The organism is Bacillus sp. ILBB4 (genome assembly GCF_035064545.1).
Classification (GTDB): domain Bacteria; phylum Bacillota; class Bacilli; order Bacillales; family Bacillaceae_H; genus Priestia.
Genome location: NZ_JAIQVD010000002.1, coordinates 1 through 115343, shown reverse-complemented (window position 1 = coordinate 115343; position 115343 = coordinate 1). Strand labels below are relative to the sequence as shown.

At 35.0% G+C, this 115343-nt stretch carries 118 protein-coding genes and 7 pseudogenes (1 of these 125 running past the window's edge); 80 read left to right on the top strand and 45 right to left on the bottom strand.

Going from position 1 to position 115343, the window contains the following annotated elements; genetic code table 11:
- The 6 genes from hutH to LAV82_RS06845 all read left to right on the top strand — a co-directional run.
- Positions 1–176: the 3' end of a histidine ammonia-lyase gene (gene hutH / locus LAV82_RS06870; RefSeq protein ID WP_013056321.1), read on the top strand. The gene continues 1336 nt to the left of window position 1, outside the view; only the last 176 of its 1512 coding nucleotides appear in the window; its start codon lies off the left edge, out of view; the stop codon is at positions 174–176.
- A 50-nt stretch (positions 177–226) separates the two neighbouring features.
- The gene (gene hutU, locus LAV82_RS06865; protein ID WP_499715780.1) at positions 227–1888 is read left to right on the top strand and encodes a urocanate hydratase; all 1662 of its coding nucleotides are present in this window, start codon (positions 227–229) and stop codon (positions 1886–1888) included.
- Positions 1889–1904: 16 nt separating this feature from the next.
- Entirely contained in the window at positions 1905–3194 is a 1290-nt protein-coding gene (gene hutI / locus LAV82_RS06860; protein WP_499715779.1) for an imidazolonepropionase, read from the top strand.
- Complete coding sequence (locus LAV82_RS06855; protein ID WP_499715778.1) at positions 3169–4152, top strand: agmatinase family protein; 984 nt, start codon at positions 3169–3171, stop codon at positions 4150–4152. Before hutI ends, LAV82_RS06855 begins: the two co-directional genes overlap by 26 nt.
- Positions 4153–4342: 190 nt before the next feature.
- Positions 4343–4774, top strand: coding sequence for a MarR family winged helix-turn-helix transcriptional regulator (locus LAV82_RS06850; protein WP_057274667.1), 432 nt, complete (start codon positions 4343–4345; stop codon positions 4772–4774).
- A 3-nt stretch (positions 4775–4777) separates the two neighbouring features.
- A complete protein-coding gene (locus LAV82_RS06845; RefSeq protein ID WP_211078040.1) occupies positions 4778–4942 on the top strand; it encodes a hypothetical protein in 165 nt (54 codons plus the stop codon).
- Between the two features lie 88 nt (positions 4943–5030).
- Here LAV82_RS06845 and LAV82_RS06840 read toward each other — a convergent pair whose 3' ends face one another.
- Together LAV82_RS06840 and LAV82_RS06835 are read right to left on the bottom strand one after the other, a co-directional pair.
- Positions 5031–5969, bottom strand: a complete 939-nt coding sequence (locus LAV82_RS06840) for a nucleoside hydrolase (protein WP_499715777.1) — start codon at positions 5967–5969, stop codon at positions 5031–5033.
- A gap of 33 nt (positions 5970–6002) precedes the next feature.
- Positions 6003–6711: pseudogene (locus LAV82_RS06835) on the bottom strand (isocitrate/isopropylmalate family dehydrogenase); the annotation flags it as partial.
- Between the two features lie 457 nt (positions 6712–7168).
- On the opposite strand from LAV82_RS06835, the gene LAV82_RS06830 reads away from it, so the two are divergent.
- The 4 genes from LAV82_RS06830 to LAV82_RS06815 all read left to right on the top strand — a co-directional run bounded on the left by LAV82_RS06830 (position 7169) and on the right by LAV82_RS06815 (position 14777).
- The gene (locus tag LAV82_RS06830; RefSeq protein WP_016763618.1) at positions 7169–8590 is read left to right on the top strand and encodes a YfcC family protein; all 1422 of its coding nucleotides are present in this window, start codon (positions 7169–7171) and stop codon (positions 8588–8590) included.
- Between the two features lie 63 nt (positions 8591–8653).
- Complete coding sequence (iadA, locus tag LAV82_RS06825; protein ID WP_211078038.1) at positions 8654–9826, top strand: beta-aspartyl-peptidase; 1173 nt, start codon at positions 8654–8656, stop codon at positions 9824–9826.
- Positions 9827–9937: 111 nt separating this feature from the next.
- Positions 9938–12508, top strand: a complete 2571-nt coding sequence (locus LAV82_RS06820; RefSeq protein WP_499715776.1) for a cyanophycinase — start codon at positions 9938–9940, stop codon at positions 12506–12508.
- Positions 12509–12731: 223 nt separating this feature from the next.
- Complete coding sequence (locus LAV82_RS06815; protein ID WP_335566768.1) at positions 12732–14777, top strand: sigma 54-interacting transcriptional regulator; 2046 nt, start codon at positions 12732–12734, stop codon at positions 14775–14777.
- Positions 14778–14852: 75 nt separating this feature from the next.
- Here the strand turns inward: LAV82_RS06815 and LAV82_RS06810 are convergent, their stop codons facing one another.
- The 3 genes from LAV82_RS06810 to LAV82_RS06800 all read right to left on the bottom strand — a co-directional run bounded on the left by LAV82_RS06810 (position 14853) and on the right by LAV82_RS06800 (position 15927).
- Entirely contained in the window at positions 14853–15287 is a 435-nt protein-coding gene (locus LAV82_RS06810; RefSeq protein ID WP_244856585.1) for a type 1 glutamine amidotransferase family protein, read from the bottom strand.
- An 86-nt stretch (positions 15288–15373) separates the two neighbouring features.
- On the bottom strand, positions 15374–15754 hold the full coding sequence (locus LAV82_RS06805; protein WP_499715775.1) for a Type 1 glutamine amidotransferase-like domain-containing protein: 381 nt from the start codon (positions 15752–15754) through the stop codon (positions 15374–15376).
- Positions 15755–15789: 35 nt separating this feature from the next.
- Entirely contained in the window at positions 15790–15927 is a 138-nt protein-coding gene (locus tag LAV82_RS06800) for a hypothetical protein (RefSeq protein ID WP_244856583.1), read from the bottom strand.
- A 421-nt stretch (positions 15928–16348) separates the two neighbouring features.
- Here LAV82_RS06800 and LAV82_RS06795 point away from each other — a divergent pair, with 421 nt between their 5' ends.
- Positions 16349–17617 carry an MFS transporter gene (locus tag LAV82_RS06795; RefSeq protein WP_499715774.1) on the top strand — a complete coding sequence of 423 codons (1269 nt, stop codon included), beginning with the start codon at positions 16349–16351 and terminating at the stop codon, positions 17615–17617.
- A gap of 224 nt (positions 17618–17841) precedes the next feature.
- Here the strand turns inward: LAV82_RS06795 and LAV82_RS06790 are convergent, their stop codons facing one another.
- On the bottom strand, positions 17842–18588 hold the full coding sequence (locus tag LAV82_RS06790) for a phosphorylase family protein (RefSeq protein WP_499715773.1): 747 nt from the start codon (positions 18586–18588) through the stop codon (positions 17842–17844).
- A 285-nt stretch (positions 18589–18873) separates the two neighbouring features.
- On the opposite strand from LAV82_RS06790, the gene LAV82_RS06785 reads away from it, so the two are divergent.
- The 3 genes from LAV82_RS06785 (at position 18874) to LAV82_RS06775 (ending at position 20774) form a co-directional block, all read left to right on the top strand.
- A complete protein-coding gene (locus LAV82_RS06785) occupies positions 18874–19365 on the top strand; it encodes a GNAT family N-acetyltransferase (RefSeq protein WP_098278456.1) in 492 nt (163 codons plus the stop codon).
- Between the two features lie 51 nt (positions 19366–19416).
- Positions 19417–19866 (top strand): GNAT family N-acetyltransferase, encoded by a 450-nt coding sequence (locus LAV82_RS06780; protein ID WP_499715772.1) that lies wholly within the window; start codon positions 19417–19419, stop codon positions 19864–19866.
- A 143-nt stretch (positions 19867–20009) separates the two neighbouring features.
- Complete coding sequence (locus LAV82_RS06775) at positions 20010–20774, top strand: methyltransferase domain-containing protein (protein WP_499715771.1); 765 nt, start codon at positions 20010–20012, stop codon at positions 20772–20774.
- Between the two features lie 51 nt (positions 20775–20825).
- On the opposite strand, the gene LAV82_RS06770 is transcribed toward LAV82_RS06775, so the two are convergent.
- Together LAV82_RS06770 and LAV82_RS06765 are read right to left on the bottom strand one after the other, a co-directional pair.
- Positions 20826–21326 (bottom strand): GNAT family N-acetyltransferase, encoded by a 501-nt coding sequence (locus tag LAV82_RS06770; RefSeq protein ID WP_013056337.1) that lies wholly within the window; start codon positions 21324–21326, stop codon positions 20826–20828.
- Between the two features lie 109 nt (positions 21327–21435).
- Positions 21436–22080 carry a YczE/YyaS/YitT family protein gene (locus LAV82_RS06765; RefSeq protein WP_211078030.1) on the bottom strand — a complete coding sequence of 215 codons (645 nt, stop codon included), beginning with the start codon at positions 22078–22080 and terminating at the stop codon, positions 21436–21438.
- A 114-nt stretch (positions 22081–22194) separates the two neighbouring features.
- Between LAV82_RS06765 and LAV82_RS06760 the strand changes: the two genes are divergently transcribed.
- The 3 genes and pseudogenes from LAV82_RS06760 to LAV82_RS06750 form a co-directional block, all read left to right on the top strand.
- Positions 22195–22647, top strand: coding sequence for a MarR family winged helix-turn-helix transcriptional regulator (locus tag LAV82_RS06760; protein WP_013056339.1), 453 nt, complete (start codon positions 22195–22197; stop codon positions 22645–22647).
- Between the two features lie 19 nt (positions 22648–22666).
- Complete coding sequence (paiA, locus tag LAV82_RS06755) at positions 22667–23191, top strand: spermidine/spermine N(1)-acetyltransferase (RefSeq protein WP_035439286.1); 525 nt, start codon at positions 22667–22669, stop codon at positions 23189–23191.
- A gap of 26 nt (positions 23192–23217) precedes the next feature.
- Positions 23218–23358 (top strand): annotated as a pseudogene (locus LAV82_RS06750) (type 1 glutamine amidotransferase domain-containing protein); the annotation flags it as partial.
- Between the two features lie 121 nt (positions 23359–23479).
- On the opposite strand, the gene LAV82_RS06745 reads toward LAV82_RS06750, so the two are convergent.
- Entirely contained in the window at positions 23480–23674 is a 195-nt protein-coding gene (locus LAV82_RS06745) for a hypothetical protein (RefSeq protein ID WP_013056341.1), read from the bottom strand.
- A gap of 236 nt (positions 23675–23910) precedes the next feature.
- On the opposite strand from LAV82_RS06745, the gene LAV82_RS06740 reads away from it, so the two are divergent.
- The 13 genes and pseudogenes from LAV82_RS06740 to LAV82_RS06680 all read left to right on the top strand — a co-directional run bounded on the left by LAV82_RS06740 (position 23911) and on the right by LAV82_RS06680 (position 36218).
- A complete protein-coding gene (locus tag LAV82_RS06740) occupies positions 23911–24375 on the top strand; it encodes a hypothetical protein (RefSeq protein WP_211078028.1) in 465 nt (154 codons plus the stop codon).
- 49 nt (positions 24376–24424) lie between these two features.
- Positions 24425–24782, top strand: a pseudogene (locus LAV82_RS06735) (hypothetical protein).
- A gap of 29 nt (positions 24783–24811) precedes the next feature.
- Positions 24812–25006 (top strand): DUF6980 family protein, encoded by a 195-nt coding sequence (locus LAV82_RS06730; RefSeq protein ID WP_211078027.1) that lies wholly within the window; start codon positions 24812–24814, stop codon positions 25004–25006.
- A 624-nt stretch (positions 25007–25630) separates the two neighbouring features.
- Positions 25631–26155, top strand: a complete 525-nt coding sequence (locus tag LAV82_RS06725; RefSeq protein ID WP_211078026.1) for a hypothetical protein — start codon at positions 25631–25633, stop codon at positions 26153–26155.
- A 708-nt stretch (positions 26156–26863) separates the two neighbouring features.
- The gene (locus LAV82_RS06720) at positions 26864–27079 is read left to right on the top strand and encodes a DUF6366 family protein (RefSeq protein WP_097823823.1); all 216 of its coding nucleotides are present in this window, start codon (positions 26864–26866) and stop codon (positions 27077–27079) included.
- Positions 27080–27117: 38 nt separating this feature from the next.
- A complete protein-coding gene (locus LAV82_RS06715; RefSeq protein ID WP_195694848.1) occupies positions 27118–27354 on the top strand; it encodes a hypothetical protein in 237 nt (78 codons plus the stop codon).
- A gap of 116 nt (positions 27355–27470) precedes the next feature.
- Complete coding sequence (locus LAV82_RS06710) at positions 27471–28142, top strand: NIF family HAD-type phosphatase (RefSeq protein ID WP_499715770.1); 672 nt, start codon at positions 27471–27473, stop codon at positions 28140–28142.
- Between the two features lie 649 nt (positions 28143–28791).
- A complete protein-coding gene (locus tag LAV82_RS06705; RefSeq protein ID WP_499715769.1) occupies positions 28792–31305 on the top strand; it encodes a PEP/pyruvate-binding domain-containing protein in 2514 nt (837 codons plus the stop codon).
- A gap of 92 nt (positions 31306–31397) precedes the next feature.
- Positions 31398–31982 carry a TetR/AcrR family transcriptional regulator gene (locus LAV82_RS06700; RefSeq protein WP_013056347.1) on the top strand — a complete coding sequence of 195 codons (585 nt, stop codon included), beginning with the start codon at positions 31398–31400 and terminating at the stop codon, positions 31980–31982.
- 16 nt (positions 31983–31998) lie between these two features.
- Positions 31999–33345 carry an MFS transporter gene (locus LAV82_RS06695; RefSeq protein WP_211078023.1) on the top strand — a complete coding sequence of 449 codons (1347 nt, stop codon included), beginning with the start codon at positions 31999–32001 and terminating at the stop codon, positions 33343–33345.
- 377 nt (positions 33346–33722) lie between these two features.
- Positions 33723–34160, top strand: coding sequence for an NUDIX hydrolase (locus LAV82_RS06690; protein WP_078081669.1), 438 nt, complete (start codon positions 33723–33725; stop codon positions 34158–34160).
- Between the two features lie 104 nt (positions 34161–34264).
- Complete coding sequence (locus tag LAV82_RS06685) at positions 34265–34648, top strand: YkvA family protein (protein WP_013056357.1); 384 nt, start codon at positions 34265–34267, stop codon at positions 34646–34648.
- Between the two features lie 100 nt (positions 34649–34748).
- Positions 34749–36218, top strand: a pseudogene (locus LAV82_RS06680) (hypothetical protein).
- A 166-nt stretch (positions 36219–36384) separates the two neighbouring features.
- Here the strand turns inward: LAV82_RS06680 and LAV82_RS06675 are convergent.
- Positions 36385–36897, bottom strand: coding sequence for a DUF2062 domain-containing protein (locus LAV82_RS06675; protein WP_499715768.1), 513 nt, complete (start codon positions 36895–36897; stop codon positions 36385–36387).
- A gap of 315 nt (positions 36898–37212) precedes the next feature.
- Between LAV82_RS06675 and LAV82_RS06670 the strand changes: the two genes are divergently transcribed.
- Positions 37213–38124, top strand: a complete 912-nt coding sequence (locus LAV82_RS06670) for a C40 family peptidase (RefSeq protein ID WP_013056360.1) — start codon at positions 37213–37215, stop codon at positions 38122–38124.
- A 145-nt stretch (positions 38125–38269) separates the two neighbouring features.
- Complete coding sequence (locus LAV82_RS06665; RefSeq protein ID WP_013056361.1) at positions 38270–38866, top strand: YdcF family protein; 597 nt, start codon at positions 38270–38272, stop codon at positions 38864–38866.
- Between the two features lie 112 nt (positions 38867–38978).
- Here LAV82_RS06665 and LAV82_RS06660 read toward each other — a convergent pair whose 3' ends face one another.
- Complete coding sequence (locus LAV82_RS06660; RefSeq protein ID WP_499715767.1) at positions 38979–39593, bottom strand: DUF998 domain-containing protein; 615 nt, start codon at positions 39591–39593, stop codon at positions 38979–38981.
- Positions 39594–39866: 273 nt separating this feature from the next.
- On the bottom strand, positions 39867–40301 hold the full coding sequence (locus LAV82_RS06655; RefSeq protein WP_499715766.1) for a diguanylate cyclase: 435 nt from the start codon (positions 40299–40301) through the stop codon (positions 39867–39869).
- A gap of 96 nt (positions 40302–40397) precedes the next feature.
- On the opposite strand from LAV82_RS06655, the gene LAV82_RS06650 reads away from it, so the two are divergent.
- Positions 40398–40901, top strand: a complete 504-nt coding sequence (locus LAV82_RS06650) for a DinB family protein (RefSeq protein WP_053487079.1) — start codon at positions 40398–40400, stop codon at positions 40899–40901.
- Between the two features lie 204 nt (positions 40902–41105).
- Here the strand turns inward: LAV82_RS06650 and LAV82_RS06645 are convergent.
- Positions 41106–41210: pseudogene (locus LAV82_RS06645) on the bottom strand (GNAT family acetyltransferase); the annotation flags it as partial.
- Positions 41211–41403: 193 nt separating this feature from the next.
- Between LAV82_RS06645 and LAV82_RS06640 the strand changes: the two are divergent.
- From LAV82_RS06640 to LAV82_RS06610, 7 genes are all read left to right on the top strand, one after another.
- The gene (locus LAV82_RS06640; RefSeq protein ID WP_244856581.1) at positions 41404–41646 is read left to right on the top strand and encodes a hypothetical protein; all 243 of its coding nucleotides are present in this window, start codon (positions 41404–41406) and stop codon (positions 41644–41646) included.
- A 227-nt stretch (positions 41647–41873) separates the two neighbouring features.
- Positions 41874–42092, top strand: a complete 219-nt coding sequence (locus LAV82_RS06635) for a hypothetical protein (protein ID WP_025601742.1) — start codon at positions 41874–41876, stop codon at positions 42090–42092.
- A 95-nt stretch (positions 42093–42187) separates the two neighbouring features.
- Positions 42188–42763, top strand: a complete 576-nt coding sequence (locus LAV82_RS06630; protein WP_499715765.1) for a hypothetical protein — start codon at positions 42188–42190, stop codon at positions 42761–42763.
- 404 nt (positions 42764–43167) lie between these two features.
- The gene (locus LAV82_RS06625; protein ID WP_025601740.1) at positions 43168–44091 is read left to right on the top strand and encodes a LysR family transcriptional regulator; all 924 of its coding nucleotides are present in this window, start codon (positions 43168–43170) and stop codon (positions 44089–44091) included.
- Between the two features lie 165 nt (positions 44092–44256).
- Entirely contained in the window at positions 44257–44946 is a 690-nt protein-coding gene (locus LAV82_RS06620) for an alpha/beta fold hydrolase (RefSeq protein WP_499715764.1), read from the top strand.
- Positions 44947–45196: 250 nt separating this feature from the next.
- Positions 45197–45427 (top strand): hypothetical protein, encoded by a 231-nt coding sequence (locus LAV82_RS06615; protein WP_211079833.1) that lies wholly within the window; start codon positions 45197–45199, stop codon positions 45425–45427.
- A 526-nt stretch (positions 45428–45953) separates the two neighbouring features.
- Complete coding sequence (locus tag LAV82_RS06610; RefSeq protein ID WP_013056372.1) at positions 45954–46367, top strand: YjdF family protein; 414 nt, start codon at positions 45954–45956, stop codon at positions 46365–46367.
- A 42-nt stretch (positions 46368–46409) separates the two neighbouring features.
- Here LAV82_RS06610 and LAV82_RS06605 read toward each other — a convergent pair whose 3' ends face one another.
- On the bottom strand, positions 46410–46583 hold the full coding sequence (locus tag LAV82_RS06605; protein WP_244856805.1) for a hypothetical protein: 174 nt from the start codon (positions 46581–46583) through the stop codon (positions 46410–46412).
- Between the two features lie 113 nt (positions 46584–46696).
- A complete protein-coding gene (mle, locus tag LAV82_RS06600) occupies positions 46697–47536 on the bottom strand; it encodes an alpha/beta fold macrolide esterase (RefSeq protein WP_098287207.1) in 840 nt (279 codons plus the stop codon).
- 442 nt (positions 47537–47978) lie between these two features.
- Between mle and LAV82_RS06595 the strand changes: the two genes are divergently transcribed.
- From LAV82_RS06595 to LAV82_RS06585, 3 genes are all read left to right on the top strand, one after another.
- Entirely contained in the window at positions 47979–48755 is a 777-nt protein-coding gene (locus LAV82_RS06595) for an SDR family oxidoreductase (protein WP_098399797.1), read from the top strand.
- 290 nt (positions 48756–49045) lie between these two features.
- A complete protein-coding gene (locus LAV82_RS06590; RefSeq protein ID WP_499715763.1) occupies positions 49046–49837 on the top strand; it encodes a phosphotransferase enzyme family protein in 792 nt (263 codons plus the stop codon).
- Positions 49838–50509: 672 nt separating this feature from the next.
- Positions 50510–50743 (top strand): hypothetical protein, encoded by a 234-nt coding sequence (locus LAV82_RS06585; RefSeq protein WP_211079834.1) that lies wholly within the window; start codon positions 50510–50512, stop codon positions 50741–50743.
- Positions 50744–50891: 148 nt separating this feature from the next.
- On the opposite strand, the gene LAV82_RS06580 is transcribed toward LAV82_RS06585, so the two are convergent.
- From LAV82_RS06580 to LAV82_RS06570, 3 genes are all read right to left on the bottom strand, one after another.
- The gene (locus LAV82_RS06580) at positions 50892–51779 is read right to left on the bottom strand and encodes a sensor histidine kinase (RefSeq protein WP_244856806.1); all 888 of its coding nucleotides are present in this window, start codon (positions 51777–51779) and stop codon (positions 50892–50894) included.
- Between the two features lie 104 nt (positions 51780–51883).
- Positions 51884–52171: a response regulator gene (locus LAV82_RS06575; protein WP_499715762.1), complete on the bottom strand. Its 288-nt coding sequence runs from the start codon at positions 52169–52171 to the stop codon at positions 51884–51886.
- A gap of 93 nt (positions 52172–52264) precedes the next feature.
- Entirely contained in the window at positions 52265–53557 is a 1293-nt protein-coding gene (locus tag LAV82_RS06570) for a VTT domain-containing protein (RefSeq protein WP_499715761.1), read from the bottom strand.
- Positions 53558–54041: 484 nt separating this feature from the next.
- Here LAV82_RS06570 and LAV82_RS06565 point away from each other — a divergent pair, with 484 nt between their 5' ends.
- The 3 genes from LAV82_RS06565 to LAV82_RS06555 all read left to right on the top strand — a co-directional run bounded on the left by LAV82_RS06565 (position 54042) and on the right by LAV82_RS06555 (position 56370).
- Positions 54042–55244, top strand: a complete 1203-nt coding sequence (locus LAV82_RS06565; RefSeq protein ID WP_499715760.1) for an MGDG synthase family glycosyltransferase — start codon at positions 54042–54044, stop codon at positions 55242–55244.
- A 1-nt stretch (position 55245) separates the two neighbouring features.
- Positions 55246–55944: a polysaccharide deacetylase family protein gene (locus LAV82_RS06560; protein WP_053487085.1), complete on the top strand. Its 699-nt coding sequence runs from the start codon at positions 55246–55248 to the stop codon at positions 55942–55944.
- Between the two features lie 303 nt (positions 55945–56247).
- Positions 56248–56370, top strand: coding sequence for a hypothetical protein (locus LAV82_RS06555; protein WP_499715759.1), 123 nt, complete (start codon positions 56248–56250; stop codon positions 56368–56370).
- A gap of 112 nt (positions 56371–56482) precedes the next feature.
- Here the strand turns inward: LAV82_RS06555 and LAV82_RS06550 are convergent.
- The 3 genes and pseudogenes from LAV82_RS06550 to cax all read right to left on the bottom strand — a co-directional run bounded on the left by LAV82_RS06550 (position 56483) and on the right by cax (position 60466).
- A pseudogene (locus tag LAV82_RS06550) lies at positions 56483–57369 on the bottom strand (AraC family transcriptional regulator).
- A gap of 182 nt (positions 57370–57551) precedes the next feature.
- Positions 57552–58967, bottom strand: coding sequence for an arylsulfotransferase family protein (locus LAV82_RS06545; protein ID WP_499715758.1), 1416 nt, complete (start codon positions 58965–58967; stop codon positions 57552–57554).
- A 456-nt stretch (positions 58968–59423) separates the two neighbouring features.
- Positions 59424–60466: pseudogene (cax, locus tag LAV82_RS06540) on the bottom strand (calcium/proton exchanger).
- Positions 60467–60906: 440 nt separating this feature from the next.
- Here cax and LAV82_RS06535 point away from each other — a divergent pair.
- Positions 60907–62403 carry a class I adenylate-forming enzyme family protein gene (locus tag LAV82_RS06535; protein ID WP_057274712.1) on the top strand — a complete coding sequence of 499 codons (1497 nt, stop codon included), beginning with the start codon at positions 60907–60909 and terminating at the stop codon, positions 62401–62403.
- Positions 62404–62476: 73 nt separating this feature from the next.
- Here the strand turns inward: LAV82_RS06535 and LAV82_RS06530 are convergent, their stop codons facing one another.
- Entirely contained in the window at positions 62477–62698 is a 222-nt protein-coding gene (locus tag LAV82_RS06530; protein WP_013056389.1) for a hypothetical protein, read from the bottom strand.
- Positions 62699–62929: 231 nt separating this feature from the next.
- Positions 62930–65152: an MMPL family transporter gene (locus tag LAV82_RS06525; protein ID WP_499715757.1), complete on the bottom strand. Its 2223-nt coding sequence runs from the start codon at positions 65150–65152 to the stop codon at positions 62930–62932.
- 135 nt (positions 65153–65287) lie between these two features.
- Between LAV82_RS06525 and LAV82_RS06520 the strand changes: the two genes are divergently transcribed.
- From LAV82_RS06520 to LAV82_RS06495, 6 genes are all read left to right on the top strand, one after another.
- Positions 65288–65908 (top strand): TetR/AcrR family transcriptional regulator, encoded by a 621-nt coding sequence (locus LAV82_RS06520; protein WP_211079841.1) that lies wholly within the window; start codon positions 65288–65290, stop codon positions 65906–65908.
- Positions 65909–66238: 330 nt separating this feature from the next.
- On the top strand, positions 66239–67012 hold the full coding sequence (locus LAV82_RS06515; protein ID WP_063671183.1) for a TerC family protein: 774 nt from the start codon (positions 66239–66241) through the stop codon (positions 67010–67012).
- A 347-nt stretch (positions 67013–67359) separates the two neighbouring features.
- Positions 67360–67557 (top strand): spore coat protein, encoded by a 198-nt coding sequence (locus LAV82_RS06510; protein WP_499715756.1) that lies wholly within the window; start codon positions 67360–67362, stop codon positions 67555–67557.
- A 17-nt stretch (positions 67558–67574) separates the two neighbouring features.
- Entirely contained in the window at positions 67575–67865 is a 291-nt protein-coding gene (locus LAV82_RS06505) for a spore coat protein (protein ID WP_013056394.1), read from the top strand.
- A gap of 259 nt (positions 67866–68124) precedes the next feature.
- On the top strand, positions 68125–68601 hold the full coding sequence (locus LAV82_RS06500; protein WP_499715755.1) for a YflT domain-containing protein: 477 nt from the start codon (positions 68125–68127) through the stop codon (positions 68599–68601).
- 352 nt (positions 68602–68953) lie between these two features.
- Entirely contained in the window at positions 68954–69715 is a 762-nt protein-coding gene (locus LAV82_RS06495) for a PAS domain S-box protein (protein ID WP_013056396.1), read from the top strand.
- Positions 69716–70022: 307 nt separating this feature from the next.
- Here the strand turns inward: LAV82_RS06495 and LAV82_RS06490 are convergent, their stop codons facing one another.
- Together LAV82_RS06490 and LAV82_RS06485 are read right to left on the bottom strand one after the other, a co-directional pair.
- Positions 70023–70235: a hypothetical protein gene (locus tag LAV82_RS06490; protein WP_029324376.1), complete on the bottom strand. Its 213-nt coding sequence runs from the start codon at positions 70233–70235 to the stop codon at positions 70023–70025.
- A gap of 266 nt (positions 70236–70501) precedes the next feature.
- The gene (locus LAV82_RS06485) at positions 70502–70924 is read right to left on the bottom strand and encodes an Lrp/AsnC family transcriptional regulator (RefSeq protein WP_499715754.1); all 423 of its coding nucleotides are present in this window, start codon (positions 70922–70924) and stop codon (positions 70502–70504) included.
- Between the two features lie 144 nt (positions 70925–71068).
- Between LAV82_RS06485 and LAV82_RS06480 the strand changes: the two genes are divergently transcribed.
- On the top strand, positions 71069–71275 hold the full coding sequence (locus tag LAV82_RS06480; protein ID WP_080781682.1) for a DUF1272 domain-containing protein: 207 nt from the start codon (positions 71069–71071) through the stop codon (positions 71273–71275).
- A gap of 391 nt (positions 71276–71666) precedes the next feature.
- On the opposite strand, the gene LAV82_RS06475 is transcribed toward LAV82_RS06480, so the two are convergent.
- On the bottom strand, positions 71667–72164 hold the full coding sequence (locus tag LAV82_RS06475) for a DinB family protein (protein WP_499715753.1): 498 nt from the start codon (positions 72162–72164) through the stop codon (positions 71667–71669).
- A 214-nt stretch (positions 72165–72378) separates the two neighbouring features.
- Between LAV82_RS06475 and LAV82_RS06470 the strand changes: the two genes are divergently transcribed.
- The gene (locus tag LAV82_RS06470; RefSeq protein ID WP_499715752.1) at positions 72379–73173 is read left to right on the top strand and encodes a hypothetical protein; all 795 of its coding nucleotides are present in this window, start codon (positions 72379–72381) and stop codon (positions 73171–73173) included.
- A gap of 186 nt (positions 73174–73359) precedes the next feature.
- Here the strand turns inward: LAV82_RS06470 and LAV82_RS06465 are convergent, their stop codons facing one another.
- Together LAV82_RS06465 and LAV82_RS06460 are read right to left on the bottom strand one after the other, a co-directional pair.
- Positions 73360–73671: a DMT family transporter gene (locus tag LAV82_RS06465; protein WP_013056401.1), complete on the bottom strand. Its 312-nt coding sequence runs from the start codon at positions 73669–73671 to the stop codon at positions 73360–73362.
- Positions 73671–74009, bottom strand: coding sequence for a DMT family transporter (locus LAV82_RS06460; RefSeq protein WP_013056402.1), 339 nt, complete (start codon positions 74007–74009; stop codon positions 73671–73673). Before LAV82_RS06460 ends, LAV82_RS06465 begins: the two co-directional genes overlap by 1 nt.
- Before the next feature lie 184 nt (positions 74010–74193).
- Here LAV82_RS06460 and LAV82_RS06455 point away from each other — a divergent pair, with 184 nt between their 5' ends.
- Entirely contained in the window at positions 74194–75087 is an 894-nt protein-coding gene (locus tag LAV82_RS06455; RefSeq protein ID WP_499715751.1) for a LysR family transcriptional regulator, read from the top strand.
- Between the two features lie 298 nt (positions 75088–75385).
- Here LAV82_RS06455 and LAV82_RS06450 read toward each other — a convergent pair whose 3' ends face one another.
- Entirely contained in the window at positions 75386–75532 is a 147-nt protein-coding gene (locus tag LAV82_RS06450; protein WP_013056404.1) for a BH0509 family protein, read from the bottom strand.
- Between the two features lie 948 nt (positions 75533–76480).
- Here LAV82_RS06450 and LAV82_RS06445 point away from each other — a divergent pair.
- Entirely contained in the window at positions 76481–76684 is a 204-nt protein-coding gene (locus tag LAV82_RS06445; RefSeq protein WP_013056405.1) for a cold-shock protein, read from the top strand.
- Positions 76685–76966: 282 nt separating this feature from the next.
- Here the strand turns inward: LAV82_RS06445 and LAV82_RS06440 are convergent, their stop codons facing one another.
- Complete coding sequence (locus tag LAV82_RS06440) at positions 76967–77170, bottom strand: cold-shock protein (protein WP_013056406.1); 204 nt, start codon at positions 77168–77170, stop codon at positions 76967–76969.
- A 284-nt stretch (positions 77171–77454) separates the two neighbouring features.
- On the opposite strand from LAV82_RS06440, the gene cshA reads away from it, so the two are divergent.
- Positions 77455–78855: a degradosome RNA helicase CshA gene (gene cshA / locus LAV82_RS06435; RefSeq protein WP_211079850.1), complete on the top strand. Its 1401-nt coding sequence runs from the start codon at positions 77455–77457 to the stop codon at positions 78853–78855.
- A 295-nt stretch (positions 78856–79150) separates the two neighbouring features.
- On the opposite strand, the gene LAV82_RS06430 is transcribed toward cshA, so the two are convergent.
- Together LAV82_RS06430 and LAV82_RS06425 are read right to left on the bottom strand one after the other, a co-directional pair.
- A complete protein-coding gene (locus LAV82_RS06430) occupies positions 79151–79351 on the bottom strand; it encodes a cold-shock protein (protein WP_013056409.1) in 201 nt (66 codons plus the stop codon).
- Between the two features lie 748 nt (positions 79352–80099).
- Positions 80100–80744, bottom strand: coding sequence for a glycosyl transferase (locus LAV82_RS06425; RefSeq protein ID WP_029324389.1), 645 nt, complete (start codon positions 80742–80744; stop codon positions 80100–80102).
- A 531-nt stretch (positions 80745–81275) separates the two neighbouring features.
- Between LAV82_RS06425 and LAV82_RS06420 the strand changes: the two genes are divergently transcribed.
- A complete protein-coding gene (locus LAV82_RS06420) occupies positions 81276–82070 on the top strand; it encodes a DUF2935 domain-containing protein (RefSeq protein ID WP_013056411.1) in 795 nt (264 codons plus the stop codon).
- A 336-nt stretch (positions 82071–82406) separates the two neighbouring features.
- A complete protein-coding gene (locus tag LAV82_RS06415; RefSeq protein ID WP_211079852.1) occupies positions 82407–84002 on the top strand; it encodes an acetolactate synthase large subunit in 1596 nt (531 codons plus the stop codon).
- Positions 84003–84061: 59 nt separating this feature from the next.
- On the opposite strand, the gene LAV82_RS06410 is transcribed toward LAV82_RS06415, so the two are convergent.
- Both LAV82_RS06410 and LAV82_RS06405 read right to left on the bottom strand, forming a co-directional pair.
- Positions 84062–84622 (bottom strand): hypothetical protein, encoded by a 561-nt coding sequence (locus LAV82_RS06410; protein WP_499715750.1) that lies wholly within the window; start codon positions 84620–84622, stop codon positions 84062–84064.
- Positions 84623–84973: 351 nt separating this feature from the next.
- Complete coding sequence (locus LAV82_RS06405; RefSeq protein WP_499715749.1) at positions 84974–86404, bottom strand: PQQ-dependent sugar dehydrogenase; 1431 nt, start codon at positions 86402–86404, stop codon at positions 84974–84976.
- Positions 86405–86721: 317 nt separating this feature from the next.
- On the opposite strand from LAV82_RS06405, the gene LAV82_RS06400 reads away from it, so the two are divergent.
- From LAV82_RS06400 to LAV82_RS06370, 7 genes are all read left to right on the top strand, one after another.
- Positions 86722–87096 carry a cupredoxin domain-containing protein gene (locus LAV82_RS06400; RefSeq protein WP_499715748.1) on the top strand — a complete coding sequence of 125 codons (375 nt, stop codon included), beginning with the start codon at positions 86722–86724 and terminating at the stop codon, positions 87094–87096.
- 434 nt (positions 87097–87530) lie between these two features.
- Positions 87531–88226: a Na-translocating system protein MpsC family protein gene (locus LAV82_RS06395; protein ID WP_499715747.1), complete on the top strand. Its 696-nt coding sequence runs from the start codon at positions 87531–87533 to the stop codon at positions 88224–88226.
- A 177-nt stretch (positions 88227–88403) separates the two neighbouring features.
- Positions 88404–88619, top strand: a complete 216-nt coding sequence (locus LAV82_RS06390; protein ID WP_029324402.1) for a hypothetical protein — start codon at positions 88404–88406, stop codon at positions 88617–88619.
- 139 nt (positions 88620–88758) lie between these two features.
- Entirely contained in the window at positions 88759–89448 is a 690-nt protein-coding gene (locus LAV82_RS06385; RefSeq protein WP_211079857.1) for a Na-translocating system protein MpsC family protein, read from the top strand.
- A gap of 117 nt (positions 89449–89565) precedes the next feature.
- Positions 89566–89997, top strand: coding sequence for an ATP-binding protein (locus tag LAV82_RS06380; protein ID WP_499715746.1), 432 nt, complete (start codon positions 89566–89568; stop codon positions 89995–89997).
- Positions 89998–90541: 544 nt separating this feature from the next.
- Positions 90542–91804, top strand: a complete 1263-nt coding sequence (locus tag LAV82_RS06375; protein ID WP_013056431.1) for a glycoside hydrolase family 18 protein — start codon at positions 90542–90544, stop codon at positions 91802–91804.
- 119 nt (positions 91805–91923) lie between these two features.
- The gene (locus LAV82_RS06370) at positions 91924–92259 is read left to right on the top strand and encodes a L,D-transpeptidase (RefSeq protein WP_013056432.1); all 336 of its coding nucleotides are present in this window, start codon (positions 91924–91926) and stop codon (positions 92257–92259) included.
- Between the two features lie 147 nt (positions 92260–92406).
- Here LAV82_RS06370 and LAV82_RS06365 read toward each other — a convergent pair whose 3' ends face one another.
- Together LAV82_RS06365 and LAV82_RS06360 are read right to left on the bottom strand one after the other, a co-directional pair.
- Positions 92407–93366: an aldolase catalytic domain-containing protein gene (locus tag LAV82_RS06365; RefSeq protein ID WP_034264917.1), complete on the bottom strand. Its 960-nt coding sequence runs from the start codon at positions 93364–93366 to the stop codon at positions 92407–92409.
- Between the two features lie 476 nt (positions 93367–93842).
- Positions 93843–94889 carry a YeiH family protein gene (locus LAV82_RS06360; protein ID WP_013056434.1) on the bottom strand — a complete coding sequence of 349 codons (1047 nt, stop codon included), beginning with the start codon at positions 94887–94889 and terminating at the stop codon, positions 93843–93845.
- A gap of 592 nt (positions 94890–95481) precedes the next feature.
- Between LAV82_RS06360 and LAV82_RS06355 the strand changes: the two genes are divergently transcribed.
- The 5 genes from LAV82_RS06355 (at position 95482) to LAV82_RS06335 (ending at position 99956) form a co-directional block, all read left to right on the top strand.
- Complete coding sequence (locus LAV82_RS06355) at positions 95482–96051, top strand: MarR family winged helix-turn-helix transcriptional regulator (protein ID WP_013056435.1); 570 nt, start codon at positions 95482–95484, stop codon at positions 96049–96051.
- Between the two features lie 87 nt (positions 96052–96138).
- Complete coding sequence (locus tag LAV82_RS06350; protein ID WP_499715745.1) at positions 96139–97167, top strand: serine hydrolase domain-containing protein; 1029 nt, start codon at positions 96139–96141, stop codon at positions 97165–97167.
- Positions 97168–97396: 229 nt separating this feature from the next.
- Complete coding sequence (locus tag LAV82_RS06345; protein ID WP_013056437.1) at positions 97397–98215, top strand: mechanosensitive ion channel family protein; 819 nt, start codon at positions 97397–97399, stop codon at positions 98213–98215.
- Positions 98216–98441: 226 nt separating this feature from the next.
- Complete coding sequence (locus LAV82_RS06340) at positions 98442–99203, top strand: class I SAM-dependent methyltransferase (RefSeq protein ID WP_211079862.1); 762 nt, start codon at positions 98442–98444, stop codon at positions 99201–99203.
- Positions 99204–99482: 279 nt separating this feature from the next.
- On the top strand, positions 99483–99956 hold the full coding sequence (locus LAV82_RS06335; RefSeq protein WP_013056439.1) for a hypothetical protein: 474 nt from the start codon (positions 99483–99485) through the stop codon (positions 99954–99956).
- Between the two features lie 236 nt (positions 99957–100192).
- On the opposite strand, the gene LAV82_RS06330 is transcribed toward LAV82_RS06335, so the two are convergent.
- Entirely contained in the window at positions 100193–100567 is a 375-nt protein-coding gene (locus LAV82_RS06330; RefSeq protein WP_013056440.1) for a winged helix-turn-helix transcriptional regulator, read from the bottom strand.
- 102 nt (positions 100568–100669) lie between these two features.
- On the opposite strand from LAV82_RS06330, the gene LAV82_RS06325 reads away from it, so the two are divergent.
- The 3 genes from LAV82_RS06325 (at position 100670) to LAV82_RS06315 (ending at position 103312) form a co-directional block, all read left to right on the top strand.
- Positions 100670–101329, top strand: coding sequence for an MBL fold metallo-hydrolase (locus LAV82_RS06325; RefSeq protein WP_499715744.1), 660 nt, complete (start codon positions 100670–100672; stop codon positions 101327–101329).
- A gap of 11 nt (positions 101330–101340) precedes the next feature.
- Positions 101341–102147, top strand: coding sequence for a carbon-nitrogen family hydrolase (locus tag LAV82_RS06320; protein ID WP_098278192.1), 807 nt, complete (start codon positions 101341–101343; stop codon positions 102145–102147).
- A 571-nt stretch (positions 102148–102718) separates the two neighbouring features.
- Positions 102719–103312, top strand: coding sequence for a hypothetical protein (locus tag LAV82_RS06315; protein WP_211079864.1), 594 nt, complete (start codon positions 102719–102721; stop codon positions 103310–103312).
- A gap of 292 nt (positions 103313–103604) precedes the next feature.
- Here the strand turns inward: LAV82_RS06315 and speG are convergent, their stop codons facing one another.
- Positions 103605–104129 carry a spermidine N1-acetyltransferase gene (speG, locus tag LAV82_RS06310; protein WP_098278190.1) on the bottom strand — a complete coding sequence of 175 codons (525 nt, stop codon included), beginning with the start codon at positions 104127–104129 and terminating at the stop codon, positions 103605–103607.
- A 175-nt stretch (positions 104130–104304) separates the two neighbouring features.
- Between speG and LAV82_RS06305 the strand changes: the two genes are divergently transcribed.
- Positions 104305–105627, top strand: a complete 1323-nt coding sequence (locus tag LAV82_RS06305) for a right-handed parallel beta-helix repeat-containing protein (protein ID WP_499715743.1) — start codon at positions 104305–104307, stop codon at positions 105625–105627.
- Positions 105628–105930: 303 nt separating this feature from the next.
- Here the strand turns inward: LAV82_RS06305 and recA are convergent, their stop codons facing one another.
- The 5 genes from recA to LAV82_RS06280 form a co-directional block, all read right to left on the bottom strand.
- Positions 105931–106956: a recombinase RecA gene (gene recA / locus LAV82_RS06300; protein ID WP_013056446.1), complete on the bottom strand. Its 1026-nt coding sequence runs from the start codon at positions 106954–106956 to the stop codon at positions 105931–105933.
- On the bottom strand, positions 106953–107147 hold the full coding sequence (locus tag LAV82_RS06295; protein WP_211079867.1) for a hypothetical protein: 195 nt from the start codon (positions 107145–107147) through the stop codon (positions 106953–106955). Before LAV82_RS06295 ends, recA begins: the two co-directional genes overlap by 4 nt.
- Before the next feature lie 303 nt (positions 107148–107450).
- Positions 107451–107873, bottom strand: a complete 423-nt coding sequence (arsC, locus tag LAV82_RS06290; protein ID WP_499715742.1) for an arsenate reductase (thioredoxin) — start codon at positions 107871–107873, stop codon at positions 107451–107453.
- Positions 107874–107897: 24 nt separating this feature from the next.
- A complete protein-coding gene (locus LAV82_RS06285; protein WP_499715741.1) occupies positions 107898–109196 on the bottom strand; it encodes an arsenic transporter in 1299 nt (432 codons plus the stop codon).
- An 18-nt stretch (positions 109197–109214) separates the two neighbouring features.
- A complete protein-coding gene (locus tag LAV82_RS06280) occupies positions 109215–109562 on the bottom strand; it encodes an ArsR/SmtB family transcription factor (RefSeq protein ID WP_057274736.1) in 348 nt (115 codons plus the stop codon).
- A 407-nt stretch (positions 109563–109969) separates the two neighbouring features.
- Here LAV82_RS06280 and LAV82_RS06275 point away from each other — a divergent pair, with 407 nt between their 5' ends.
- Together LAV82_RS06275 and LAV82_RS06270 are read left to right on the top strand one after the other, a co-directional pair.
- Positions 109970–110299, top strand: a complete 330-nt coding sequence (locus tag LAV82_RS06275) for an ArsR/SmtB family transcription factor (RefSeq protein WP_078081692.1) — start codon at positions 109970–109972, stop codon at positions 110297–110299.
- Positions 110300–110349: 50 nt separating this feature from the next.
- On the top strand, positions 110350–110784 hold the full coding sequence (locus tag LAV82_RS06270) for an ArsI/CadI family heavy metal resistance metalloenzyme (protein WP_211080223.1): 435 nt from the start codon (positions 110350–110352) through the stop codon (positions 110782–110784).
- A 435-nt stretch (positions 110785–111219) separates the two neighbouring features.
- Here the strand turns inward: LAV82_RS06270 and LAV82_RS06265 are convergent, their stop codons facing one another.
- Both LAV82_RS06265 and LAV82_RS06260 read right to left on the bottom strand, forming a co-directional pair.
- Complete coding sequence (locus LAV82_RS06265) at positions 111220–113283, bottom strand: cation:proton antiporter domain-containing protein (protein ID WP_499715740.1); 2064 nt, start codon at positions 113281–113283, stop codon at positions 111220–111222.
- Positions 113284–113663: 380 nt separating this feature from the next.
- Positions 113664–114137, bottom strand: coding sequence for a hypothetical protein (locus tag LAV82_RS06260; protein ID WP_211080224.1), 474 nt, complete (start codon positions 114135–114137; stop codon positions 113664–113666).
- A 280-nt stretch (positions 114138–114417) separates the two neighbouring features.
- Between LAV82_RS06260 and LAV82_RS06255 the strand changes: the two genes are divergently transcribed.
- Together LAV82_RS06255 and LAV82_RS06250 are read left to right on the top strand one after the other, a co-directional pair.
- A complete protein-coding gene (locus LAV82_RS06255; RefSeq protein WP_029324439.1) occupies positions 114418–114747 on the top strand; it encodes a DMT family transporter in 330 nt (109 codons plus the stop codon).
- On the top strand, positions 114747–115061 hold the full coding sequence (locus tag LAV82_RS06250; protein WP_211080221.1) for a DMT family transporter: 315 nt from the start codon (positions 114747–114749) through the stop codon (positions 115059–115061). Before LAV82_RS06255 ends, LAV82_RS06250 begins: the two co-directional genes overlap by 1 nt.
- Positions 115062–115343 lie beyond the last annotated feature (282 nt).

Sequence of the window (115343 nt, the reverse complement as noted above, 5' to 3'; positions counted from 1 at the left end):
CGGCCGATATTCAAGGAGTGGATAAACTTGCTTCAGAAACAAGAAAAATTTACTCAAGAATTAGAAAAACCGTACCAACCATTATTAAAGACCGAATTTTCTCACGCGATATTGAGGCGTTAGCAGCTGATTTCAAAACCTTTGTGCAAGATACTAATTATGAACTAGCGCTGTAATAAAAATGTTAGTTTAACAGTTTTTCATTTTTATAGAGGAGGAAAACAAAATGGAGACAAAACAAAGTGGAATGAAAGCACCCCGTGGAACAGAACTAACGACAAAAGGCTGGGTGCAAGAAGCTGCTCTTCGCATGCTTCTAAACAATTTAGATTCCGAAGTAGCGGAGCATCCGGAAAAGTTAGTCGTATACGGAGGAATCGGAAAAGCAGCCCGTAACTGGGAGGCGTTCGATCGTATTGTCGCAGCGTTAAAAGAGTTAGAAGAAGATGAAACGCTTCTTATACAGTCCGGCAAGCCAGTTGCGGTTTTTAAAACCCACAGTGATGCACCGCGTGTTTTATTAGCGAATTCAAATCTTGTTCCTGCTTTTGCAAATTGGGAGACGTTCCATGAGCTTGATAAAAAAGGGTTAATGATGTACGGACAGATGACTGCAGGAAGCTGGATTTATATTGGAAGCCAAGGCATTGTTCAAGGAACGTATGAAACATTTGCTGAGTGTGCCAGCCAGCATTTTAACGGAACTTTGAAAGGAACGATTACGCTAACAGCTGGATTAGGAGGAATGGGAGGCGCACAGCCACTAGCTGTTACGATGGCAGGCGGGGTTGTAATTGGAATTGATGTTGATCGCACGCGTATTGAAAAACGTATCGAAACAAAATATTGCGATACGGTAGTCGAAAGCGTAGCTGATGCGATCACGTTAGCTGAAGATGCAAAAAGATTGGGCAAAGCGCTTTCCATTGGATTAGTTGGAAATGCAGCCGAGATTCTTCCTGAAATGATAGAGCGAGGATTCATCCCAGATATTGTGACGGATCAAACATCGGCACATGATCCGCTTAACGGATATTTGCCAATTGGAGTCAGCTTAGCAGAAGGAGAAAGATTGCGGAATACAAATCCAAATGAATATATAAAACAATCAAAAGCAAGTATGGCTATTCACGTTCAAGCCATGTTAGAGATGCAAAGAAAAGGCGCGGTTGCTTTTGACTATGGCAATAATATTCGCCAAGTGGCGTTGGATGAAGGTGTCACGAATGCATTTGATTTCCCGGGATTTGTCCCAGCGTACATCCGTCCGCAGTTCTGTGAAGGAAAAGGACCGTTTCGATGGGTCGCTTTGTCAGGAAACCCAGAGGATATTTATAAAACAGATGAAGTCATTTTACGTGAGTTTTCGGATAATACGCATCTTTGCAACTGGATTAAAATGGCGAGAGAAAAAATTGAGTTTCAAGGATTGCCGGCTCGTATTTGCTGGCTAGGCTACGGAGAAAGAGCGCGCTTTGGAAAAATTATTAATGATATGGTGGCGTCCGGAGAGCTGTCAGCGCCTATCGTTATTGGCAGAGACCATCTAGATGCCGGTTCTGTGGCTTCGCCAAATCGGGAAACTGAAGCGATGAAAGACGGCAGTGATGCAGTAGCAGACTGGCCGATTTTGAATGCATTAGTAAATACGGCAGCAGGCGCAAGCTGGGTATCTGTTCACCACGGAGGAGGAGTAGGTATGGGGTATTCTCTTCACGCTGGAATGGTTGTAGTAGCAGACGGGACGGAAGAAGCCGCCAAACGTCTAGAACGTGTTTTAACAACAGACCCAGGCATGGGTGTTGTTCGTCATGTAGACGCCGGCTATGATAAGGCGATTCAAACTGCAAAAGAAAAAGGAATACAAATTCCGGCGTTAAATGAATAAAAAAGGAGGGATACGTATGACTATTACGTATATCAAATGCGCTGCACAAGTCATTACGGTTAAAGGAGGAAGTCAGCCTAGACGAGCGGAGGAAATGTCAGATCTAGGAATCATTGAAAATGGCAGCGTACTCGTGAAAAATGGAAGAATTGTATTTGTTGGGCCTGACGTCAAAGCGCAGGAATACCTTGAGCATATCCATGAACCTATTAATATAATTGATGCCGAAGGAAAAATCGTAACGCCTGGGTTGATTGATCCCCACACTCACCTTGTGTTTGGCGGCAGTCGTGAAAAAGAATTAGAAATGCGCTTAAACGGGGCAAAGTATATTGATATTTTAAAAGCGGGAGGAGGAATTTTACAAACAACCGTTAGTACACGACAAGCAACAGAAGAGGAGCTAATCAAGCAATCTACAAAACGTTTAAATAAATTTCTGCAGTACGGAGTTACAACTGTTGAAGCCAAAAGCGGGTACGGTTTAAATCTTAAAGATGAAATCAAACAATTAAAAGTAGCGAAGAAACTGAATGAACAGCATCCAGTAGATGTTGTTTCAACCTTTATGGGAGCTCATGCGGTGCCAGTCGAGTACAAAGGAAATGAAGATGAGTTTGTTCGTTTCGTTATCGAAGAAATGATACCAATCGTTGCAAAACAAGAGCTAGCGGAGTTTTGTGATGTATTTTGTGAAGAAGGCGTGTTTACAGTTGAACAGTCAGATCGTATTTTACAAGCTGGAAAAGCATACGGACTAAAACCTAAAATCCACGCCGATGAAATTGTGTCTTTTGGCGGGGCAGAATTAGCGGCTAAAGTGGGAGCTGTGTCTGCGGATCATTTGTTAAAAGCATCGGATCAAGGGATTAAGCAAATGGCTGAAAGCGCAGTTATAGCCGTTCTATTGCCGGGTACTGCATTCTTTTTAATGGAAGAGCCGGCGCGTGCTAGAAAAATGATCGAAGCAGGAGTGCCGGTTGCTTTGTCTACAGATCGAAACCCAGGATCTTCTCCTACGGAATCGCTGCCGTTTATTATGAATTTAGCTTGTTTAACGATGAAGATGACGCCAGCAGAAGTTTTAACGGCCTGTACGATCAACGCGGCTCATGCCATTTGCAAAGGGAATCAAATCGGAAGTATTGAAGTAGGTAAAAAAGCCGATTTAGTGATATTTGACGCTCCCAATTACCAAACGCTGCAGTATAACTATGCCGTAAACCTTGTAGACACGGTATTAAAAGATGGAAAAGTTGTGGTTGAAGGCGGTGTTTTGCATGAACTATCCGTACCCACAGCTTGATCGACCGCCTTTTTGCTGGCAGCGTCAAAGTACTCCTGACCCAAAAGTAAGTGATTGGATTCAGACAGTTGAAGATGGAAGCAGCGTCGACTTTACATCGATAGATATTACGGTCTTGGGCGTGCCTCTTTCAAGATCTTCCATTAGCGCTTCTGGAGCCAGTGAGACGCCAATGGCCATGAGGAAGCTCTGGAAATCCTTTAACCCGTATCATATTGAGTATGATACGTATTTGACTTCCTTGTCAGTGTTGGATTTAGGAGACGTCAAACAGCACGTAACGGATATAGGGAAGTCTCATCAGTATATAAAAGAAGCGATGATGTCTATGCGGAAATGTCATCCGCATGCGCTACCTATTATGCTTGGAGGCGATCATTCTATTACAGCTATGTTAGTAAAAGGGTGGAAAGAGTCACATCCCGAACAGAAAATAGGGATTTTACAGTTTGATACGCACTTTGACTTACGCAGCTTAGAAGATAACGGTCCTTCTAACGGAACCCCTATACGAAATTTAATCGAAAGCAATACTATTGATGCAGCTCATGTATGGAATATCGGACTTCACGGGTTTTATAATTCAAAATCGTTAAAGGAATATGCAGATAGCAAAGGCGTTCATTATGTAACGTTACTGCAAGCAAGAAAAGCAGGAATAAATCATACCGTGAAAGAAGCATTAAAACAGCTGAGCAAAGAGGTAGATATGATCTATTTAACAGTTGATATGGACGTGTTAGATATCGCTTACGCACCGGGAGTTCCAGCAGGAACGACAGGCGGAATGAGGACAGATGAGTTGTTTGAAGCAGTATACACCGCCGGGAGTCATCCACTTGTTCAAGCAATGGATATTGTATGTCTAGATCCGCTGCGTGATGTAGGAGAAATTACCGTGAAAGCAGGCGTACACGTGTTTTTGAATTTTTTAACGGGCGTTGCAAACAGAAAGTAAGGAAGTGTGCTTCCTTACTTTTTTATATGGCTATTTTTATAAGATTAATAAACGATTGTTGAGAGTGGGATAAAATAACTTTAGAAGTGTGTATGGATTTTAGTAAATATATTTTTACTAAAATAAACAATTTTTATTGTTTTTATTCGAATTTAGTAATAATATATTTACTAAAAAAGGTGAACATCTTATGAAGGAAAATCTGGCTAAGGAATATATCGCTTTAATACCGGTTTTATTTGAAAACTTCAAGAACTTAAACAAGAATGAAGTGAAATTAACACATTTACAAAATCACGTAGTTGAATTTATGTATATGAAAAAAAGAGATTTGAATATTAAGGAAATTAGTAATGGATTAAATATTGCCAAACAACAGTTAACGAATGTTATCAGTGAATTAGAAAATGAAGGATATTTAATCAAAATGCCTGATCCGCGAGATAAGCGTGCAGTTTTAGTCTCATTAACGTCTAAAGGAAAAAGTATTCAAGAAGAAAAATGGAGAGGGATTTATAGTAACTTTCATACAAATCTTGCGAAGTTAAATGAAGAAGAGCAATTAGACCTGCACTTCGCTCTTCATAAGTTAAATGTTTTATTAAAAAAGATGGAGGGATAAATCATGAATCAAAGAGAGCGAATTTCACTTATTAGTGTAGGCGTTATAGGCGGGACAGTAATGGGAGTAATTTATAAAGATCTATCCAACTGTTTAATTACAGGTGTTATTGTCGCTTCAATCATTACGGTAATGCTCAATCAACAAGCGAAAAGAACAGCTAGATAGTATGAATAAACGTAAGACAGCACCAGCAAGTCACCAACTCAGCTATGGTGCTGCCTCTTGTTTATAAAGTTTATTTTCTAAATGAACATTACGAAGCTGAATATGATTTAAGAGCTTCAAGCATCAGATCCCAAAATCCATCCACATCAAGGGTTAAACCAAACTTCGCATTTGCTTTCCTTCCTGTAACTCCAAGCAAATCAACTGAAGTCGTTCCAGCCGTGTATTCTCCGCGTGTTTCTACCACAATATTAACTTCCTTTAGCGTAAATAGTTCTGGAGCTATGCAATAAGCAACGGTTAATACATCGTGAACAGGAGGACCATCAAAGCCAAACGTTTCTTTATAGGTAGATTTAAAAAATGCTAATAATTCACCCACCTTTTTTGCTACGTTATTATCAATGTTCATCACTTGGTTAATAACATTATCTGTTGCAACGGCTTGATGCGTAATATCTAACCCCATTACTATCAGTGGAATGCCGCTATCAAACACTTTTTTAGCCGCTTCTGGATCTGCCCAAATATTAAACTCAGCTGTTGGCGTCCAGTTCCCGAAGGTTCCGCCGCCCATAAGGATAATCTCTTCAATATTTTCTTTAATTTCTGGAGCTTTTATTAAAGCTAAAGCAATGTTCGTTAATGGACCGGTAGGCAAAAGCGTAACGGGATCTTCTGACTCTTTGACCATTCGTATAATAGTATCTACTCCGTGTTCTTCGCTCCCGCTGCGAGAGAGAGCCGGGAACTCAGGGCCGTCTAATCCTGAATCACCGTGTATACTAGGCGCGTTTTCACGTCTGCGCATCATTGGTTCGCTTGCTCCTTTTGAAACAATCACGTTATGTAACGATACTAAATCACACACCTTCAAAGCATTCAGCGTCGTTTTTTCTATTTCTGCGTTTCCTGAAACAGTTGTAATCCCTAAAATATCTAATCCTGGTTGTGCAGCAGCTAAAATAATTGCAATGGCATCATCATGACCTGGGTCACAGTCCATAATAATCTTTCTTTTTTTCATTATTGTCACCTCTATAGAATGGATAAATTAATGTTATTTTTGCAGGGAATTTACTCTATCTAAAATAGCTTCTGTAAAATCCGACGTAGAGGCATGTCCGCCTAAATCTTTTGTTTTCACTTCATCTTGGAGCGTTTGATAAAGAGCGCAGTCTACTGTAGCAGCCACTTCTGGAAGTTTGTGATCCGTATGTTTTTCAGCCAGTCATCTCAGTAGCATAATCCCCGAAGAAATAATACCGGTTGGGTTTGCTATGTTCAAACCTTCGATATCTGGCGCAGAACCATGAGCTGCTTGTGCCATAGCCATATGTTCATTTACATTAAGAGAAGGGGCTAATCCTAAGCTCCCTACAAGCTCGCCGGCTAAATCTGAAAGAATATCACCGTACATGTTTTCGGTTACAATGACATCAAAATCGGCTGCACGGCGTACTAGATGAGCAGCCATAGCATCAATATGATAGTCGTCCACTTTCACTTCAGGATATTGCTCAGCTACTTCTCGACAAACGTTTAGAAATAGTCCGGTACTTAATCTTAAAACATTTGCTTTATTGTACGATTGTTACTTTTTTACGACGCTGCATAGCCAATGCAAAAGCTTCATGCGCAATTCTTTCTACGGCTTTTCGCGTAAATACGCCCGATGTCACCACAACGTCTTTTGTAATTTGCCATTCCCCGTGTCCAGAAAACATATTACGATCGGCACAAAATCCTTCTGTATTTTGCCGGCCAATACCCCTATACGATAAACAGTCATTGATTTGAACACCCTTTCATTATGCGCAATGCTTTTATAAATAGATTGAAGTTTTATAGTATTAATCTACTTAAAGGAAAGACAATAATAAAATAGTATTTTTTTATGTTTATAGATTAAATTCTTTTATCTTTCTTTTTGCTGCTTTTTTTAAAAAGAACTAGCTAATGCTTCGTGCTCCAGATTTTCTATTAAACAGCTTCTTAATTGGTGATATTAAATTTAAAAAAACACCCAATTACCACCTAAAACATGATTTAATTATATCATAATTCAGAAAATTAAACGGTTATCCGTTGGCACGAAAATTGCTTGTACTGTATATGAGGAATACAAAAGAAAGGAGCAATATGTAGTTGCAGATAAGGAAGCTGCTTTTAAAGAACGAGAAGTCTGTTTAAAGTTATTATTTCACAATGAAGGGGAGAAGCAGAATGAGTGAACCGCAAAAAGAAATGAGTTCATTAAATCAGGTAAGGAAAAAAGAGAGGAAAATAAACGTTTTTGCTTTATTGTTAGGCTTTCTTGTGATTGCTACTATTTTAACGTATATCTTGCCAGCCGGAGAATACGCACGTGTAGAAGTAGACGGACGAACAACGGTAGATCCTCAGTCGTTTAAATGGATTGATTCTACGCCAGTTGGATTCTTTGATATGGTCAAAGCGATACATACAGGAATGGTAGAAGGAGCCGACATTATCTTTTTTGTATTAATTATTGGCGGTTTCTTTGGTGTACTAAGTGCTACGGGTACAGTAGATGTATTAATTACAACGATGGCTAAAAAGCTTGCTACCCGAGAAAAGTTATTAATTCCTGTTATGATGCTATTTTTTGCGGTAGGAGGATCTTTAATGGGAATGGCGGAAGAAACACTAGCCTATATTCCTCTTTTAATTCCGCTGGCACTTGCTCTTGGGTTCGACGCATTAACGGGAACTGCCATTGTTTTAATTGGAGCATCAGCTGGTTTTACTACGGCCGTTATGAATCCGTTTACAGTGGGTGTTGCACAAGGAGTAGCAGAGCTTCCTATGTTTTCTGGGATGGGCTTTCGCCTTATCTTATTCGTAGTTGTTTACGCTGTTTCAGTATGGTTTGTCTACCGATATGCAATGAAAGTTAAAAAAAGTCCTTCGATTGGAACATACGGAAAATACAGCATAACTAATGCAAATAAACTCTTAAACTCAGATGCAAAGTTAACTAGAAAGCATAAATGGATTATGGCAGCATTTCTTGTTAACTATGTAATTCTTGCTTTTGGGGTTATTAAGTATAAGTGGTACATTACCGAAATTGCCTCTCTGTTTGTCATTTTGACTATTGTGATTGGGGTTATTGGGAGACTGTCTGTTGAAAATACAGTTAAGTCGTTTACAAACGGGGCAGCAGCATTAGTTGGAGGAGCGCTAGTTATCGGAGTTTCTCGTGCTGTTCTTGTTGTTTTGAATGAAGGTCATATTGTAGATCCTATGCTTCATCAAGTATCTGGAGCCATTCAACATATTCCGGGATATTTAAGCGTCATTGGAATCTACAACTTCCAAGCGCTGATTCACCTTATTTTAGCATCTGGAACAGGTCATGCGATGCTGACAATGCCAATCATGACACCGCTTGCAGATTTGCTTGATATTACAAGACAAACAGCAGTATTATCTTTTTCTTTTGCAGACGGCATCGGAAACATTATTTTCCCGACGGCTGGAACATTAATGGCTGGCTTAGCGATTGCGGGAATTTCATGGACAAAGTGGGCAAAATGGGTGCTGCCGTTAGTCCTTATTCAATATGTGATTGGTCTAATAGCCGTTGTGATTGCTTATTTTATCAATTACGGACCATTTTAAGCATTAAAATTATATAGAAAAATATTATTCGCAAGTCGAGCTTACTAGTAGGAGGAATAGAAGTTGTTAACCTTAATCAAAAACGCAGAAGTATATGCACCACAGCCTTTAGGAAAAAAAGACGTATTACTTGCAGACAGCAAAATCATCCTTATAAAAGATTATATTGAGCATTTAAATACGTCCATTCCTATTGATGTTGTAGACGCCGCTAATCACATTATAGCTCCAGGCTTCATTGACTCACATGTTCATATTATTGGTGGAGGAGGAGAAGGTGGATATAAAACACGCACTCCTGAACTAATGTTAACCGATGCAACGACTGCCGGTGTTACAACTATTGTAGGTGTACTTGGAACAGACGGTACAACAAGAAGAATGGAAAATCTTCTGGCCAAAGCAAGAGGATTAGAAGAAGAAGGGATTAGCTGTTTCATTCACACAGGTTCCTATCAAATACCGGTAAAAACGTTAACCAGCAGCATCGAGGAAGATCTTATTTTAATTGATAAAATTATTGGAGTAGGTGAAATTGCGATCTCTGACCACCGTTCCTCTGAACCGACATTTGAAGAACTGGTAAAGGTGGCTTCCGCTGCCCGCAATGGAGGGATTTTATCAGGAAAAGCTGGAATATTAGAAGTTCACGTAGGAGATGGAGAACGAAAATTATCTTTATTAAATCAAATTTCAGATAAAACAGACCTGCCAATTCGTCAATTTCATCCTACACACATTAATCGAAATGAAGAGCTGTTTAAAGAAGGAATTCAATTTGCAAAACGAGGCGGATATGTAGATTTGACGACTAGCACCATTCCCCATTTTTTAGAAGAAGGGGAAGTGAAGTGCAGCAAAGGGTTACGTATCATGCTTGAAGAAGAAGTTCCGATCTCAAGTATTACGTTTTCATCCGATGGAAACGCGAGCCTGCCGTTTTTTGATGATAACGGAGATTATAAAGGTCTTCAAGTTGGAAAAGTGTCTTCTTTATTTCAAGAAGTACGAGATGCAGTATTAGAGGAATCAGTACCTTTAGAAACAGCTCTTCAAGTTATTACCTCTAACCCTGCTAAAGTATTAAAATTGTACAATAAAGGGCATATTCAACCTGGAAAAGATGCAGATTTAGTCCTTTTAGATAAAGAGACGCTAACGATTAAAACAGTTTTTGCTCAAGGTAAGATGATGCTAAAAGATGGTGTTCCTCTTGTGAAAGGAACGTTTGAATAACAGATTTTAGGCTCTAAGCAGCGAAGCATCATCATTTAACGAACGTATTGTGGAAAGGATATGAGCTAATTAGAAAGAGCTATTGAAATTTGCGTGAAAAGGGGCATTCCAATGAAAAAGAAACTTGTTTCATGTCTGATCAGCTTTACATTATTTTCTTCTTTGAGTACACCGCTGCTTGCAAAAGCACAAGACAATACTCAGGACATTAAAGGCAACCTTGTTATTGCAGGCGGAGGTGTAGGAACATCTAATCACGACATATATGAAAAATTCCTCTCGCTTGCTGGAGGAAAAGAAAAAGCCAGAATAGGGATTATTCCAGCTGCTAGCACAACGCTGCAGTCTTCTGAAAAGTTTAAGAAAGATCTCGTGAAATACGGAGTAAACTCAGATTCTATTCAGATACTTCCTGTTTCAAATCACGATTTTTCTGACACACAAAGGGATGAATCAACTTGGAAGAGCCAAGTAAACGATAAGAAGTTATCCGGTACAATTAAAGGACTAACGGCAGTTTGGTTTGTTGGAGGAGACCAAACAAAAATTGTAGATTCCCTTCGGCAAAATAATGGAAGCGATTCCGAAGCGTTAAAAGCTATTTGGGATATTTATCGTAAAGGAGCAGTAATTGGAGGTACAAGTGCAGGAGCTGCAATTATGAGTGACGTCATGATTACGGGGGGAGACAGTCTAGGAGCTTTAAAAGAAAGTATAGGAAACAAGGCAAATAAGCATGTAAATGAAGGGGAAGACGGTAAAAAAGAGTACGAGCCTTTATCAGTTCAAAAGGGGCTGGGTTTTTTCCAACACGGCATAATCGATCAGCATATGGATGAACGAGCACGACTTGGGCGACTTGCAGTAGCTGCGTATAATTCTGAACGTGAGAAAGAAAAAAACTTTGCATACGGTGTGGACGAAGATACAGCTATGGTTGTTAATAATAAAGATCAAAAAATTGAAGTTGTTGGACGAAGTGGAGTAGCTGTCTTGGATATGAGCGAAGCTAAGCTAAAATCAGCTTCAAGCTATACATCTAAGCAAAAAGCGCGTTCAGGCTTAGCGAACATAAAAGTTAGTTACTTATCTCCTGGAGATCAAATTGACTATCATTTAAAATCATTTGAATTTCCAAAAGATAAAGTAGAAACGAAGGGATTTGAATATAATTCCTTTAATGCGCTGCCTGCTACGGGTGTTTTTACACCCTATGGAAGATTAAAGGCTTATTTATCATATTCTTTTGTTGACAATAAATCGATGAAATCTGCTAGCAGCTATGTTTATGACAGTAGAGGGTCTGGTTACGAAATTGCTTTTCAAAAGGATAATGACACAAACGGTTACTGGAGATATACTGACGGACAAAAAGATGACTATTCCATTGTAAATGTAAGAATGGATATTACGCCCAAAACCGTCAAATTCCAGCCGGATAAAAAAACTAGTTTAACTTATAAAAAATCTACTTTTTCTTCATCTGAAAGTCCTGTATACGATTCGATTAAAGGTAATCTCTTAATTGCAGGAGGAGCACTTGGCAGCAGCAATTCAAGCGTGTATAACAAGTTTATTGATCTTGCAGGAGGAAAACAGGCCAAAATAGGAATTGTGCCTGCAGCGAGTACTAAGTTCGATTCCTCTAGTCAGTTTAAAGGCGATTTAGTTAAATACGGAGTGAAGGCAGAAAATATAGAAATTTTACCTATTTCAAACCATGACTTTAAAGGAACTTCTGAAAACGAGTCGAGTTGGAAACCAAATATGAACAATGAAAAACTAGCGCAAAAAGTTAAAGGGCTAACAGGCATTTGGTTTGTAGGAGGAGATCAGACGATGATTACGGGCTCGTTGCGTAATGAAAATGGTTCAGACTCAAAAGTCTTACAAGCTATATGGGATACGTATAAAAAGGGAGCAGTACTTGGCGGTACGAGCGCCGGAGCTGCAATTATGAGTAATACTATGCTCGCTGGCGGGGATAGCTACGGAGCTCTTTCGTACGGGTTTACAGACACATATGATGATATGACTCAGCAAGAACAAGGGCCTGCTTATTTAGAAAAAGGCCTTGGCTTCTTCCAATACGGTCTTGTAGATCAGCATTTTGACAACAAGGCAAGACTCGGACGTCTTATTGCAACAGCATATGAAAAAGGAAATAAAAATCAGCTTTCTTACGGAATTGATGAAGATACTGCTATGGTAGTAAATAATAAAGAAAAACAAATAGAAGTTGTGGGAAGAGGCGGCATTACGCTAGTTGACTTAGCGAAGATACAGGCAAATGACAAATTTCCGAGTGATTACAAAAATATTCTTATCTCTTGTATTACGCCAGGCGACAAAGTAAATATGACAACAAAAGAGATCGTAATAAACCCAGCTAAAACATCTACTAGAAAAAATGAATACTACAGTGAAAAGATTGGGCCGAACACGGGTCTTTTCTCTCCACACGGTGTATTAAGAAAGTTTTTAGCTTACGATCTTATTGATAATGCTCAGAGCAAAGAAATAAAGAGCTATGCGTTTAACCAAAACAAAGGATTTGAGCTTACCTTCCGAAAAAGCCCCGAAAGCAATGGGTATTGGGCTTATACCGACGGTCAAAAAGACGATTATTCCATTGTGAAAGTTACGTTAGATATCAAACCAATAAAAGTAGCTATTAAATAAAAAGAAAACAGAAAGTAATTAAATGCATGTAGAGCTTTGACATAGCGTGCCTCCATCTATTGAAGTGGAGGTTCTTTTTTCTACTTGTTTTATTTGTAATAGGGACAAACGTCCGCTAGATGAAATGCGCAGCAAAGTATAAAATGATAGGTATATATTCCATAAACTAATCTCTGAAGGCAAGTCAAGTTAAAGGCCTGTCCTGTAGAAAGGTGTCCATACAATGAAAAAGAAATTAGTTTTAATAACAGGAAGCAAGCAAACTAGAATCATTTTACATAATCAATTAAAAGAGTTGTTAGGAGATTACATTTCTATTGAATGCTTTGCGATTGATGAAGAATTACCCGGAAAAATTGATGGCGATGTTGTCCTTTATTCATCGGAGAGTATAAAGCACGAAATGAAGGACAGATTAGACGTTCAGCATGCACATGAAATTGTAGGAAATAGAACGATTCACCATAAACATATAAATGAATTGCTGAAAATCCCTGCCCATACAAAGGTGTTAATTGTAAACGATGATGATAAAGAAACTCTTAAGTTAATAGAGTCTCTCTATCAAGTAGGGATTAATCATGTTCAGTTTATTCCTTTTAAAAAGCAAAAGACCTATTACGAAGGGGTTGAAATTGCTGTTTCTCCAGGTGAGGTTCACTTGTGCCCGCCATATGTAAAACATGTAATTGATATAGGCGTTAGGCTTTTTGACATGGCTACCATTTTTGAACTTATAAAATCATTTGGTTTTAATCAGTCTAATCATTCAATTATTTGGGATCGCTATTTGCGAAACATCATTGTGCTGCAAAAAAAACTAATAGAAGCAGAAGGGCAAATGAAAGAACTTCACCTTCATGTAAAGAGTATTGTAAACGTAGTAGAAGATGGTATTCTTGCCGTGGATTTTAATAGAAAAATTACGCTATTCAATAAAAGGTTAGAATCATTGTTTCAACTAGCTTCTTCTGATGCTATAGATCATGAGATTCAAAGCGTAATTTCTAACAAAAGCCTTGTGGAGTTTATTATATCGTCCAACGAGAAAAGTCAGTACTTTAACATAAACGGGTACGAAATGGTTATCTATAAGTCAATGATTCACGAAAGTAATACTACTGTAGCAACGTTTAAAAGTGTTAATCAAGCTGTTGAAATAGAAGGGAAAGCGCAGTCAGAACTTAGAAAAAACGGTTTTTCTGCTAAGTATAACTATCAAGATATTATAGGAGAACACCCAGCTTTGCTTAAAACGATTGGAATTTCCCAGAAAATGGCTGCCGTTGAGTATCCTATTTTGATTCAAGGAGAAACCGGTACAGGAAAAGAGCTGTTTGCTCAGGCTATCCACAATCATTCTACACGTAAAAATGGACCATTTCTTGCGGTAAATTGCAGTGCCATGACCGATACATTGTTAGAAAGCGAGCTGTTTGGGTACGAAGAAGCCAGCTTTACAGGAGCGCAAAAAGGCGGCAAAAAAGGGCTGTTTGAGAGCGCTGATAAAGGTACAATCTTTTTAGATGAAATTGGTGATATCAGCCCGCGTTTGCAGACCCAGCTTTTAAGGGTGCTTCAAGAAAAAGAAATTAGGCGGGTAGGAGGCACAAGAGTAATTCCTATCAATGTAAGGATAATAGCAGCCACTCACAACAATTTAATACATAAAATGAAAGAAGGTGTGTTTCGAGAAGATTTATACTATCGTTTACATGTATTATCTTTAACGATTCCTCCTTTAAGATATAGAAGAACCGATATTCCTTTACTGATTCATCATTTTATTTCTAAATCGAAAACGTGGACGCATATCCATCCAGAAGCGATGAAGCTGCTTATCGAATATGAATGGTTAGGAAATATAAGAGAATTAAAAGGAGTCATTGAGTATTTGCTTACCGTCTGTGATGAAAACGAAGTGAAAGCAAAAGACGTAGAATATAGGCTTAGTAGTCAAAAAGAGGATCATTCTTTGTATGAAATTGAAAATGAATCGTTGGACTTGATTGAACTTCAAGAAAATCATGCTCTGTTAGAAACGATAAAACAGTGTAATGATACAGGAAAAGCAGCAAGCAGAAAGTGGATTACACAGCATTTAAAAGGCTTTATTCTTACAGAACAGCAGGTGAGAAATCGTTTAGATGTACTAGAAGAAAAAGAGTATATTATAAAGCGCAGAGGCAGAGCAGGAACAAAAATAACAGAAAAAGGACTGCATTATCTATATCATTTAAAAACAAAACAGCACTTGATTCATCCTTGATATACAGGGGAAAGGGAAACTTAACTAATTAAGCTTCCCTTTTTTTATAAAATAATGTAGTCATAAACTCGGCGTTTACGGCTGATTTCCGCCGTAAACTTTTCCTGTAGAAGAAGTAATAACACCGCCGTTTACGTTTAAAGTATAAGCTAATCCTCCAGAACCTGTCCAAGTGGAAAGATTAAAAGTGCTGCCATTAAATAGTTTATAGATAGAAATATTATTAAACGTCAGAGGCTGACCGCTTATACAAGTAGTAGGCGCCTTATTTGTTTTAGCCAGATAAACAGCAGCATTTGTAGAGCCTGGCTGTGTTGCTACTTTAGCTGAATCATCTTTTTCTACCAACAGTGCTGACTGTTCATTAACAGCAATTCCTTTTGCGCTTGTTCTAGTTTCTTCTCCGTCTTGGATATTACGTGCAAGAAATGTTAAAAAGCGCCCCATTCTATCTTGTTGTTCAAAGTGAGTGTCTGTTTGAATGTTGTTATTATGCGGTGTTTGAATCAAATAATCTGTAAAAGAAATAAGAGAACTATACGGGTTGTTTAGCGCTGTTTCGAATCTAAAGTTGTAGAGCCTGCTGAGATAGAATCTTAAATGTGATCACCTTGAATCATGGTGCCGGCACTCGTTCCTCCAAAAGGAATGCCCTGCGTAATACGGTTATTTAATGCTGTAAGAGCCGGGGAGCCTTCTAAGAAATCTACGTAATCAGCTTGATTGCCTCCAGCAAAAAAAATACCTTCTGCTTTGTTAATTTTATCAATCAAAGAAGAGTCTGAGCCTGCTCTTATTAAATCATCAACGACAATTGTGCTAACAGAGTTAAGGGGCTTACCTATACTTTTTGCTAGGTCATAGATATATGAATTATAGGCGTCAGTACCCGTCGCTCTTATAACCAAAAAATCTCCGCCGTTTGCCTTTTGAATCATCCATTTGAACGCTTCATCTACATCGGTGCTTCCTCCCATATAGACTTGTCCAAAGCTTGTACTAGTCGCTTTGTCTACGGTACTTCCGACTTGATAAAACGTGTAAGGTGCAGAAGCAGCGGAAGTGGAGATTGGAAGTAAAAGAGATGCCGCGAGAACAGCACAAGTAATGACCTGCTTTTTAATGTTTTTTTACGTTCAGCTTTTTTCATAAAGTTCTCCTCCTTTAATAGGAGTTCATAGATAAACATGCAAGTTTTATACCAACTTATTGAACACCGGCAAAGCAGTGAAAGAAGAATTTTTTTAAAAGCTCTATGTGTAATATAGGTTATTTATGGGTCATTATTAAGGTTTTTTACACCCGAAAAATGGCGAGAACGACTCTAACTCGGATGCCTAATAGTGAAAATAAAATTGCAAAAGGTATACAAGATTACATCCCTCATTGAAAAATAACGTTTAAAAACTTAAAATTATGATAGAAAGGAAAAACAAGGATAAAAAGAAGATCTGGCCGCAAAAGCGCCTTATTTATCAAACAGACTTCATTCTATCAATATCTTCATCTCTTAAACGTTTTATACCAGCATTTCTACGCAGAAAAAATTATACATGAGAGGATCTGTCAAAATGAACAAACAGGAAAGTAGTTACAGATGGGTTGTTTTTGGAACCGCTTTATTAGCATATTATTTGATTGTCAGTCAACGAACAGCCCCTGGACTTATTACAGAACAGTTAATGAAAGATTTTCACGTTTCAGCATCTGTGATAGGGTTAATGACTAGTATACAATTTTTAGCATATGCAGGCCTTCAGATTCCTATTGGTTTACTTTCTGACCGATACGGTCCCAATCGATTTTTGATTATAGGGTCGCTTTTAGCTGGAATAGGAAGTCTTATCTACAGCACGGCTCCTAACGAATATGTGTTAATTTTCTCTCGTTTACTAGTCGGTACGGGAGACTCAATGATTTTTGTCAATTTAGTGTTAATTTTAAGTCAGTGGTTTAAGGGAAATGAGTTTGTAAAGCTATTAGGTTTAATTGGGCTGGTAGGAAGTGTAGGTTCATTATCAGCTACCGTGCCTTTGTCTATGTGGATTTCATTTTCAGGCTGGAGAGTTCCTTTTCTTAGCATAGGTCTAGTTTTAATGGCGGTATCCTACCTGCTTTATGTCGTTTTAGTGATAAAACCTAAACGATTATTTCAAGAGGATGCTAAAGCAAATAAATCCTCTGTTAAGACTCCGGAAAGCGTATGGGGGATCCTAAGGAGAGTGATGACGACTCGCCAAGCCTGGGCAACATTTCTTTGTCATTTTGGTGTAGTCGGTACATATATCGGTTTTATTGGTTCTTGGGGAGTTCCTTATGGAATGAATGTGTTCCATTTATCCCGCGCTGATGCAAGTCAGCTTATTATGTATGGTCTGTTTGGCGCTATGATTGGTGGCCCTTTAATCAGCTGGATAACAAGCAGGTTAAATTCCATTAAAAAAATCTATTCACTTATTCACCTTATTGTGGTGCTTAGCTGGACTGGATTATTACTATCCGGCGTGAAACCTTCATTCATGCTAGTCGTTATTTTGCTTTTTATCATCGGCTTTGGAAACGGGGCAAGCGCTTTGACATTTGCCGTAGTACGTCAATCCTTCTCCGTAAAAGAAGTAGGGGTTGTATCAGGATTTGCCAATATGGGAGGCTTTTTAAGCGCCGTATTATTACCTAGTATTTTCGGAAATGTTCTGGATTTATTTCCCGAACGCTCGCTGCATATCGGGTATCATTATGCTTTTATGATTCCCATTTTGTTTTCAATGATGGGGTTGTTAGGTGTCTTACTAATTAAAGAAAAAGGAAAAAAGGAGCAGAGCGTGCTGAATGCTTCTTAATTCACAATGACTGTCTCATTTACAGTGCAGAAAAATTCGTATCTATTATAAGGTTCATTTTTATACTTTCAAGCAGGCAGAAGATAATCGCTTTTATAAGTGGTTATCTTTTTTAGTCTATCCCATTTTTTAGAGTCATATAGAGCTATTATAACTGAGCATTCTACTCCAAATAGATTTTACTCATATCAGTAATACAAAAATTTTTATAAGACAGCACGCTATTAGAATTTACTACTTAAATAAAGAGCCACATCGCGAATTGCTTTATCAGTTTCACTTTCTATTAACTCTCTGTCCTTTGTATACGAATAAACAGTATCACCGTGAAGAAGGAGATCTGATAAATTTAATAAGCCGACAGCGCGCATGTTGAATTTATGAGCAATCGCTAAAGTGGTAGCTGTTTCCATATCCACCCCGAGAAAATCTGCAAGCGACCATTCTTTTACCATGTCATGCGTCTCGATCAGCATGGCACCCATACTGACCACATGTCCTTTTATATAGCTGTAGCCTTTTTGTTCACAATACCTACAGGCGGCTTCCACTAACTCTTTGTTAGCTTCTACAAGCGTTTGTTCTGGTAAATACCAGTGTGATACGCCATCTTGCATTTTTGCTGCAGATACAATTAAAATATCGCCATATTGTATAGTAGAAGATAAACCTCCAAAATATCCCGTTTGAATAAATAAGCCGGTTCCGCTGCCAGCAAATTGATGTACAATGTTTGACGCCATCGGACTGCCGTATACATTCGCAAATCCTATATTTCTGTTTTTGAACTTACCTATCACGGTGTTCCATTTAGGCATATGAACATCAGTAGATAAAATCTCTTTCCATAAGCTTATATTATCTTCAAATCCCCACTCACCATGAATAATGAATGCATTAGGCAGCTCTTTTTCAGATAAATTTAATACGTTTAGCCAATCTTCTTTTTCAAAATCCCCATATAGTTTCATATCGTTCTCCTTATTCTTTTCATTTAGACTAGTTGGAGAAGAATTCTTCATTACTAGCTTTTATTCCTTTAATTTTTAAAACGAACAACTACAAAATAAATGACGGTTCTGATTTGGAAATGAAGTTGTGTGTGCTTTTTTGCTTGTTTTTGACAAATATTTATGACTAAAAAAGGAATTCACCAATAATAAAAGAAATTCCTTACTAACGCTTATTTAAATTAGATAAAGCTGTGAGAAAAGCTCCGTTTAGTTAATGAATGAATAAGAGGAGGGAAGGTACAGGTGTCAAATTATTTTCCCATAATTAAAACAAAAAGGCTTATCCTAAGGGAAATTGTAGCAGAAGACGCAGGCAATATTTTAAAATACCTATCCGATAAAGAAGTAATGAAACACTACGGTCTAGAGCCTTTTACAACGGTTAAGGATGCTTCAAATGAGATTGCGTGGTATAAATCGATCTTAAACGAAAAATCTGGAATAAGATGGGGTATTACTCTTAAAGAACAAGACGACATTATTGGCAGCTGCGGGTTTCTTAATAGAGTTCATAACCATTGCCGTGCAGAAATTGGATATGAGCTAAGCAAAGATTACTGGGGGAATGGGATTGCTAATGCTGCTTCACAAAAATTAATAAAAAAGAATGGCTTTATAAAAGAAGGCCTATTAAGAAGCTATGAATTTACGTGTGGAAAATTTGATGATTTGTACATGTATTCTTTATTAAAACAAGATGTTGACAGGCTTCAACCACATGAAGGGAATATCTAGACATCGTTATTAAGAATACATATAGCATAATGACAGATAAGGGGAAAATGTATGGCCCATTTTAATGTTGATATTGTTCACTATCATCCTCAATTTGCTGAGCAAACGGTAAAAATGTGGAGAGATAGTAAAGAAAAAGCGATTGAACAAAAGGAAATGCACAGTTTTGACCGTCATGTCTATTTTTTAAATCATATATTGTCAGCACACTATAAAATTGAATTAGCGTTAATGGATGAACAAATAGTAGGAATGATTGCTTATCATGCTGACGAAATTAGCCAACTGTACGTTCATGTAGATTATCAAGGAGGAGGAATCGGACAGCGTTTACTCGAAAGAGCCAAGACAGAATCAAATGGAAAATTAATATTAAGTACATTTGAACGAAATAAAAATGTCCAGAGGTTTTACGAGAAACACGGCTTCAGTATTATAAAAAGAGGATGTGAAAACGAAGAGAAACTACCCGATATTACATATGAATGGACAAACAAATGAAGCATACGTAATTTTAATAAAGGAGCGGTTAGTGTGAATACGTTAGCACATGAAACATAACAACGCTGTCTATATGTCGGTGGTCCGCCTTTTACTAGTTTAGGATAGATGATTAATCTAGCTATAAAAAGGAGGAGTTTAACATGATAAAGGACAAACATTTTTTAAACCCTGTAAACAATACAAATGTTGATTTTACTGGATGGGATTTTTCTATTATTACTCGTACTGGTCGTATGGATAGCGACATGCTTTCGTGGTCATACGGAAGTGAAGCTTTTCGTCTTATTCAAGACTCTAATGCCGCTTTAGATATGGGAACAGGAGGAGGAGAATTTTTATCTTTGTTACAGCCTTTTCCTCACGTTATGTATGCTACAGAAGGATATAAACCTAACGTTCCAATCGCTAAAAAACGTTTAGAACCGCTTGGTGTCAAAGTTGTTGAACGAACTGAAGACGAAAATTTACCGTTTAAAGATGATACATTTGATTTGATTTTGAACCAGCACGAATCTTTTTGTGCTTCGGAAGTACACCGAATTTTATCAACCCAAGGCACGTTCTTCACTCAGCAAGTAGGCGGGTTAGACTGTTCACGAATCAATGAATGTATAGGGGCTCCAATAAATAAAGAGTTTTCCAACTGGAATTTAAAGAAAGCAATAGAAGAGCTTAAACAAAGTTCTTTTAACGTCATTTCTTGCAAAGAAGAGTTTCCTGTACAGAGATTTTATGATATCGGAGCGCTCGTCTTTTATTTAAAGGCAATTCCTTGGCAAGTTCCTAATTTTGATGTAGAAACATATATCGAAGGGTTGTATAACATACATGGAATTATACAGTCTAAAGGTTTCTTTGACGTAAAACAACATCGTTTTATTATTAGAGCTGAGGCAAATAAATAGATAATCACACAGAGAAAGCGGGTCTCTAACTGGAAACCTGCTTTCTCCGTTTTAATTATGTAATTGTTTGCTAGATAAATCTAGCTCAAAAAGAAGAGAATTTCGATCTGGATAATCATATTGAACTGTCAGATCCTTTTTGGTCACTTGTTTAAACCCAGCTTTTTTATAGAAATTATGTGATCGAGTAGCTTGAGATGGAGTATCTAAAATAATTTTAGAAAACCCGTGCTTCTGCACAAAAAGAAGTAAAGAAGCATAAAGATTTTTTCCTATTCCAAACTCTTTTCCTCTATAGTGCTTGTATACAAAAAATTTCTTTAATATGCCTATTTCATTGGTTTTCTTTTGCAATCCAATACATCCTACTACTTCTTGCTTATCATTCAAAGCTACCCAAAAGTTACCGCCGGTATGGAGATAGTTTGACTTAATGTCTAAAATATCGGGCTGTTCTTCAACTCTAATACCTACACCAGCTTCTACATTTTGTACATGCAATATTAGTTGAATAACTGCTTCTTTATACTTATCTTCATACAATACAATCATTGATTAATAATAACTCCTTTCCTTCATTAAATGTTTCCTCCTCATTGCTCTTATTATATCTAGTACTATGGTGCAAATATATTATGATAGTTGAGTAATAAAAATGTATCTATATGGAACGCTTGTTATCTTGAATATGATTTTGTGAGGTATGAGATTTTGGTAATATGCAGTCTAATGCTCTTTTAGTAATGGGCATAAAAAAATTAAGCAGCACGCCGCCTAAAAACACGGTTAATAACGTTCCTACACCAATTGGTCCGTTTAAAAGCATCGCAGCTAGTAAAAATGTGAAGTAAATCAATGTTCTTGCGAGAAATAAATTTGTTTTAACTAGTTTTTGTATGATTAATGTTAAGCGATCAATTGGAATGGGTGCAAAGTTTGTATGTAAATAGGCTGAGGTTCCTACACCTATAATGATTAAGCCAATTCCAAAACAACATAATTTGCTGTACCACATTTCAAAGGGAGCCCAATTCTGTAATAAAAAAAGCCATAAATCAATACCAAGACCCGTTATGAATGCTGTTAACAGTCCCAGTACTTCCGGCTTTTGTTTGCTTAAAAGGGCATTACCACAAATTAAAACACAGGCAAGTATAATTTCCCAGCTTCCAACGCTAAGACCTACGTTTAGGGATAGTCCAATTAAAAGTGCATCAAAAGGTGAAGCTCCTAGGTTGGATTGGATCGTCAAAGCAATTCCCAGAGTTAATAGTAAAATTCCTCCTACATAAATAGCATATTTCACTGTAATCAGCCCCTTTACTCATTTTTTTGTTGCAAATGCAACTATTTCAAGGTACATTAAACTTATATTATTTTTATTGTATTTGCAACAAAAATATGTACAAAGGAGATATTTATGAGTGAAATTCTGCGTGAAATTGGAATGATAGCAAGAGCATTGGATTCGATTAGTAATATAGAATTTAAAGAGTATGACCTGACTAAGGGGCAGTATTTGTATTTAGTGCGAATATGTGAAAATCCCGGAATCATTCAAGAAAAGTTAGCTGAGATGATAAAAGTAGATCGAACAACAGCGGCTCGGGCTATAAAAAAGCTTGAAATGAATGGTTTTATTGAGAAGAAAGACGATCTCCACAATAAAAAAAATAAAAACCTTTTTCCCACTGAAAAAGGGAAGAACGTGTATCCGTTTATAAAAAGAGAAAATGATTATTCGGATAAAGTGGCATTAGAAGGTTTTACCCAGGAAGAAGCAGATACCATTCTTAAGCTGGTTCAAAGAGTAAGAAAAAATATAGAAACAGATTGGGAGTTTGTCAAAAAAGGAAATAAGAGAAATTATTGATGATATAAAGGAGAGGCGCATGTCAGTGATGATGGATATAAAAAAATGTACTCTTGAAGATGTAAATCACCTTCAAAATATTAGCTACAAAACATTTAATGAAACGTTTAAAGATCAAAATTCACCTGAAAACATGAAAGCTTATTTAGAAAAAGCATTTACAGTCGAACAGTTAGAAAAAGAACTATCAAATACGTCCTCGCAATTCTTTTTTATGTATGTTAATCATGAAATTGCAGGTTATTTAAAGGTTAATACGGATGATGCTCAATCTGAAGAGATGGGAGAAGAAGCGCTTGAAATTGAAAGAATTTATATAGGTAACAGCTTTCAAAAACGAGGGCTTGGTAAACATTTATTTAATAAAGCAGTAGAGATAGCAACGACACTTAATAAAAAGAAAATTTGGTTAGGCGTATGGGAAAAAAATAAAAATGCGATTGCTTTTTACAAGAAACAGGGATTTGTTCAAACTGGATCTCACTCGTTTTATATGGGAGACGAAGAACAAATAGACTTTATTATGGTTAAAACACTTTTATAGTTTTTTAAAAGATAAATAAAGTATAACTTCGTGAGCTAGGCGCTGAGTTTATTGCAAAAGATAATTGGACAGATCATATTGAAGTAGACAGAAAACTTTTAACAGGGCAAAATCCACAGTCTACAATCAGCCTCGCAAAAGAATTTGTACGTGCTTTAAACGCATAAAAGTATCTATAACCCTAATGGGGATGTCTCATGATTGATTGAGACATCCCCATTTCTTTAGGGTGAAATAAAATGAGAATTAAGGAAAACAAAAAGGGCGGCTATCTAAATAGCTGCCCTTTTATTTATTAGAAGATTTATTTCTGAAAATGTATGTAGTAATTCCTGTCACAATGATAACAGCCACAATACAAATGATCAGACGAACAATCTGTGTCACAAAGATATTATCTGCAATACTCATGTGTTTCGTTAGAATTAACGTTCCATAAGCAGCTAAAACAGATAAAAACATATTGACGATTCGTTGAGCCATGTTGTCGTTACTCCTTTCGCTTCACTACTTTACACTTTAACATATGTGCTCACCGTAAAAAATATCGAATTACAAGTATGTCAGAAAATCAGCACTCCAGGAAAAGAATCTACTTGTAAGGAAGTAGCTGATATTATATTAGTTATGGCTACTAAACGCAGTTCAGAGAAGGAAATGAGATTCGTTTAGTCGAATTTAACATGCTTATATTCTTTTTTTAGATAGGTGGGAAAAGCTTGTTTGATAAATTGAAAAAGCTATTTATGGATAAACAGGATCAGGAAGCAGATGACAAATACATTTTAGTCCCTGAGAGTGAAATAAATGAGACTTTAAAAAGAGATATAGTGAAGTTGGAAGAAGTAGGAGAGACATACTGCAAAAGTCTTCAGCACAAATATAGAAGTAAATTTGAACGTGATGGTAAGCAGAACTTAAAAGTATGGGTGTGCCGAGATATTGATGGCGACCAACTATCAAATCTAAGTTCGAAGCAGTGTTTAGAAAAAGAATATCGTTCCCAAGTGGCAATAAACTTTGATGGGTTTACAGATGAAGAAGATGCATACGTTCATTACATCCAATTGTGGTATTACTTTAGTGGGTATTTTAAAGGGACAGGCACTTTGTATGATTTGTCAAAAAATCGTTTAGAAGCTGATATTGAAGAAAAGTTAGAAGAATTACTGAACCAATTATAGATTTCTACTTAGCACTGAGATTATTTGTTAATACACAGGGGGAAGGAATCTGAGGGGGCGGCCCGAGTTAGAAATAGAAAGGGAAAAAATTTATAAAACGAAAAAATCCTAATGGAACATTTATAGAGCGGGTTGTTCAAGTGCCTAAGGAAGAAAATATGTTAGATTTTATTCTAGAAATCAAAAATTTAAAGAAAAAGGAACTTTCTTATAGAAGTTTATTAGTAAAGACTGAAAACTGGTACTATTCTTTTCGTCTTGCTAGAGGAGATCTGAAATGGGTATCTTTGCATACAGTAGCGATATGGGACCGGCTAGGACATAAATTAGTTGAGGTAGCGGCCCCAGCCGGTAAGGAAAATTATCGTATTTCCGATGAACACTGTTCAGTTTACCGAGAAAAGTAATAGTGACCATATAGTTAAGGAGAAAATGAATGAAAAAGCATAGCTGCGATTATATGGATTATCATGCGAACTTTACGTGTGATATTCACAGTGATCCGTTTGATTGTCCAGATAATCTTATCTTATTTGATAAAACAAATAAGGAATACGGTTTAATTATCCATGATGGTGGTTCATCCATCATTGGAATTTCATTTTGCCCATGGTGTGGTAAGAAGCTTTAACTTAAGTATGAAGGGGAGATCCTCTTCATTTCTGGAATGGGGGATAGGGCTTGATTTTTCGTTATCTAGCTATGTTATCAGGATTAGGAATCGTTTTATTAAACCTTTTTGATCCTATACATCAAGGGGTTACGCGCTGGTTGATGATCATCTGCGGTTTATTCATCTTTAGTAGCCATTTAAAATTCATCTTAGATAAGAAATCGAAAACAACGGATAATCAAAAGAAGACCTACTAATAAGAATTTCTTTTGATGTTGTATCTTTGATAATTATGTAAATGAAAAACCTAAAGAATATGCAGTAAAGAAATAAAAAAGAAAGTTATATGTTATAATAATCATAAATATCCAAATAAAGGAACATTATGTTGTTATGAATCGTAAATTTAATTCTCTATTTATAGTCTATCCTATCGTTTTCTTTGTAGTGCGTACTGTTTTTTCTTTTGTGAAAAATAGCGCTGCGGAATCTGTCTATGAGACGTTAGCTATACTTGCCATGTATTACTTTGCAGCTAGTGTTTTCTATTCGATTGACTTGTATATGCAAAAGAAAAATAGTTAATAGATTAGAAAATGTTGAGATTCAGAGTAAAAACAAACGATATAAAGGAGTCTAACAGTGCGCATTAAGAGCTATTTTTTGTTTATTTTCCCACTCATTTTACTATTATTAGCAAGCTGCGATCCATCTTCTACACCTAAAGAAAAATACTATTCAAGCACCAAAACCACAAATCTTGAATTGGAAAACGTTAAGTCAGTATCGATAGGAAGTTCTAAATATGACATAGCAAGTTGTTTGAGGAAGAAACCAAACTTTATAGAGGTTACTGAGCAGCCTCCGTACACTACCTACATTTATGGAAAAAGTACAGAAAAGTATGATGTTGAATTTAAAATAGTAGATAATAAAGTCAGCAGGTATGACTTGATTAGCAGCAAGTATAGTACGGAAAAGGGAATACATACTGGTGACAGCAAAAAAGGTGTTATTAGGGCGTATGGAGAAAATTATTACGAAAGAGAAGATACCGGAGCAACAATAATAGGGTATTTTGATAAAACTCATAAACTCAACATTGAGTTTTCTTTAGATGATAATAGTAAAGTTGGAGGTATTTTGGTTCAAAAAATAAATAATTAAGATGAGTAATAATCATTTTTGCTGCAGCTTTTAATATGTACTTATTTATGTAAATTGAGTATGTTTGAGCTATAAATCTAAAACAAATAAACAGAAAGGGTTTTTTCCTATTGAGTACGTTTACTAAAGTAGTACCGTCAGCTTTTATACTTCTCTATATAGTATTTTTCTTTTTAGATATTTCTTATCATTATGGTGTTCCTTATTCATATAGCTTTTTTCTTTTTTTATTTTTGTCGTTAATATCTCTAGTTTTATGTTTAGTAATATGGTTTAAGGACAGGGAACGTCTTTTTCTATTTTTGGCTGTAGTTTCAACCCTCCAACTTACGTTTACTGTCTTTATTTATCTTTTTCCAGAAGCAGGAACTAAACCATTAATTTATGAAAAAGTAATCACAAAAGAAGATGTTTTACATAAATAAGCTTACACAAAAAAACTTGAAGAATGTGTATCTAGTATAAGGTTATTAAAAAGATCCCCTTAAATAAAGAGGATCTCTTTGGTGTAGGTGTTTGTAATAGTAATAGTAATAGTAATAGTAATTATATTAACTAGCGTTGTATACTTCTCCATTACAAAGCAGTGTTCCATACTTATAAAAAAAAGAAATGTGTACAGTTAGTGTAAGAAAAGGGATCTAAAAAACCATTAATTTATATTTTAACCATAATATGTTATAATATTTCGAAAATGGTGGTGTGACGATGAGCGAAGATAAAGAAACACCTGAAAGAAGAAGAGAGAGATTAAAACACGAAGAGGTAAAGAGAAACCCCACAGGGAATATGAACGATGCATTTAACAGAAATGAAGCTGGAAACCTATCTGGTTTAGCAGGCAGCTTAGGATGGAAGGGGCTAGGTATACTTATTACTGTACTGATTATAGGCTTTATCGTTGTGTCCCTATTTTTAAAATAATATGAGGTTTATAAATTAAGAGTACTGGAGGAGTCATTTTGAAAAATTATGCAGTGTTTATTGGTAGTTTTATAGTGTTACTGTTTGCTTTTCAAATTGTTTCTGGGCTATTTCTTACACTTACATATGTACCTGAGACTTCACAGCATTTGAGTAGCTCAACGGTCAGTATTTTTTCTTTTAGTTACCCATTTTTAAGTGCTACTATAGCAGCGACCGTTGCATTTATTATTTCAAAAAAAGTATGTAAAGTTAAAAAGAGCACCTATAAATGATTAGGTGCTTTTTATGCTGAGAATATTCATTATGGTTTTTAACAACTGCTATTTTTCCTTTTTATGGTATTATATATAGATACGTATTCAGTACTGTTGAAAGAGGGAGATACTTAATGTTGCAATCACTTATTTTTGATATGGACGGAACGCTGTTTCAAACAGATAAGATTTTAGAATTATCACTTGATGATACCTTTAACCATTTGCGCACAATCAATCAATGGGACGCGAGTACTCCTATTGATAAGTATCGTGAGATTATGGGTGTACCTTTACCAAAAGTATGGGAAGCTTTATTACCTAATCAATCAGATGAAATAAGAAAATATACAGATGACTATTTTTTAAAAAGCTTAGTGGAGAATATAAGAAAAGGGAAAGGTGCTTTATACCCTAATGTAAAAGAGATCTTTAGCTATTTAAAGGAAAATAATTGTTCCATTTACATAGCAAGTAACGGTTTAAAAGAATATTTAGAAGCAATTGTAGACCACTACGATTTGAATAATTGGGTGACAGAGACATTTAGTATTCAACAAATGCAAACCCTCGATAAAGGAGAGTTAGTCAAAACAATTATAAAGAAATATGATATCAAATACGCTGCAGTAGTGGGAGACCGCCTATCTGATATAAATGCTGCAAGAGATAATGGTTTAATTGCAGTGGGGTGTAATTTCGATTTTGCTCAAGAAGCTGAGCTTGCGAAGGCTGATGTGGTAATAGATGATTTAAAGGAGTTAAAAACTATTGTATCTAACATAAATAGTAGCTTGTCAATCTAATAGACTGATCTTTGTACATAACCGTTATAGATGGTTAATGTCTCAATTATAGACCTAAATCTACTGAAGTTGAAACATAAATAATGAGCGGTTCTCCTGTAATTTAAAATGTTTACATAATCTTTTCTTGTCATTAATAAATGGTTTACAATACTGAGCTATACTTAGGTTAAGATTTCCAAAATAGTTTTATATTAAAAATAATTCTATGAGAAAGGAGATTTTTGATTATGACTTCGCATATGCTTCGTAAATCTGATAGCGCTCAGTTATATATTAGAGGATATAAGATAAAATTGACACTCAGCCAGTGGAAGCTTGTAAGTACTCAGAGATAATGGTTAACCCAACTATAAAAAAGGAAACCTCCACCTTAATTTAGGTGGGGTTTTTTGTATTTCTTTTATTAACCTTTTAATTGGTTAACTATTTAGACTTTATAATAAAAAAGACTAATAAAAGTTAAAAAATGTAATAAAAAAGAGGAATATTATTTAAGTGAAATTAAAATAAAGCACAACTAAATATGCATTTTTTAAATGTTTTACCACTTTTTATTGACCATAAAAATTTAAAAGAATTAAAATAAATATAAAGTAAGCAGTTACTTACATTTTAAAAATAGTTTGTAGGAGGATGAATATTTTTAATGTATAGTTTAAGTTTTCAAAAGGTGGACGAGGCGAACGAAAAAGTTGGAGCAAAAGCTTTAAACCTTATAAAAATGAAAAAAGAAAATTTACCGATTCCAGATGGCTTTGTTATTCAAACAGAAGCTTTAAAGCGATATATCGAATGGAATGGGATTGATTGTCAAACGGATAATATACACGAGAGAATTTTGCAAGGGGAAATTCCTATTGAAATTGAATCGGATCTTATAGAGGCATTTGGAAATCTAAAAAACTCTTATACGTCAGTAGCCGTTCGGTCATCATCCAGTGCTGAAGATTTAGAAGGTGCGTCTTTTGCTGGCCAGTATGAAACCTATCTTAATGTGAAAAGTATCGAGGATTTTTTGAGTAAAGTGAAAGCATGCTGGGCCTCATTTTTCACTGAAAGAGTCGAACAATATACTCAAAATATGTATGCTGATTTTGATGAAATTTCAATGGCAGTTGTTGTTCAAGGGTTAATTGAGTCCGAAGTATCGGGAGTCATATTCAGCCAAAACCCCGTTACTCATAATACACAAGAAATGATGATTAATGCCAGCTATGGACTAGGAGAAGCAATCGTATCAGGCTTAGTAACACCTGATGTTTACCTGATTAATAAACAAACCTTTGAGATAGAGAAAGAAAAAGGGCTAAAGGAAGTGAAAATAATTCCACTTGATGAAGGCGTTGAAGAAATCGAAACAACGGAAGATGAGCAGCAAAGGTTTTGTTTAACAGACGAGAAAATCATTGAATTGGGCGAAATAACAAAAGAAGTAGAAGCTCTTTACCAACATCCCGTAGACATAGAGTTTGGTATTCAAGACAATCAAGTATATCTATTACAGGCAAGAGCGATTACCACATTAACAGAGACCAAAGAATTAACTCCTTTCCAAAAAGATATATCTTTAAGTTTCGAGGATATGGAAGAGTTTTGGATTTTAAATGACACAAGTTTTTCTCATGCTGTTAGTCCTTTGTATGCTTCATTTATTATTCCGGCATTTTCTGAAGGAACAGCTGCTAGTTTTAAAAAGTTAAAGTTTATGTTTAATAGACTTAATTTAAAACTTTATAAAGGTCATATCTATACAAAAACGGAGCCTTTTAAAGGAGATTCTAATAAAAGATTCCAAGCAAATAAAGAATTGATGGAAAGTATTTATCCAATCCTAACAAAACGAATGAATCAAATGATTAAAGAACAATTCCTGCCTTACTATAACAAGTTAGATAGCTTTACCGGAGGAAATCTCAATCTTCAGAGAGGAAAAGAGATTCTTCAAAGTTTGACTGATTTTTATAAAACGGCATATGACTTGCATTTTGACATTGTTATGCCTCAAATGTCTTTAAATACTGAGGTTGAGGAATACTATAAAAACCTTACAAATAAAAAATCCGGACATGATGTTTATGAGCTATTGACCGGGAAAATGAACAAATCGTTGGAAACGGATCAACAGCTTTCTAGACTTGCTTTAACAGTTAAAGGCGATGCGGAACTTACTAAGATCTTTGAAGAAGAATGTACAGAAACTTTATTAAAGAAATTAGAGGAAAATAAAGCAGCAAAAAGCTTTATGGCTGAAGTAGATACTTTTCTAAAACAGTATGGATATCGAAACGTCGTAAGTCACGATTTTGTAGGGGAAACTTGGCTAGAGAATCCTCTTCACGCGTTATTGATTATTCAAGGGTATGTTAATGACGGTTACAACTTTGATGAGAATTTCAAACAGACGGTCAAAAAACGTGAACAGAACTATAATGAATTTCTGGAACAGATAGCGGATAGCACACACAAAGAAGAGTTTAAAAAATATTATCAGTGGGCATTAGATGCATCTGTTATAAGAGATGACCATCATTTTTATATTGATGCAATGTTGGATGCAAAAGCTCGTTTATTCCTACTCAAGCTAGGTGATTTACTAGTACATCATCATGTTTTTCTAATGAAAGAAGATATTTTCTTCTTATATCTTGATGAGGTAAAGTCTCTTTTAGAAAATCCAGTAGACGTGACAGAATTAGTTGAGAAACGTAAAAAAGAACACGCAGAACATGAACAAATGTCTAATTTGCCTAGATACTTCGGAGTCCCTGAGCCAGCTCACCTAAAAGAAGCTGAGAAATATATGGGAGCTATTGAAGAAAATGACGCTAACAGCGAACATTCTATTAAAGGGTTAGCCTCTTCCTCTGGAACATATACCGGAAAAGTAAAGGTCATTTCAAATACGAAGGAATTTTCCAAGCTGGAAAAAGGTGATGTTTTGGTATGTAAGACCACTACTCCACTTTGGACTACTTTATTTCAGACTGCGGGGGCTGTTATTACTGACGCTGGAGGTATTCTTTCTCATTCGGCAATAATTGCACGTGAATATGAAATTCCTGCAGTGGTTGGTACGAAAATAAGTACGGATAAGCTAAAAGATGGCGATATGGTCATGGTCGATGGTACGAATGGAATTGTCACGCTTTTAAATGAATAAATAGTTCTCTTCGCTTCCATTTGACAACAGCTCTTTTTCCTTTATATACTGCCTAATGGAAAGTAAATACTTACATTCAGGAAGCATAAAGGATGATTAACATGAAAAAAGATGAAACAAAAAAGAAGATAACAAAAGCTACAATAGAACTGCTTAAAGAAAAAGGCTACAAAGGTACTACCACTAGAGAAATTGCAGAACAAGCTGGCGTTAATGAATTAACTGTTTTTCGCCACTTTGGCAATAAAGAAGGCATTATTCAAGCTATTGTCAAAACAACAAGCTTTTCGCTTGAGATTTTTGATAAATCAATTGAATGGGAGCTTGAAAAAGATTTGACGAATTTCGGTTACCTGTTACTAAAAGACTTTGATAATAACCGAGACATGATTTCAATTGCTTTAAAGGACCCTTTAATTTTCTCACAGGCGCACGAAGAAATTTTAAAAAAAATTAATGATACGAAAGAAATACTAAAAGAATACTTTGAAGAAATGCAAAAGAAAGGATATATCAAAGAATTAGATTGCTGTACACAAGCGGAGATTTTCCTAAGTACGTATTGGGGATATTTTATGTATAAACTAAATTTTGGAGACAAAGCCTTACATGCAGATTATCAAAATATGATAAAAAACAGTATAAAAACGTTTATAAAAGGAATTTCTCTCCATTAAAAGGAGGCAATAATGTTTGGGTAAACATAAAGAGCTTATCTTGATTATTTCATTACTAATTGGGACATTTCTTGTACCAATAAATTCGACAATGATTGCCGTTGCTCTATCAACCATATCAGCTCATTTTAATGAACCACTTGCAAATATTTCGTGGGTAGTAACTATTTATTTAATTGTAATGGCTGTTACTCAGCCTATCGCTGGAAAGCTAGGAGATCTATATGGAAACAGAAATATCTATTTATGGGGCGTAGTGTTCTTTCTTATAGCATCTTTAGGCTGTATATTTTCAACTAATCTCATTTCCCTTATTATCTTTCGATCACTGCAGGCAGTAGGAGGAGCTTTACTTACTCCAAACACTATAGCAATCATTAGATATGTGGTGCCAAAAGAGAGGCTTCCTAAAATTTTAGGTGTATTTGGAATGGGAATGGGCTTGGGTGCTGCAATTGGACCATTGCTAGGGTCTGTACTGCTTGAAAACTTCAACTTGGAAGCTATATTCTGGGTGAATGTTCCTTTTCTTTTCTTAGCTTTAATCAGTGGAATAGTTATGATTCCTAAATTTAATGTTAAAAAGCAAACAAGTACTTTAGATATTCAAGGCTCCATTTATTTAGCAATTAGTATTTCTTTATTGATCTTGTTGACACACGGTATAGAATTTACTAAGGCTTTAATAATGGGAATAATATTTATTTTATCTACAATCTTGTTTATCAAAAGAGAAAATACGACAGAAAACCCGATTATCGATTTTTCTTTATTTAAAAATTCCACCTTTACAAGCGCTAATTTATCTATTATGCTTAGCAATTTTGTTATGTATGTGATTTTGTTAATTATGCCTCTGTTAATGAAGTCTCAATTTCATTTATCTACAGCGCAAACAGGGCTTGTTTTATCAGTTTTTTCGATTTCAATGTCTTTAAGCGGCTGGATAGGAGGATTATTAAACAATAAGTTTAGTTCTAAAAAAGTGATTGGATTTTCTTTTGCTATGATTATCGTCTCTAATATTCTTTTTTTATCTTTAGAGAATGTTGGATCTATTCTTTTTCTTATAGTGGCTTTAATTATTGGAGGTTTTTCTACAGGAATAGGTTTAACAAGCATGCAGGTTGCCTCGCTGGACTCCGTAAGTAAAGAGCAATCTGGTACAGCCTCTGGCATTTACTCAACGTTTCGTTATTTCGGAAGTATTGTTTCATCCACGCTTATTGCTCTCGTTACAAGCTATAACTACATCTTTATTATTTTAGGAGTATCGGGGGTAGTAGGTATATTAGTAGCTAGAAGCATTAAATCTGGTAGCCAAGATATGATAAGCAGCAATAATTCAAGTGCAAAAGCATAGTTGTTTTTTTATAAAGCTTTTGTTTATATACACAATTTACTAATCAATCAATAAAAAAAGTATTGCTTCTAAAATAGGAGCAGTACTTTTCTTTTGTCTAAAAATCTTAGAGAAAACAACAGATGAATGCATCTATTATTTCACTTACTGATATGATGATTATATATCCTATCAGAATAGCGAAACTAACCATTCCAATTCTCATACCAGTTAACCTTCCGTAAAAGCAGCTTATTATGACAACACTGAGACTAATTATTTTTGCAATTAAAATAGATATAATAAAATATGCCTGATTTATTCTTGGGAGTTAAAGAAGTTTGTTTGCTGATGAAGAAATCTGTACGGTTAGTATCTATATATAGGAGGAAGCGAATATGCAGGATAAAACGATTATAACAAAAGTTATGGCTTACATAACTAGGTTTAACGGTCATCATACAGAGTTATTAGTTTACAAACACAAAGATTATCGAGAAGCAGGAGTTCAAGTTCCAGCAGGTACTGTAGAACAGGGAGAAACAATTGAAGAAGCTTTATATAGGGAGGTCAAAGAAGAATCTGGATTAATGGAGTTTTTATCAGTAACAAAATTGACAACATATGTTTATCATCATGAAGGTAAAAGTCAGTATCATGAACGACATGTTTTTCATTTAGCAGTTAGCGAAGAAGTTCCGGAACACTGGGAACATGAGGTTAATTCTGAAGGTGAAGATGCAGGACTAATCTTTTCGTATTATTGGGTTCCTATTCAAGCTGTTCCCAAACTAGCTGTAAATCAAGATGATTGCATTAATCAGTTATTTTTATAGTTCTAAATTTATTAATAAGAGCAATATGCAGGTATCAAAGAGAATAAAAGTAATTTTATATTACATCAAACCGTCCAGATATATAGCAAAGGAGAATAGGAAACATGCTTAATCAATTAAAGCTGTGGGCTAAAAAGTTAAAAAAGCAGCTATTTATCTTATACTTAGCTTATAAAGATGAACGAGTATCTTGGTATACCAAAGTATTTACTGCTTGTGTTGTTGCATATGCCTTCAGTCCAATCGATTTAATTCCTGATTTTATACCGGTTTTAGGCTATATTGACGATATAATCATTGTTCCTTTAGGAATTATGCTTGCTTTGAAGATGCTACCTACAAGTATTATAGAGGACTGCGCAATAAAAGCAGAAGAGCTCATTCAAAATGAACGACCTAAAAATTGGGTTGCGGGTTCAATTATTATCATAGTATGGCTACTTATTTTTACGTGGAGCTGTTTTACTGTTTTTAAATTATTAAATTGAATGAACTCTTATCAAGAAAAAATATATTAGGTTTACTATCGATCGTTATGATACAAAATGGTAAATGATATATATAATTGAAAGGAGTACATTAGAGCAAATGCAGCAAATTGATATCCAAGAAAAAAAGATAGACAGAGCTCTCTTTTAATTTGTTTTCCCTTTTTCCTTAAAGCAAGGAACAGAATCTACTATCTCCTCTTTTTTAAAAAAGAGCGGATTTAAGCTATTTCAGTTAAATCAACTAGAAGACGAATGTGCATATTACGGCGATTTTAAAGTCTCACATCGTGATATGGAGGCGTATTATTTGTCTTTCACTAATAAGATACTCTTTCCACATTCAGAAAAAGAAAAAGGCCTTCATAGATATTCAAAACCTTTAAATATAAGAGGTAAGTTAATTACAGATACAGAGTGCATTCCTTTTCAAATACACTCTGTTGATTTAACTACATGTCCTTATGAACTTGGGTTTTTAACCATTCGAACTGAGTTGAAACCCTTTACGTCTATGTCATTGTCTCATTCTTTAGAATTCGCAGATCGCTTTCGCGTATTAGAACCACGAACACGAAAAGATAGCCGTACAAAAATTGAATGCGATGGCAAGATATACAAGGGAGCAGGGGAATTTGTATTTAACAACCTCTTTGAGGGGCTCTCCCGCTTTTTTGAAGGTGATTCAAAGGAAAATTCTTATTTTGAAACCTTTTCTTTTTTTGAAGATGAAAGAATGTATGTCCAATCTTTAGTGGCATTAGAGAAAAATGAAAAAATCGATGTAGTTGATGTTTATCGAATGGGAAGTCTTTGCGGCTTAACTTTAGAGGGGAAGCCATATGTTCATGCTAATAACCTTCCTTACATTCAAGATTATTTACAAAAACATGCTTATCAGCGCTGGGCTCCTAGCACTTATTTTCTGATAGAAGAACATATTTTTACTTGTATAACGATTCAAGATGAACGTACAACTCCTGATCTAGCTAATCAGTTTTATGGAGAATTTTACTACGGGCTTGTATTAAATCTTTTTCACAAGATCGTTTTATTAAAATTAGCTAATACCTATACAGAGCTAAATATTGAAAAAGACGTGAAAGAAATGGAAAAATTAATTTATTCCATTAATTCGTTTACCGCCAATTATTTTTCGCTTGAAATAGTATCTCAGTCCCGAAGCCGTGATATTTTCTATCTTCTTAGGAAAAATTTCAATATTGAGTTGTTATATAAGGAAGCTAAACAATCTCTAGAGAGTTTATTTAGATACCAGGAAAACGTTAACGCGAAAAAAGACAGCCTGTTATTGCTGATTTTGACTCTTTATTCCGTAGTAGGTCAAATGCTTGGAATGGGGCTTGTAGTAAATGATTTTATCGGAAAAATCACATGGAGAAATATACTTGCGTACAATCCTGTAGAATATTTTGCATTAATCCTGGCAGCTAGCGGTGTCATAATTTCTCTGATACTAGGTATACAAAGTTTATATCAATGGATAATTGACCAAAGAAATCGAAAAAAATGGGTGAAACAAACTGTATTATCTTCAACAAAGGAATGAGAGCAGTCCTTTATTTCCTCCATATTTATCCTAAAACAGAAACAACGATCGTATAGCCCATAATTGATAACCATAGGTATCAATTATGGGCTAATTTATCTCTATGCCTTTTTAAAAAATGTTCAGCTATATCGCTTTACAATTAAAAATAAATGTTGAAATTGAGCTAATTATCCGTTTTTTTAGTGTGTTTTTTTACTATCCATTTCTTATAGATGTAGTGTAAGAGGAAGCCTCTGTACTGATTTATAATACAGTAACTAACAATATAGAGTATACTTCCAAACAAAAAGCTATTAAGAAACATTCCCGTTAAAAAATTCTTTCCTACTTTCGCTCCTAGTTCTAGTCGATTGTCCAAATTTTCATCTGCACTTTGAAATAAAGTTTGATCAAGGTCGATTGGAAATATATATCCTCCCACTACTGTATTCAAGTAAAACATCAACGGAAAGGCCCACATAAAAAACATTCCACCAATGAGACCTGCTATGCTGTTTCCTTTACATAATTTAGCTAAACCTACGGATATTATAAGGCCCAATCCAAAGGTAGGAACAAAGTTCACAACAGAACCTAGACTAAAACCTAGCGCAACTTTATGTGAATGATCTTTTAATCTTAATAGTTTAATAAGTAAGTATTTAAACCGGCGCTTCAAAAATACTAATTTGCTCACATTATTCCTCCTATCTCTTTGCGCTGGCATCCTATCTTTCCTTTTGGTGTCCACCATTACAGAAAGGTGTTTTATTGTATTCAAGATTTAGCGTCACATAATTAAAAAGAAAAATGAGATTCAAGAACAACAGGTTTAACCATTATAAGTATATTTACACTTTATATGACAAAACAAATAATTACCTCCTAATAAATCAAGTGATTTTTGAAAATGTCACAAAAAATTCATAAATAGGTTGTTTCTTTTCTGTTTCTCCCTGCTAAAATTTTATAGTCAAGAACAAGAAAAATATAACATCGGGGGATATACTTAGTGAAAAAGATAATTTCTTCATTAGCTCTATGCTCGTCATTGATTGTTTTACCAACAATAAGCCAGGCAGCTTTAGGAGACAAGCTATTAAAAGAAGGTATGACAGATCCAGACGTAAAAGAATTACAGGATGTTTTAAGACAGAAGGGGATATTTTCAGCTACTTCGACTGGCTATTTTGGTTCAATTACAAAAGATTCAGTTTTAAGCTTTCAGCGTTCTCATAGTTTAACCGCTGATGGAATTGTAGGATCTAATACATATCAAGCGTTAATAGGTAATTCAACAAGTACGGTTACAAACGGTACACTTTTAAAATATGGAATGACTAGTAATGAAGTTGAAAAAGTACAGCAACTGTTAAAGGACAAAGGTTACTTTAACGCCACACCAACAGGATATTTTGGTACAGTTACTCAAACTGCGGTTATGAATTTCCAACGGGATCATGGCTTAGCCGTGGATGGAATAGTAGGTCCGGCTACTTTAAATGCCTTAAATAACGCATCTAGCAGCTCCACTGGTTCTTCAACTGTCAATAGTTCAACGCAAGCGACAGCTAGTGATATTGTTGCTTATTCCAAAAAATTCATAGGCGTACCATATGTTTGGGGAGGAACGTCTCCGAGTGGTTTCGATTGCAGTGGTTTCATTTATTATGTATTTAAAAATGGAGGTGGAGTAACTGTGCCGCGAACAGTAGCTACCTTGTATCAGTCAGGAAAAAATACATCTACTCCAAATGTAGGAGATATTGTGTTCTTTGATACTACTGGAGGTCCTTCACATGCTGGAATTTATATTGGAAACGGGCAGTTTATTCATGCTGGAAGTTCAACTGGTGTAACTATTGCATCGTTAAGCAATTCTTACTGGGCACCTCGTTATTTAGGAAGTAAATCTGTCTTCTAATAAACTACAAAGCACTAGTTACCAAGAACGAGAAGGCTAAGATCAAGGTTAAGAATTAAAATTTTTTTGGAGATTACCTTTTTATTTTTATGAATATTGAGCTTTATGATACGATATGAAGTGAACTTTTTAAATGAGGGTCTATATGCAAAAAATTAAAGGTAAAAGGATAAAAATTAGTATATTTATGTTGGGATTAGGGATTATTTTTTTTCTGTTTGCCGGGAAAGAGCTTGTGGTAAACGAAAAGCCGGTAAAATCTGACGTGATTATTGTGTTAAGTGGTGATAATGATCGACTGGAGAAAGGAATTGAATTATATAAAAAAGGCTATGCGGCTCATTTAATCCTTTCGAATGGTCAAGAGAATAATTTTTATCATCAAGCCAAGGAATCAGGGATACCTGAGGATTCAATTATATTAGAAAATCACGCTACAAGTACTACGGAAAACGCTAAATTCACAAAAAGGCTAATGATGAACTATCATTTTCAATCCGCTATCGTTGTTTCTTCCAACTATCATATGAAAAGGGCAGAAAAAAACTTTAATAAAGAATTTAAGGATACCCAAATACAATTAACCTATTGTTCTAGTGGAAGTCGCTATTATAATCCACAGAGGTGGTGGGAAACTGCTTTAAATAGAAAAGTTACCTACACAGAATACGTCAAGCTTATTGGCAATTATTTTGGTTTTAGCGGAAAGAAATCTAAAGAATTATTAAGAGAATTTATCTAACAAAATCGTATAAAAAGTCCATAGGGGATGCCTCTATGGACTTTTTGCTATTTAAAACTACGAGTAGTTGAACGTAATCTTGTAAGCTCATATGAAACGGAATGATAATAGATTACTTGTTTAACATAAAGGAAAGCACGGTGCCCCATATAAAGATTACTAAATAGAATAATCTTTGCAGCAGACCGGTAGGCATAGGAACAAAAAATACAAGCATGATGAGTATGAGGATGACTATTAAGGAGACTAAACAGCCATAAGTCCAATACTTGCCGCTGGTTAAAGAGGATGCATATATCCAAAGACCAGCTAAAACAGTGATCATGCCAAGTTGAGCGAATATTGAATGCCAAAATAAATTTATATCAGCCGGTATAAAGCCTGAAACAATGTTACCTAAAGCTAATATAAGAATAAAAGCTGTTGCTAGTTGGGTTATTTTTGTTTTCTTTAGGTTTTGTGAAATGTACAGAACACCAATTGAAAGTGTTAATCCGTTTATAATAAACAATACGTTCATCCAGAAATGGTCAGGAGAGCAAATTTCATGAGGTGCAATTGAATAGGTGTAGGTTCCACAAGAAGTTACGCCAAGATCACTCATTGCGTGATTTAAAATACTGTAGGGAGCAGTTGAAGTCAAAATAAAGAAAGGTTCAACTAAAAAATACAAGCAAGTAGCAAACCAGCTTAAAATGCCAACCTTTTTTGATATATACAGAATCATCACCTCTTAAAAAGTGTTATACACGAATTGTATATCCAAATAATATTAAACAGAATGGTCTTGAAGCCTATTTTTACGTAGGGCTTGAGGTTGATGTGAGGAAGGAGGACAAAGTGTTTAAACTTGGAGGTGCTTATAGTAGGTTAAGAATAGAAGGACCTCTTTACTAATTTTTTGTAGAGTAAAGAGGTCCAAAAGCGTCTTAATTAGAAATGAATAGATGCTGATTATGCACCTATACGTAAAGTTAATGTATTCTAAACGCGGTGAAATTCAGGACGTTTTCTCTAGAATTTTATAATTTGATGTTTTTTGAATATCTACATCATATTCATATGCAAATCTTTCTAATTCCTTAAAAACATTTGGTGGATTAAATAATGCTATTCGCATATTCCACCCGTTTTCTACTTTTACTACTGCTAATTTTGTTTTCCAACTTAACCGTTTAAATACAATTTTTTTAATTTCCGTTGGTTTAACTGTTTTTGCATATACTTTAAACCATAATATATATGTTCTATAGGGTAAAGTATCTTTGTCTATCCGAAATTCATATCTGAGGAAAAGGGAAAGAAACGAACAAAGGATAGCAAAAAGAAGTAAAAAATCAAGTGCTTTATATTGAACTGCTTGAATGAGTAATAAATTATTTAAAAGTAATAAAGGAAAAACAATAGTTTTTTGAGCAGTAGCTTTAAATAACATAGAATCTCCTTTCTTTAGTAAATAAGCCAACTGGTTTTTTCTATGATATTATTTAAGTGTTAATTTAGATTAGACTTATATTAGGAGGTTTTTTACATGTATAACACCATTTCAGATTTTATCAAAGAATGGAACAGCGAAGCCACGCTAACTCAAAAAGTTTTGGATAGCTTGACAGATGATTCGTTGAAACAACAAGTTTACCCTGAAGGACGTACGTTAGGAAGAATCGCTTGGCATTTTACAACAAATATTCCAGATTACCTAACTGAGTTTGGATTAAGTATAGACAGGATAGAAAGTACAGCAAGCGTTCCATCTTCTGCCCAGGAAATCGCTATAACCTTCAAAAATGTAAGTTCTCATGCTGCTAAAATTATTGAACAGCAATGGACAGATGAATCTTTAGAACATACGCAAGAAGCGTTTGGTAGAAAGCAATCAAATGCGGCAATCTTAATGGGACTAATCAAGCATATTGTTCATCACCGAGGTCAAATTACAGTTCTTATGCGTCAAGCAGGCCTAAAACCTGCTGGAGTTTATGGACCTCCAAAAGAAGATTGGGTTCATTTAGGTGTGGAAAACCCACCGCTTTAATAATTATCAGGTAAATAAAAAAGAGGCTGTCCACAGAAAATACTATAAAATTATTTTCCAGGCAGCCTTTACGTAAAACCTAATTAATCAATCAGTTAGTACTTACTTTGAAAAAGCTTTTGAGTAATGCACAACACCTTGCATATTTTTTAATAATCCCTCTGTTAACTCTAAGGCCATAAAGAATTCTTCAGGCACGTCAAAATGTTCTTTCTTATCGCTGTATTCTTCATTTAAAAAAGCGCTTTTCACAACTTCTTCAGTTTTATTATATTCTTCAGTGAGTTCTTGTTTAATTAAGATATCCATAATTAGTATGTATATATTTTATAGTGTTATATTTTATGAGTCCACCTTTAATACATAATATTTGTAAATTATTTATGGTAAAATATACTATATATGTTAAATTGGAGTGTATAAAGAAGGGGTAATATCTGATGTTGCACGTATTATTTATATGTTTAGTAAGCTGCTTCACTATTTATATTGGGAAACGTGTATGGAAAAAGGTAATACTAATTTCATTGCTGGGTATGGAAAGATATTTACACCTAAGGATGAAAAACAGCTCGCTAAAGGAATTGGCCTTATTATTATGTTATTTGGCTTTGAATCTATAATATTTTCTATGCTCTCTTTGTTTTTTGAAGGGCTTAGCTTTTATTATGGATTGCTGATTGCATTAAACTTCTTCGCTATATTTGGACTTATGATAAAGGATCAGGTGCAGGGAAAATCCTAAGGGAGAGAAAAAGATTAATAAAAATATTCGGCTTTTGATTGGTTTAATCAGCACTATTATCCTGTGTTTTTATGGAGTAAGCGGTTTATTCATACATGAAACAATACCGTTTTCTTCTTATCTCTTTGCGGTAGGTGGAGCTATTTCCACCATTGCTCTTATCTGGGAATTAAAAAAGAAGGATGCAGCTTAAATTGAAAGGAGTCATGATGTGAAAAGACGATAATATGTTTAACACAAAGCTTTCAAGCGATACGTATGGAAATTATGAATGTACGGAGATGGTTGATCAAACAAAATATAATTCTAAGAAATATTTTAGAGCCTTCGGTAAAACACAAAATGGTGACTTTATTTATGCGATTAAAGGTGATGATAAGCATAAACAAGTTCTGCTAATTGAAAATACAGAAATGCCTATGTGGTTTTTATATTCTCGTCAATAAAGACGCTAAAGTGTCTACAAAATCCATTATGTTAATTAAAGAGGATGTATTATTTTTCTCTTGAAATATAGTTGGAATAAAGAAGGGGCTGCGTTATGAAAAAGTTCTCTCTTAGTTTATTTATTGCTTTTCTAGTATTTATAATTTCAGCTTGTTCAAATACACAGTATGTAAACAATGTCGAGCACTTAAAATTACAAAAAACAGAGGTAAGGCTAACAGATGATAAAAAAATCGTTGGGGAGATGATAGTACCTGATAAAAAGAATAAAAGTAAACGTATCGTTCCAACCGAGTTATACTATACATTCACGATGGAAAACACGTCCAATAATATTATGGCTCTCTCTGATCTTGATAAAACAAAACTTCGCATAGAACCAGATAAGGAGTTAGTATCAGCTGTAAAAGAAGCAATTGGTTCAAATATTTATGATATGGATAACAGTAAGTTAGGGTTTGGTATGAGTATAGGAGAGATCCTATCTAAAGGAACCAGTAAATTTACTCTTAATTATACCTTAGGAGCAAAACAAAAAAATAATGAATTACCTCTTTTGCCAACTGAAGAGAAATTAAAAAAGTTACAAGCTAATGCGTTAAAGGGTACACTCATTGTCTCCCAAGATGGAAAGGATATTGCCAAATTCAGATTAGATTCAAGTCAATAAACATGATTTTAAATTTAAATAGGCTAATAGCTCGCTAACTCTGGCGATATACAGAGTTAGCGGACTATTGTTTTTATATTTAAGCGCTTGTAGGTGGATTTATTTTATATAGCTTTTTTAACCAAAAATAAAATTGATTAGCCTTACTTATTTAGTTATGATAAGCGCTCGAATAATTTCATTCCAATAGTATTTGAAGTTTTTTTCACTTGTATCTTTTTGTGTTAAACTGATTGATTCCTTTTTATTCTCTTTTCTTGTAGTCATTATGATTTCCCCTTATCTCTTTATATTTAGTATGTTGTGGTTTGATTTACCATATTTTATAATGAAATTAACAATCGTTACAGATGAACATTACGATTGAATCAATCGTAATATCCGATTATACAGAGGTGAGGACAATCGAAATAAAACAACTAATTACATTTAAAACAGCTGCAGAAAATTTAAATTTTACATATACAGCTAAAATTTTGAACTTTGCTCAATCAAGCGTTACCGCTCAAATAAAAGCTCTTGAGAATGAACTTGAAACGCCTTTATTTGAACGTTTAGGGAAGCGCTTGGTTTTAACAGAGGCAGGTAGAGAATTTAAAAGATACGCTGATAAAATGATTCAATTGACTAAGGAAGCAAAAAACGCTGTAAGTGGAGTGGAGGAGCCTGCGGGTACACTTATTATTGGATCTTCTGAAAGCCAGTGCACGTATAGGTTACCTCCAATATTAAAAGAGTTTAAGGATCAATTTCCAAAGGTTAAAATGATTTTTAAGCCCATTTACTCTCAAGCACAAACAAGAGCGCAGCTACTAGACGGCACTCTTGATATCGCCTTTACAATGGAGCCTATTCAGCATCATGATGCAAATCTACATACACAATGTCTTGTTGCAGAAGACTTAAAAATTATTGCTTCTCCTCAGCATCCTTTAGCTGATAAAGCGGATATCTACTTAGAAGAGCTTGAAAATGAGACTCTTTTGTATACTGAGTCGGGGTGTTCATACCGGGTAGTACTGGAAAACTTGTTTCGCGAGGCGGGTATTTGTACATCAACTAAATTTGAATTTGCAAGCGTGGAAGCTATTAAGCAATGCGTCATGCTAGATTTAGGTATTGCCATATTGCCCGAAGTAGTAGTAAAAGGAGAGCTTGAGAAAGGCATATTAAAAGAATTGGCTTGTACTAAAGTTGATACGCCTCTTTATACACAAATGTTTTGGCATAAAGATAAATTTATGTCTCTTCCTTTACAATCTTTTATTCAATTGGCTTGCAGTACTTTTGGTTTAAATTATATAGGTATCGAAAGTAAAAAACTCTAGGTGCATTATGCTGACTAAAGAATTAAACAGGATCCATAAAATAATCTAATATCTTTCCCAATAAGATAAGAGGTGAAGGAAATCTTCATTCCTTCACTAATATATAGATGAACCTTAATAAACTAGATTTTAATTGGTGAAATCTGAGTTAGGAGTTGATCTGATTTGGAAATGAGAGTAAATCAAATCGAACTAAATGGTTTAACATTTCAATATCGAGAGGCGGGTGAAGCTTCGGCACCCGCCATTATTGCACTTCACGCTTTGGGAATGAGTGCAGAGTCTTGGGATGAAGTAGCAGCTGTATTAGGGAAGGAATATTGGTTTTTAGCTTTAGATCAGCGAGGACACGGTGGAAGTGAGAGAACCGGCACCTATACGTTTGAACTTATGCGCGATGACTTACTTCAGTTTGTAAATGCGATGAATTTGAAGAGCTTTACGTTGATTGGGCATTCTATGGGTGGTACGGTGTCCTATCTTTTTTCTGAAACATTTCCAGAAAGGGTAGATCAATTGATTGTTGAAGACACTCCTCCACCTTTTACAGGAGAAAAGTTTGAAACTCCTGCCAAACCGCCTGGTTCTTTACCGTTTGACTGGGAGGTTGTACCTTCAATTCTTCAACAGTTAAACAACCCCAATCCTAAATGGTGGGGAAGTCTTACAGAGATAATTGCACCTACTCTCATCATAGGAGGAGGATCCAGCCATATTCCTCAAGATAAATTGCAGGAAGTTTCTAAGCGCATTCCAAATTGTAAATTAGTAACGATAGAAGGGGCTGGACATGAGGTGCATGTAGGAAACTTATCCGCTTTTTTAACTGCTGTGAAAAGCTTCCTTGCTTCGTGACTTTCTGGATCTTTTATTTAATTTGAAAGACTGTTTAAGTAAATAGCATTTTTAAAAGTTATTAAACTTTTATAGAAAGGGAGACTATACGTTAGTCTCCCTTTTAACCTGTACATATGTTAATATATATCTTATATGTAATAAAATTCATAATTAAATAATTTTTATGGAAGATAAATAAATGCCTTTTAATAGTTATAGGGAATGCTATAACTCATTAAATGAGCATTTTTGAAAGGAGAAGAGTTTCTTGTTGAAATTTATAGAAAAAGTTTTTTTCTATGGCCTTATTTTAGGAGGATCAATGGGTTTCTTTGTAATCCCATATAAAGAAGTTGAATCAGTCGGTGATGGTGCAACAGAAACAACTTATTTAAACCTTAGTGATTTTATTATTCATTTAATTCGTTTTAGTGTAGTTATAGCTGTAGTCGGAGCGGTAATAGGTTTCTTTCTTTATAGAAAAAAGAGTTTGGAGTGATTCATTCAAGCTCTTTTTCTACCGATGATTAAGTACATTATAGTAACTGATAACTAAATGGGCCATATAAACATGTACCTAGTTCAGTGAGGACCAAATTGGAAAAACGTTTTAGTCAATATTCACTGTGGTTATCGTTGCTTGGAATGGTTGTTGGTGTTGGACAATATTTCACACCCATACATAGATCCAAAATTTTATATGTATTACTGTTTACTTAATAGGATTCTCATTTGGAATAATAGCTTTTGGAAAACAAGAAAAAGGGCTAATGAAATATTTTAGTTTAATCTCTTTTGTAGTAATTCCAATATTTATTATGGCGAGCTTTTTATTTTTTGCAATGAATTTTGGCGACAAATAAAAGAAGGTAGTGATATTAAATAGCTTTATGTTAAAATTTGTATATGGGATGTAAAAACACAATTCGGTTGGTAGTCCGGATGCATTAATATATTAATGTCAGTGACCTTCCCCTCCTCGGGATGTCCATCATTTCATAGTATGTTTAGAGGAGGGAATCGTTATGTCACTAACGATTTACCATGATGGTCAGTTTTGGGTAGGAATTATTGAAGTTGTAGAAGGCGGTAAGTTAAAAGCATTTCGTTATGTATTTGGAGCAGAACCAAAAGATACAGAGATATTAGACTTTATTAATTACAGATTGCTAGAGGTGATCAATCAATCAGTTCATGCAGGTCTTGATGTAAAAATAAAATCTAATAAAAAGGTAAATCCAAAACGCTTACAGCGCCAAGTAGCAAAAGAGATAAATAATGTTGGTATTTCGACTAAAGCTCAAGAAGCCGTGAAGAAGGAGTACGAAGAAAAGAAAAAAAGTAGAAAAAAGAAAGCTAAACAATATCGTGAAGAGCTGAAGGAACAAAAGTATTTTATAAAAAAACAAAAGGCAAAAGCCAAGCACAAAGGCAAATAGAAAACAAATAAAGAGCCTTACATAAGGCTCTTTATTTGTTTTCTATTTTTTTATGATAGGAACATTCTTAAAGAATTGTTGTCGAATAGCTGCCGATTTAGCTGTTTTATTTATCTTTTCTTTATTATAATCTATAAATTGCTGTGCTTTTTCTTTATCAAATAACTCATTGCTATCTGGTAAAGTTTGAATGTTTTCGGAAATGAATTGTTTCATTTCTTGCCTAGATACTGAGAATTTCTGATCATCTATTTTAAAACTGTACCCTCCAGCATTAGGTATTAGTATCGTTAATTCCTTTTGGTTTTAGTATGCAAACCAGTTTATTTTTAGGAGCTAATCCCTACAATTGATTGGATAATTTGTTCCCAGTCCTCGCTATGAACTTCATGTCCTGTACCTTCAAGAGCTATTAATTTAGCATGAGAAATAGCTTTTGCAAGAGCAAGCCCATGTTCATACGGCAGTGCGGGGTCTTTTGTTCCATGAATGATCAGCGTAGGTATGTTAATTTCACTCAGCCTGTCATAATATTGTCCGCCTCCTTGAAGCAAAGCATGATTAAATCTACTCGGCAGCTGTTTAGCACGGGCAGCTTCTCTTTCTGCTAGCTTATACATTCTTTCCTCTTCATAAGGTTTTGTCCCACTTAAAATTTTCCATCCACCTGCAAGGTAGGGAACGGTTTCCTCTTGATTTGACCAGTCTATGGAAGTGCTCTTCGTGTGGTAATCAAGTATCTGCTGATCCATTGGGGGCAATTTTTCCGCCTCCGTTCCAAATACGCTTGATGCAATTAAAGTAAGGGAGTCTATGCGATCCGGATATCTAAGAGCAAGAATCTGACCTATCATTCCGCCCAAAGACATTCCAACAATATGAGCTTTTTCTATAGAGTAAGCGTCTAAAACACCAATTGCGTCATCAGCCATATCCGTTATTGTATAGTTAGAAGTACCGGGTGGATAAGTGGTAGATCGCCCTAAATCACGATGGTCGTAACGAATAACAAATCTCTCCCGTTCGGCAAGACGAAGACAGAAGTCTTCATCCCACCAATCTAACGAAGACATTGCTCCCATTATTAGCAGTACAGCCGGGTTGTTAGGGTTTCCAAAACTTTCTGTGCAAATTTCCACTTTGTTAATTTTCAGTATCTGTTCATTCATTCGTGTACCTCCTTTTAAATGTTAGAGAAATGAAAAACAGCCCTTTATTAAGTTCTCTAAAATAAGGATATTTCCTTTTGAAATTTTATTTAGGAAATCCATTATTCTGTCTATCTCTTTACCTTTTTACTAAAAAGTAAAATATAACGTTCTTGAAAATGTAACTAAGAAAAGAGCCTAAACTTGTTGGAGACTAGGGGGGATACAGCTTTTACTGTTTGTAACATGTTGATAAGGCAGGAAAGTTGAATGCATGTATGGAAAAATACTTATGTGAGGTGAAATAAGAATGAATGATTAATATGGAGAAAATACCTTTTAAACTTTAATTACATTTTTTCATTTATTATAACTTGATAGATTAATATACATATACAGGATTGCTGAATTCGTGTGCTATTGGTGAACATATGAATTCAACGTTCTCAAGAGGAGATGCTTTATGAAGCGGTTAATAAATAAAATTGCGGTTGTTACTGGTGCTAGTCGGGCAAAAGGTATTGGTACTGAAATATGCAGGGAATTAGCTAGAGAAGGCGCAGATATTTTTTTCACTCATTGGTCAAAGTATGATCGTTTAATGGATTATTGCAATGAAGATGATTTTAAATGGTCGAAACATCTTATGGAAGAGATTCGCAGTCTGGGAGTGCGATGTGAATCAATGGAATTGGATTTATCGCAACCCGATGCACCAAGAAAGCTGCTTGATGAAGTTCAAAACAAACTAGGTTCTCCATCAATCCTTGTAAATAACGCAACACATTCTGTGGACGTAGATTTTCGTTCTATAGATGCTGATATTCTTGATGCTCACTATAACGTGAATGTTAGAGGTACGTGTCTTTTGACTGTTGAGTTTGCACGTCTAATCGAAGGTAAGCATGGCGGTCGAATTATTAATATGGTTTCAGGTCAAGATAAGTCACCTGAGCCTGGGAATTTGGCTTATGTTGCAACGAAAGGGGCTGTTTCTACGTTTACTAAATCAGTTGCTATTGAATTAGCACCTCTTAAAATTACTGTTAATGCTGTAGATCCTGGACCAACTAACACTGGCTGGATGAGCAGTGAGTTAAAGGAAGAGTTACTGCCAAAGTTCCCAATGGGGCGACTTGGTGAGCCCCGGGATGCCGCGAAATTAGTTATCTTTTTAGCAAGTGAAGAATCAGAATGGATTACCGGACAAATTATTCACTCAGATGGAGGCTTTTGGTGATTTAACATAGTAGCGGTCTTCCACTTTTTAGCGGATTTTTGTATGAAACAAGCAGTTAAAAGGATCTTCGAATGAAGATTCTTTTTTTATTATAATGTAACGTAACATGACGATAACCGAGTTTCTACAACTTATCAGTCAGTCCCAAAGGATTGTTGATGGGCTACAAAAGAAAAAGTACGGGCTTTTCTAAATCATCAGTAGTAAAATGAGATATTTCATTTATGACGAATGCTTTATCATTTTCACTTATTGACGACAAATAGGATATATTCAGGGGGAATGTTTATATGTCAAGCTTTGAGGACGAAGAAGTGCTAACAGGAGGGAATGTCTCTAACGTTTATCGCTCGGGAGATACTGTACGACGAGAATTAAAATCAGATAGTCATAAATTTCATAAGCTATTAAAGCATTTAGAGAACAAAGGTTTTAGTTATGCACCAAAATTTTTAGGCATTGATGAAAAAGGGAGAGAGGTCTTGTCATTTATTGAAGGTGAAGCTGGTAATTATCCCTTGAAGAAATATATGTGGTCTGACGATGTTTTAATAGAAATAGGGAAAATGCTCCGTCTTTATCATGATTCAGTGAGTGATTTTTCATTTGATGATAGCTGGAAAGCAATAGATAACACTCCTAAACCATTTGAGATACTATGTCATAATGATTTTGCCATATACAACATCATTTTCAAGCACGAAAGACCAGTAGGCATCATTGATTTTGATGTTGCTGGGCCCGGTCCAAGAATTTGGGACATTGCTTATACTCTTTATACGTGCGTCCCCTTAAGTAGATTTTATCTTTCTGAAACAGGTGGGAGGATCTATTATAATTCATTGCAGCATGCTCAACATATAAACCAAAGAGTGAAATTATTTCTTGAAGCTTACGGCGAAGAAGTACAAGAAGGTTATTTGGAAATGATATTGCTGCGATTAGAAGGGTTATGTAAAACAATTACAAGAAAAGCCAGCGAAGGCGACAGTACGTTCCAGAAAATGATAGACGAAGGGCACCTTGAACATTATCAAAATGATATTAAATTTATTCATGAACATAGGAAAGAATGGACTTGAGGATAGGTTTTAATTGAAGAGGCAACAAACTTTCCTTGAAAGGACGTCTATAACATCTTTATGTAATGTAAATCATGAGTTTTATTTTTGGTAGAGGAGCACTTGTTATGCGAATTATTAATATTAGAGAACAGGTAGAGTACGCTGATGATTTACTACTTATTTTCTTTTTATAGAATATTTTTAGTTGTTTCAACCAGTAAACAGGGGGGTATAAGTTGATTATACAAGCGTAGTGCCCCCCAGGAACATGCATGTATATTTCTTTTTCTTACTTACCCTGTTTGAATCCTCTTTTTATGGAGGGTTCTTTTTTTGTGTTTAAAAGATATAACTTTTTAAATTATATATATCACACACTTTAATTATATATGTAGTTTATACTCAATAAATCAATGCAACAACAGCAATACAAGATGAAAGAGATTCAGTGTGTTTTTAAGTTGCAGCAACAAAAACGATCGTTATGCACTAAGAGCTAGCTTTTTATATGTGTTCTAGAAAGAGGCATTATGTTGAGTAGGAATGAATGTAAGAGAAATTGCAGAAATGCTAAAGACAGGTATGACCAAATTTTCAATTTGTAAAATATTGTTTGTGCTTTTACGCGCTTTGCTTATGCTAATTTTCGTTTTTTTCATAGTATGTACTAAATGTATAGAGGGGGAAGTTATGCCAGGACGTCGTAGTGGAGATCGTCGTACATCTCAATCTCGTTCTATAGTAGATAATTTTCGAAGAGGAGATAAAATTCAAGTTTTTTCTGCTGGAAGACAGCTTGATGGAAATGGTATGTTTATTCGAGCAGAAGGCGGATTTTTAGTATGGGAAGATAATTCAGGTAATAGAAATACGACTAGTTTAGAAAGTATCAGCGTTCGCAGATTAAGAAAACGTAGTTGCTAATAATTTGGACAGGCTCTGATTTTATATAAATAAAAAACTGGTGATTCTGTTTTGAATGTATCCAGTAGGTAGCATTTTTAAAAATTAAATATTGATAGTTGCTGCCTCACTAGTGGTACATGAGCTAATTTATATAAAAGCGACATACTCAGTTCGTAAGGGGAAAAGTAACTTTAATCTCTGTTCCAGCATGTTCTTTGCTTTGTATATCAATTTCTCCTTTATGGAGGTTCACAATATTTTTAGCAATAGCTAATCCGAGTCCACTTCCTCCCGAATCCCGTTTGCGGGCTTTGTCTACTCGATAAAACCTTTCAAAAACATGAGATTGTTCTTCTTCTGGTATGCCAATGCCATAATCTTTTATTCGGAGAATTCCCTTATGCTGATCACTTTCCAAAAAGACCTCAATTACATCGGTACTATAATTTATGGCATTATCTAAAAAGATAATGAGCACTTGTTTCAGCTTCAATTCATCTCCCTTGATGAAAATGGAGTGGGAATTTTTATGCAGGATAATAGGTCGGTCATGAACTTGCATGATCTGAGTTACAAGGGCTGTACTGAGAGAGACAAGGTCAACTGATTTTATATCAACAGGTTCAGAGCCCTCTAATTCAGCTAAACTTAATAGTGTTTTAGTCAAATTTTTCATTCTATTTGTTTCTAAATAAAGAGCCTCAATTGCTTCTTTTGCTATTGTTTCATCTTGTGTTCCATGCCTTCTAAGAATCGTAATAAAACTGCTAATAACAGTCACAGGTGTTTTTAACTCATGAGAGGCATCGGAAATAAATTGCCTTTGTTTATCTGAGTTTTCCTTCAGTTTACTAACCATACGGTTAAATGTAGCTGCCATTTTGTACACTTCATCTTTTGTTTCAGTTTGTATACCGATCTTTTTCAGCGTTCCACTTTGTTCAATATCCTCCATTGTAGAGATCATTGATACAATAGGCTTCATAATGATAGCTGATAACCATCTGCCAGCTAGAAAAGAGAGAAGAACAGAAACAACGGTAACAGTCCCCATTATGGACAAAATAACATCTTTGCGACTTTCTAGTCCTGATAACCGCTCACTTATTTCTAACGTACCTATTACTTTGTGATTCTGATGAATTGGTACGTGAACTACTAAATTTTGATGTTCTTGAAAAGGTCTAAGTTCAAAGTTCTTTTCTGTTGAAAAAGTAGGGGATATTTTCTGAACAAGGACTTTGTCGTTAGTGACTTGATTAATAGTTGTAGAGGTCGGCCCAACGATTCGAATAAAACTAGATCAATGCTATTATGTAAAGCAGCTTCAAGGCCGCTTTTTCCTTCGTGTTCTACGAATACTTGGTATCCTTCATGCTCAAGCTCAATTTGAAGAGCTCTCGCAATCATTTCTTCATCTTCAACGATTAAAATACGGTTTTGCATGCAGGTTCTCCTTTCGCATCGTTCAAAATATAATAAACGCCATTTGGACAAGATAAGTTCCTGTTTAGTTAGACCTTTCTTTTGAGTGAACCACTATAGATTAATACCTTTCATAAGACGGAAGGTTTCAAGAAGCAAAACGTTTAAACCTAGCCATACTCCTCCAAATACATATCCTGCTGCAATGTCGCTGGGATATTGGATACTCAGATACAAACGACTAATCGCAATAAGCAATAAAATAAGAATGGCCGCTATTGGTGCTAATGTAGGAATCCATAACCTTCTAGAGTGTCGAACCAGCATAAATACAGCAAATCCATAAATAACAAAAGCCATTAATGATTGCTCACTTGGAAAGGTGTATGAAAGCTGCTCTGTAAACGATTTTGTAATAGGGGAAAAATGATGAAATATTCGTCTCAGGCTTTCTTCGTACACCTCTCCGCCGCCTGCAATAACTACCAGAGATAAGAATTCGATTTTTTTATCCCTGCCTTTCCATAAAATCCATACAAGTGTAAAGAAAATTAATGTCACTAGCACTTGCCTGGATCCCAGCATGAAAAATATCCGCATTGGTACATTCCAATCTTTATTAAAAAGGGCTGTTATTAATAGACTCGTTATTTTGTTAAAATCTCCAAACTCGTTTGCGATAAAGTCTTGCGTCATTCCAATCATAAGCAGAATAAATCCTAATGTAACTAATGCTGTAAATATAAAAACAAGACCTGCCCGTTTCCGCGTATGAAACACATTTACTATCCACTTGAGGCAATTAATTGCTATCTTTTTAATCGTTACTTTGAACTTTTTATAAATGTAAATAACAACGAACAAACTTACAGCTACAATCATCCCAATGACAAAATACTTCTTAATAGAATGATGAAACTGTTCCCACTGAGGTCCTAATAACTTTCCTAGAGTAATAAATGTGGTGACCCAAAGAAATGATCCACTATAGGCGTACAGTGCATACGTACGAAAGGGAAGCCGAGTAATTCCTGAAAAATATCCTGTAATATGTCTAATAACTGGGAGGAAATAAGCAATAATCAACAGCTTGTTTCCATGTACACCAAACCATTTTGACATTCTTTCAATTCGCTCTGGTCCCATATGAAGGGTTTCTCCGTATTTATCAAAAAAAGGAGTCCCTAACTTATAGCCTACCCCGTAAGCTATGGTCATTCCAACCATACTCCCCATACCAGCCACCAGGATACTTCCCACCCAGCTTAAATGTCCTTGAAAAGCAAGAACCCCAGCGTAGCCCATGAGAAGCTCCCCTGGAAGAGGAAGTGCAAGAAGTTCCAGCATCAATGCTAGAAACAGCACGATATATCCGTATTGATTTATATAAGATGTGATAAAATCCATGGTTTGTCCTTCTTTCATAATATGTATTTGCCTAAAGCATAGTGAATAACTCAAATATGCTTGAATTTGATTGAAAATAAGAGGAGGAAAAAGGTTAATTTCACCTTTGCTTTTCTTTTAATGTAGCACTATTTATAAAAAAAACTTTCTTTTTCATTGATTTTTAATGTTATTTTTAGCCTATTTTTAATTACAAACCGTAGACTGAAAATGTGGTATTTGAAAGGTCAATATAAGAACGTTTATTTTTCTAATAAATAGTGTAAGGAGTTCCTAAACAATCTATGTAATGGAGGAGAAGAAAAGATAAATCTTACAAATTAATTGAAAAGGGTAACTACCCATTATTAATTTTTTATAATGCTTACTCTTTTCCAAGTAGAGTAATTCTTTAATCGTATAAACAAGAGAACAAAAAGGTGTGGGAAACAGCCCAGGCTTTACCACATAGCAAAAGCATACAAACTACAAGGAGGGAAAAGTCATGAACAATCGTGAGAAGGATAAATACCTCATTCTTTCCGCTACATTTGGAGAGGGGCATAAACAAGTGGCTAATGCGATAAGCGAGGCGGTAAATGATATGGTTGCTGATGCTGAGCCTATTACCATGGACATCATGGAATGGATTCATCCCAATCTTTATCCAATCAGCCATTATATTTACAAAAAAAGCATTAAGAAGTTTCCTCAAGTGTACAGCTTTTTGTATAAAAAAACTCGTGTAAAAAATTCGTTTTCCATCAAGTTAAATTCGATTTTTTTGTCGGGAATGCAAACCGTGCTTAAAATTATACAGGAAATAAAACCGAAAGTAGTGGTCAGTACCTACCCATTTGCCGCCGGGATTATATCAAAATTAAAAGAGCAAGGGTTAATTGATATTCCAGCAGTAACCATCATCACGGATTATACAGATCATTCTTATTGGATTCATCCCTATACAGATCAATATGTGGTAGGTTCTGCCCAACTGCGTGATCAATTAATTGCGTTAGGAGTAGAGGCAGACAAAATTAAAAACACTGGAATACCTGTACGGAAAAGATTTATGGATGTTCTTCCAAAAGACCTTCTCTTAGATAAATATATGATCAATCCAAATATGTTCACCCTGCTCATCATGGGAGGGGGCGACGGATTTTTTGGAAAAGGGATTTCAACCTTTAAGGCATTAGAATCCATTTCCACACCGATTCAACTTTTTATAGTATGTGGTAAAAATAAGAAATTAAAAACACAATTAGAGTGGGAATTAAAAGACTCGAAGCATGAAGTGAGAATTCTTGGATACTGTGAAAAGGTCGAGGAATTAATGGCTATTTCAGATTTAATGATCAGCAAGCCCGGGGGAGTAACAACCTCTGAGGCAAGGGCGATGGATTTACCGATATTAATTTATCATTCGTTACCAGGACAGGAAGAAGACAACGCGGATTATTTATGTCGTTCGGGATTCGCACTTTCTGCAGAGTCAGAAAAAGAGTTAATCGCGCAAGTTGAAAATCTTGTCTTCGATTCAGCACCTTTAAAATGGATGAAACAAAGAATGAGAAAATCTCAAACCAAAACATCATCCATAGACGCTCTCCATGTCATTGTCGGAGCAGCAAGAAGCGGTCCATTACGCAACGTAACAAGTAGTAAAACGATACAAAAGCAAAAGGAGATAGAGGTGAGTATATAATATGGGGTTCATAATTTCTGCTATTATTTTTTTAATTTTATTATACAGCGTTATTCCGTATGTCCTATCACGTGGTCTAGGAGTGAACGTAGTTAAAAGGGGAAGGGACTTATCCAAAATTGCTTTTACGTTTGATGATGGTCCGAATCCTGTTTATACGCCAATCCTTCTTGATTTACTGAAGGAAAATGAGGTAAAGGCCACCTTTTTCGTGGTAGGTACTAAAGCAGAGAAATATCCTGAACTGATTCAGCGCATGCATAATGAAGGCCACTTAATTGGAATTCATAATTACGTCCATCATTCTAATTGGTTTATGACGCCTTGGAAAGTTAGAAATGGACTTAAGAATACAGCCAAGGTGATTAAATCTATCACTGGAGTTACACCTATTTATTATCGCCCACCTTGGGGAATGCTCAACCTTTTCGATTTTATGAGAAGAGGTAAATATAAGATTATTCTATGGTCAATCATGGCGGAAGATTGGCGAACCTCTGGCGGAAGCGAAAAGATTAAACAACGCCTGGCCAACATAAAAGGCGGGGACGTCATTTTGCTGCACGACTGCGGAGATACGCTCGGGGCGGAATCCGACGCTCCAAGAAACACAATTAATGCGTTAAGAGATGTATTAAAAACAGTGAAAACAAAAGGATTCACTTGTGTCCGTGTTGATGAATTGGTAGAAAAGCTATAGGTAGTAAGAAGATTATCTTTATTAAAGCTTGCGAATGAAATTTTAATTCTTGTTATTACCGTAACTAAATATCTTGTCTGTTATAAAAAAAGAACCTCTATTTTAAAGAGGTTCTTTTTTATGTCCAGTAAAGATATATGGTAATATAATCATATATTGGTTATATTTACAATTTCGTGATTTTTAAAATCTGTGCTGAATCAGCAGTCAATCTAAACGACATCTATGAAAGTAGGGTAATTCTTGAAAATAGTTATTTTGAAATTCTTGGTATATTTTTTAATCTTCTTTGGAGGAAACTTAATGATTAATATTCTGTTTACCTCTAATTTTGATCTTTTAACAGCATTTTCAACCGCTTTTGGAGTTTCCTTTGGGATTGCTATCTTTGACTATTATACACATAAAAAAGGCAAGGTAGCATAAGGTGCAGTGCTTTTCACCCAATACATAAAAGATTTTATTAGAAACTTAAATATCATAGTATTATAAATGAATTTCTACACTACTTTTCTCTTAAACAAATGGGAGTTCTCTGTTATGCCTTAACAATCTGTTTTTTCACAGGAATATAGATATCAATCTCTTTGTTTTCCGAACCATAGCATCTTTTGTCATACAATTCAAATTCCATTGATCCGTAGTGCTCATAACCTGATTCAGGGAACCATTCTGTAAAAACATAATTCCATGTAGACTGAATGGAAGAAGTAAAAGATTCTTCATTTGATTTTGGTGTAGTAAATACAGCATATTCTAGTTCAGGGAAGCTTCTGTAAACTGTTCCTTCAGGCGCTGGAGTGCCTTCCTCTACTTCCATGCCAATTACATAAACAAACTCACCCGTTTCAGGATTAAAATCAGTGCAAATGCCAAGCTCCGCGTTTTCGTTTAGGGGATTGGGGATTTTAGAGCCTAATCCATTTTGCATGTACTGTTGCCAAAATTCAGGAATGTCTTTATTATTCTGGCCACCTTCGTTTTTAGCTCATATCCAATGACATAAAAAGCAGGTTTAGTGACTAGCTTTGGTTCCATCTTATTTCCTCCTGACAAAAGTGTGGTAGTTAGGTAGGCTTTTCCCCGCAGCGGTCCAGATATTCTCCTTGCGTTACGGTATTGCTTCGGTGAAACATCATAAAACTTTTTGAACGCTCTGTTAAATGATTCTTGGTATTGGAAACCAACATCAAGTGCGATATCAATGACTTTTTCATCTGTGAAAAATAAGCGTTCTGCTGCGCGTGTAAGTCTTCGTTTTCTCACATAATCCATCACTGATTCTCCAACCATGGCTTGGAAGACACGGTGATAATGAAAAGGAGAAAAACAAGCAATTTCTGCTAACTTTTCTAAAGTAATTTGTGTCTCCAAATTCTCCTCAATGTAATCTAGCGTTCTCTGTATACAAGTTACATAATTCATTTACATCCACCTACCTTATGTTCACTATAACAGCAAACAAATCTTTGTTCTTAACATTTTTTGCTACATTCAGTTAGGTGAGGATGTTTTTGTAATGTACGCCTCTGGATGTATAGCCCTAAGGGGGTAGTAGGGGGCACCATAAGAACATTTTTAAAAATCTAGTAGAGGATTATTAATGCTCACTTTCGTCTATTTCGTCTTATTTTTACGTAAGTAGTCGGTGATGTACCAATGACGTTCCCGCAGGAGTCTAATGCTTTTACTTGAAAATAGGGGCCAACTTCCTGAGCATGAATATCTGTTTCGAATCCAGTACGAGGGGTACTAAATACCACTACTGCTAATTTAAAAGGTGTTGGTCCTGCTAGTACCTGCCAAGCAACCGTTTCGGTTGAACCATTCCATGATGCGTAAACTTTAGCTTCACCGTCGGGCAATAAGTCTACCGTTATGCTAGGCGGATAAAGTGGTAGACCTACCCACTTATTTTTGAATGCTCGATACGAAAGATTCTGATTTGGATATCGCATATCATATAACAAATTAAATGAAGGGTTTCTCCGTGTATTGCCCGCGTTCCTAAATTCCGAAAGGTACGGCTCTTGTCCCCACCCAATGAGTTGATTTCCATTGGAAAGCTTTTGCGCATTTCCTTGACTTGGAACATATAAAGCTGGGTCATGATAATATGTTCGATCTACACTTGCAACTTTGTCTTTATAATCTAAGTGAAGAATTAAACCACGCGCCTGTCCTTCAGGAGGAGAGGTGGAAGAAGCGCAGCAGGCGTCATCAAACAAGCTTATCCTATTTTCGGACCTATAGCGCGCCTCATGCTGCCAAGAAAATGCAGCGTTCCGTCCAAGCTTAAAATCACTTTGTTTTCCACAAAGTTGCCAAATTATCTTTCCCGTTTCTTTATCAATGTTATAAATGGCCCACATATTACGCATACTCACTAGAAGTGTATTGTTTGGCCCTTCTTCGACTGAATTTACGTGGTAGCAATCCCATATATTATTAGAACTTGTCGCGGATGAAGCAGGTACCATTGAATCAGCTGGATTAATATGTTCAAGTGCACTCCAAAAGAAGACAAGTTCTCCCGTCTCAATGTCTACTTCTTGAATAGAGTAATCATCAAAATACCCGCGTAATGGTCCACCATACTTAGATAAATCCGCAGGTACTTGTTTTACCGCCGTAAACAAAGCCGTATTCCGTTTGGTGATTGTAAACTCATGCACAACAGCTGTAAATCCTTTTTTAGCAAATAACTTTTTAATGACCTTATAATGCTGGTTGATAATTTGAAAATAAGCACCAGGTTCAGGATCGCCTGCTGGAAGGTTTGGGGTTGCGGTTTGAGTTCCTGAAATTGTTCCTTGCCACATCGTAAGAACAGGGTTCCCGCAGTACATTTGTACTCGAAAGTCTGTGTTTTGGATATATCTACTAGCAAGTGGTCTAAACCACACTGGATTCCCTGTCTGATCCATAATTAGTGCCCCAGTTTGGTCAATCATAGCTGCTTCATATACCGGTATAGGGCGCAACAAATAATAGGCCGGGAGCTGTTCCAGGCTTATTAACATTAATGGTAACCTTCATGGGATGTAAATTAGGAGCCGAAACAAAATTCCATACTTGCGGGTTTGAATGATCAGTGGATGATTGTGAATTAAAATTATTCATTCCCACTCTCATCTCCTCTAAATTTTATTATTAGCACTGTCGAGCTATTAATATGTCATTTGCGTCAGAATATGTACATATGTTTTAGGTTTGTGTGTTTTGTTTATTTTTAATGTTTATGTGTAAGGGCAGATGAAATAAATGTAAAAAACGAGCCCTTAGCAGATAAGAGCTCGTTTTTCTCGTTCATATACCATTATATATTATCAATGCAGCAATATTTTAATCGTGTTTAAAGTTGAAAACCATGCAAAAAAAGCAAATTTTTTTGTATATGTTATTCATCAAGATTTAAAAAGATGACCAGGCATTATCTTTATGTAAGCTGAAATTTTCATCTTTTTCTTGAAAAAATTCTATAAAAGGTAAAAACTAAAGCCTATCGCAATGTAGGTACCGACAAGTAAAACACCTTCGAACCAGTTGGAATCACCGTCGTTCACAACGGTCACCGTCATGAGAGCGGCAAGGATCATCGCAATCATTTCCGCTGTATTAAATACAAGAGGCAAGAAATCATACAAGTATGAGAACAGAACGAGTATAGGAGCAACAAACATGGCCGTTTGGACGGTTGAACCAATGGAAATCTCCACCATTACGTCCATTCTGTTATTATAGGCCATGGCAATTGCTGACACGTACTCTGCAGCACTTCCCACTATGGCCACAACAATAATTCCAATAAAAACGTGACTCCAGCCTAAGGTAGCACCTACTGGCTCAATGGTGCCAACAAGTTTTTCACTAATATAAGCTAGTACAATTGTGGCCAGTCCAAGTACAATTATTGCTTTCTTTTTTCCCCATTCTGGTTCCTCCCCATTTTCTTCTGCGTTTCCAGTAAAAATCCCCTTATGCGTGACAAGTTTAAAAAGAAGAGCAAGCAGGTAAATGGTCAGCATCACAATGGCAAAAGAAGTTGATAGAACCTGCATATCTTTATCATCCAGGCGTTTTGCAAAGATAAATGGCAATACAAAAGTTACGATAATAGCAAACATTAAGAGGGAGGTATTATGTCGTGTTTTAAACACACTAAATTTTTGCTTTTTAAATCGAATTCCTCCAACAATCATTGATATTCCGCTCGCGAAAAGTAGATTAACGAGAACTGCTCCAGTAATGGATGAAATGACGATTGTATTTAGTCCTTTACTTAATGCAAAAAACGAAATAATAATTTCTGCAGCGTTGCCAAACGTAGCATTAAGTAATCCCCTGCTGTTGGACCTACTACAACGCTAAGGCTTTCAGTAGAACGTCTGATGTAATTAGCCAAACTAATTAATGTCACACAATAAATAAAGAACATGAAAATATAATTCCAATTAAAAATGCTGCCAATAATTGAAAGAGGTACACCAATAATCATAAAAATGAAAAAGACTTTATTCATATTTTCCTCCATGGTCATTTATAGATCCTATAGTAAGAAGAGAAGCTTTATATTATCTTAGCGTTTTTATTAATATAACTCTTAAGACTTTTGTTATTCACATGGAGAGTGCAACTAGCAATTAACTCGACGCATAGAAAGAGAACATACTTAATAGCTGGTGCAAAAGGGGGCTAAATTAAAAAAGAAAAGAATCTTACAAGATAAAGCGCTATGAACTCCTCAACATAAGCTTCAAAGTATATTGAATAGTCTGCTCTGAATAAGCAATATGTATCTTTTACATGCTAAAAAGATATGAATTTTCCAAACGTCCATAATTGACGTTTGCGTTAACGTTAATTATGGGTAATGTAGTTTATAGAATTAAAAATAATTAGAATGAAGCACCATTTAAATATGATTCAAACTGGTCATTATCATTAAAGGAGAGAGCTATCATGTATACACTTGGAGAACTATTAGAGCAAAGGGCTACACAATCTGCTGAAAAAGAGGCTTTAATTTGGAGTACATCTTTCCATACATTTAAAGAATATAATGAACGTGTCAATCAACTCGCTCATTACCTGTTAAGCCATAACGTTAAAAAAGGGGATCGAATTGCAATTCTCTGTCAAAACAATCATCCGTTTCCTACCATTCTGCTAGCCGCATTAAGAATCGGAGCCGTAGCGGTTCCTATTAGCTGGCAGCTTACGAAGTATGAAATTATTGATATTTTAGATAGTGCACAACCTAAAGTTATTTTCTACGACCAAAAATTTCATGAGGTTATTCCTTTTGATTTTGAAATATTAAATGACGTTATTACTTTACAAGTAGGGAGAAAAAATAGTGTGGAGACAGTTGAAGAATATAATGAAATTTTTTCCGCGTATTCTATACTAAATCCAAATATACAGGTCTCTCAAGATGACATAGCTATGCTTCTTTTTACTTCTGGAACAACTGGCAACGCAAAAGGCTGTATGATTGAGCATGGTCATGTGTATTCTTATATACAACCATCTAGTCAACGAATCGATTATGAAGAGGATGGTCGTTTTCTTGCCTCGCATCCTTTTTATCATATGAGTTCTATTAATAATATTTTGAAATCTGTTTCCAACGGGATGGGGTTATTTCTGTTGTCAGATCCTACACCGGAAATCATTTGGGAAACGATTGAAACTCATAAGATCACTATGATGTTAGCGTTTCCCTCTATGTATATGCAAATGCTCGAAGTAGTGAAAAATGCAGGGTCAAAGAAATCTTCACTAAAGGTTGCTATTGCTGGAGGGGCAAAAGTTCCTGCTTATCTTATTAAGGAATATGAAAAATTAGACATCAGCATGATACAAGGTTATGGAAGTACAGAAGCATGGACAGTAAGTGTATGGACACCAAATATGGGAAATGAAAAAATTGAATCAGCAGGTAAGCCTCTTTCTGGTGTAGAAGTAAAAATTATTGATCCTGAGTCAGGACAAGAAGTGAAAACAGGAGAAGTTGGAGAAATTATTATAAAAAGCCCCTATTGTTTTAAAGGCTATTGGCATAATCAAGAGGCGACTGACAAAGTCCTTAGAGATGGTTGGTTCTATATGGGGGACGCTGGAAAGGTAGATCAAGACGGTTTTTTATATATTATGGGACGCTATAAAGATGTTATCGTATATGGCGGTGATAATATCTATCCTGATCAGGTAGAAGAAATAATTGAGCAAATAGATATGGTTATAGAAGCTGCTGTAGTAGGAGTAGAAGACCCAGTTTATGGAGAAAAACCTAGAGCGTATGTGGTAAAAGATCCTCATTCTTCTTTAACAAAAGAAGATATCCTAAAATATTGTAGAGATCGTCTAGCAAGCTACAAAATTCCCGAAGTTTATTTTATTGATAAACTTCCTAAAAACCAGCTCGGTAAAGTATTAAAAAGAGAACTAAAATGAAGATAGTTAAAAGCGTGGGCTGAATGCAGTCCACGCTTTTAGGATGGAAAATTATATATCTAAAGCAGAAATGTTAAATAGAAAGTCCTTTTATATCAGGATAACAAACACGAAGTGTATTCTCATACTCAGATTCGTATCCTGTAAATACCAGCTTTTTTTCTTTATTCTCATAGTGAAATCCGAATTTCTTTAAATCATTTTTCAATATATCTTCCCTAATTTTCATGGAAGAAGCAATATCTTCATAAGTAGCACCATTATTTAGCTTCTGAATAATCTCACCTATTAACAAGTTACAACCTCCAGTAGTATACGTTTCTTAAGTAATAATTTATCCTAAACAGCTGCTTTTATGAGATACAAGTAAAGATTAACACTTTAAGTGAGGGCTATATTAAAAGAAGTGTAGAAAGCTGCATGTTTTTAATGGTAAATTATTTCTCTTGTCCTTTATCATAAAATTTAATTGATCAAGAAAAAAGCAAAGAGAATATTCTCTTTGCTTTTTTCTTGGCTTTAATATTTACTGCTCTTTTTCTGGTGCCATTTCAACTTTACCTGGCCAGAAAGCAAATTTTCCTAAAACCGTAGTAATCGCAGGTACAAGGAATGGTCGCACAATAAATGTATCTAACAAAACACCTAAAGCTGTGATAATTCCGAACTGAACCAGAACTTGAATAGGCAGTGTTGCTAGAACCGCGAAGGTAGCAGCTAAAATGATTCCAGCTGATGTAATAACACCGCTTGTTTCGCTTATGCCTTCTTTAATTGCTTGCTCTAATGGCATATGCTTCTTTTTCTGCCAGATGCTTGAGATCATAAAGATATTATAATCCTCACCAAGCGCCACTAAAAATACAAATGCGTATAAAGGAATCGCTCCTTGGATAGCATCTGTCCCCATGATGTTGTGAATAATGAGCCAGCCTAATCCTAAGGCTGCACTGTAGGACAAGATAACCGTTCCAACCAAGTAAAGCATGGCTACAATGGAACGCAAGTAAGCTAATAGCAGGAGCGATATAAAAATAATAATTAATGGGACAATGATACTGTCGTCTTTATCACTCGTGGTCATCGTGTCATACTGTGTAGCTGTTTGACCGCCGATCCATACTTTGGATTTGACTGCGAAAACTCCGGACTGTGACAGTGCCTTTTCAGCTGCATCTCTCAAGTCTGGAATAGCTTTCATTGCTTCTATACTATATGGATTCACATTAAACGTGACGTCATATACTTTTAAATCCTCATTATTTGTACCACTTTGAGGTGCAGAAACGGTACTAATAAGGTGATTTTTCTTTAATGCTTTTTCAAGGTCAACCGATTTTCCTTCCGTATCAATGACTACTTGTGCCGGTGCTAGTTCACCAGGAGAGTAAGCATCAGAGATAATGGTAAATCCTTCACGAGAAGGCATATCTTCAGGGAAAGAAGACAATAAATCATATGTGTACTTGATTTGACTTGAGTAAATGGACAAAGCTCCAAAAAAGACTAGACAAGCTACAATGATTGTCCATGGTTTAGTCGTAACCACATTACCAATCCAATTCCCGAAACGGTTTTTCTCTTTTCGGTCACGCACCGGTTTTCCTTTCTTTTTCGCCAATTCCTCTTCCATTTCAGGAGTACGAGGAACGAAAGGATAAAAAGAACCTCTTCCCATAACCGAAAGCAGGGCGGGAATAAGTGTTAAACTTGCTAATCCCATAACTAGAATAGATAAGCTAAAAGGGATTGCAAAACGGTGGTAAGCACCGTATTTTGCTACAATCAAGGCCAGAAGAGAGATGACAACTGTAAATCCACTCATAGCTATAGCACCTGAAGCACCTTTAAAGGCGTTAATAAGTGCTTGTCTCTTATCTTTTACTTTGCGAAGCTCATCCCGATAATGAGAAATTAAAAATAAACAATAGTCTGTTCCTGCTCCAAATAACAAGACCGTCATAATGGATATGGACTGCGAGTCAACCGTAATCCATTCTTTATCTGCCAAAATACCGAGAATCGGACTCAGAACCCCATAGGCAAAACCTACACCGATTAAAGGAATAATCGCTAAAATTGGGGAACGATAAATTACAAGAAGTAAAATTAAGACTAATAAAACTGTCGCGATTAGTAAGGAAACGTCTGCTCCTTCAAATAAGCTGGTTGCATCTACTTGAATTCCTACAGGTCCGGTAACGCGCGTGCTTAGCTTATCTTTTGCATCGATATCTGTAGCAAAAGAATCATATGAAACCTGTTCTTTTACTTGTTTTTTAATCGTGTCTAGATTTTTTTCTAGTACATCCGTTTCAACGTTTTCTTTAAAGAAAATGGGCTGTACAAGCGTTGTACCGTCCTTCGAAATCATATTTTGTAAAGCTGCTAACGGTAATTTGTGCAAAGGCGGGGTAGACGTTTGTTCTTCTAACGGTTTCTTTTCTAAATCTGCCGCCACTTGCTGAATAGATTTTAAGTCATCGGTATTCAAACCTGAATCTTTATGCCATGTAAGCAGGGCAGGAACCCCTGAAGAGTTAGGGAATTCTTTCTTTATGAGATTTTCAGCCTCTAAAGAAGGTGAATTCTCACTTAAGTTTGGTGCATTGTTCACTTCCGTTTTATTAACGGCAGGCCAAGCAATTGTTAGAACTGCAGTTGCCAGAATCCATACGGCAATAACAACCCAACGACTCACTTTTCCAGTCATCAATCGGCTGAATGTTGCTAAAGGTGATTCTTTCATTAATTCTCCCTCATTTCCAAATCTGTTTGTTTCTATTACAATATATATAGAACCTTCAATAATTATATATACCAGAAGGTTAATTAATCAACTAGTTTAAATGTGCCAATTTCTTGAACTAGAAGGAGGGCCCTTATGAATACGAATCAGACGCCGAAAAAAAAGCCTGGCAGACCTAAAATAACAACTGAAAATAATATAACAAGAGAGCAAATTTTAAAAACAGCTGCCCATCTCTTTATGGCATATGGATACGAAAAAGTTTCAATGGAGCAAGTGGCTGAAGCAAGCGATGTGACCAAGGCCAGCGTTTACTACTATTTTAAAAATAAGGCAACTTTGTTTACCGTTTCGGTATCAAGTATGTTCCAACGTATCACAAAACAGACAGAGAAATTATTACAAAACTCCCAAGGGCTGAAACACAGATTATATGAGGTAACCTTGGATCATTTAAAAAGACCGCATATTGATTTTGAAACATTATTGCAAGAAGCGACTTCTTCGCTTACAGAAGGTCATATTCATGAAATTCGTGAAGCGGAGAAAGCGATACATGAGGCATTAGAGAACGTATTCAAGCAAGCTGCAAACAGCGGAGAAATCGTCGTAGCAAGTCCCAGATTGCTTGCGCATACATTTTCCACGGTAACAATGATTCGGAACAAAAAAGAATTAATTACAGAATTAGGAGGCCCTGAAAAAACGGCTCAGGCTCTAGTGGATCTTTTTTGGGTAGGGATTAGTCCTAATTAATTTTCTTATTCCACTATAAAAACCGGCTGTAACATATTGGTTAATATGTTACAGCCGGTTTTTTTTATTGTTCACAGGTACTTCTTGAGAAAAGGGGAAGGGCATAACAATAATAGGGTGACTTTCTAACCTATGTAAGTATGTTGACATAAACTATTTACTGACATACTGGAACTCGTGTTTATGTTTATCTTAAGAGATGTTCAATTGTTGATTAGTGTTAAAAAAATAAAAATCTTATCTTTTAGAGTTTACTGTAGCATATATGGTTATTCTATTGTAAACAAAACCTTTAGTATAACAGCTTACATTTTGGAAAGGAGAAAATGGATGGAATCTATTTGGCTCGAATACGTATGGGCATTATTGATTCTAATCGGGTTAGAAGGATTATTATCAGCTGATAATGCTCTTGTACTAGCAGTTATAGCTAAACATTTACCCGAGGATCAGAAGAAAAGAGCGATTAATTACGGAATTCTTATGGCATTTATTTTTCGATTTGGAGCTCTTTTTGCCATTTCATTTATCGCCAACGTCTGGTGGATACAGGCGATAGGAGCAGCTTATCTTCTGTATTTAGGTTTAAAGCATGTCATTAAGGCACGGCTTGGGAAACACAATGAGAATATTCATAATGATGATGAAAAGGAGTCTGCTGGAAAAGGGTTCTGGCCGACGGTGGGTAAAATTGCGTTAGCCGATCTAGCTTTTGCCATTGATTCTATTTTAGCTGCGGTTGCTATAGCTCTCGGACTTCCGGATTCACAGTTTGGAGAAATCGGCGGTATGGACGGAGGGCAGTTTGCAGTTGTAGTTCTTGGAGGGATTGCAGGTCTTATCTTAATCAAGTTTGCAGCGACCTGGTTTGTAAAACTCCTTGAAAAGCGACCTGCTCTAGAAACGACAGCATACGCCATTGTTGCCTGGGTAGGGGTGAAACTTGCTGTTATTACTTTTGCGCATAAAGATATTGGTGTCTTAGATCCTCATTTTCCTCATAGCACTATCTGGACTCTAATTTTCTATGGAGTATTAGTTGGTATTGCTCTATTAGGTTGGTTTGCACCGGGCAATAAGTCATCAGAAAAATCATCGGCCTAGAAGGTAATCGAGTGTAATACGCACCCTGAATTTACCAATCACCCTTACTCTTTCCGTCCAAATGGATCCTCATTTCAGCATTTAAAAGGATGTTTAGATTCTATAGAAAAGTGAGTTTTGTTATTTCAAGCGTAACGATCAAGTGCGTTAATCCAAGCCGGGTTAACGCACTTTTTAATTGAAACTATTGCGCAAGCGAACCGGATTATTTTATTTATTATTTTTGTTAGTTTTAATATTCCTGTTTCTCTTTCTGAAATTTCAAAAAAATAATCAATACTTGTTTAAATGGAAATGGTTTGGGAATATAATTCACAAGTCAAAAAAATGACAAGGAGGATGCAAACATGGCAAAGGGACTAGCTATGCACGAAACGCTAGAAGTTCATGAAATCTTAACGCTTAAAACATCATGTGTAACAAAAGGAACAGCTATGTTGGAATTGATAGAGGATGAGGATTTAAAAAAGATTCTTGAAGAAGATGTTCAAACATCTACTGAAGCGATTAAAGAATTGAAAAAAATCTTAAAGAAAGCTCAATAAATAGGAGGGGTAGAAAAATGGCCACTAAAAGTACTCTTACTAAAACGTTAGATGATCTTGCTATCGCGACTGATTTATTATTATCAGCTAAGAATGGTGTACGAACATACGCGGTAGCGCTTACAGAAACGGCGACGCCTGAAGTTCGAAAGGTATTAAAAAAGCAATTAGATAAAGCCATCGAGCTTCATGAAAAGATTGCCCAATATATGATTGATAATGAAATGTATCATGCCTATGATGTAGAAGAACAAGTAAATCACGATTTAAAAAAGGCAGATAAAGCGTTAGATTTAGCGAAAGGTTAACTAAAATTCCCCCTCTGACAATAGAGGGGGAATTTTTTCAAGGTTACATAAAAAGTTCTCTTTCGATATTTCTACAAAGGAAAAGAAGTCTATATTTTATTCTCTTAGAAGTAGATAATTTACCCCATTTTATACAATATTCAGATGATATTTTATAGTCTTTTATCCCATATCCGAATAAATTGGTTTTAATTGGCTGCTGAAGGATACACCTATTAGTAGAACGACATATTCTATGGGGATAGAGGAGGAGAAAATAGTGAAGGAAATTAAAGTAGCAGAAAATAGTGGTCAGGCAAATAAGTTTATTGAAGAGTTTTTTGCCAACGGGTTTAGTAAAAGTGAAATTTATTTATTGACCTATAATAAAGAGCGCTCGGAATATTTAACAAATACAACAAATACAAAAGAATATCGAGCTTCTGCACAAGGAGTTTTTGAATCTGCAGTTAATAAGTTATTTTCTCGTGAAGATGAACTTCATTCTAAAATGGCCTCGTTAGGCTTAACCCAAGAAGAAGCTAAACAATGTGTCGGTGAAAGGATAATGATTCAATTTTTTGGTATCCACATAGGGACGTTATACTTTCCTACAAGTATCCTTCTAATTACTTTATTAGTTTTAGTAGGTTTTATTATCTATTTTCTTAGTAGAAGAAAAAGAAATAGAGATCAAACGATTCATTCAAATGAGAATAGGGTAAAGGGGAAAAGAGGAAAAGATAAAACTCTGTAAATGATCTAAAAGAAGAATTAATATATTTCGTCATCAAAAAGAATTCCCGTTTGAAGTGAAAATAAATTATCCTAATCCTACAGTTTCTGATACAGCCTTACACCATGATTTAACTCGTGAGAAAGTATGATTTAAATAAATGCAGAGAGGGCCCTTGAATTCATTTCTAAGGGCTGTTTTTATTTTTGTTCTGTAAAGGACAGACGATCTTTTAATCTTCTATTTTCTTACTATTTCTTATTTATAACTTCAAAAGAAATTTTATTATCGTTTTTTAAGATCTTAAACAAGCAATTGAACCCTTGATAAATTTGAAATAGTAGTCTAACCTTCATATTAAGGAGTGAAAATTATGAATGAAAACATTTCGGGTATTGATTATCAGGAAGTCATTGAATATGCGTTAGATCCACTCATTATTCATTCAAATCATAAGATTATATATGTTAACCACGCAGCTGAACATTTTTTTAGAGGAAAAAGGGAAGATATTATAGGTGCAAGTCCCTTAGATATATTTCAAGAAACATCTAAAGCAGCAATAAGGAAAAGAATCCAATCTGCTTATGAACGCCCAGCAGAGCTCATTGAGGAAACCATATTTAGATTGGACGGGACAACTGTTAATGTTGAATTATATTGTCATCCCTTGCTGCTGGGGGATAAAAAAGTAATCCAAACCTATGTGAGAGATATTACGGTAAAAAAAGAGAGTGAAACAAGACAAAAAGAAATAATAAAGCAAATAAATGAACTGTCTACAACCCTTGTTCCTCTTTTAGAGGGAATCGCTGTACTTCCCTTAGTAGGATCCATAGATGAGGAAAGAGCAAACCAACTTTTAATGGCCGTTCCAGTAAAAGTGCAGACGCAAAATGTAAATTGTTTAATTATAGATTTTTCCGGTATTTATACATTGAATTCAATTGTAACGGAGCATCTTTTTAAAATTAATAGCGTTATGTCACTACTTGGAGTGCAATGTATCTTAACAGGATTAAGGCCAGAATTATCTCGCTCTGCTGTACAGCTAGGTATTAATTTAGATTCTACCCGGACAATGGCTACTGTAAAAAATGCACTTCATTTTTTAGGAATTACTTCTAGTAAATAATCTGTAAAATGAAAATAACTAAAGCCACTTTTACGTTTTTAAAGATACATATGATATGAATCTTTAGATGGTGCTAACCTTTTTAGAGGAAGTTTCTGATTAAAGAAATAGTGGCGTCGTCTTTCCGGTTTCGTGCTGTTTTAAATATTTTTAGATGGTTTTTTAAATTAGATTTGTATCTTGTATACATTAGAAAAACCAAAGAAACTCCTGAACATATACCAGGAGTTTCTTTGGTTTAAAATAACATATTGTGCAATCGCACGTTTGTTAAATAAAAGATAGAAGAATCATTGAATCGCTTTCTTCAGTTTAAGATCTTGTATAAAGCTTCAGAAGCGTTATCTATATCATAATCGTTATAATTTAAGGTTTTTTGATCCGTAAGTGTAGTGATTTGAAAAATCTTAGATGTTTTACAATACGACAGTTCCAGTACTTGAGGAATGGTATGAGTAATAGCACTATCCTCATATTGAACAAGAGTATAAAGCGTTTTTTTTATTTCAAGTATATTCATAAAAGTACCTCTTCCCATTATAAGGAAACTCAGGGTACAAAGAGACCATATAATTTTAATTTATGTTCTTTCTCTATTGTAACATATGAACGTATAGAAAAATACCTGCCGAGAACAGACAGTATGATAACTGCAATTGTAAATTCTATGCACTTCTAATTCTGCTAGCTGGTCAGTTAAAAAGGTGACCAGCTAGCAGAACATGTTCTTCTTATAATAGAATTACCTTGAATAGATTCAGTAATAAAAAAGAGTAGATTATTAATCTACTTTATTGCTTTATAAACAACTGATGAGGAAAGTTTAATCAATGTAGATGGCTGCCCAAAAGCCATAGATTCATCAATGAATGTTTCAAGAGATTGAACGGAATTAGTTAAAACTTTTACTAAGTAGTTGTATTGACCTGCCAGACGATGACATTCGATAACTTCAGGGTGTTCTTTGCAATATTCTACAAATTGTCTGCAGTTTGTATTGCTGTATAAAATAAAAGCAGTTACAGGTTTGTTAAAATTTTCAGGATTAATTATTGCTCTATATCCATCTATTATATTTTTTTCTTCAAGTTTTTTTACTCTTTCATTAACAGCAGGGGTAGATAAACCAACCAGCTTTCCCAACTGTGTAACGGACAAACGAGCATTCTCTTGTAGATGTAGTAATATATTTTTATCAATTTCATCCATAAAACATACCCCGCTTTAAATTATAAATTAAAATAATAGGTTTTCCGTCAATATTAAAGTTATTACTTAGTAATACAATAAGAAACATATGTAAAAATAGAAATTTATAGAATACAATTTAATTATATCAAAAGGAGGGATTTAATGGCTTTAGAAATGAGAAATACATGCGAAAAGTGCAATAAGAAACTCCATAATAGCTCTGTTGCTTATATCTGTACACATGAATGTACATTTTGTGATAAATGTAGTGAAAGCGAGATGTATATTTGTCCTAACTGTGGAGGAGAACTAGTTAAAAGACCAAGGGGCAAAGAACATTCGTTAAGTTGCTCACTGAGCTTATCATAAATTTAGACACAACATTCTATAAATAGTGCAGTCAAAACAGCTATGGTCAATGGGGTGGGTATTCAACAGCGAACCGCAACAGGTTTAAGTACGTAACAAATTATAAAGCATCATTGTGGTGAAAGTCTACATGGTCATTGCAATATTGGACACTTTTCAATTGTCAGAAATGCAGAAGAAGACTTGTTTCGTCCGACACATTATTCTTATAGGTAACTAATTGCACGAAGACAAATATTTTTGGAGTACTGAAAATCGAATTCAGTAATCAATTGATTTATATATAAAACAAAAGGTAATAGCACATAACTAAAATAAAGCCCTAAAAGTGTCTAATCGACGATTGTTAGGGCTTTGTTTCTGCCAATCATTGGAGCTCAATCGGTTTTTATTAAGCAGGAAAGCCTCCTGTTGGCGGTGGCCATGCTCCGTTTAATCTTCTCATAATGACAATTTCACCTAGATGATAGCTGTTGTGAGAAGCAATATTACGCAGTAATCCCCCTGGGGTCTCACTTGGCCAAGCATCCAGAGGTTCTTCAATTGCTAATGTATCAGCTAAGTGACAAGCTTCGTCAATTCCATCACAAAAATGCTGGATCGTCTTTTTCCATTCTTCCTCATCAGACGGAGCTGGATGTTCGGGCCAGCTTTCACTCGCACTTTTCGGTTTTTCGGGGTTTTCTCCTTTAGCAAGGGCAAGTAAAAAGTCTTGCCAATAGCTCATATGCTTCACTAATTGATAAATAGAATAAGGTAATTCCTCTTGTTTATGTGAAGCAAGCTTCATATTAATATCAGTTATTGCGTTAATCGTCGGAAGATGACCTCTTTCACCTCGCAGTGATTTGATAAGCGCATCACGAAATGCTGTATTCGTTTGTGTCATGTTTTTTCCGGCCTTTCTTTTTCAAGGTATTAAGCTTGTAACAGTTTAACACAAATCAGTTTAATATATGTACTTCTGTAATTAACGTTTTACTATAACAAAGCCACTAAAATAAATAGTATCAATCACAATTTTTTGTTTGTAAGTCACCTTTAAATGACGAAATATGGTTTAATATAAAATATATAGAAATAAATAGAAAAAGGTACCCTTTATGGAAAGTGAAAAAGATTATGTGATTTTGAGAAAGACGATAACAACTCTTTCTATAAGCTTTATTTTAGCTTACCTTTTGGCAATAACAGGTCTGGTTCAACAGCTAACTGATGGAGAAGAACTATCGTATCATACTGGAAATGACATGGCAGGGTGGTTCCTTGTATATCTTTTTTATGTAGGTGCAGTTATTGCTGTATACGGAAATTTTGTCTCAGTTATACTGGACGCTATTCGAAAGAAATGGCTTCCCAACATGAGGTGGCTATTTGTCTTCTTCCAAGGCATATTAGGCTTAATTAACGGTTTGTTTTTTCAAGATACATATTTGGCTTATTACGGGATGGCAGCTGCTATGTTATATGCATGTATAGATTGGTGGGTAGAAAGAAGAATTGACAGGGAAAAAAGTACAAAAGTATTGCTAATTATACCTCTTATTCTTTTACTTCTCAGTTGGAGTATATTAGAAGCGATATCACCTAGTCTTCCGCCATTTACCAAAGAAGATGCCATAGAGTTTGCAACAACTGGTGAAGGAACAGATATTGATTTATTTCCTGCTAAAGTTGGAACATGGAAAGGAACTTTTGGAGGGTATCAAATCGAAAGAAAAACTCGTGCTAAAAAATTAAATAAAGAGTTATACCTTGTGACCTTTGAAGAAAACTGGACCAAAGGGAAACGAAAAGGACACTATGTAATGTCTTATAAAGTAGATCGCAGCAGTGTCTCAGGGTATGGCGGAAGTGGCACAACACCTCCTTATTATGAGAAGGTATTACAACAATAAAATAGTAAAAATTAAGTTTATGAATAAAGGAGCTTTGATCTATGTCTAAAATTTCTCTAGCAGAGGCTGTGAAATTGAAAAGTGTATTATCAAAACGAATACATGAATTAGAAGAAGAGATGGACCGTGTTGCATTGGTGCCCTTACTTATAAGTTAAGTAAGGGCCTTATTTATCTTATTTTTTATTAGAAAGCTTTCAGTATAATAACACCTGTAATAATAAGAGTAACCGAGATAATCTTTCTTTTGTTTTTTGATTCCTTAAATATATAAATACCTAACAGAGTTGTACTAACAATCGTCAGCCCTGCCCATATAGCAAAAACGATTCCCATTTCAAAATAGTGTGTCGTTAGAGAAATAAAATAAATACAAGCAATGAAGAGTAGAAATGCGCCTATCGTGGGAACAGTTTGTCTAAAGCCTTTAGATAGTTTTACACACATTTGCCCTGCAATGCCTAAAACTAAGCCAATCGTTAAAAATACGTATCCCATTACGCTGTCCTTCTTTCTTTAGAGCTCCCTTTAATGTTAAGAGAAACTGCACCGATTATAATAAGAGAAACACCTAAAATTTTAGATAAGGAAATAGTTTCATCAAAAAAGATAATACCTGTGACAACAACAAGTACGGTTGCTCCTCCTGCATACAAAGCACTTGCTACTCCTACTTCACCTTTGGCGTTAAGTAGCATATAAGCAGCAATTGAAGAACAATAAAATAGTATGGCGAAAACAGTAGGAACAAAGTTTGTGAATCCATTTGTAAGATTAAGAAAAAATACTGCGATTACCTCCAAGATGATGGCAAGAAACAATAGTAAATAAAACAATCAGATTTCCTCCTTTCAGTCACCTCATTTTAAGAACTTTACGTAATTGCTACTAAATAATTGCAGTAGCACTCAGATGTCATTATTTTATCTAGAGCTTGATACCTTGTAAAATAATGATAAATGATTGTAGATATCACTATTATTAATACCTAAATGAATGTAAGTGGAAAGGAGGATGTTTATGGAAGTAGAAGATATACGCATATTTATGGCTGTAGCAGAATACGGCAGTGTAAGCCTTGCCGCTGATAAGCTAGGCTATGTCCAACCAAATGTAACAGCACGTATTCGGTCTCTTGAACAAAAAATTGGACACCCATTGTTTCATCGTCACAGACGAGGAATGACATTAAATGTAGAAGGTCGAAAACTTTTAACATATGGAGAACAAATGATGCGGCTGATGGAGGAAATACAGAAAGCATTTCAAGATGAGCGTAACCTTGTTGGATCATTATGTATTGGGTTAGTTGAAACGGTAGTAGGGTTTCCTGAAATCATTTCTTCCTATCATAATAAGCACAAAAATGTGGATATTTCTTTAGTATCAGGAGTAAGTACACAATTAATAGAGAAAGTTCTTAAGTTTCAGTTAGACGGGGCATTTGTAGCAGAACCAGTAAATGTGTCAACGCTTGATCAAATTCCGGCTTTTGATGAAGAAATTGTACTTGTATGCAGTGCAAATGAAAAAGGGAAGAAGCAGATTCAGTCTGCCAAAGAGTTACTACACTTACCATTCATTTTATTTAATGAAGGCTGCCAATATAGAGAAAGACTACAGCAGTGGTTAAAAGACGAACAAATAATATCACCAAAAATTATGGAATTTGCTACACTTGAAACGATTATGGGGACAGTAGTTTCTGGTCTGGGTGTGACACTTATAGCCCGGTCATTAGCGGAGAGATATGAGAGGGAAGGGTTAGTACAACTCTTTTCAATACCTGAACCTTACAGAAACCTCAGGATTGTGTATGTTCGTCGCTCCGACTCCTATCTAGGAGTAACTGAGCGTGAATTTATAAAGACAATCAGCGAAGTAAGAGAAGGGGAAAATCAGCGAACGAATTGAATCGATTATAGAAGATATAAACGAACACACGATTGTAGAAAGAGTTGACTCGGACGAAGTAGGAGGGCTAAAGATCTTTTTATCTCAAGGTTATTTATTAGAGGTGTTTCCGAATACGTCAGAAGACGATGAATATAGTGAGTTCTGGAGACTTTTCAACCGGAAGGAAGGCAGCCCTCACTTTGTTGTCACAGGAAATGGTGTTAAAAACGAGTAATCGCATAATTAAAGAAACGAAAAAAGCACAAACACGTTGGAACCAAACGTGTTTGTGCTTTTTTCTTATTTTATAATTGAGTTACATATAATCATAAGCGGAATCATCAAAATAGAGCCAGTGATAATATTCAACCTGCGGATCTGTCATCTTCGAAACTTCTTCTTCATTGAATTTTTGATACTCAACTAATTTCTGCACTTTAGAATTTCTTTCCACTTGGCTCATTTTAAATCCTCCTTATAGTTTGAGAAGTAACAATGTATTTAAATATAGAAAGCGTTTTCTTTTTCTTGTTTTTATTATATATCTCAATATGAGATTAAAACAATATCAATTATAGATGATTTTTCAAAAAACAATATAGAAATGGTATTATGGCATCCGATTGGGACAACAAGGCTTCTGCAATCGAAATTAAATAATAGGTGATTCCCAATGGCAAGGCTAAAAATTTTTTGTTAGTATTGTTGCTTAATCCCCAAAAAACATTATGATAACTAGCTCTATAAATTAGAAATAAAGCTAGCTGTGTTAAGCTAGCTTTATATTTTTTATGCTGTTTTCCAGAGCTGTAAATTTTCAACTGTCGTTCACTTTGTTATAAAAACTCTTTAACATTTTCATCATGTTACGCCCTGAAGTTCTTGACATTTGATTATTATCTTCATCATCATGAGTACTCAGGTACCAACTTCCTTTGTTATCTTCATTTAATCTATATACCTTATTGGTTCTACTATCTGTATAAAAGTTTCCATCCTTCAGTCTCACACAATCCCCCCTCTACCAAGTGTCTATCCTGTATTATGCCCAAGATATCAATTTTATGAAAAATTTCATATACACAAAAACAGCAGGTTTCTTAATGCGCTTATTATTTTGTAAGTAATCTACAGAGGTGCAAAAATGGTGAAAGTCCATTGAATTTATGTACTGCTAGTAAACCTTAAATTAGTTCTTAATTCGATACATATATTTCCATTTTAAAATTTTATCTATTTTTCTGTATTTGCTATCTTCGGTTCTGTGTGTTACGCTTAGGTTAATTATTTTTGTTCGGTGTAGGATTGAGAGAAGAGAAATCTCTTCCATAGAAATTTTCATCTTAAGATAGTATGGTTGGACAAGGGTAGTAATACAAGCGTGGACTATTCCACACCAGGAGGCACTATTATGGAACAAGGTACAGTGAAATGGTTTAATGCAGACAAAGGCTTCGGCTTTATCGAAATTGAAGGCGGAGACGATGTATTCGTACATTTCAGCTCTATTCAAGGTGAAGGCTTTAAATCGCTAGAAGAAGGTCAAAAAGTGACGTTTGATATCGAACAAGGCCAACGTGGAGCACAAGCTGCTAACGTTCATAAAGTAGCATAATTAAAATGAGTAAAAAAGACTCCACCTAGGAGTCTTTTTTTACTTTTGATTTCACTAGCTAGCAAAAGACATATTATATCTCATTTTAAAATCTCCTTATAATAGAAAAACCAGCGTTTTAAGTCTGGTTTCTGGGTCATACGTAGGGTACAAGGTATGAACTAGTTAACCATACACTAGAAATACAAAGCAAATATGGCATGTTTGTTTGGTAAGAAGTTTACTTTCAGTTAAAGAAGTGCCGTAATTTTTTTATAGATTTATACAACAGACGGACATGAATTATTTTTGATGGGGATTAGGAGACGCATCTAAAAGCCGTTCTCCTGTTCTCATTTTATGGCCACATAAAGGACACTTTTGCTGTTTTTGATAAGAGAAATTTTTTCTCATCCAACCATTACATTCTTCTGATTCACATTCCCAAATCTCTATTTGTTCTTTAGGTAAGGGCTCTTGATTTTTTTTCCTATGGTTATAATACATAACTACATCATCCCTCCTCCTAAATAGTATACCTTTTTTAAAAAAAATAGTGAGAACCATATCTTTCTAAATTAAACCACACTTTATAGATCCTATAAAAATTTATAAATACACGGAAACGCGGATAAAATAAGGCATGAATTCGCCTTGTATAGATACGCTAAAATAAGATGTTCGTGAATAATAACACGGATTTCCATTACGCAGAAATGAATAAATAATATCTTTCGTTAAAGAGTACTTTTCTCATTTCTGAATTTAAGTAAGAGAAGGAGCACGAAAAAATGAAAAAATTTTCTGATTTTAATTTAAGCAAGGGCATTGAAAAGGCAGTTCATAACTTGGGTTTTGAAGAGGCTACGCCGATTCAGGCTGAAGCTATTCCGATAGCTATGGCGGGTAAAGATCTAATTGGACAAGCTCAAACCGGTACTGGAAAGACAACAGCTTTTGGCATTCCCCTTATAGAGCGGGTTGAGCTTGGTGAAGAAGGGATTCAGGGAATAGTCTTAGCGCCGACACGTGAACTGGCTATTCAAGTAGCAGAGGAGTTAAATCGAATTGGACAGGTAAAAGGAGTTAAAACGCTACCCATTTATGGAGGCCAGGATATTAATCGTCAGATTAAAGCCCTTAAAAACAGACCGCATATTATCTCGGCAACCCCAGGACGCCTTAAGGACCATATGAAGCGAAGAACCATTCGTTTAAATCATATTCGTACAGCTGTTCTGGATGAAGCAGATGAGATGTTAAATATGGGCTTTATTGAAGATATCCAATCGATTCTTGGTGGCATCTCTTCTCCCCATCAAACTTTACTATTTTCAGCAACTATGTCGAAGCAAGTACAAAGTCTAGCCCAGAAATTTATGAACGATCCTGAACTCGTAAAAGTAAAAGCGAAGGAGTTAACGGTAAAGAACATTGAGCAGCAATATATGGAAATTCCGGAGAATCGAAAATTTGATGTTCTTTGTAATCTCGTAGACCTTCAATCACCAGACCTTGCTATTGTGTTTGGACGCACAAAAAAACGTGTGGATGAACTTGCTGAAGGACTAAAAAAGCGTGGGTATGCAGCAGAAGGCATTCATGGAGATCTTACACAATCCAAACGTGCCGATGTAATTCGTCAATTCAAGAATCATACGATTGAGATTATGGTTGCAACCGACGTTGCAGCAAGAGGACTTGATATTACAGGTGTTAGCCATGTCTATAATTTTGATATTCCTCAGGACCCTGAAAGCTATGTTCATCGTATTGGCCGAACAGGACGGGCAGGTACTAAGGGATTGGCAGTTACCTTTATAACTCCAAGAGAACGTAATCATTTAAAAGTGATTGAAGATGTCACGAAAACCAAAATGTCTAGACAATCACCTCCTACTTCTAGTGAGGTAATGGCAGGGCATCAGGAAGCAATCATTCACCAGGTTTTGACCGCTATCGACAAAGGGGAGTTTGTGGAATATAAGCCAATGGCGGAAAAGCTATTAGAAGAAGTGGATTCTGTTTCTTTACTGTCAGCCACTTTAAAGCTCTTAACAAAAGAATCAAATATGACCTCTGTCCAATTGACTGAAGTGGCACCACTTCGTAATAAAAAGGCAAAAACAGAGCGTAAGAGAAATAGAGGGAGAAAAGAAACAGTAGGCCGTAAAAAAACATATAGAAAATAATCCCTGATTATTTTTGATGCGAGAAAGGATAAGGGCTATGAGTGAGAAAATATTTAGTAATGGAGAAATAGTAAATATAAGAGTATCAAATGAATTAGTGACAATCTTAAAAAGTCATTATGTAAAAAACATGAAAAGATACTCTTATACAGTCGACAAATACCCAAGTACCTTTTTCTTTGAAGAAGAGTTAAAAAAACGTGAACTATAATTATTGATGAATAAGTGTTGATATAAAAATCTTTTTAAGTAAAAACAGACTCTGAAAATAGAGTCTGTTTTTTAGTATGGTTTCTTATGCTTTATTTACGTTTGTCGCTTGTGGTCCACGTTGTCCCTGTTCGATATCAAAAGTCACTTCTTGACCTTCATCCAAGGATTTAAAACCTTCACCTTGAATAGCTGAGAAGTGAACAAATACATCTTCTCCACCTTCGCGCTCAATAAATCCAAAACCTTTGTCAGCATTAAACCATTTCACTTTACCGTGTTCCATTTTTTGTTACCTCCTAAAATATAGAAAATAAACCAGATTATCATTAAATCTAGCCTATTTATTATATTATCCCAATAGAGACATCTTAAACTTAAATTAATTTGATCTTTTTAACTTTCTTTATCATCACTCATTCCATTAAAATGTAATAAGGGTATGACTATATACATCATAATGAGGTTCTGGTGCAAAACCTTCAAAATATTTATAAGTGATCTTCTAAACATGGAAATGATAGAAGTCGAGTATTAGCCACTGTTCACACAATTATTAAGGGCATTGTATTCATAAATATGAACCTAAATTAGATGAGAGAGCACAATGGAACCGGTCTTTCCTAAAGAAAAGGAAGTTCACTCAAAAAAATTTTGAATAGTGGCGTAAAAATACATTCTATTAGATAGGAATCTATATACTTTTTTCATATAAATACAATCTTCGCACTAAAATCCGTAAACTTGTTTCCAAATAAAAAATGACGCCGTTTTAGGCGCCATTTTTTATAGAATAGAGAAGGACACACCCTAGGCACGGGCGGTACTCTTAACACATCGTCTTGATTTGATAATACCCAGTGTTTAAATTTAATAAACCTTTGGTTATGACGCTTTATGCAGAATATCTACGTTTACCTTTTTAGTAAACATAAGGTTTCTTAGAGTCATCAAGTAAAAGAGCCCTTACAGGTGCAGTGTTTTATGAAGGAATTTCAAATAATACTGGATATTATTAAAATTATTTATTAAAATTATTTATTAAATTTCTTTGGAAACTGCTTCACAACTCCCGCAGATATAGTATCTGCCATTAAGATAATATGTGAGACTCCTTCATCAATTGCAACGATTCTTGCCTCCCAATCTTTTTCTAAGCTTGCAGATAAATCATTTGTCACTAATTTTAGATGCATATACAGTAATTTTTTCAAATCTTCATTTTTTAAATAAGGGTTGGCCTGGCTAAGGAACGCTGCTATATCATCAGCATTTCTATACCATTCTTTGTTTAATTGATTCACCAAGGCTTTCTTTCCCGTTTTAGCCGCATCTACAATCTTGCCAGCAATCACAATATGTTCCTTGAGCAAATCCGTAAGTTTATTCCCAGCTTTCTCTCCGTATATCGGCTTTACAGCATTCCCGATATCTTCTTGATTTTTTAATAACCTTGCCAACACCTGTTTTTGGTCTTCTGATCCTGCTGTTGTTGCACTTGTAATATAATTGCTTGTCCACAATACATGATCCATCCAAAGACTTCTGAATTCATTTTCAAACTTTACCTGAGATTGACTAACACGATGTTCTTGTGTTTGAGCACGAGTACTACTTGGGTCAACCAGCATGTTTAGCGAAAATAACAAAATAAATCCCATCCATAACAATTTTTTCATAAAAGCTGCTCCTTCCAATTTAAATAATCCGTCTTATTATTTGTATATGGCATTTTTCACATTCCTCAAAATGTTATTTTCTAATAATAATTCTTTATAGAGTACTACCACACTCCCAATCAGCTCACACGGATGAAGGGTTACAGAGGATACCTTTCTATAAGGTGATAGTAGAGAATTCGAAATTTTAGGCTCTTGTATTTATACATTCATAAATATTATTGCTTGTCTCATATGTTTATATAAAACTCTAGAAGAAAAAGAGGTGAAAAATGTGAAGCATATGCTAATGGTATGTAATCAGCATGTGAAGGAGGGACTTATTGGTCTTAAAACCCCCCATGTAAAGAAGATTCACTACTCTACATGTACCTGTTCTTTTTGTGAGAGAAGGGCTAAAATCAAAATCTTTTATCCCATTCCTCAAAAATATAGTAAAACCAATTTTTATGTGAGCTTAAGCATGTCCAGACATAAAACAGAATAACTTAGAATGAAACTAATTTACAATTATATATAGGAGGATTAATAATGACTAATGCATTTGTTGCACAATCCTTAGATGAAATTCGTTTTTGGTCAAGGATTATGAAGGAACACTCATTGTTTCTTCGATTAGGTTTTAGATGTGAGGATACACAATTAATACAGGAAGCGAATCAATTTTATCGTTTGTTTGAAGATATTGAACAACGCTCTCATTCATTTACTAATCAAACAGATCCGGAGCAAATGAGAAGATTTAATTCGGAAGTCCAACAAGCAGCCACAGGTATATTTGCATTTAAGAGAAAAATTTTAGGTTTAATCTTAACCTGTCAACTACCGGGCTCAAATAACTTTCCTCTTTTGGTTGATCATACTAGTAGAGAAGCCAACTATTTTAGAAAACGATTAATTGAATTAAACGAAGGGAAATTGAAGCCGCTAGCTGATGCCATTATAAAGGAAAATGTCTTCTTTTTAAGAATTATGGCTGATCATGCCCAATTCATAGGCCATCTTCTTGATCCATCAGAAAGAAAACTTGTAGATATGGCAAGAAACTTCAGTCACGATTTCGATCAATTAGTTTTTCAAGCAAGAGATTTAGAGTCTATGAAGCCTCAATCTCAAACGGTACCTCTTTTGGATCAATTTCTTGATCAGAATCGTGTTTCCGTAGCTTCCCTTAGAGACTTTAAAAAAACAGCAAGAGATTTAATTGAGGAATGTAGAATTAAAAGTATTATTCATCCTCTTTTAGCTGATCATGTTTTTCGAGAGGCTGAAAGGTTCCTTCATATTATCGATATGTTTGAAAAGAATCTTCAAACACAAAAATAATACATTGATGTTTCCTCTTTACAAATCTTAATGACTTAATTTAAAAGGCTTCAGCTTTTGAGGGAGCCTTTTTTTGTTCACTAACAAAGAAACAGTCATTGAGGTTTAATTTCATTCCAATTTTTTTGACTCATCCAATTATTTATACATTCTCTAAAAAATGTATTTAACATAAGAACCTAATGGCAACACTATAAACAATAGTTAGTGAATAGGATTTCCTTGCATATATTTGGGATTTTTGCGAGTTAAAACTAAAAAAATGAGATAAAGATTAATGAGCTATTCCTTTCACATAAGCTTGTCACAATACTATCTAAAGAGAGGTCGAACAATATGAAAGTGACCGACACACTTGTTCAATGTTTAGAAAATGAGGGAGTTGAATATATTTTCGCAATACCTGGTAAAGAGACATTGGATTTTGTTGATTCTTTATCCAACTCTAAACAGATTCAATTCGTGAATGTGAGGCATGAGCAAGGAGCTGCTTTTATGGCAGATGTATACGGAAGGTTAACAAACAAAGTAGGGGTATGCTTATCAACATTAGGCCCTGGAGCTACTAATTTATTGACAGGTATATCTAGCGCAAAGCTAGACCATTCCCCTGTTGTTGCTTTAACAGGACAGGCTGCTTTGGGAAGGCAGCATAAAGATTCACATCAGTATATGGACATTATCAAAATGGTGGAACCGGCAACGAAGTGGGGTGTTCAGATAAAAGATGCACAAACGCTTCCTGAGATTATTCGAAAAGCATTTAAAATTGCACAAATGGAAAAGCCAGGACCCGTAGTAGTAGAATTGCCAGAAGACTTAGCAACTCAAATCGTTCCCATTAAACCTATTTCACCTGCATCTATACCCGTAAGTATACCTATAATGGAGTCAATTCAGGCTGCCAATACTCTTATTAAGCAGTATGAGAGACCTTTTGTTATTATCGGTAACGGCGCTGTTAGACAGGGAGCCGTGGATGAGCTTCAACCATTTATTGAACGCCTTCAATCACCGGTTACCCATAGTTATATGGCTAAAGGTGTATTATCTAAAGATCATCCACAAAATTTCTTTACGTTTGGATTTAATGAAAAAGATGAAGTGCTCGCAGGCTTAAAGGAAGCTGATCTACTTATTGTAATTGGGTTTGATTTTGTCGAAAGGTTACCCAAAGAATGGAACACGGAAAAAACACCAATTTTACATATAGATACTTTACCCGCAGAAATAGATGAATATTATCCTATAGAAGTCGAATTGGTTGGAGATATAAAGCAGACTTTACGAGTATTCAATCAGCTGGATATTCCTTCTAAACCATGGATTCCCTCTGGCAATCTCCAGAAACATATTAAGCAATCCTATCACATTGAAGAGAAAAAGATAGACAGCAATTTGCTGCCTTTGACAATCGAGAATATCTTGCATATTATCGACAAGCTCTCTTCAGAGAAAACAATTGTGATTTCAGACGTAGGAGCTCATAAAGTATCTATAGCCCGAACTTACCAACCCAAAAACCCTAACAAGTTTATTATATCAAATGGTCTAGCTTCCATGGGTATTGCTTTACCAGGCTCAATTGGAGCTAAACTAGCCTGCCCGAATGATCCAGTTATTTGTATTACTGGAGATGGAGGAGCTTTAATGAATTTTGCTGAAATAGAGACGGCAAAGCGCTTAGGGCTTTCATTCATCATTATTGTTTTAAACGACTCTACATTAAAAATAGAGCAGGAAATGATGAATAAAAAGTTTGGTAAGAGCTATGGAGTAACTTTTACAAACCCAGATTTTGTTCAACTGGCAAAAAGCTTTGGAATTAAAGGAGAACAGGCAAATAGTTTAGTTGAATTTGAAAATATAATGAAAAGATCCTTACAAAGTTTAGATGAGATTGTCCTAATTGACGTTCTTCTAAAAAGCTGATTGCGATTTCTCCATTATTTTAACGAGTTATCTCTGTTAAGGGATTAATTGTAGATTCACTAGGAAATAAATGTTTTTAATTTTTTTAAATAAGCTAAGCTGAGTTCAAGCCAAATCCAACTATAAAGGAAAGTAAATACAAAAATTAAACCCGTAGTAGAAAGAGAAAAATTTTTAGAAATCACGGGACCTAGTACTGGGAATTCGAAACCGTACAATAAGGTAATAATCCCAACAGTTAATAGAGTGGCACCACTTATAATAATGTACAATCTCTTTTTAAAAAAGTAAAAAGCAGCTCCTATGCCCATTCCCAATATTCCTGTGGTAAAAGGAAAAATAATAAGTTCACTTGGCTGGGTAATCAGAAGAAGCAGATTCGTTAGTATATAGGTAATAAATCCTAAAGGGAGCGAAAGTGTAAAACAAAAAAGAATGGGTGCAGTAGAGAATGGACTAATAAAAATTCCTATTCCTGGTAAGAAACCTCCTGCTGATTGAAAAAGGGCTGCTAAGCTGGCCAAAAGAGCGCCTGAGACAAGCTGCTTAGTTTTAGATAGTCTATTAAAAAAAAGCTGCGCAGATTTTACTTCACTTGAAAGAGACTTTAAAAAGTACATGAATTTCACCTCGGTTAACTGTTTTTACATTATAAGGGGTTAAAGAGAGATTTAGATCATTGCCTGATATATCAACTCTTACATGTAATATATGAAGAATTTAAGAGGGAGGACTAATAAGTCGCATTTACTTTTAAAGGAATAGGTCATATCCGTTAAGATAAATTTCTTTATCTTTCTAAAGGTATGTACTGTAGCCCATAAAATGAATCTTTTATGGGCTTTATTGATTAAAGGCTTTTTTATTTTCTAGAAAGTTCATTTGTTCATTCCTACAAAATAGCCGGTAAAAAAATTAAGCTATAATTTTTAGGAGAAAATCAATACCCAGTCGAATTTTATAAATATAAATCATGGAACAATTTCAAAAACAGTACCTTGATTAAAGTCAGACACTTTCATAGAGCCATAAACTCCTAAATAAAGCCTGGTTTGATCCAGATTCGTTCCCAAACTAACGTAGTAAGCTGATTGGGAACCAAAATTATAATCAACTTCCACAACACTAAAATCATTTAGCTTACAATCTGTACCTGCTCTGGTATAAGCTAAAACTCCTCTAACTGGGGATTGAGGTTCTTTAACCTGTGCAATATCCGTAAACATAACGCTTCCTGTTAAGCTAGGGATTTTATTCCCCATATATGGCTGAACTCCTGTAAGAGAGGTCCCTCCAAATTTATTGGGGCGGGAATCTTTATGAAAATAACTAGTTAAAGGCTGAAGACGCCTCACTGAAGTTTTTACCGCTTCATTGTAGTAAGCAATTATTTTCTCATCCAAGGCCGGATTTTCAGAACACCTTTTTATAAACGAAGTTGGAAAATCTCCTTCCCATCCCCGCCACCCAAGGTTAATAAATCCTTCTTGGCTGAGTTTAGCTCTCATTAAAGAAGCTTGAACAAGTTGAGGAACAGGTATTGGCCTATAATGAACAAATGAAAAAATCGATTCTACCACGTCTTGTCCAACATTTCCCACATATTTAATGTACTGATTATAAAATTTTTGAAATGAAATGCCCGTTATATTGCGAACACCCTTAGCAATGAGCGTAAGAGTTTCCTGAATAGGTGAGGGGAGTTCACTAAAACGTGTGACTGCGGGTGGATTATGGATAAATGTATTCTTACCTACATCAACTTCAATTATTTTACCGTAAATTTCCATATCATCCTGACTCAAATTAAAGGGGTCATAGCCTGATCCGCCATCTCCGATTGTTAAGATAAGTTTTCCAGTTTCAGGTGAAAAGTTTAAGCTGTTGACACCATTATGATTAAAAAATGGTCTTCTTAAGTTAAGTATCGTCCGTCTTTTTTGAGGCTGAGCATTTGGTTGGAAAACCCATTCTTCCACTGTATCAATATGATCATATTGAGTTTCTCTATTTACCCACCTTAAGTTTGAAGTTTTAGGATCACACGGGTTAGGACTATAATGTTCGGAAAGTGCACCTGGGCCTTGTGTTCCAGCTACTGAGTAATGAAGATAAAACAGACCGTTATAATAAAATTCTGGATGAAACGCTAGCCCTAGCAATCCTCGTTCATCATATCCTCCGCGAGAAACACCTGGTTCAGACGTACCTAATTTTATGATTCGTGAGCGAATATCTAAAAAAGTCTGTATAGCTTCGTCTCTTATGTAAAAGATCTCTCCTATTTGGGTTGCAATAAATAAGCTTTCAAATGAGTCACCAGGAAGTATAGCTGTTTTCAACACGGTAGGTAAATTTATCTTACTAACAATAGGCCGTAAACTAACCTTAGCTTTTATCAACTAACTTGACACTCCTTTTTATTGTTTTCTTTTATAAGAATATGATTGTAACTGTTCTATTAGTATCAATACTATTTTATAAAGTTAGGTAATTTAACTAAGAGACCTAATTGAGAGGCTCTTTTTATAAAAATTATCCATTCCTAATTACGCCTGCTATTTTCTTCTCTTAGCACTCACGCTTCTCTCAACGTTCATAACTATTTGTGCTTTCCAGAAATTGAAATTAAGGAAAAATAATACTTCATTCACAAAAAAATAGTGATATTATTTTATGAATTGGAAAAGAATATGGCTTATGAAAGGAGTGAATGCAAATGTCTATGAAAAAGTGGTCAATGGGATTAGTCGCTTTGTTTGCGATGGTTATCGGTGTGATGACTTCAGGATCACTCGGCGTTTTGGCCGAATCCGACGTGGTAAGACAGAAAGCCATAGAGGTTCAGTTGAACGATGATTACTTTAATCCAGAAACCATCACTATCCCGAGTGGAAAAACGACAACATTGATATTGAAAAATGAAGGTCAGAAAGAGCATACCTTCACAGTAGAAAAACTCGGAATTGACGCTGAAGTCCAGCCTGGAAAAGAAAAAACCATTACCGTGAAACCACAAAACCCCGGTACATATGAACTGATATGTAGGTATCATTTTAATAGTGGAATGGTGGGGAAAGTGATAGTCAAATAACAAGCAGGGCCAATCGATCTCTGCTTTTCGAAGTGAATATAGCATTATTTTTCCATAGAAATAAAAAAAGGGCTTTAAATTTAAAGTCCTTTTTATGTTTCGCTGATTTAATTGAAAAAACTAATTCATTCATTTTATATTGGAGTTAAAATTCTTTATTTTTATTAGCATAAACATTGCCCTTGTTCTCCTAGCTTTTATTATTGGAGCGTTTGTAATGGACTCACTAGGTAGTACTATGACAAATGAAAAAGGCAGCCAAATACGTGAGTGCCTTTTTCACAAGGAAGAGGTTTTGAACATTTATAATTAGGTTAAACATATTGTAATAATTTTTTATTTATTATGTATATTTAAATTATTCGTTCGTAATGGTACAATAAAATGATGGAAAGAGGATATGATGCTTCTTTCTTAATAAAGGATGAAGAAATATGGATATTAAGGCTCAGCAAACAAAGCTGGCGAATAATTTGGGCAAATTGTTACGAGATAACTTTGGAAAAGGCCCCGAGGCTGTTCATGTTACAATTTATGAACCTTATGTTGTTATTTATGTCAGTGGCTTCGTATCACCTATGGAGCAAGTACTGTTAAACCAAAATGAAGAACTTCAGGTTATGACTACAAGAGAGCTTTTAGTAAAGACTCTTGAACCTCAAATCACTGGGCAAATTAAAGGGATTACAGACCTTGACATACAGCACTTATATTATGATTGGAATTTAGATCACCACTCCGGAATTTTTGTGGGAGTGTGTCTGGACGATTTGAAAGCCGATTTGACTGAGGGTGACCCTTACCCAGGAAAACAAGCAATTCATGATCGAATTACAAAGATGAGTGAGATTGCACAAAAAGGACCTGAAAAAATCTCTTCATATAAACTAAGTGATCGCACATTGGTCGTCGTACGAGAAGGAATACTGGTAGCTATTGAAAAGCAGCTAATTTCGTTGGGTTTTGATGACACCCTGCGCATTTCTAAACGTCCCTTGGAAAAAGGAATCTTACGACAAAACGATGACTATGATGAGATATTAAATGCAGACATTCTTGATATTTTTGTAGATTGGGATTTTGAAAAGGATAATAATATTATTACGCTTATCCTAAAACCAAAAAATTAATGAGGCAGTAATGAATTGGACACACTGTGCCAAACATAAGCCGAGGAAGCAAAGGAAATACCTTTTCTTTTTCGGCTTATTTTTGTTGTCTGAAAAGAGTAAGTCCTTTTGTAACGGAATAATTCCCTAAAATAGCACCTGAAGATAGGATGTGTCAACAGAAAGGATTTGGTCGGGATGGCGGATAATCATGAGATTGTATTGTTTATAAAAGAGCTTCGTCGATTGTTGCAGGATTACCAAAAGTATGACAATGAATTATACAAAGAAGAAATTAGCAAGGATATAATACTTTTAAGTACCATTATCTATGGAAGTAAAATTGGAATTTTAAATAAAAGAAGAATCTTTAAACACAGGAAATACAAAGCTAAACAGAAACCAATCTATTAAAGGTATACTAGTATGCCTCGTTTACACTTTATAAAAAGTGAATTCTTATTACCGAAAATGATCTTATGATGAAGAAGGATTTTTCATAAAACATCACGAATAGTATACCTTATGAAACTAGAAACTAGGTGCACCATCTATGGATAAAACGAAACTGGAAAAAGAATTAAATAGCTATATGGGAAGGTTACTTCGTGAAAACTTTGGAAGAGGTCCTGGAGGTGTATTCACCGTCATTTCTCCTCCTTTTATAACCGTTTATTTTAAAGCCTTTTTATTACCTTTAGAAAAGGCTTTGTTAGACAAGGGACAAGTTATCTATGTTCAAAAAACACGTGATTTGTTAATGGAGACTTTAATTGAAGAGATAAAAGGATATATACAATTAAATATACATTTACATATTAAAGAATTTTATTATGATTGGAATTTAGAGCTGCAGTCTGGGATGTTTACCATGATCCATTCTGATAAAGAAAACATAGCTAATCATTCCTATAAAAATCAGAAATTGCTACATAAAGAAGTTGAGGAAGTAACTCAAAAAGCAGAAAAATTCCCTCACGATGTTTCTTCTTATTTATTAGATCAGAGAACACTTCTTATAATCAGGGAAGGTATTATGGTAAGTATAGAGAAAGAGTTAGTTCAATTAGGATTTGAAGAAAACCTTACATTGGCTAAAAGAAATCTCGAAAAAAGGCTACTTCATGAACATAGTCAATCATTAGAAATAATTTTAGATTCAAAGGTAACAGATATACTAGTAGCATGGGACTTTCATAAAGATAAAAGTACAATTCTTCTGATTTTAAACCCAACTTCATAAAGGCACTGATAAGCTAGGCACTGAACTAGATGTAGGCCAAAAAGAAAGGTTATCTAACCTTTCTTTTTGGCCTATTGTTTTTTTACTACTATTAAAATAAAGAAAGTGGTGATACTTATGCTATTTCAATCGGATGAAGGAAAGGAACCTCTAACTGTTCAGATACACACGGAAGGAGATATAGTAGAAGCCCGTCAGAAAGGGCGGATGTTTTCTAATTGTTTAGGCTTCAGTACACTCGATCAAGCCCGAATTATTACGACTATTTCAGAATTGTCCAGAAATATATATAAATATGCCACTACCGGAAAAATTATAATGGAAATAATAGAGAAACAACCTGAAATAGGACTCAAAATAATAGCTATAGATAAAGGACCAGGCATTAAAAATATTCAAAAAGCGCTGGAAAGTGGCTATACAACGTCAGGAGGGTTAGGCGTTGGTTTATCAGGGGTGAAAAAATTAATGGACGAATTCACCATATCATCTCAAGAAGACCATGGCGTTAACATCCAGGTTATAAAGTGGAGAAAAAGAAATAAATAAAAGAAAACGTTTATCTAGATTATGTAGGAAGATGTATGGACTTAGTAGCAGCTAAAAGAAGAAATATCTAGATAAAGAAGCCGAAGAAAGACTGCATTCCCTCTTCACGAAAGAACCCTCCACTAAATAACAGGTATCTCCTGAAGAATATGATCCCCTTGATTTACTTTGGCCTATGGTCTAAAAAAACTGAGATTAAACTAGTAACTCTATTCTCAGTTTTACACTTTATCCTACAAACTCCCTTGGTTTTTATATAAGGTATGTATTACAGTCGCTGATTACAGACAGATTTATGTAATAATTTATTAAAAAAGTAATTATTTTCAGGTTGTCTCATAACCATGATTTCTGAAACAGTTCTCTATTCGTAGTCCATCAAAAGCTTTAGAGCAATCGAGGAGATGGGGTATGTACGGACACTTACCATCACTTAACTCAGTTATATAAACAAACAACGCTCATATACATTTATTGAATGGCTTTTTTAAACTTGTCGCGGATGAAAATATAAATGGATAAAGAGTACATAGGAGGAGAAAACATGTTTGTTCATATAGTTCAACCTGGTGATACGTTGTCTTTAATAAGCAGTAGATATGATTATCCCATTGCGCAGCTTAGGAGTGTGAATGGGTTAGAAGAAACGAATATTGTTCCAGGTCAAGCCTTACTTATAGCTTCTTATGTATACAGAGTTCAACCTGGTGATACAATGAGCAGCATTGCTAAAAAAGCTTATGTGTCCCTAGAACAATTAAAAAGGGCTAATCCTTCAGTCCATTATAATTATTTGCAGGTGGGAATGAAAATAAAAATTCCTAACATATCAAACTACATTGCAGGTACACTGCAATACTATGCTGTTCGAAATCCCGAGTTAGATCGCAGTTTAATTACTGATTTTGCAACTTATTCCTCGTCCATTTCTATCTTTGAATATCATTTTGGCAGCAATGGAGATATCATGAATAATTTAAACGATTTAGTAGCGATTGAAACGACTTGGAAAAACCGAGTTACACCGTTAGTTACGATTACTAATCTAACTTCTGAAGGATTTAGTTCTGATCTTGCCCACCAAGTTTTAAACAATCCTCAGGCAAGAAACAATCTTGTGAATAATATTTTTTATTTAGTATCTAGAAAAGGCTACGGCGGGGTGAATATTGATTTTGAACGTGTAAAGGCCGAGGATAGAGATCTTTTTACAGGATTTTTACGTCAGCTGGGTGAACGTTTAAAACCTGCCGGATACGTGCTGACCATAGCGGTTCCAGCCAAGACAAGCGAAGATATTCCTTGGTTAAAAGGATATGATTACGGGGGAATAGGTGCCGTTGTTAACTATATGTTCATTATGGCATATGACTGGCATCATGCAGGCAGTGAACCAGGGCCTGTTGCACCTATTACTGAAGTAAAAAGAACAATAGAATTTGCCATAAAAAGTGTTCCGCGAAGAAAACTTATCATTGGAGTCCCTTTGTATGGATATAACTGGTCAATTCCTTACAAGCCTGGCACAGTAGCATCCGCTATATCCAATCAAAATGCGATTAAAACAGCGATGAGATATCAGTCTCCCATCCAATATTCTAAGGAGTATAAATCACCATTTTTTCAGTATAGAGATCAAGCGGGACAGATGCATGAAGTATGGTTTGAAGATGTAAGAAGCATGAGTGAAAAAATGGTGTTAGTTCGTAAATTTGGTTTGCAAGCAATAGGAGCTTGGCAATTAACGCTTGGATTTACGCCAGGGCCTTGGCTTTTAAAGAAATTTTTCACTATTAGAACGGTATAAATAGCACTAATTTTTATGGATCAATTTAGATATTTTTCAGTTAACAGTTATTCGATATACGTGGTTAACAATAAAAAAATTCTATTTATAGTAACTTATAAGAGATTGGAGGCAGTGCTATGGCAAAAAGGATAGATGTCTCAATAAAGCAGCATCAATTAAAACTATATGATGGAGCTAAATTAGTAAAGACATATCCTATTGCTGTAGGGAAAATGATCACTCCAACTCCAACTGGAAAATTTAAAATTATTAATAAAGATACTACCCCTCCAGCTGTATTTGGTCCCTTATGGATGGGACTGTCAAAACCTACATATGGAATACACGGGACTAATGATCCAGCTTCTATTGGCAGAGATATGTCACATGGATGTGTCAGAATGGACAATGAAGATATTCTAGAACTTTCCTCTGCAGTTCCTATTGGAACGCCGGTTTATATACATAAATAATAGTTTAAGAAGAGCACGACTGCTTACATTTAGCTAATTGTCGAGATCGAGGGTATCAAAGTTTAAGTATATGCTATACAATCATGGGCTTTTTGTACGAAAACAAAAAAGTACCCCGATTAACAGAGGTACTTTTAGCATTTTAACTTATTTTGATGCTGGAGACGTAGTAACTTCTGGAGACGTTACTTTGTCATAAAAATCTACGAATTTGTCACGATCCTCGCTATCACGGTAAGCCATAGCAACACGTGGATGTTCATTCAGTACACCAGAAATCATGTAAGGAATGATATAGCCCCATTCCCACTTTTGACGCATTTCAAGCATATGCTTTTCAATTACGCCAAGAATCGGTTTCATCTCATAGCTTGGTTTTGGTATGTAGCTAACAAGCAGCTCTGTGTTACAGTTACCAGCTGCACGGCCCATACCATAAACAGATGAATCAAGGAATGTAACGCCATTACGCATCGCAGTTAATGTATTAGCAAAAGCTAGCTGCATGTTGTTATGTGTATGGATACCAAGCTGTTTGCTAGGAATCATGGCTTGAAACTTTTTCACTTGATGCTCAATATCCGCAGGGTCTAGGCTTCCAAAGGAGTCAACGATATATACAACATCTACAGGGCTTTTCTTTACCATTTCAAATGCTTCAATAAGCTGATTTTCCGGTACGCTAGATAGTGCCATAATGTTAAGTGAAGTCTCATAGCCCAAATCGTGAAACATTTTTATAAGCTCTAAGCCTTTATCTACTTCGCGAATATAGCATGCCACTCGAATCATATCTAACATACTTTGTTCACGCGGCAGGATGTCGTTTGGATCTACACGCCCAATATCTACTAAGGCAGATAGCTTCGTAAACTTTTTCTCAGGGATAATTTCTTTGAGAAAGTTATCGTCAAGAAATCTCCATGGATTGGGCTCGGTTGCTTGAAGAAGCTTAGGTGAATTTTTATAACCGATCTCCATATATTCAACGCCGGCTGCGCTTAGGCCGTTATATAAGTCTTGCACAAATTCAACGCTAAAATCCCAATTATTAATTAAACCTCCGTCACGAATGGTACAGTCTATAATTTTGCTATTATGTTCCATGGTAGTTGTTTCCTCCTATGTATTCATTTATATGAGTATTATTTTAAACTTTATCGCTTTTATGCTTTTAAGCACTAAACTCTCCTATTGTGTTTATACCATGACTGATTCAGAGGCGTCAATGTATTTTCTAAATGTGTCTCTGTTTTACTGTATTCCAGGGGCAGGAGATGCTTTGGCTCTTCATCCGCTTGATGTTTTTTTAAGAGCATCAAGTTCAGCAGTACAACCCCTAGTATATACAAATACAGCGCATCTTACAGCACTACTTACTGCAATAAAGATTGTTTTTTAAGTGAAACTGTTTATTAGAGAGGGAACTACCATTAGTATTTAGGTTATAGGTTTAGAGTTCTCTATAATTAATCCATAAATTTGGGAAGAGATTTAAAACATGATAAATAAGAAACTTTTTTCACATTAACAGTTGTATAGGAAGTATTAGTTGTTACTTAATTATTCTAATTTACTTATCTTTACATCGTCCAAAATGTAAGGAATGATAAGAGTATAGAGGTAATAAACATCGCAATCAACGGCTTTAATGCTTTTGTTCGAAGAGCCTTCATACTTACATTTAACCCTAAGCCGACCATAGCCATTGTTAAAAGAAAGGTAGTTAGAGTTGAAATATCATTCATGATCGTTTTAGGTATTATAAAATACTTACCGACGACATAACTCCCAAAAATACTCATGATTATAAAACCTATTAAAAACCAAGGGAATTCAATCTTCGTATCCTTTTCAATTTTTCCTGTTCGCTTCATCCAGTACATTAAGATAAAGCTTAATGGCACAAGTAAGAGCACTCTGCCTAACTTAGCCAACAGTCCAATAGCTAGGGCATCGCGTCCAGCCGGTGCTGCAGCTAGAGCTACATGGGCAATTTCATGGAGACCTACGCCTGACCAAATTCCATATTGAATATTTGTTAAATGTATATAAGGTCTTAAAATGGTATATCCAATCGCAAATAGGGTTCCCACTAAAGCAATAACACCAGCTCCGATAGCTGTATCTTCTTCTTTTGCTTTTACAATCGGAGAAACAGACGCAATAGCTGCGGCACCGCATATTCCTGTTCCTATCCCTAAAAGAAGGGATAAACCACTATCAGCCTTCATCCATTTGGCTAGAAAAACCGTTAAAACAATCGCAAATACAGCCGTTCCCACATCGCGAAGTAACAATCCTAACCCGTGATGAATAACAACATCAATATTAAGCTTTAGTCCATATAAAACAATCGCATAGCGTAACAGCTTTTTAGAAGAAAATTCAATTCCAGATCTTATTTTTTCAGGGTACCCCCAAATTTGACGATAAATGACTGCCATTATAATTGAACAGGCTAGTGGACCGATATGATTAAACCCTGGGACTTTCGCTAAGCCATAAGCAAGTAAAGCAAAAAGAAAAGTAAAAGCAACTCCTCCAGTCCATAAAGAAACAGTAGATGATGTTTTAGCATTTGTTCGTGAAAATAGATTCTGCTTTTGGGCTTTATTTATAGTTATCATACATTTCATCTCCAATATGAATTCTTATCAAGCGCAGCTTCACACAAGAAGTGTATATTTTAACTATAAAAGACGGTTTATTATTAGTAAAATATAGATAAATGATGATTATAATTAAAAATATTAATGAACAATACAAAAAAACAGCAAGTTGATTTTCAGTGACTCTGAAGATCAACTTGCTGCTTTTGTTGGTTTTTATCCCTTAATACACGTTTTGATATCTGGTTTAAAGGTTGTGTGTGTTGGTTCATGTTTTTTCTCCTTTACTTCATATCGGTTTTCTTACATTTTTTTAGAGTAATATTAAATTAGATTGCCTTTTTAGTTATCTAATTAGATAAATAAAGGACAACTTTTGGTTACGAGCGGCCACTATTTCTTTGCCTAATTTAGTGTAACAGAATAGTCTCCTTAGAATTGTCAAAATTAAAATAAGATAAAAAGCAACCTCTGGTGATAGGGAGTTTGCTTTTTTATTTGTTCACATAATCCGAATGTTTCTAAAATAAAATAGACAATATATTGACTAAATTATCGAAGTGTAATACTCTTATTTTAGACATTATATTGTCTAAAATGGAGGCTGAATATGGATATTTATAAAGAGCTTTTCTTAATGCAGCAAACTTACGCTACGTTATTTTCTCTGGCAAATAAAATCCAAGTAAAAGGTGATAAATCTCTTGAACTTTTAACATCAAGACAGCATATGGCGATGGTGGCAATTGCTCATTTACCTGAAGATGAAACAACATTGAATAATATCGCTAGAAAATTAGGAACCACAAAACAAAGCGTCAAACAGTTAATTACCATTATGGAAAAGAAGGGTTATGTTGACGTAGTTCCTAGCAGTAAAGACAAGCGTGCAGTTAACGTAAAAATTACAAAAGCGGGAAAAGTGGCACTGCTTGTTGTCTCAGAAAAAGGAATTTTCTTTTTGGAAGAACTTTTTAAAAAGTTCTCAACTGAAGAGCTGGAAATAATGTGGAAGCTTTTAAAGAAACTCTATAGCTTTGATGGGGAAGAACATGATGGATTTGAAGAAGAAGGCAACATCAAAATGGATGATGATCACAATGAATTACAGTTGAGAGTAATAAGGGAGCTTGAAAGTCGAAGAGTTCAAGCAATTGATAATATGAGAAAGAATATATAAAAAGACTCGATAGGCTAATCTAACTTAAAGCATATCGATTAATCCTTTTAAAATTTTAAAAATAAAGGATAAGGGAGCGCAATCATTATGTTTGAAATCAGCGATGAAACATTACGGTTAATTAATAAAACCTGTAAAGGAAAAAAACACTTAAAATTAACCGTTGGCTACTTAAAGGACAATGATCCTGTTACAAAAACTTATAACGAAGGCGGTGAAATAGATTCATCAAAAAAATATCATTATGAAATTGGTTCTATTACGAAAACTTTCACTGTATCGCTGCTCTCAAAGTATGTATCTGAAAACAAGCTGTTAATAAATGACTCTATACAAAAATACATAAAAGAAATTAAAGAAGACACGTATTATCCCACATTGCTTCGCCTTGCTACTCACTCTTCTGGATATTCAGGAAGCTTACCTTTAAATAAACGGGAATATTTTAAAATAATTTTAGATTTGATTTTTGGCGGAAGTGATTTGAACAAAAATAATCCGCTGCATATGGATTTTAACAAAATGAAGATGCTAATCGAAAGTAATAAATTGAAAGAAGTAGATTATTCATGGAAATATTCCAATTTCGGCATCTCACTTATTGGGTACGTGTTGGGAATGGTATCGGGCAGGGGATATTGGGATACCATGAATGACTTTTTTCATAATGAGCTCGGACTAAAGGATACTTGTTTAGGCAGCTCAAATAATAATCTACAGGGTTATGACCGCAAAAATAATAATTGTGGCAACTGGCAGTGGGACAAGGAAAATTTTATATCACCTGCCGGGGCGGTATCCTCAACCGCTGACGATTTACTTAAATACGCAAAAATAAATATGTATGAAGATAAACCATATCTTTCTTTTTGTCATAAAAAACACGGTAATGGAACAAAGAAGTTTGATATGGGTCTTGGATGGTTGCTTTTAAAGAAAAACAATAATGTAGTGTTGCACGGCGGTGGAACAGGATGCTTCAGCTCATTTTTAGGGATTGATAAAGAAAAGAAAGTTGCGTCCGTCGTTTTAGCTAATTATAGACTAGGTAGAAATAATGATGAACATATAGGAATGTCTTTATTAGAAAGCCTGCAAAAGTCAAAAGATATATAAGAATAGTCTACAGAAAAACGAAGAAAATTAGTCTATTACAGTTCACCTTACCCCTTTAATTTCAATTAATTGAGAGATTATCATCAATATACCCAACTTCAAGAAGCATAGATTACGCTTCTTTTTTTGATGAAACCGTGCTATTATCATTAAGGTTTATGAAGAATAGAAGATTTTTGTTTTTACGTGCATTCTTTTGGTATAGTGTTAGAAATAAGGAGTGGATAGGTTGGTTTTTACTGAATTCTTCCAGCAGTTTCCCGTAAAGGTTTTAACGGTAGCGCTGCTGATTATACTTATCGTTTATTTTATTCGCAAATTCATTAAGCTTTTCTTTGACAAAACGAGCTTCTTAGATGAAAAACGAGAAGAGACGCTGATGCATTTTTCTAATCAGGTGACAAGAGTAGTAGGCCTGGCTTTTTTCTTTATTTATGTGCTTAGCCATTTCTTCGACTTCGGAAAGATACTCACTAGTTCAGTAGTGTTGGCCAGTGCCTTGGCAATAATCCTCCAGCATATTATCCGTGATTATATAATGGGACTGACTTACTTGTTTGAACGCCAGATCCATCACGGAGATTATGTTATTCTCAACGGAAACCGCCAAGGGAAAATAGAAGAAATCACCATGCGCTACTTAAAGATTCGTCAGTATGACGGTTACCTCTATACAGTCTCATATAGCAACATTACGGAACTACAGAACGGAACCCGAGGAAGACGCCGGGTAAATGAAAGTCTTATTCTCAACTATAGGCAAAATCCGGACGATGCCTTCAAAGTAATGGAGCAAGTAGCACAAACATGTAACGAGAAATATGGTCAATATTTGTTGAAAGATGTGAATGGAATTCCTATAGAGAGTTTTCAATTCAATCAAATTACTGAACTGAACGTAGATTTTAAAGGTCACCAATATTCATTATCAGGACTTGTGAAGGAAGCAGATTTTGTAGAAGCGGGTCAAAAGGTGAGATATGAACTCGCAATGGCTGCCTACAAAAATGACCTAATGATGGCTGAAAGCTTCGAGACAAGTCATTAAAAATAAAACTCGTATCTTGTTTATATACAAGCTTTTATACTTAAGATAAAAACACCCTTTTAATTTTTTAAAAGGGTGTTTTTATTTTTAAAAATATCTATTAAGTACTTCTCCAGTACAAATTAATTATCTGAAACAGAAAAAATTAATTTGTACATCTAAATTATTCTTCTAGTGACATGGTAAAATTAAACAAAATACTAAAAAAGGTAAAGGGGGAGTAACTATGTCACAAAAAGCTGATTATACAAAAATCAACTCAAAAATGTGGGATGAGTGGGCTTCAGCTGGAGGAGAATGGTCATTAGCTATTAATCATCAAGACTTTGTAGATGCAACTCAAGGTGTTTTTGATATTTACTTAACACCTTGTAAGCCTGTTCCACATAACTGGTTTATTCCATTTAAAAAAGCAAAAATATTGGGACTTGCTAGCGGAGGAGGACAGCAATGCCCAGTCTTTGCAGCACAGCATGCAGAAGTTACAGTGTTTGACTACTCTGATAAACAATTAGAATTAGAAAAAATGGTGTCCGCTAGAGAAGGCTATTCTATTGATTTAGTTAAAGGCGATATGAGTAAGACATTTCCCTTTGAAGATGAGACGTTCGATATGATTTTTAATCCCGTATCAAACTGCTATATTCAAGATGTTGAACACGTTTGGCAAGAATGTTTTAGAGTTCTAAAAAAAGGTGGCGTTCTGCTATCTGGCTTTGCAAACCCTGCTCTTTATTTATTTGGAGAAGGTGAGAAAGCATTACAAGTGGTTAATAAATTACCTTATGATGGAACTAAAAACACGGTAGAAAGTGATGAAGAACTTATAAAGAATGGCGGTGTACAGTTTAGTCATTCTTTAGAAACTCAAATTGGAGGACAGCTAAAAGCTGGATTCACCCTACAAGATCTTTATGAAGATCATCACCACAAGGGGAAAATCACTGAATATATGCCTTGTTATCTGGCAACTAAATCCATTAAATAATAGTTGGTTATCATGTTGAATGAGCTACCTCAACTTTTTCCAATACGGCGTCACAGTGGAGTGGTGGCTCAAAAATGAGATGCCATATTCACCGAGAGAAATAGCAGAAAAAGTAGGGAGCTTTTAGAAAGAAACTTATAAGCTTAGGTTTAGTTGAACAAAAGCTTTAAAAGAATAAAATTATCCATCTCCTATTCTTAATTATAGTATCTTTTTTGTTTTGATTTGGTAATAAAGGGTAAATGTTCTAAGAATCACCTAAAAATAGGAGGAGATCAAATGAGAAAAGCGAAACAAGCTGTTGTAGCTTCTGCCGTAGGTTTAGCTGTGTTAGCGACGCCATTAGCTCTACCGAATTTAGGAGGTTCTGCAGGCTCCGCAGAAGCTGCAGAAGTTGGAGGAGACGTAACAGTTGATCCCGTAGCCATAGGACAAGCGATTGCAGATGCGGCTAAAACAGCCGACAATCGAAGTGGGTTCGTTAAGGGAGCAATGGAAAAAGCATTCTTTGAATCAGGTCAACAATATAATGTAATAGTTATGAATTTGAGTCAAGGGTATAATTCAGATCAATTACAAGGTGTTCAATATTTTGATACCGTAGATTATGATGGTATTACGTATGGTGTCTGGGTATTTGAAGAAGGAACATTTATTAATGAAGGCGATGGAGGTTATGATAACTGGGCTTTCAGAGGATGGTTTGAACGAACAGGAGATGACGAAAAAACAGTCGATTTTCATAGACCTTAATTAAAAATGAAGATAAAGATAAAGATAACAAGAGATTCCCATCAGGGAAGAGCGTATGAAGAGCCTTTACCGTCATGGTAAAGGCTCTTCTCATTTAATAAGTTTTCGTTTTAATTAAAGGAGGTGGAGTTAGTATAGTTTCATGGACACCACTCACTTAATTAAGTCCTTACATTATAAAAAACAAGGCATCATTAAAAAGAAGTAAAATATAGTTAAGGAGTTTATTTAAAGCGTTAAGATTTTTTTAATTCTTCTTCCTGCTGACTTATATAAGCATTGCCCCACTTCTCTAAAGATTTTAGTATTGGAACAAAACTTTCTCCAAGATCTGTTAAATAATATAAAACCCTTTTAGGGTTATCGTTTGTTTCTTCCCTTTCAATCAATCCGTTTTTTTCCATATTCCTAAGCTGCAGTGTAAGGATGCGCTGGGTAATACCCGGTATTTCACGGCGCATTGCATTATAATACATAGGTGATTTTGATAACAAAGATAAAATAATACCTTTCCATTTACCACCCATAATATGCATCGTTAACTCAATTGGACAAGCATGTTTTACAGTTAACGTACAAGGACCGTATTGATCACTTTTAAAGTCTGACATTTTCTCACCTCAATGGCTAGTAACAAAATTGTGCCTTCTTGTTACGTCTATTTTTTCTTACTAAACTTATATTGTCAAATAAAACAAAAGAAGGTGCATCAATTGGAATTTGTCCAAATCTCTAGCCATATTTACAAACTTACTTACAAAACCATTGTGGGAATTCCAGTCAAAATCAATACATGGTACGTGCTAGATGGTGAGAATGTTCATATCATTGATACCGGAATGAAAGACTATGCCCATACTCAGTTAAATATAGCAAAATCTTTAGGTATCCCCAAAAGTATCTTACTGACACATGGCCATTTAGATCACATTAATGGCGCCAAGTATTTAAGAGATAATTTAAATATTCCTATTTACGCACACGAAATTGAAACGCTTTTTATCAATGGCAAAAAGCCATATCCAAACAAGGCAGAAAAGGAAACAACAGGCGTGGAACATCAAGTTGAAAGTTTAAGTGACAACATCATTAAAAAGTTACCTTTAGATGTATATTTAACGCCCGGTCATACACCAGGACATGTAATATACCATCATAAAGATGACAATGTGCTGCTAACTGGAGACTTATTCTTTTCTAATGCTGAATCCTTACATCCACCGATTCGAAAGTTTACAGTTGATATGGGTGAAAATATTAATAGCGGGCGAATTATAGATGAAATTAAACCTTCTATTATTTCTTCATCACATGGCGAAGATGTCAAATATAACTGTGATTTATATCCTATTTATAAATTTATATATGAATAAGAGGGAGAAATATGAAAATACAATTATTTCAAACGGAGATTATAGAAGGAGAAGTTAAGCAAAACGAAAACCGCATTGAGTCCTTATTTGAAGAAAAGCTTCATATAGATACTGAGATTGTTGTGATACCTGAAATGTGGAATACGGGTTATGATTTAAAAAATGTAGCAGAAAAAGCAGATATTGATTTAAAGAGAGCTTTTCCCTTTATTCAACGTTTAGCAATCAACCATCAAGTGAATATCATTGCAGGTTCAGTTTCAAATAAAAGAAATGAAAATATTTATAATACAGCCTTTGCTGTATCAAAAACGGGTAAGCTGCTCTATCAAAAAGATAAGATACATCTCGTGCCGATGTTGGATGAACATCATTATTTAACAGGGGGAGATGAAGTCCCAGATGTCTTTGAGATTAACAATATAAAAGCCAGCCAAATTATATGCTACGATTTACGTTTTCCAGAAATCACACGCTACCCAACGTCTCAAGGTGCAAAAGTCATATTCTACGTTGCACAATGGACTACCAGAAATATAAACCATTGGAGAACACTATTGAGGGCAAGAGCTATAGAAAATTGTGTTTATGTCATTGCATGTAACAGTGTAGGAAATGTAAATAATAAAAATCATGTTGGCAACACATACGCGGGGCATTCAATGATCATTGATCCAAATGGAAACATTGTAGAAGAGGGGGGAGATCAAGAAGAGATTATAACTGCGGAAATCCATATACAGAAAGTTACAGAACAACAAAAATACATCCCAATATTTGAAAGCCTGAGACCGGATGTTTATAAGCATGCAGAATAGAAATTTGTATATCATATCCAGCTTAAAAACAGAAAAAAAATCGGTTGCAAATGCCCAAGTTCTGAAAGCATTCTAATTGTATTTTGTTCCAAAATGTACTAACAGCAAATAAAAAGTAAATACGTGAAAAAAGAAAGCAATCTCATTCACAGGTATTAAAGTGAGGTTGCTTTCTGATCTATTAACAGATTAATCCGTTAATAGATCATCATCTCAATTTTGAGTGTTATCAGAATATCTTATGAAAGTTTACTAAAAAAAGAGGCAATTTCACCTGGAAATACTATATTTTTTAAAATTAACATATGTATAAAAGGTGCACTTCTTATACATTAGGTTCTCATCCACCTACTGAGAAAACGTTGATCAGTCAACAATGTATAAAAAGCTGCATACTCCGGAAAAAGGGCCCTTGGCAGTCCCCCGTCCTTCATCAAGGGTTCTTTTTTATGATGTTTTCTGAAAGAGTGATTATGTTAACAGATTATGTATGAATTATATATACGTCTTTATAAGGATTTTAATATATAATTAAGGTTAAAAAAGAATTATTTTAGGAAGAGGAAAATGTGTGAAACGTAATCGATTGTTGCTTTTATCGTTAATTAGTAGTTTGTTAGTTATTTTAGTGTCATTGTTCCAGTGGGATCTGATTGATATTATAACAGAATTTTTAATGTTACCTATTTGGTTATTTGTATATGCTTTCTTTATCATAATGACTATATTGACATTGATTCATCTTTTAAAAAATAGAAAGTGGCAGCCGTTTTTTATTCAGCTCATTACTATCTTATTATGGTTTTTCTTTCCATTCAATCAAATCAACTTAGATCTCAACTTTAGAATCCATCAAGATAAGAGAGAAGAGGTTGCAACTAAAATAGAAAATGGTGTTATTAAACCTAATGTACCTAATAGTCCATCACTTATTCAATTATCTAAAGAGTATACTCAATTGTCTAAAGGTGGGGGCGACATCGTAGTAGAAACAAAAGGAAAGGCTAAATCAATTCTTTTCTTTACATACCGTGGGATGATAGACAATTTTTCGGGATTTGTATATAACCCAAACGATAATAAACCTTCAAAAAGCGATTTTAACGGGGATTTTAAACAAATAAAAAAAGTACATAAAAACTGGTATTATGTATCTTCTTATTAAAAAAACCTACTGTTTTGATAGCAGGTCCTTCTTGTTACTTATTTCTTTTTTAACCTTTTAACAACTTTAAAAGCTAGGAATCCTATTAAACCAATAATTATTAAGAATAATAGCAATCCTGTTGGACTAAATGTACTCATAATACCATCCTTATGATTTCTATAATTTACAATGTTATCATATTTAAATGGTTTGCACATTTCTCCTCCAGGATTTTTCACCCCTATAGCAGAAGCCTAATTTCATTCTTTCTTCTTTTTTTAGTGACCAGGACTCTTATACTAGTTCAACTTTAGTTTTTATTTTTGGTTTGTAAATATTCTTTTTGAAACATACACATTCTTATAGCGTTATGATAGCTTCCATCAACAAAAAATTCATCTTTTAACTCGCCTTCAATAGAAAAACCAACCTTCTTATAGATATGAATTGCTTTTTCATTTTCCTTGTCTACAATTAAGTAAAGTTTATGCATATTCAATACCGAAAAGGCATAATTCATTGCTAGGTTTGTGGCAACCATGGCGTAACCATGACCTTGATGCGTAGGGTCAATGATAATTTGAAACTCTGCTCTACGATGAATATAATCAATTTCGACTAATTCCACTAACCCAAGCATATCCCCGTCCTTTTCAAGTATGAAACGACGCTCACCTTGATCGTGAATATGTTTATCATATAAGTCCTGTAGCTCTACAAAAGCTTCATAAGGCTCTTCAAACCAATAAGACATAATGTTTGCATCATTATTGAGTTCATGCACAAATTTTAAATCTTCTCTTTCCAAAGGACGTAACTTAAGTTCCTTATTCATTTCTCAAACCTCCACATTCTAGCATTACTTTAGCACTTTCTGTTTTAAATGTAAAAATTGTTGTAGTTTTAAAAAATAATAAGACATAGTGCGATTATTTCCATCCTTATTAAAAGAACCATAGTATAATTTAAAAATCTTGCAAGTGAAATTCATTAACTTTAAGGAGGATCTTATGAAAAAAGCAGTTAGTATTCTTCTTATTTTACTATGCTGTATAAACCAAAGGGTTGAGGCAGCTAATCAACCTTCAGCAGCTCCTATAATACATCATGAAATTTATGTTTCTCCTACAGGGGATGACAGAAACCTAGGTACTAAAAGCAAACCTTTTAGAACATTAAGAAAGGCAAGTGAAGTAGCTCAGCCCGGAACTACCGTTTACATCAGAGGCGGTATCTACTATGAACAATTAATTATTAGCCGTTCAGGTACTAAACAAGAGCCTATTATCTTCAGGAACTATAAAAGTGAAAAGCCCCTTATTAGTGGAGAAAAAATAAAAAGCCGTTCTACAGATGGAGGGCTAGTTAGCATAAAAAATAAGAGCTACATAACAATTCAAGGTTTGAATATAGGTCATTTTTCTACTTCTAAGGAACAAAATACACCATGTGGTATTTTAGTAGAAGGAAGTGGAAAGAACCTTCGAATTATTAATAATCATATTTTCGATATTAAGACTGCACATAAAAATGGAAACGCTCATGGAATAGCTTTTTATGGATCCAAAGCGCCGCGTTCATTAGAAAACATTAAAATATCGCGAAACCTACTTGAAAACTTGACCTTAGGTTTTAGTGAAGCGCTGACTCTAAATGGGAATGTTAAAGATTTTATCGTCAATGCCAATACAATTCGAAACGTTGATAATATTGGGATTGACGTAATTGGCTTTGAAAAAGTAGCTCCTATTGAGAAATATGACCGAGCCCGTGAAGGACTCATTAGTGAAAACCATATTTACAACGTCAGCAGTTATTCAAACCCTGCTTACAAATATGAATACTCCGCTGGTGGAATCTACGTAGACGGAGGAAAAGATGTTATTATCGAGCGTAACGTTTCAAGTCATAACGATCTAGGAATAGAAATCGCAAGTGAACACTATGGTAAACAAACTAGCAATGTTCAAGTTATACGGAATATGATTTATAAGAATCGTTTTACAGGAATTTCAATTGGGGGCTATGATAAAAAACGTGGAGGGACGATAAATACTCTTATTGAACATAATATTTTATATGGAAATGATACGATGAACATGGATGGTGGCCAATTACTGATGCAATATCATGCAACTCATAACACTATCAACAATAATGTTATGGTTTCAGTAAAATCTAATTTGCTTCTGGCCAATCTTCATTACTCAAATAAATATAATCAACTTAATCATAATGTGTACCTAAATAAAAGTAGAGATAAAGCGAATCGATGGATATGGAAGGGGGCAGAAATAGAAAGTTCTACTATCATATCACCTAGGCTTTTTTAATAAGAATTTCTTTTTAGAAGATATTCTTTATTTAGTTACTCGCTGGGATTCTATTTGAGGCCGAAAAATTATTCACTTCACTATCTGCTGATTATACTTTTTATTTCATTGAAACAAAGAGAAAGGTGCGTTCGTTGTAAATATACCAATGGATTGCAAGAAGATTCATGCTGTTTCTCTATATGAGTAGTGTTTATTTAGGTACAAATCAATAGTCTTGACATAAAAACCCCCCAATCATTAGAGTTTTTTTATCTAATAATGGGGGGGCAGTTCAAGCCGTGGGAAAGGTGTTTTATGCTTTTATTGGTTTTCTTTTTCGCTATCGTTATCGTTATTAACATTATCACTATATTTGAAATCAATAATTCTTTTTCTAATTTCTTCTCTAATTTCAGGGTTTTCTTTTAAGAAAATCTTAGCGTTTTCTCGTCCCTGTCCTAAACGCTCCTCATTATATGAAAACCAAGATCCAGACTTTTGAACAATGTCTACTTCAGAGCCGATATCTAAGATTTCTCCTTCTTTTGAGATACCTTCTCCATACATAATATCTACTTCAGCAATGCGGAAAGGAGGTGCCATTTTATTTTTGACTACTTTAATTCTTGTTTTATTACCAACTATGTCATTTCCGAGTTTAAGTTGTTCAGCGCGGCGAACCTCCAGACGAACGGAAGAATAGAATTTTAGTGCTCTTCCACCTGGCGTTGTTTCCGGATTTCCAAACATAACGCCTACTTTCTCCCTGATTTGGTTGATGAAGATGGCAATGGTTTTAGACTTATTGATTGCTCCAGATAGTTTACGAAGAGCTTGAGACATCAAACGAGCTTGTAAACCTACGTGAGAATCTCCCATTTCTCCTTCAATTTCTTTTTGTGGAACTAATGCTGCTACTGAGTCAACAACAATAATATCTACAGCACCACTTCTAACTAATGCTTCAGCAATTTCAAGTGCCTGTTCACCAGTATCAGGTTGAGATAACAGTAACTCATCAATATCTACACCTAGTTTTCTTGCATAAACCGGATCAAGTGCGTGTTCAGCATCAATAAAGGCAGCTCGACCTCCATTTTTTTGTACTTCTGCAATTGCGTGTAAGGAAACGGTTGTTTTACCTGAACTTTCGGGCCCGTAAACTTCCATAATTCTTCCCTTGGGATAACCATTAATTCCAAGAGCTATATCTAAAGCTAATGAGCCTGAGCTAGATGCCTCAACTTTTGTATGTGTGCCTTCTCCCATTTTAATAATTGATCCTGTACCGAATTGTTTTTCAATTTGTTTTAGAGCCATATCTAGTGCTGCTTTTTTATCATTCATAATTTGAAACCTCCGATTGTTATTACGTTTACAATAAACGCCAAGGTATTTCGATAAATAATAAGAGTTGGCTCAAATGTTTTTGCTCCGTGCGAGAAAATTTTGTGTTTAACTGTCTTAGTTTGTTCTGGTGTTCCTTCATTCATCTCTAAACCCTTAGCAACGAACAGATGTTCCTGTTTTGTAATCATACAATAAACGCATCTAATTGTAAAGGCGAAAGTTTTTCTACAAACTAGCTAAAAGAATATCTTATATTTATAAAAAGTAAGTTTATACTTTTATTTTTATATAAGTTAAATTAAATAAGTAACAATAAGTGACGCTTTTTATAGAAGTAGAATCGATTACAATCTGCATTTTTGAATTTGTATGTATATGAATCTACAAATCTGGTTAGACTAATAACGTATTCCTCATATTCCCAGTCTACTATAAAACAGATTTCAGGAAGAAATAAAGCAGTCTACACAAATAGACTGCTTCTTGATTAATTATTTACCTGTTTCAGCAAATCGCTGAATACGTTCAGCGATTTCATCACGTACACGCTGGAAAAACGCCCATTTTTCTTCTTCTGTTCCTTCAGCTTTTGCTGGGTCATCAAATCCCCAGTGTTCACGCTTCACATGGGGAGGCGTTACTGGGCAGTGATCTGCTGCATGGCCACATAATGTAACGACCAAATCTGCATTATTTAAAATTTCAGGATCAATGACATCAGATGTTTGATTTGAAATATCAACACCAGCTTCTTTCATTGCTTTTACAGCATTGGGATTTAATCCATGAGCTTCTAATCCTGCACTGCGTACATCCCATTCATCGTTATTTAGATATTTTTTTGCCCATCCTTCAGCCATTTGGCTACGGCAAGAGTTACCTGTACATAAGAAATAAAGTATTTTTTTAGACATGTGTAAAATCTCCTTTATAATGTGTTAAGAAATAATTGATAACCAAATATATAAACCAACAAGCGTAATAAACAATGTTGGGATGGTTAAGATGATACCTGTTTTAAAATAGGTTCCCCAAGAAATCTTAACTCCTTTTGTCGAAAGAACGTGGAGCCATAAGAGAGTGGCTAGAGAGCCAATAGGTGTAATTTTTGGTCCTAAGTCCGAACCAATGACATTTGCATAAATCAAGGCTTCTTTAATTGTACCTGTTGCAGAAGTTGCATCAATGGCCAAAGCATCAATCATCACGGTTGGCATGTTGTTCATAATCGATGAAAGAATGGCTGCAATGAATCCCATGCCAATAGTTGCTGCAAACAATCCATGGTCAGCCGCTGTTTGAATAAGGCTTGCTAATACTTCAGTTAGCCCTACATTACGTAATCCGTAGACAACCACATACATACCAATGGAAAAGAAAACAATTGCCCATGGAGCTCCTGCTAACACTTTTTTAGTGTGAACAGCGGGACTCTTTCTCGCTATTCCTAAGAATAAAATTGCAATAATTCCTGCAATAATTGAAACGGGAACATCGAAAAACTCACCAATAAAGTAACCAAGAACTAAAATGAATAAAACGATTCCTGATAAACGGAACATTTTTTCATCTTTAATAGCCTCAACCGGTTTCTGTAAGTCATCTAAGTTGTATTTCTTAGGAATGCTTTTACGAAAGTACAAATATAAGACAACAATACTTGCCAAAAGTGAGAACAGATCTGGCACAATCATACGTGATGCAAATTCAGAAAAGCGAATACCAAAGAAATCAGCTGATACAATGTTGACCAAGTTACTTACTACAAGAGGTAACGATGTTGTATCTGCAATGAATCCACTGGCGATAATAAAAGGAAAGACCATTTTATCTTCAAATTTTAGTGCTCGTACCATGGCAAGTACAATAGGTGTTAGAATTAAGGCTGCTCCATCATTTGCGAATAATGCGGCTACTACAGCTCCAAGTAGGGATACATACACAAACATGCGAACACCATTTCCTCCTGCAGCTCGTGCCATATGTAAAGCTGCCCACTCAAAAAATCCAATTTCATCTAAAATTAAGGAAATAATAATAACTGCAATAAACGTTAATGTTGCATTCCATACAATTTGAGTTACATTTAGCACGTCATGGAAATCAACCACACCCGCTAAAAGAGCTAATAATGCGCCTCCGCATGCTGACCAGCCAATAGACAAATTCTTCGGCTGCCAAATGACAAAAATCAATGTCCCTAAGAAGATGAGGGAGGCTACTATAACTGATACCACTTTACAGACCTCCTATTATTAGCAACAACTAATACGTAATCCTTGCTTTTCTAGTTCTTTTAATCGTTCATCTTCGCTTGGTAAAGATTCAAGTACATTAAGGACAAATTGATAATAGCTGTTTTCTTTATTTAATGAATAGAAGATCCAATGTCCTTTTCGTCTTTCCTTTACAAGTTCGATATCTCTTAATTTACGTAAGTGTTGGCTAATAGCCGGTTGACTTGCTTTATAAATTTCAACTAGCTCACAAACACAGCACTCGTTATTTTGGAGCAGCTTCATCATTGACAATCTCGTCTTATCTCCAAGCAGCTTCAGTATCTGTACTGCTTTTTCCACTTCTACCTGCGCTTTTACATCCATTATGACTCGCCTCCTTATTTTTAAATATAATTATATAAGTATTTTATTATATATTCAACGAAAATATACATTTTAAATATTAATCAAAAAAAGTTGATGAATACCTTGATTTATCTAAATTTTCCAGATATGATGAATACATCAAAAAAAATTGATTTATAAAAGTGAGGATAAAAGCGATGAGAGTCAACAACTCTGGAAACTTATCAGTTACGTACTTTCGAGCCTATTTTCATTTAGTTATGAACACTCAAGGGATGAACCATAAGGAAGCACGAAACCTAATCTTTCAGCGTTTTTTTCATCAAGATCCTATGCTAAGAGGGGAAACTACATATAGTAACTTTAAAAAAGCTGCCGAAAGCTTTGAACTTTAAATCAAAAAAAATTGATGAAGGGGAATGACAATGGAAAAAGTTAATGAAGAAAAGCACCCATTTAAACAGTACGAACAAAAATTTAAAGCTCTTGCTGATCAAAAGAGATTAGAAATTATGTATGAGCTCTGTCAGCGAGGACAGACATGCGTATGTGATCTAACTGAATTCTTTGGGATGTCTCAATCTAAACTTTCTTACCATTTAAAGATTTTATTAGAAGCAAACCTCATCACAAAAGAAACAAAAGGGACATGGAGTTATTATGATTTAAATGATAAAGAGGTGAATCACCTGTTATCTGAGGAGCTTTGCTGCTTGTTTAGAAAAGATACAAGGAAAAGCGGCTCATGCTCGTAATTTAATACATTCAAAATAATATTGTTTATCATACAAAGGAGGAAGTGTAAATGAAATATGTTCACGTAGGAATTAATGTAACAAATCTAGAGGCGTCCATTGAGTTTTATCAAAAGGTATTTGGCGTTCATCCTGTGAAAACGAAAGTAGATTATGCTAAATTCTTATTAGATGAGCCAAGATTAAATTTCACTTTAAATGTACAGGACGAAGTAAAGGGTAATCAAGTGAATCATTTCGGCTTCCAAGTAGAAACTCCCCAAGAAATCCATTCCCATAAATCACGATTAGAAAAAGAAGACTTCTTTGCCCGTCAAGAAATGGATACAACTTGCTGCTATGCTGTACAAGATAAGTTTTGGGTAACAGATCCTGACGGGAATGAATGGGAATTCTTTTACACGAAATCTGATAGTGAGGTTCATAAGGGTGAGGATAGCGTTGGGCCAAATGAAAAGCTACCTGTAAATAATGCTTGTTGTTGATTCTCCATTTAAAAATACAGATCTTATTAGAGAGGATTACAAATTTGATTCTTGAACAAATTGTCCAAGATGCTCCAACACGTCAACCTATATGATAGATAATTCTTGTAGTAAAAAAACTCTCTACGGAAATAGAGAGTTTTTTTACTTTTGAAGTGAATATCATCTACAACTTTAGTTAACATAAAACCGATTTTAGATAACCAAAAGGAATATAAAATTAATAAGTCTTTATCTATTTGCTAAATAAAGACTCGTATGTCGTAACAACCTATTGCAAATCAATGAACTTTTTTATTAATTAAAAGGTGTAAGATTACATGTGATGCAAATAAAACCCTCGCCACAAATATAGATGTGACAAGGGTTTTATTTTTTAGCCAATTAAATTTTTTTAATGATATATTAGACCACACTGTGGCATATAAAACATCATTAGCTTTCATAATCACTTTTAAGAAGTAATTCTTTGGGAATTTCTGTACCACGTGAGCCTCGAATATCTGTTTCCTTCATTTCTGTTGGGTAGAACACGATGAAGTTTTCAAGATTCATCGAAGCTAGCTTTTTAGGTAATGTTTCTAATTCCGGGTGCCATGCCACAGTACCTTTTCTAGCACTTAATAAAATCACAAGATCAGTTGACTTAATATCATTCAAACCATTTTTGTAAACGGAATTCCAGCAATCAATGGATTGGAACTCGACTTCGACATTAGGGTGTACCTGTTCCGAAGCTTTTCTATAAGCTTCTAAGTCATCACGAATGACAAGACCTTGAATTGTCGCATTGAGTTGGGATACAATACCTTTAATAATTGCAATTGAATCTTCAAATCCTGGCTTGTGTACGATATTATTTGGCAGAATAAGAATCACTCGTTCCATCGTATTCAACGGATGCTTAATTGTTGTAATGAGTGAGCGTTGATAGGTATGTTCAAGGAAATTATCAATAACTCTACCAAAGACCTTTTGGCTTTCTTTCACTAAACCATCCCATCCTACGATAATTGTTGTGATTCGTTCTTCTGTAGCAGCACGTTCAATACCCCATCCAATATTATGATCTACGCGTGTCAATAACCTAACGGGAACATCTGCTCCTGATGCATACGTGAGAGCGTGTCCAAGCATTCTTTCAGCTTGTGCTACTTCAAGATCCGCTTGCTTTAAATCCTTTTGAATAACTGTTAGGGGATAAATCGGTTCTTCTGTCTTTTTCGCCTTCTTAAGAACAAATCCTAAATCAAGTAAAGATTCTATTGTGTCTGAATTCGTAATGGTTATTAATATACGTTCTGGAAGTGTATCATCCAGTGATTCTTTATCTTGTGCAACAGCTAGTTTTCTTCCATATTTTTCACACAAGTAAGGGCCAAGAATACACGTAACTAATATAACAATAATTACAGCATTGATGATCTGTTGGTCAAATAATCCAAATTCATATCCAACAAGTGTGATGGCTAGTGTTGCTGCTGCATGAGTAGTGGAAAGACCAAATATAACGTTACGTTCAGTCTTGGAATAACCATACACTTTACTGGTAACCCAACTGGCAAGTAGTTTGCTTCCAATTGCTACAATGGTAATTAATGCGATGGTTAACAATGTTTTGGGACTGGATATAAGAACGCCAAGATCCATCAACATACCTACAGATAACAAGAAAAATGGAATAAATAAGGCATTTGCCGTAAAACGAATTCGATTCATTAACGGACCATGGTCATAAATGTACCGATTTAAAGCCAGGCCAGCCAAGAATGCGCCGATAATTGGTTCTAATCCAACAAATAAAGAGATTGCTCCTGCAACAAATAAAATGGCTAGAACAAAATTAAATTCTGTTGTTCCTTCATTATTAGAACGTTTAAAGAACCACTTTGTCAGGTAAGGAGTTAAGAATAGAACAACTACCGCAAAAAGAGCCGTTGCAACAATCAAGTATACAAAAAATCCAACTGTTAAATGACCTTCAGACGCCCCTGTTATGACGGCAAGAAAAAGTAATGCCAAGCTATCGGTTAATAATGTACCGCCAACTGCTGTGGTAACAGCTTGGTTTTTCGCCACGCCTAGCCGGCTAATGGCAGGATATCCTAAAAGGGTATGGGTAGAGAAAATACTACCGAATAGAATGGCTGAAAGCATGCTGAGATGAAGCCATAACCCTATGAGCACTCCAAGAACTAATGGAATTAAAAACGAGAGCATTCCAAACAAAATGCTGCGATTTCGGTATTTTTTGAAACCATCAAGATCCAACTCAAGCCCTGCTATGAACATGATAAACAGCAATCCAACTGTTCCAAGCAATTGAATAGTCGAATCTCGTTCTAATATTTCTAGCCCATTTGGTCCAACGATAATACCTGCAATAATGGGACCAATAATAGCAGGTATTCTTAATTTCCCCATGAGTATAGGGAACAATAAAAAAATTAATACAGCAAAACCAAATATAAGAACTGGTTCCTTAAGAGGGAAGTGCATAGATATTTCGACCCCACTTTCTACTTCCTCACTTTATCATGAGTTTTTTCAGAAACACCAATAGTACTATATATAATTTAAAAGCTCTAGTCTTAAAACTTATTTTATAAACATTTGTTTTTCTCCTTAACTTCTCCTAGAAGTATAATTTTATTTATAAAATTCAATGTCTTGAGCAAACTATTTGGGACGCTGGGAAGTGTCTATTTGGAAATTTTCATTCTGTTTTCGAGTTGACGACATGCATTCATTGCAAAAAAAGCCACTGATATAGGACAGTTGCTTTTTTCTTCTTAAAATGTAAATACTATATATTTTTAGTTAACATAAAACGGATTATCGGAAATAATTTTGTAGTAAAAGAAGCTTATTTCATAAGATCAATCCCAAAAGTTGAACATAACTTCTCCAACAGTATTTGGTTTCCAATAAAAGATTTGTTCTAACTCACTGCTGTTCAGGTTATTCTTATTTTCTAAGCTTACTTTTCCTTTGCTGTTTCTTATATCTAAAGGTTCATTAAGTTCTTCTTTACTTAGAACTTTATAGAATGGCATAAAACCCTTTGATAACACAGGATCATCAATAAAATTAATATGTTGAAATTCAACAGTAGAAGCAAGAGCGAGAAAAGGATAATATGCATTGAGTAACACATATATCTCTCGATTAAAAACATTTACTTTTACCTTTGAAAAATTACTTGTTAAATTTGCCTCATAAATCTTTAATATCTTCCCTTGATTTCTTCTGATCAAATCGAAGCATATACTTTTAAAATGGTTCTCATCTATTTCATTCGGTTTATTATCTATTGAACTATAAAAACCCGTTACTCCATTAGGAAGATTCATTAAATAAATAACTCCTTTCAAAATGCTTAGATACGTTTATTTTAAATATATAAGGCGTTCAATTCTAGTTACCATAATGTGATCTCTAGGAACCAACCATAAAAAAGAACCCTTGTGACAAGGGTTCTTTTTTATCTTGACGTTTTTAATTTATTTTAAATTTTAATTATCATTCAAACTACTGAAGAACGGTGAAATGGTGTAATCACTTTCCTTTTGACAGTTTCTTGAAGTTAGAATATAATGAATGACAGTCAGTCATTTTTAAGGAGTGAGTAAAATGAAATGGTTATTGGTCGTCATTGCTGGGATTTTAGAAGTTTTGTGGGCTTCAGGTCTTAAGTATGCCGATACCCTTTTAGAATGGATTATCACCTTTATTTTAATTTTAGTAAGCTTTATTCTACTAATTTATTCATATAAAAAGATCCCAGTTGCTGCAGCCTATACTGTATTTGTAGGCATCGGAACGGCAGGAACTTATCTTATTGGGGTCTACTTAGGTGAGCCTTTCTCTATTACACAAATTATCTTTTTATTAATTTTACTAACAGGAATTGTCGGAATGAAAACATTTACTAACGAACACGAGAGCAGGGGTGAACAATGATGGCCTGGGCATTATTAATATTAGCTGGTATTGAAGAAGTTATTGCTACAGTTGCAATGAAGTATATGGATGGTCTTAAAAAGAAGGGGCCATTGTTCGTTATGGTCATTGGTTTTGCTTTTTCTTTTTATTGTTTATCTAATGCTATGCGCATACTTCCTGCTGGAGTCGCTTATGGAGTATGGACAGGTGTTGGAAGTGTAGGAATTACTTTAACAGGCATCTTTTGGTTTAAAGAAAAATTAGGGATTTATCAACTTATATCTCTTTGTTTTATTTTAATAGGAGTGATTGGTCTAAAAATGGCTAGTTAATCATTAAGGTAAGTTTCATAATGAAATTTAATATTTCATCTCATTTGAAGATTGCTTATAAAATAAAAACCCAATTAGAACTGAATAGATTTCTAGTTGGTTTTTTATTTTACATAATCAAAATTATCGGAAATGATATGCTAAAACCCCCTTTTTATTAAGGGAAAATTCTTATTTATTACTAAAATAGTTAATATTATCTAATAGGTGATAATGTGGATAAGAATAAGTTAAAACTCACATCTTCTGAAATAGGGACACTATGGGGAGAGTATGTAAACG

Excerpts from the sequence above, each read along its gene's own strand:
- hutU (WP_499715780.1), top strand. The coding sequence starts at position 227 with ATGGAGACAAAACAAAGTGGAATGAAAGCACCCCGTGGAACAGAACTA.
- hutI (WP_499715779.1), top strand. The coding sequence starts at position 1,905 with ATGACTATTACGTATATCAAATGCGCTGCACAAGTCATTACGGTTAAA.
- LAV82_RS06855 (WP_499715778.1), top strand. The coding sequence starts at position 3,169 with ATGAACTATCCGTACCCACAGCTTGATCGACCGCCTTTTTGCTGGCAG.
- LAV82_RS06850 (WP_057274667.1), top strand. The coding sequence starts at position 4,343 with ATGAAGGAAAATCTGGCTAAGGAATATATCGCTTTAATACCGGTTTTA.
- LAV82_RS06845 (WP_211078040.1), top strand. The coding sequence starts at position 4,778 with ATGAATCAAAGAGAGCGAATTTCACTTATTAGTGTAGGCGTTATAGGC.
- LAV82_RS06840 (WP_499715777.1), bottom strand. The coding sequence starts at position 5,969 with ATGAAAAAAAGAAAGATTATTATGGACTGTGACCCAGGTCATGATGAT.
- LAV82_RS06830 (WP_016763618.1), top strand. The coding sequence starts at position 7,169 with ATGAGTGAACCGCAAAAAGAAATGAGTTCATTAAATCAGGTAAGGAAA.
- LAV82_RS06820 (WP_499715776.1), top strand. The coding sequence starts at position 9,938 with ATGAAAAAGAAACTTGTTTCATGTCTGATCAGCTTTACATTATTTTCT.
- LAV82_RS06815 (WP_335566768.1), top strand. The coding sequence starts at position 12,732 with ATGAAAAAGAAATTAGTTTTAATAACAGGAAGCAAGCAAACTAGAATC.
- LAV82_RS06805 (WP_499715775.1), bottom strand. The coding sequence starts at position 15,754 with ATGGGAGGAAGCACCGATGTAGATGAAGCGTTCAAATGGATGATTCAA.
- LAV82_RS06800 (WP_244856583.1), bottom strand. The coding sequence starts at position 15,927 with ATGAAAAAAGCTGAACGTAAAAAAACATTAAAAAGCAGGTCATTACTT.
- LAV82_RS06795 (WP_499715774.1), top strand. The coding sequence starts at position 16,349 with ATGAACAAACAGGAAAGTAGTTACAGATGGGTTGTTTTTGGAACCGCT.
- LAV82_RS06790 (WP_499715773.1), bottom strand. The coding sequence starts at position 18,588 with ATGAAACTATATGGGGATTTTGAAAAAGAAGATTGGCTAAACGTATTA.
- LAV82_RS06780 (WP_499715772.1), top strand. The coding sequence starts at position 19,417 with ATGGCCCATTTTAATGTTGATATTGTTCACTATCATCCTCAATTTGCT.
- LAV82_RS06775 (WP_499715771.1), top strand. The coding sequence starts at position 20,010 with ATGATAAAGGACAAACATTTTTTAAACCCTGTAAACAATACAAATGTT.
- LAV82_RS06770 (WP_013056337.1), bottom strand. The coding sequence starts at position 21,326 with ATGATTGTATTGTATGAAGATAAGTATAAAGAAGCAGTTATTCAACTA.
- LAV82_RS06760 (WP_013056339.1), top strand. The coding sequence starts at position 22,195 with ATGAGTGAAATTCTGCGTGAAATTGGAATGATAGCAAGAGCATTGGAT.
- paiA (WP_035439286.1), top strand. The coding sequence starts at position 22,667 with ATGTCAGTGATGATGGATATAAAAAAATGTACTCTTGAAGATGTAAAT.
- LAV82_RS06745 (WP_013056341.1), bottom strand. The coding sequence starts at position 23,674 with ATGGCTCAACGAATCGTCAATATGTTTTTATCTGTTTTAGCTGCTTAT.
- LAV82_RS06730 (WP_211078027.1), top strand. The coding sequence starts at position 24,812 with ATGAAAAAGCATAGCTGCGATTATATGGATTATCATGCGAACTTTACG.
- LAV82_RS06720 (WP_097823823.1), top strand. The coding sequence starts at position 26,864 with ATGAGCGAAGATAAAGAAACACCTGAAAGAAGAAGAGAGAGATTAAAA.
- LAV82_RS06710 (WP_499715770.1), top strand. The coding sequence starts at position 27,471 with ATGTTGCAATCACTTATTTTTGATATGGACGGAACGCTGTTTCAAACA.
- LAV82_RS06705 (WP_499715769.1), top strand. The coding sequence starts at position 28,792 with ATGTATAGTTTAAGTTTTCAAAAGGTGGACGAGGCGAACGAAAAAGTT.
- LAV82_RS06700 (WP_013056347.1), top strand. The coding sequence starts at position 31,398 with ATGATTAACATGAAAAAAGATGAAACAAAAAAGAAGATAACAAAAGCT.
- LAV82_RS06690 (WP_078081669.1), top strand. The coding sequence starts at position 33,723 with ATGCAGGATAAAACGATTATAACAAAAGTTATGGCTTACATAACTAGG.
- LAV82_RS06685 (WP_013056357.1), top strand. The coding sequence starts at position 34,265 with ATGCTTAATCAATTAAAGCTGTGGGCTAAAAAGTTAAAAAAGCAGCTA.
- LAV82_RS06665 (WP_013056361.1), top strand. The coding sequence starts at position 38,270 with ATGCAAAAAATTAAAGGTAAAAGGATAAAAATTAGTATATTTATGTTG.
- LAV82_RS06660 (WP_499715767.1), bottom strand. The coding sequence starts at position 39,593 with ATGATTCTGTATATATCAAAAAAGGTTGGCATTTTAAGCTGGTTTGCT.
- LAV82_RS06655 (WP_499715766.1), bottom strand. The coding sequence starts at position 40,301 with ATGTTATTTAAAGCTACTGCTCAAAAAACTATTGTTTTTCCTTTATTA.
- LAV82_RS06650 (WP_053487079.1), top strand. The coding sequence starts at position 40,398 with ATGTATAACACCATTTCAGATTTTATCAAAGAATGGAACAGCGAAGCC.
- LAV82_RS06640 (WP_244856581.1), top strand. The coding sequence starts at position 41,404 with ATGGAAAAAGGTAATACTAATTTCATTGCTGGGTATGGAAAGATATTT.
- LAV82_RS06635 (WP_025601742.1), top strand. The coding sequence starts at position 41,874 with ATGTTTAACACAAAGCTTTCAAGCGATACGTATGGAAATTATGAATGT.
- LAV82_RS06630 (WP_499715765.1), top strand. The coding sequence starts at position 42,188 with ATGAAAAAGTTCTCTCTTAGTTTATTTATTGCTTTTCTAGTATTTATA.
- LAV82_RS06610 (WP_013056372.1), top strand. The coding sequence starts at position 45,954 with ATGTCACTAACGATTTACCATGATGGTCAGTTTTGGGTAGGAATTATT.
- LAV82_RS06605 (WP_244856805.1), bottom strand. The coding sequence starts at position 46,583 with ATGAAACAATTCATTTCCGAAAACATTCAAACTTTACCAGATAGCAAT.
- mle (WP_098287207.1), bottom strand. The coding sequence starts at position 47,536 with ATGAATGAACAGATACTGAAAATTAACAAAGTGGAAATTTGCACAGAA.
- LAV82_RS06595 (WP_098399797.1), top strand. The coding sequence starts at position 47,979 with ATGAAGCGGTTAATAAATAAAATTGCGGTTGTTACTGGTGCTAGTCGG.
- LAV82_RS06590 (WP_499715763.1), top strand. The coding sequence starts at position 49,046 with ATGTCAAGCTTTGAGGACGAAGAAGTGCTAACAGGAGGGAATGTCTCT.
- LAV82_RS06585 (WP_211079834.1), top strand. The coding sequence starts at position 50,510 with ATGCCAGGACGTCGTAGTGGAGATCGTCGTACATCTCAATCTCGTTCT.
- LAV82_RS06580 (WP_244856806.1), bottom strand. The coding sequence starts at position 51,779 with ATGGGGACTGTTACCGTTGTTTCTGTTCTTCTCTCTTTTCTAGCTGGC.
- LAV82_RS06575 (WP_499715762.1), bottom strand. The coding sequence starts at position 52,171 with ATGCAAAACCGTATTTTAATCGTTGAAGATGAAGAAATGATTGCGAGA.
- LAV82_RS06570 (WP_499715761.1), bottom strand. The coding sequence starts at position 53,557 with ATGGATTTTATCACATCTTATATAAATCAATACGGATATATCGTGCTG.
- LAV82_RS06565 (WP_499715760.1), top strand. The coding sequence starts at position 54,042 with ATGAACAATCGTGAGAAGGATAAATACCTCATTCTTTCCGCTACATTT.
- LAV82_RS06560 (WP_053487085.1), top strand. The coding sequence starts at position 55,246 with ATGGGGTTCATAATTTCTGCTATTATTTTTTTAATTTTATTATACAGC.
- LAV82_RS06555 (WP_499715759.1), top strand. The coding sequence starts at position 56,248 with ATGATTAATATTCTGTTTACCTCTAATTTTGATCTTTTAACAGCATTT.
- LAV82_RS06545 (WP_499715758.1), bottom strand. The coding sequence starts at position 58,967 with ATGTTAATAAGCCTGGAACAGCTCCCGGCCTATTATTTGTTGCGCCCT.
- LAV82_RS06535 (WP_057274712.1), top strand. The coding sequence starts at position 60,907 with ATGTATACACTTGGAGAACTATTAGAGCAAAGGGCTACACAATCTGCT.
- LAV82_RS06525 (WP_499715757.1), bottom strand. The coding sequence starts at position 65,152 with ATGAAAGAATCACCTTTAGCAACATTCAGCCGATTGATGACTGGAAAA.
- LAV82_RS06520 (WP_211079841.1), top strand. The coding sequence starts at position 65,288 with ATGAATACGAATCAGACGCCGAAAAAAAAGCCTGGCAGACCTAAAATA.
- LAV82_RS06515 (WP_063671183.1), top strand. The coding sequence starts at position 66,239 with ATGGAATCTATTTGGCTCGAATACGTATGGGCATTATTGATTCTAATC.
- LAV82_RS06510 (WP_499715756.1), top strand. The coding sequence starts at position 67,360 with ATGGCAAAGGGACTAGCTATGCACGAAACGCTAGAAGTTCATGAAATC.
- LAV82_RS06505 (WP_013056394.1), top strand. The coding sequence starts at position 67,575 with ATGGCCACTAAAAGTACTCTTACTAAAACGTTAGATGATCTTGCTATC.
- LAV82_RS06495 (WP_013056396.1), top strand. The coding sequence starts at position 68,954 with ATGAATGAAAACATTTCGGGTATTGATTATCAGGAAGTCATTGAATAT.
- LAV82_RS06490 (WP_029324376.1), bottom strand. The coding sequence starts at position 70,235 with ATGAATATACTTGAAATAAAAAAAACGCTTTATACTCTTGTTCAATAT.
- LAV82_RS06485 (WP_499715754.1), bottom strand. The coding sequence starts at position 70,924 with ATGGATGAAATTGATAAAAATATATTACTACATCTACAAGAGAATGCT.
- LAV82_RS06480 (WP_080781682.1), top strand. The coding sequence starts at position 71,069 with ATGGCTTTAGAAATGAGAAATACATGCGAAAAGTGCAATAAGAAACTC.
- LAV82_RS06475 (WP_499715753.1), bottom strand. The coding sequence starts at position 72,164 with ATGACACAAACGAATACAGCATTTCGTGATGCGCTTATCAAATCACTG.
- LAV82_RS06470 (WP_499715752.1), top strand. The coding sequence starts at position 72,379 with ATGGAAAGTGAAAAAGATTATGTGATTTTGAGAAAGACGATAACAACT.
- LAV82_RS06465 (WP_013056401.1), bottom strand. The coding sequence starts at position 73,671 with ATGGGATACGTATTTTTAACGATTGGCTTAGTTTTAGGCATTGCAGGG.
- LAV82_RS06455 (WP_499715751.1), top strand. The coding sequence starts at position 74,194 with ATGGAAGTAGAAGATATACGCATATTTATGGCTGTAGCAGAATACGGC.
- LAV82_RS06450 (WP_013056404.1), bottom strand. The coding sequence starts at position 75,532 with ATGAGCCAAGTGGAAAGAAATTCTAAAGTGCAGAAATTAGTTGAGTAT.
- LAV82_RS06445 (WP_013056405.1), top strand. The coding sequence starts at position 76,481 with ATGGAACAAGGTACAGTGAAATGGTTTAATGCAGACAAAGGCTTCGGC.
- LAV82_RS06440 (WP_013056406.1), bottom strand. The coding sequence starts at position 77,170 with ATGTATTATAACCATAGGAAAAAAAATCAAGAGCCCTTACCTAAAGAA.
- cshA (WP_211079850.1), top strand. The coding sequence starts at position 77,455 with ATGAAAAAATTTTCTGATTTTAATTTAAGCAAGGGCATTGAAAAGGCA.
- LAV82_RS06430 (WP_013056409.1), bottom strand. The coding sequence starts at position 79,351 with ATGGAACACGGTAAAGTGAAATGGTTTAATGCTGACAAAGGTTTTGGA.
- LAV82_RS06425 (WP_029324389.1), bottom strand. The coding sequence starts at position 80,744 with ATGAAAAAATTGTTATGGATGGGATTTATTTTGTTATTTTCGCTAAAC.
- LAV82_RS06420 (WP_013056411.1), top strand. The coding sequence starts at position 81,276 with ATGACTAATGCATTTGTTGCACAATCCTTAGATGAAATTCGTTTTTGG.
- LAV82_RS06415 (WP_211079852.1), top strand. The coding sequence starts at position 82,407 with ATGAAAGTGACCGACACACTTGTTCAATGTTTAGAAAATGAGGGAGTT.
- LAV82_RS06410 (WP_499715750.1), bottom strand. The coding sequence starts at position 84,622 with ATGTACTTTTTAAAGTCTCTTTCAAGTGAAGTAAAATCTGCGCAGCTT.
- LAV82_RS06400 (WP_499715748.1), top strand. The coding sequence starts at position 86,722 with ATGTCTATGAAAAAGTGGTCAATGGGATTAGTCGCTTTGTTTGCGATG.
- LAV82_RS06395 (WP_499715747.1), top strand. The coding sequence starts at position 87,531 with ATGGATATTAAGGCTCAGCAAACAAAGCTGGCGAATAATTTGGGCAAA.
- LAV82_RS06390 (WP_029324402.1), top strand. The coding sequence starts at position 88,404 with ATGGCGGATAATCATGAGATTGTATTGTTTATAAAAGAGCTTCGTCGA.
- LAV82_RS06385 (WP_211079857.1), top strand. The coding sequence starts at position 88,759 with ATGGATAAAACGAAACTGGAAAAAGAATTAAATAGCTATATGGGAAGG.
- LAV82_RS06380 (WP_499715746.1), top strand. The coding sequence starts at position 89,566 with ATGCTATTTCAATCGGATGAAGGAAAGGAACCTCTAACTGTTCAGATA.
- LAV82_RS06375 (WP_013056431.1), top strand. The coding sequence starts at position 90,542 with ATGTTTGTTCATATAGTTCAACCTGGTGATACGTTGTCTTTAATAAGC.
- LAV82_RS06370 (WP_013056432.1), top strand. The coding sequence starts at position 91,924 with ATGGCAAAAAGGATAGATGTCTCAATAAAGCAGCATCAATTAAAACTA.
- LAV82_RS06365 (WP_034264917.1), bottom strand. The coding sequence starts at position 93,366 with ATGGAACATAATAGCAAAATTATAGACTGTACCATTCGTGACGGAGGT.
- LAV82_RS06360 (WP_013056434.1), bottom strand. The coding sequence starts at position 94,889 with ATGATAACTATAAATAAAGCCCAAAAGCAGAATCTATTTTCACGAACA.
- LAV82_RS06355 (WP_013056435.1), top strand. The coding sequence starts at position 95,482 with ATGGATATTTATAAAGAGCTTTTCTTAATGCAGCAAACTTACGCTACG.
- LAV82_RS06350 (WP_499715745.1), top strand. The coding sequence starts at position 96,139 with ATGTTTGAAATCAGCGATGAAACATTACGGTTAATTAATAAAACCTGT.
- LAV82_RS06340 (WP_211079862.1), top strand. The coding sequence starts at position 98,442 with ATGTCACAAAAAGCTGATTATACAAAAATCAACTCAAAAATGTGGGAT.
- LAV82_RS06335 (WP_013056439.1), top strand. The coding sequence starts at position 99,483 with ATGAGAAAAGCGAAACAAGCTGTTGTAGCTTCTGCCGTAGGTTTAGCT.
- LAV82_RS06330 (WP_013056440.1), bottom strand. The coding sequence starts at position 100,567 with ATGTCAGACTTTAAAAGTGATCAATACGGTCCTTGTACGTTAACTGTA.
- LAV82_RS06320 (WP_098278192.1), top strand. The coding sequence starts at position 101,341 with ATGAAAATACAATTATTTCAAACGGAGATTATAGAAGGAGAAGTTAAG.
- speG (WP_098278190.1), bottom strand. The coding sequence starts at position 104,129 with ATGAATAAGGAACTTAAGTTACGTCCTTTGGAAAGAGAAGATTTAAAA.
- LAV82_RS06305 (WP_499715743.1), top strand. The coding sequence starts at position 104,305 with ATGAAAAAAGCAGTTAGTATTCTTCTTATTTTACTATGCTGTATAAAC.
- recA (WP_013056446.1), bottom strand. The coding sequence starts at position 106,956 with ATGAATGATAAAAAAGCAGCACTAGATATGGCTCTAAAACAAATTGAA.
- LAV82_RS06295 (WP_211079867.1), bottom strand. The coding sequence starts at position 107,147 with ATGATTACAAAACAGGAACATCTGTTCGTTGCTAAGGGTTTAGAGATG.
- arsC (WP_499715742.1), bottom strand. The coding sequence starts at position 107,873 with ATGTCTAAAAAAATACTTTATTTCTTATGTACAGGTAACTCTTGCCGT.
- LAV82_RS06280 (WP_057274736.1), bottom strand. The coding sequence starts at position 109,562 with ATGGATGTAAAAGCGCAGGTAGAAGTGGAAAAAGCAGTACAGATACTG.
- LAV82_RS06275 (WP_078081692.1), top strand. The coding sequence starts at position 109,970 with ATGGAAAAAGTTAATGAAGAAAAGCACCCATTTAAACAGTACGAACAA.
- LAV82_RS06270 (WP_211080223.1), top strand. The coding sequence starts at position 110,350 with ATGAAATATGTTCACGTAGGAATTAATGTAACAAATCTAGAGGCGTCC.
- LAV82_RS06265 (WP_499715740.1), bottom strand. The coding sequence starts at position 113,283 with ATGCACTTCCCTCTTAAGGAACCAGTTCTTATATTTGGTTTTGCTGTA.
- LAV82_RS06260 (WP_211080224.1), bottom strand. The coding sequence starts at position 114,137 with ATGAATCTTCCTAATGGAGTAACGGGTTTTTATAGTTCAATAGATAAT.
- LAV82_RS06255 (WP_029324439.1), top strand. The coding sequence starts at position 114,418 with ATGAAATGGTTATTGGTCGTCATTGCTGGGATTTTAGAAGTTTTGTGG.
- LAV82_RS06250 (WP_211080221.1), top strand. The coding sequence starts at position 114,747 with ATGGCCTGGGCATTATTAATATTAGCTGGTATTGAAGAAGTTATTGCT.